Below are 111,163 nucleotides of genomic sequence, written 5' to 3'. Positions count from 1 at the left end.
GGGCAATAGTAGATAACAGCCTCCTATCCCGCCTTTTGGGTTCGCGAGCGAAGGCGAGGAAATACTTTCACGGTCTCGCCTGCGCTACGCCGGTTCCGAGCGGGCAGGGGACTGTGTCGTCGAGCAGTGGCTCGACAACCCGGAGCGGCACCTGCGTCGCTACACCGCCATCCGCTGCACATTGCCCTGCGCTTGTCGTGCACCGAAACGCCCTTTCTCATCACGCTCCACATGGGCCACGGCGATCTGTGCATCATGGGTAAACACCAGCCGGCCATTGCTGGCGACCATATCGTTGAGCAGGGCTTCCTTTTCCTCGATCAGGGTTTCCGGGAAGCGATCGTAACCCATGGTGATCGGCAGGTGCAGCCAGGGTGAGCCGGGGATCAGATCACCGGGAAACACCACCGGGCCATCCGGCATGTCGAACTCGGGCAGCATCAGCCCCGGTGTGTGACCGTCGCTGAAACGGAAGCGCCAGTCCTTGCCCAGGGTGGTCGACCGCTGGCCATCGCGGATCAGTTCCACCCGGCCACTGGCCGTGAGCAATTCGATCAACTGCGGAATGAAGGAAGCCTGATCCCGTGGGTGAGGCCGACGGGCCCGGGCCCAATGGCGTTCGCCAATCACGAAGGTGGCGTTGGGAAACAGCAGCTGGGGTTCTTCCCCGTCCTGCCAGGCGCTCAGCAATCCGCCGGCATGATCGAAATGCAGGTGGGTCAGCACCACTACATCGATATCCTCATGGGTCAGACCGACCGCCGCCAGACTGTCGAGCAGCACATGGCTGTGCTCAACCACGCCGTAACGCTCCTTCAATTGCGGCGAGAAGAAGGCGCCGATGCCGGTTTCGATGAGGATGTTGCGGTCATCTTCCTGCACCAGCAGGGCGCGGCAGCTCAGCTTGATGCGGTTCTGCTCGTCGGTCTCGACCCAGCGTGACCAGAGCGCCTTGGGTGCGTTGCCGAACATGGCGCCGCCGTCCAGGCGCTGGCTGTTGCCTTCCAGAGTGGTAAAAGTACGCATGATGGAGTCTCCGTGGCCCCGATACCGGCGCGAATGCCGGTATCGGGACGGGGTTACAGATTGAAGGTGTAGCCGATGATCAGCCGGTTCTCGTCCATGTCACTGGCGAAGTTGCTGCGGTAGGTTGCGTTGCGCCAGTGCAACGAGAAATTGCGCAGCGGACCGGTCTGGATCACATAGACCACATCGGTGTTGCGCTCCCATTCCTTGCCGCGCCCGGTGGCATGTTCGATATTGTGGCCGTGGGTATAGCGGTTCATCAATTTCAGACCAGGCAAGCCAAGGTCGGCGAAGGAGTAGTCATGCCGCAGTTGCCAGCTGCGTTCGTCGCGGTTGGCAAAATCCTGGATCTGTACCAGATGGGCCAGGAAAGGATCGGTGCCGTTCAGGTAGGCAAAGCCGGTGTCGCCTTCCATGTGCTGGTAGCTGGTGCCGAGGCGGTGCATGCCGGCCTGGTAGCTGAGCCCCAGGCTGGTCATGCGGTTATCGATATTGCTGCGCCCGGCATCGCTGGAGTCGGCAAAACGCAGATCCATGTTCAACTGATGGCCGTTTTGAAACCGCCAGCCATGGCCCAGGGTCAGATAGTGTTGCCGGTAGATGTCCTTCAGCTCACCGTAGTGCCAGCTGGCCTGGGTCCGTTCAGAGAAACGGTAACCCACACCGGCGAAGTCGAAGGCGTTGGTGTCGGGATGGCCGCTGGTGATACGCACGTTGCGCGCGCCACCCTGTACCGGAGCCATGCGCTGATGGTCTGACGAGTCGCGCAGGTTGACCCGGTCGAAACGCCCCAGGTCGAGATCCAGCGTGGCGTCCGGCCTGGCCTGCAGCCAGGCACCGCGAAAGCTCTGCGGCAGCAGGCGGCTGTCATTGTGCATGGCCAGGGGCATCGAGGGTAGCAGGGTGCCGATGCGCAGCACATGCTCATCCAGTCGCAGCCTGGCGGTCAGCCCCAGCTCACTGTATTCATCCATCGCCCGGCCTTCGCTGGTGTCGCGCTTGAGGATGCCGGTGCCGCTGCGGTCGGGGCTGGAGTCGAGCTTGATGCCGAGCAGGCCGATGGCATCCAGGCCCAGGCCGATACGACCTGCCGTGTAGCCGGAGCGCCACTCCGCCCGTACACCCTGGGCCCATTCATCGGCCTTGCTCTGGGGGGCGTTGGGCTGACGGAAGTCGCGGTTGAAGTATAGGTTGCGCAGGCTGATCTGTGCCTCGCTGTCGGCCAGGAAGTCGGCACTGGCCGGTAGGGAGAACAGGCCGCTGCCGAGCATGGCAAGACTGATGCCGATCCGTTGCATGTTGGTAGCTCTCATCATTGGGCGGCATCCTGTTCCGGTTTTTTCACATCGCTGACGCTGCGGAATTTCAGCAGGTGGGTGCGCTCGACCAGGATGTACAGTGCGGCGCCGGCAGCCAGCCCCCAGCCAGCGCCGTACACCGCCAGTACCACACCCATGGTGCCGGCGATGCCGCGCTCGGTATTGTTCTGCAACTGCTCGAAACCGACCATCAGGCAGATATAACCGGTGAGGATCAGCGTCAGCGACAGGGCGATCGGCAGTACCGGCTGGAAGAAGCTCACCAGCGGCAGCATGAACAGCGCCAGGAAGCCGCTGATCCAGAAGGTGCCCGCGCCGCTGTAGATGGAGTCCATGGCCTTGCGCCCATACTTGTAGCGCTCGGCCATGGTCGCTGCCACCGCGGTCCACAGCGGGCCGGCCAGGCCGGGGTAGGGGGCGAAGAAGGCATGCAGGGCGTTGCGGATGGCGGTGACCAGATGCACGCGGTCGATGTTGTTCTCGATCACTTCGTCGGTGCGCAACTCGTCGGCGCGCTGCATCAATGATTGACCAACGATGATGTCGCCGAAGGCAATCACATAGGAGATGATCGCCGTGGGTATGGCCAGCATGAACACCCTGGCATCGGGGAAGCCAACGGTGAACGGCAGATAGTTCCACATCTCGCCGAAGGCCGGAGCGGTGATGCCGAAACGTACATCGGGCATGTCGTACTCGCCGGTGGCGATACCGATGAAGATGGCCACCAGCATGCCGGGGACCATGCCGTAGTTGACCACCTTGCGGGCCAGCGGCACGCGCTCGGTGAGCCCCTTGAAGGACACCGAGAACATCAGGTACAGACAGATCAGGCTGCCCAGCACCAGCGATATCGGCGTATTGGCCAGGCGCCCGCCCGCATCGATTTCACCGATCAGCGCGGCGATACCGGCGCCGATGATGATGCCGCCTTTCATCGAGTTGGGGATCAGTCGCACCAGGGTGCTGCCCAACCGGGTGATACCGAGCACCAGAAAGATCAGAAATACCAGGAACTGCAGGGCGAACAGCGCCTGGATGGCCTCCGGCCCCGGCTCGAAATCACCGAGAAACAGCAAGACCACGGGAATGCCGGGGGTGATCCAGCCGGGTACGAAGGGTACGCCGAGCAACGCCGGCAGCATGAAACCGACACCGCAGACCACCACATAGGCCAGCGCCACATCGTAGGGCAGGCCCAGGTAGGTCTGCAGCAGCGGCATCATGCCGAGACTGACCACGAACATGATCAGCGCCTGGAGCATTTCTGCAGTTTCCCAGCGGTAGTGGATGAAGGGCAGGCGAATCTTGAACGGGCCGCAGGGCCAGTAGGGTTGCTCGGCGCCATGGGCGCGCTTGTAGACTTGCATGTAATACTCCTTTTCGCCGAACAGCAGGCGCAGGGCATGAGCGCCCGGACCATCGCCGACGGCTTATTGTTGTTGTGAAACAGGAAATACTGCCGGCGGTCCGGCGATCCGGCAGACCGGCGAGCCCTGCAGTGGCCTGCAGGGCCTGTTGCGTATGCGGATCAGGACACCTGGCGCTGGCTGGCCCACTCGCGCAGAACGAACTTCTGGATCTTGCCGGTCGAGGTCTTGGGTAGGTCTATGAACACAACCTCCTTCGGAATCTTGAACGCGGCCAGATGCTCGCGGCAGAACCGGATCACCTCTTCCTCGCTGGCCTGCTGCCCGGCCTTGAGGGTGATGAAGGCGCAGGGCGTTTCACCCCACTTCTCGTCGGGCTTGGCCACCACTGCCGCTTCCAGCACCGCCGGATGCCGGTAGAGCACCCCCTCGACCTCGATGGTGGAAATGTTCTCGCCACCGGAAATGATGATGTCCTTGAGCCGATCCTTGATCTCGACGTAGCCGTCCGCATGCCATACAGCCAGATCGCCGGTATGGAACCAGCCGCCTGCAAACGCCTCGGCAGTGGCGGACGGATTCTTCAGATAGCCTTTCATCACGGTGTTGCCGCGCATGAAGATCTCGCCGATGCTCTCGCCATCCCGGGGGACCGGTTGCAGGGTTTGTGGGTCCGCGACCATGACCCCTTCCAGGGTCGGGTAGCGTACGCCCTGGCGGGCCTTGATGCGGGCGCGCTCATCCAGTGACAACGCATCCCACTCCTGATGCCAGGCGCAGACGGTCACTGGACCATAGACCTCGGTCAGACCGTAGGTATGAGTCAGCTTTATGCCCATTTCCTCCACCGCACCTATTACCCTGGCCGGTGGGGCGGCGCCGGCGATCATGGCATGCACCGGGTGGTCGATGGCGGCCTTGGCTTCCGGCGGCATGTTGACCAGCGCGTTGAGCACGATGGGCGCGCCGCACATGTGGGTCACCTGCTCATCGTGGATCAGGTTGAGGATCTTCTGCGGATCGACCCGGCGCAGGCATACATGCACGCCAGCCATGGCGGTGACCGTCCAAGGGTAGCACCAGCCGTTGCAGTGGAACATCGGCAGGGTCCACAGGTAGACCGGGTGCTGGCCCATGTTCCAGGTCATCTGGTTGCCCATGGCATTGAGGAAGGCACCGCGGTGGTGGTAGACCACCCCCTTGGGGTTGCCGGTGGTACCCGAGGTGTAGTTCAAGCTGATGGCATCCCACTCATCGTCGGGCAACTGCCAGACGAATTCGGGATCACCCTCGGCGAGGAAGGCTTCATAATCCAGCGCACTGGTCGGCTGACCTTCACCATATTCGGGATCGTTGACATCAATCACCAGCGGCGGATGATCGAGCATGCCCACGGCGGCATGCACAATCTCATGGAACTCGCGGTCAGCGATCAGCACCCTGGCCTCGCCATGCTGCAGCATGAAGGCAATGGCCTCGGCGTCGAGGCGCACGTTCAGGGTATTGAGCACCGCCCCGATCATGGGCACACCGAAGTGGGCTTCGAGCATCTCGGGGATGTTCGGCAGCAGCACCGCCACGGTATCGCCCTTGCCGATGTTCCGGTTCCTGAGTGCCGATGCCAGACGGCGGCAGCGGCTGTAGGTCTCGGCCCAGGTACGGCGCACGGCACCATGCACAACGGCGGGGTAGTGGGGGTAGACGCTGGCTGAACGCTCGATAAAGGTCAGCGGAGACAGGGCAGTGTGGTTGACGGCAGTGGCCGGCAGGCCTTCCTGGAAGATGGACATGACTCGTATCCTGTATGGCGTTTTATTAGCTCTTGTGTAGAAAGAATGCGACTATCTTTGGCGCATTGCTTTGCTTGCTGGCGCTATTTATAGATCAGCTACAGAATAAATGGAAGTATTACTAAGGTAATATAGTATTTCTACCATATGGTGATTGGGTGCCATACAAGAACAAAACCAATACCGCCCCGCGCTGGCTGCTGCCGGACGCGGACCCCCAGCCGGCCGTGGTGCTGGATGCCAACGGGCGGCTCTGCGACTGGAACCCGGCACTGCATGCGCTGCTGGCCGCCGGCAACGCGCCGGATGACCTGTTGCCGCAGAACTGGACAGAGCTGGTCAAGGCTGCCCTGGAACAGCAGCGGGCGATTGACGAGGTGCGGGTACAGACGCCTGACCAGCGGCAGTGGCTGTGGACCCTGTTCCCGCTGGACGCAGACCATGTACTGGGCCGCGCCCGGGATGCCACCGACAGCCTGCAGACCTACCAGCAGGCCCAGGTCGCCCGCCGCCTGTACCGGCTGATCATCGAAAACACCACCGACCTGATCTCCCGGCATACCCCCGGCGGCGACTTTCTCGATGCCTCGCCCGCCGCCTGGGCGCTGCTCGGCTACTGGCCGGAGCAACTGCGTGGTACCGCCATCCAGGCATTGCTGCATCCGCAGGAGCAGGACGAACTCATGCAGCGCTATGCCAAAGCGCTGGAGCAGGACGGCTATCTCACGGTCAGCTACCGCATCCGCCACCGGGACGGCCACTACCTGTGGTTCGAAACGGCCAGCCGGGCCATCCGCGAGACTTATACCGGCAACGTGGTGGAATACATCAGCGTGTCCCGGGACATCACAGAACGGGTGCGCAGCGAAGAGCGCAGCCGCCGGCTGCAGGATGAGCTGACCCACGCCACGCGGCTGGCAGCCCTGGGCGAGCTGGCCTCAGGCATCGCCCATGAAATCAACCAACCGCTGGCCGCCATCGTCAACTACGCCAGTGCCAGCCAGCGCTACCTCACCGCCCTGCAACCGCAAGGCGAGGCCGGTCAGCGCCTGACCCAGGGGCTGGAACGCATCGCCGGCCATGCCCAGCACGCCGCCGAGGTGATCAAGCGCATGCGCGCCTTCCTGCGTAAGGGCCCGCGCAAGGCCCAGCGGGTCAGCCCGGCGCAACTGGTGGAAGACGCTGTGCAACTATGCGCCTGGGAAGCGGCGCAGCAGCAGGTGGACATCATCCAGCAGATCCCGCCGCAGCTGCCCGACGTACACGTCGACCCGGTGCTGTTGCAACAGGTGTTGCTCAACCTGCTGCGCAACGCCATCGAAGCCAACCGCGATCTGCACCCGGACCGCGCATCGCAGATTCACCTGCGGCTGGATGCCGAGCAACGCCTGGTACACCTGCGGGTGATCGACCAGGGCGCCGGCGTCAGCCCCGAACAACTGGATAGCCTGTTCACCCCCTTCTACACCAGCAAGCCGGACGGGCTGGGGCTGGGGCTATCCATGAGCCAGAGCATCATCGAAAGTTTCGGCGGCGGGCTGCAGGCCAGCCCCGCCGAGCAGGGCGGGCTCTGCCTGCACGGCTGGCTACCGGCCCTGCCTGACCTACAAGAACAAACAGCGGAGAACTGAATATGGACATGCAACAGCAGCGGGTATACGTGGTGGACGACGACCAGGGCATGCTCGACTCCACCGTATGGCTGCTGGAGTCGGTCGGCCTGCAGGCCATCCCCTACACCTCCGGCCAGGCCTTCCTCGACAACTACAGCGAAACACTGACCGCCTGCGTCCTGCTGGACATCCGCATGCCCGGCATGGGCGGCCTCGCCGTGCAGGATGCCCTGCGCGAGCGGGGCAGCCAACTGCCGATCATCTTCGTCAGCGCGCACGCCGACGTGCCCATCGTCGTGCGCGCCTTCCGCGGCGGCGCCGTGGACTTCATCGAAAAACCCTACAACGAACAACTGCTGCTCGACAGCGTCCAACGCGCCCTGCGCCTCAACCAACGCCCCACCACCAACGGCCCACAAGCCGCAGAAGTACAGCAACGCCTGAGCCAACTCACACCCCGCGAACGGGACGTACTGCTGCCGCTGGTCCAGGGCTACAGCAACCGGGAAATCGCCGAACAACTGGGCATCAGCGTCAAGACCGTGGACCTGTACCGGTCACGGGTGATGAAGCGAATGCAGGCGGATAGTCTGCCGGCGTTGGTGGGAATGGCGATTGGGGTGGGGGTGGTGGAGCCGTTTGGGTTGCAGGAACTGTAACTCCAGCCCCTCCCTCGTCATCCTCGGCAGCTTTCAGCCGAGGATCCACCCTTCAGGCGGCTTGGCGTATCAGTGGGTTCTCAGCCTTAACCGAGCACAACGCTGTTGCCATTCCCGGTCAGATGGGTAGCCATGCGCCATTGTTTGCACTATGTTGGGCGACAGCAAGGGAGTGCGGCTATTCTCGCCATGCGGGCAGGGACAGCTGGCATTTCCCCACAATGTTGAAGATATCCCCTGGCCGTGTCTGGCTGTGAAGGGGCGGGCGGTAGCGTGCCTGGTGGGATGGGCAGTAGTAATGTAGTCACGAAAAGATGCAGGCAAGCGAATACGGGGCGGGTCGTGGTGGTGGAGGTAATTTGTTGATTTTTAATGTTTTTTTTGGGTGGTGTGACACCGTGCTAGCGGGGTTATATCGAACAAACTGTTATGTATTAGTACCGCGTGCGGTCTAATCACTGTTATGCCCTATAAAGTTTCGAGTTAATTATGGCTAAAAAGAAAATAATTTCAGTCGGGTTTCAAATTGCTTCGTCGGATGTTGAGTACTGTGATTTTGACTCGGAACAGTCTCTCTTGGATTGGGATATCATCCTGTTTAGACCAAGCATCTACAGCTTTATGGACTACTCCGACACATATAAAGGGAAACCATCCCTATCTGATAGTAAATCCTTCAGACTAAAAGAGCGTTGTGAGCACTGGAGAAGAGAGATCAAGGATAATGTCGAGGCAGGTAAGTGTGTGGTCATTTTTCTTCCAGAATTGGAGCAGATGTATATTGCTACGGGAGATAAGACATACTCTGGGACAGGAAGGAATCGGCAAACCACTAGAATAGTTACAGAGTACGACAACTACCAGTGTATACCTGCCGATCTGCGTCCGGTAAGTCGAAAAGGAAAGGCTATCAAGCTAGCCCCCCAAAAATCAGAGCTAATTGCATCTTATTGGGCAGAATTTGGGCCATTGTCAGAATACAAGGTGGTTTTAGACGATGATACCCCTGCCTCTTTGTTAACAAAGCATGGCGATAAGGTTGTTGGTGCTATATTTAAATCAGGCTCCAGGAACGGGGCGATGATTTTGTTACCGGACCTCAATTTTTATGATCAATCATTCTATGAAGAAGTAGAACTTGAAGACGGCGTTGAAGAACGTTGGACCGATAAGGCCGAGCAGTTTTCCGCTCGTATAGTGAAGTGCTTTTCGTCAATTAATTCTTCTTTAAGAAATGATGCTGAGTTAACACCAGAGCCAGACTGGGCAACTGCAAATGTGTACAGTCTTGATAAAGAATCAAAATTGATTGCGAGCCTCTCAAAGGTCGAGGAAAAGATCGAAGATCTGCAATCCAAAAAAAACAGTTTAATGACTAATCTGAGAGATGCTGGAAAGCTCCGTGCATTATTGTATGAAACAGGAAAGCCCCTCGAGTCTGCCATCATTGATGCTTTAAAGATTCTTGGGTTTAAGGCTGACAGCTATGAAGATGACAAATCTGAGTTTGATGCTGTCTTTGAGTCCAAGGAAGGCCGGCTGATTGGTGAAGCAGAAGGAAAAGACAATAAAGCAATCAATGTTACTAAGTTAAGGCAGCTTGCTTTAAACATCCACGAAGATCTTGAGCGTGAAGAGGTGAAATCGCCAGCCAAGGGCGTTCTATTTGGAAACCCTTACAGATTGCTTCCCATTGAAGATAGAGAAGACCCCTTCACTGATAAATGTAAAACAGCGGCGCAGACCAGTTCAACCGCTTTGCTCTTCACGCCAGACCTATTCGCCGTCGTACGATACTTATCAAACCATTCAGATGCCGCTTATGCTAGAGAATGCAGAAAAGCAATTGCCACAACGACGGGACGCGTAGTGTTTCCTAGAATCCCAGAGAGGGGACGAGAGCATGAATACATTTCAGAACAATAGATGGCATAACAAAGCGCTGCTGCCGGACAATTTTTCCGCTGCGCTCCAAAATTGCCGCAGAGCGCGGCGTTATGTAGGTAAGACCAGTGCCGAAAAATAGACCAGAAAAATAATGTTTCCGTTGATACAGTTGCGAATGACAATATCAAAGGGCAGCTTTATGCAATACGATTTCGAGTTGGTGAGTTCTACATCGGCGGAGTGTGCGGACTATCAGAGTGCCTTTCACTGTGCGGTCAGCGCTGTGGAGAGTATTTTCTATGACCTGCCGTTTACGGTTGTGGCCTCGATACCAGTGATATCCGTAATACCAAATGATGTGTGCAAGGGTTCCATGAGCTTTCCTGAAATAAAGGATTTGGCTCAGGGCGCATTTGTTGATTCTGATGGAGTGCTTTATCCCCAGTTCAAAGTAGTCAAGCCAAGGTCTAGTCTATGAATTCGGGGGCCATAACAAGGCGCTGTTTTCGGACCACTTGTCCGCTGGCACTCCCAAGTGGCCGCAAAGCGCGGCGTTAACCGTTAAGGAGAGTTAGCGATGAGCCTGAAGAAATGCAAAGCATGTGGCACAGAAATGTCGCGGAAAGCGGCAGCCTGCCCCAAGTGCGGAGAACCCAACAAGGAAGCAAACCATCTTTCTGGTGGACAGGTTCTTGGTGCCTTGGTACTCGCTGGCATCGGTATCTGGTGGTATGCCGGTGGCCCGCTTGACCATCACGTTGCATCTGAAATGTCAAAAACTGAGCATCAAGTTGCTGCGGACTCTGTGAATCAATACAACATCGCCAAACGACAAGGTGACGCGATGCAGATTTGTGTTCAAGCAGGGCTGGTAAGCGCGGCGTACCTTCAAGCAAAAGATGAACAGAATTACCAAACTTGGAAGCGTACTGAGGCCGAAGATTGCAAGCGTGCAGGTATCCCGCAATAACGGCTAACAATTCATTCAAGCCGACGCCGCTTCGCGGCGCGGCTTAATTCAGGCGTTACGTTTCTCGCAATGCAGACTCAAGCCCCAGGTGATCAACAAAGGGGAAAAAATCGCGATCCAGAAACAGCAGGGGTAGCTCCTTTTCTATGCAGAATGTCGCGATGATCACGTCGGCCGTTTTTCTGATCGTGATGCCCCTTTTGCGAAGTGAGCGATAATTGTCTGCGCATTTGACCGCCATATCTTTGCCAAACATCTCGTATTGATTTAGCGCGAGCAGGCTTTGCTTGGTCTGACGATATTGTTTGTCGTTCCGGATGCCTTGCAGGATTTCCAGAAAGATTAGGTCCCCGATGGCAACAGACCCTTGGACTATCGAGGCATCCAGCAAGTCAGTGTGTGGGTTATTGACTCCGTTGAAATAGTCGATCCAAACGCTGGTATCCACCAGTATCATCGGGCGCTCCGCATTTCATCCAGGTCGCCTTCCCACTTGATTTTTCCTCGCAGCTTTCGAATTTCCTGCTGTTTGCTCAATTGAACCAGAAGTTTCAGGCCTTGCTCGACGGCTTCTTTTTTGGTTTCGTAGCCGGAGGCTTTGAGGGCCTCGGCCATCAGCTGATCGTCAATGACAATGTTTGTTCTCATGGTGCACCTATGTGTATGGTTTCCAGAATATGTACACATTCTAGCTCTTCAGGAAGAACATAACAATCGGCTGCACAGCGACCGATCTCCCGCCGCTTCGCGGCTACAAATCGGCCCATGTGCCGGGCGTTAGCTGCGATTGACTTGCTCAAAAAGTGACACAGAAAATGCAGAAAATGGGGTCAGGTACATTTAAAGAGTAGGATCATTTAAGGGACAGTAGTTGATTCACAGGGAGTTCCGATGTACATGCCACCACCCCACCTATACTCCTTCCGCCGCTGCCCTTACGCCATGCGTGCCCGGCTCGGCCTCCTGTTCGCCGGCTTGCAGGTCGAGCTGCGGGAGGTGGTGCTGAAAGACAAACCGGCGCAGATGCTGGTCATCAGCCCGAAGGGCACTGTGCCGGTGCTGGAGCTGATCGCCAACGAAGGCACCGGCAGCATTGTCATCGAGCAGAGCAGGGAGATCGTGGAGTGGGCGCTGCGGCAGCATGATCCGCAGGGTCTGTTGAGTGTCGATCCGGTGCGGGCCAACGTGCTGATCGACCAGAATGATCAGCAATTCAAATACTGGCTGGACCGCTACAAATACGCTGATCGGTATCCAGAGCTGCCTCAGTTGGAATACCGGAAGCAGGGTGAGGTGTTTCTGCAGTTTCTGGAGGGTTTACTGGCTGAGGGTGAGTATCTGCTGGGTAGCAAGGTGAGTATGGCGGATATCGGTATCATGCCGTTTGTGCGCCAGTTTGTTCATGTGGATCAGGAGGTGTTCTACGGTCTGCCTTATCCGCACCTGCAGCGATGGCTGCGGCATTGGTTGGGGCATCCTCTGTTTCAGCAAGCCATGGTCAAGTTCAAGCCCTGGCAGGAAGGCGATGAACCTGTGCTGTTTCCGCAAGACAGCCTCTGAGGTCAGAACCCTACAGCCAATGGCCTGGGTTCATGGCGTTGCACTGCAGGCTGGGGCAGTAGGCACTGAGTGCTTGGCTGCTCTGGGCTGCACTAGGGCGTTGTACGGCGTTGACGGTCAGAGTAACCAGTACGGCGCTGGCGAAGACAACCAGGGTTACATCATTGAGAATGCGCTTCAGCATGGCATCAGGGTCCTGCTCTATTGTTCTTGTTCTGTCTTTCGCTGACTGAATGTATCAGCCGCTGACTTTGTTGCTATCGATGCTAGTCGAGATTTCTGCGGAAAACAATCCACCTGATCTCTTTTTGATGGCCGGGGGTGAGCCCGGCCATTTTTCGTGCTTACAACGGGTAGTTCTTCAGCTCCCGGGCGATCAGCAGGCGCTGGATCTCGCTGGTGCCCTCGTAGATCTGGGTGATCCGTGCGTCGCGATACAGCCGCTCCACCGGGTAGTCCTCCAGATAGCCGTAGCCGCCATGGATCTGTACCGCCTTGGAGCACACGTCCTCGGCCATTTCGCTGGCGAACAGCTTGGCCTGGGAAGCCTCGGACAGGCACGGCAGGCCTTCGCTGCGCAGGCGTGCGGCATGCAGGATCAGCAGCCGGGTGGCGTTGATGCGGGTGTGCATGTCCGCCAGCATGTTGGCGATGCTCTGGTGCTCGGTCAACGCTACGCCGAACTGGGTACGCTCGCGGGCGTAGCTCAGTGCTGCTTCGAAGGCTGAGCGGGCGATGCCCAGGGCCTGGGCGGCGATGCCGATGCGGCCGCCTTCCAGGTTGGACAGGGCGATGGCCAGGCCTTTGCCGCGTGGGCCGAGCAGGTTGGCTTCGGGGATGCGGCAGTTGTCCAGGGTCACGGCGCAGGTGTCCGAGCCGCGGATGCCCATCTTGTGCTCCATGCGTTCGATCTTGAAGCCGGGGTTGTCGGTGGGTACCAGGAACGCCGACAGGCCCTTCTTGCCCAGCTCCGGATCAGTCACGGCAAAGACGATGGCCAGTTGCGCACGCTTGGCGTTGCTGACGAACTGCTTGGCGCCGTTGATCACCCATTCGCCATTTTCCAGTACCGCCCGGGTGCGCAGGTTGTGCGCCTCGGAGCCGGCCTGGGGCTCGGTCAGGCAGAAGCAGCCGATGGCCCGCCCGGCTGCCAGGTCGGGAAGCCAGGCTTCCTGCTGCTCGGCGTTGCCGAACTTCAGTAGCGGGCCGCAGCCCACCGAGTTGTGAATGCTCATCATGGCGCCGGTGGCGCTGCAGCCGGCGGCGATTTCCTCCACCGCCAGGGCGTAGGCCACGTAGTCGACGTAGCTGCCGCCCCATTCCTCGGGTACCACCATGCCCAGCAGGCCGAGTTCACCCATCTGGCGTACCACGGCGTCGTCGATCCAGCCGGCCTGGTCCCACTCGGCGGCCCTGGGGGCCAGTTCGCTCTGGGCGAACTGGCGGGCCATGTCGCGGATCATGCGCTGGTCTTCATTGAGCTCGATATCGTGCATGTGCTCTCTCCTTGTCAGGCCTGGCCTGGCGCAAAGCCGGCGAAGAATTCCGCGACCCGGCCGGGCGTCACCTCGGCCAGGCTTGGCGGGTTCCAGCGTGGGTTCTTGTCCTTGTCGATAATCAGTGCGCGCACTCCTTCCATGATGTCGCCTTCGGCGAACCACTGGCGGTCGAGATGCAGCTCCAGGGCGAAGCAGTCGGCCAGGCTCAGCTCGCGGCCCTGACGCAGCAGCTCCAGGGTGACGCACATCGCCAGCGGTGACTTGCTGTCGATCGCGGCCAGGGTGTGCTGTGCCCAGTCCTGGTAGGCGGGGCAGTCCTCGGCGGCCAGCGAGGCGCGGATGCGCGGCATGTCCGGCTGGCTGAAGTGATGGTCGATGGCCGAGCGCAGGGCCTTGATCTCCGAGCCGGGGATCTTCTGCGAGGCGCGTTTGCGCAGCAGTTGGTCCAAGTCGCTGGCCGGGTCGTCGGACCAGGTCTGGTTGTTGAGTGCCTGGTCCAGTTCGGCAAGCACGTCGCTGCTCAGACAATGGTCAGCCAGGCCGCAATACAGGGCGTCGGCGGCGCGGATATGCGAGCCGGTCACGCCCAGGTACTGGCCGATGGCGCCGTCCAGGCGGGGCAGGAAGTAGCTGCCGCCGACATCCGGGAAGTAGCCGATGCCGGTTTCCGGCATGCCCATCTTCACCCGTTCGGTTACCACCCGGTGCGACGCGGCCTGGGCCAGACCCATACCGCCGCCGAGCACGAAGCCGTCCATCAGCGCCAGTACCGGCTTGGGGTAGGCGTGGATCAACTGGTCCAGCGCGTACTCCTCCTCGAAGAAGGTCATGTACATGCCATCGCCGGCCAGGTAGCTGTCGTACAGCCCGCGGATGTCGCCACCGGCGCAGAAGGCCTTCTCGCCATTGGCACGCAGCGCTACCACGCGCACCTCGGTATCGTCCTGCCAGGCATCCAGCTGCCGGCGCAACTGGCGGACCATGTCCAGGTTCAGGGCGTTGAGCCCGGATGGCCGGTTCAGGGTCAGGTGGCCGACGCCGTTGCGGACCTCGACCAGTACAGTCTGCTCGGTCATTCGATCGCTCCGTTGTACAGCTTGATGATGGCGGAGAAATCCAGCCCGCCATTACCCTGGCTGCTGAAGGTCTGGTACAGCTGTTGCGCAGCGGCGCCCAGTACCACCGGCTGGCGCGCCTGCTTGGCGGCTTCGGTGGCCAGGCCCAGGTCCTTGAGCATCAGATCGGTACCGAAACCGCCGGTGTAGCCGCGGGAAGCCGGGGCGTTTTCCAGCACTTGGGGGTAGGGGTTGTAGGTGTCCGAACTCCAGCAGCGACCGCTGGAGGTATTGATGATGCCAGCCAGCACCTTGGGGTCCATGCCCAGGGACACGCCCAGGTTCATGGCCTCGGCCACGCCGATCATGGAGATGCCCAGCAGCATGTTGTTGGCCACCTTGGCCACCTGGCCATTGCCACTGGGGCCGCAGTGCACGATGTTCTTGCCCATGGCCTGCAGGATCGGCAGGGCGATGTCGAAGTCGGCCTGGTCACCGCCGACCATGAAGGTCAGGGTGCCGGCGCTGGCACCGCCGGTGCCGCCGGAGACCGGTGCGTCGAGCATGCGGTTGCCCTTTGCCGCGGCGGCAGCGGCCACTTCACGGGCGCTCAGGGGATCGATGGTCGAACTGTCGATCAGGCGTACCTGGGGCGCGACATGGGCCAGCAGGCCTTCTTCGCCCAGGTAGACGCCCTTCACATGCTGGGCGGCGGGCAGCATGGTGATGATCATTTCCACATCACTGCCGGCCAGCGCGGCAATGCTGGGGGCGGCGCTGGCGCCGGCTTCCACCAGGCTGGCCACGGCCGCCTGGGACAGGTCGAATACCGTCAGTTGGTGGCCGGCCTTGATGAGATTGTGGGCCATCGGCCCGCCCATGTTGCCCAGGCCAAGAAATCCGATTTTCATGTGAGCTACCTCGTTATTGTTGTCGGCCCGCCGCTCATGCGGCGTTGGCTCAGTTGTGCTTGAAGTTGGGTTTGCGCTTCTCGACGAACGCCTGCATGCCTTCGGTCTGGTCGGCGGTGGCAAAGATCGAATGGAATACCCGGCGCTCGAAACGCACGCCTTCGCTGAGGCTGGTCTCGAACACGCGGTTGACGCATTCCTTGGTCATCATCACGCTGGGCAGGGATTTCTCGGCGATCACCTGGGCGGTCTTCAGGGTTTCCTCCAGCAGTTGATCGACCGGGATGATGCGTGCCACCAGGCCGGCGCGTTCGGCTTCCTCGGCATCCATCTGGCGGCCGGTCAGGCACATCTCCATCGCCTTGGCCTTGCCCAGGGCGCGGGTCAGGCGCTGGGTGCCGCCGATGCCGGGCAGTACGCCGAGGTTGATTTCAGGCTGGCCGAAGCGGGCATTGTCGGCGGCGTAGATGAAGTCGCAGATCATCGCCAGCTCGCAGCCGCCACCCAGGGCATAGCCGGCAACCGCGGCGATCAGCGGCTTGCGGCGGTTGGCGATGCGGTCGGCGGGGGAGAAGAAGTCGTCCATGAACACGCCTGGGTACTGCAGATCGACCATCTGCTTGATGTCGGCACCGGCAGCGAAGGCCTTGCTGGAGCCGGTCAGCACCACGCAGCCGATCTGTGGGTCGTTCTCGAACTGGTCCAGTGCCTGGTTCAGCTCGTCGAGCACCTGGGTGTTCAGCGCATTCAGCGCCTGGGGGCGGTTCAGGGTGATCAGGCCGACGCGCTCGCGGGTCTCGATCAGGATGGTTTCAAAACTCATGTCGCTACTCCAACAAAAGAGGCCGGCCCAATCATTGGCCGGCCTGTAAAGAGTTACTTCAGGGTGATGGTGGTGTTGACCGCGGCGGCCTGCTCGTCGTCATCGAACCAGCGCGCGGTGATGGTCTTGGTCTGGGTGTAGAACAGGATCACCTGCTTGCCGTATGGGCCCAGATCGCCCAGCTTGGAGCCACGCGAGCCGCTGAAGGAGAACAGCGGTACCGGCACCGGGATCGGCACGTTGATACCGACCTGGCCGACGTCGATATCTTCCTGGAAGCGCCGCGCGATGCCACCGGAACGGGTGAAGATGGCGGTGCCGTTGCCATTCGGGTTGGCATTGATGATGTCGATCGCCTCATCCAGGTTGTCGGCCTGCATCACGCACAGCACCGGCCCGAAGATTTCCTGATCGTAGACGGTCATGCCCGGCTTGACCCCGGCAAGAATGGTCGGGCCGACGAAGTTGCCATCGGCATAGCCGGGCACGGTCGGGTTGCGGCCGTCCAGCACCAGCTCGGCGCCTTCGTCGATGCCTTTCTGGATCAGGCCGTTGATGCGCTCCAGGGCGGAGGTGGAGATCACTGGGCCGACGTCGGTACCCGGCTCGACACCAGCGCTGACCTTCAGGCCTTCGGCCTTGCGCGCCAGTTCCGGCAGCCAGTTGCGTGATTCACCGACCAGGATGATCACCGGCAGCGCCATGCAGCGCTGGCCAGCGGCACCGAAGGCGGCGCCGACCAGGTTATTCAGGGTCTGTTCCTTGTTGGCGTCGGGCATGACGATGGCGTGGTTCTTCGCGCCCATCATGCACTGCACGCGCTTGCCATTCTGGCTGGCGCGGTTGTACACGTGGGTGCCGACATGGGTCGAGCCGACGAAGGACACCGCCTTGATGTCCGGGTGGTCACAGACCGCATTCACCGCATCGACGCCGCCATGGATGACGTTCAGCACGCCGGCCGGGATGCCGGCTTCCAGCGCCAATTCCACCAGGCGCATGGTCACCATCGGGTCCTGCTCGGAGGGCTTGAGCACGAAGGTGTTGCCGGTGGCGATGGCCATGGGGAACATCCACAGCGGGATCATCGCCGGGAAGTTGAACGGGGTGATGCCGGCACAGACGCCCAGCGGCTGGAGCAGGGTGTAGGTATCCACGCCGCCGGCGACGTTGTTGGCCAGTTCGCCCAGTTGCAGGTTGCCCACGGCAGAGGCATGCTCGACCACTTCCAGACCACGGAACACGTCGCCCTCGGCATCGGCCAGGGTCTTGCCCTGCTCGGCGGTGAGGATGGCGGCCAGTTCCTTGATGTTTTCCCGGATCAACTGCTGGTACTTGAGGAAGATCCGCGCGCGGGCGCCGATCGGCGTCTTGCGCCAGGTCTTGAAGGCTTCCTTGGCACTGGCCACCGCAGCGTTGATTTCGTCCTGGGTAGCGAAGGGCACACGGGCCAGCACTTCCTGGGTCGCCGGGTTGATCACGTCGCGCCACTGATCGGTCTTCGACTCGACGAATTCGCCGTTGATCAGCAGTTTGACGGTGGGAATATTGTTATTGCTCATTAGTCGCCTCTGGGCAAGCCGCCCTTGTCGTCGTGGGAGATGTCATGGATAGTAGCAGTGCGTTTTTCCCATAAACAATTGGCTCATTCGCAAGTTGGGTCTGCATTTATGCACAGGGTGGCGGTATGGATTGGGATAACCTGCGGTTCTTCCTCGAATTGAGCCGGGCGGGTCGTCTGACCACCGCCGCGCGGCGCCTCGGCGTGGATCACACCACGGTATCGCGCCGGTTGCAGGCACTGGAGAAAAGCCTCGGCGTGGCACTGTTCATCCGCGATACCAGTGGCTACACCCTGACCGAAGCAGGGCGCAGCCTGCTGCCGCAGGTGGAACTGATGGAGGGCGCCAGCGTACGCATCGAGCAGGCGCTGCCCAACCCTGGGGAAACCCTGTCCGGCCAGGTGCGCATCGGCGCCACCGAAGGCTACGGCACCATGCTCGTGGCCGGGCAGTTGAGCGAACTCAGCCACCGCCACCCGCACCTGCACCTGGACCTGCTGGCGCTGCCCCGGGCGGTGCGCCTGTCGCGGCATGAGGCGGACATCGTCATCACCCTGGAGCGCCCGGAGCGCGGCCCCTTCATCATCACCAAGCTGACCGATTACGTGCTGCGCCTGTATGCCGGTAAGGACTACCTGCAGCAGCACGGCCCGATCAACACGCGCAACGATCTGGAAAAACACCGGTTTGTCAGTTATGTGGATGATCTGGTGTTCAGCAAGGACCTGCTGTTCCTCGACGAAATCGCTGGCTCCGGTGCGGTCGGTGTGCGCAGCACCAGTGTGCTGGCCCAGCAGGAGGCGATCGCCGCTGGCGCCGGACTGGGCATCCTGCCGGCCTTCACCGCCGATCAGGACCTGCGGCTGCAATTGATCATGCCGGCGCAGATTCGCTTTATCCGCACCTTCTGGATGTTGATGCCCATCGAACTCAAGGATATTGCGCGGATGCGGGTGACCTGGGATTTTCTGCGGGAGAGGGCGGAAAGGGAGCGGGGGAGGTTGATGGGGCAGTTGGTGATGCCGGCTCCGTGAGAAACTCCTTGGATGTGTTCTGCACAATGGTTGTGCAAAATCGCACAGCTATTCGTGGATAGCTCTAGCACGCGGCGTAAGCCAACACTTGGACAGAATGCTGCGAAGTTTCTTGCAAAGTCATATTGTCATTTGATGAAACAGCATGTAATTTAAATAAAAACCTTCCAGTCGGTTTTTAATTTGACTGGCAAAATAAGAATGAGAAAGAAGGAATAGATCCGTGCGGAATGGTCCAGTATTGCTATCAATGGCCCTGGCTACTGCGTTGATTGCCATCTCTGCAGCGCATGCCCAGGCGTGGAGAGTTGAAGTGGCGAGCACCGCTGCAGCCACTGTTCCTGTCCACAATGGCGGCATCACACCGCTCACTCCTCATCCGGTCAGTCCTGGCGAGCGTCTCGGCCCCTTGCCGACGAACGTCTTTGCCTGGCTATCCTTGCAAGCTACCTGGAGTATATGAAATGACCGCAAGCAAAGCCCTGAAGGGCAAGGTGGCAGTGGTGTTGGGCGCTGCTGGCCACAACAATATGGGCCAGGTCATTGCGCGTTATATGGCTGATGCCGGTGCCCGGGTGCTGGTGGCTGGACGGCATGCGGGCGAACTTGAACGTTTTGCCGCCACTATCGAAGGTTCGTGGGCGCTGTGTGACATCACTAACAGGCAGCAGGTGAATGAACTGTTTGCCGCGACGATTGAGCGCTACGGCAAGGTTGATATTGCCGTGAATGCGACCGGCTGGGGGCTGCTGAAGCCTTTCCTGGAAACCACCGAAGATGAATTGAATCGCATGCAAGACCTGCAATTCAAGGGGCCGTTCATGTTCATGCAGGCGGCGGTGAATGCCATGCAGCAGGGCGGCTCCATCATCCAGATCAGCTCTGCGACGGCCTTTATCATGTTCGAGAACCACGCTGCCTATATGGGCACCAAGGCGGGTACCGATCATGTGGTGCGCTGCGTGGCCAATGAGTTCGGTGAGCGGGGTATTCGTGCCAATAGCATCTCTCCGGGCCTCACGGATACACCCATGACGGCTGAGGCCAGCCAGGTTCCGGGCCTGTTCGATGCGTTTCTCAAAGGGTATCCGCTGGGACGTATCGGTACTTCCGATGACATCGCTGCGGCAGCGGTATGGCTGGCCAGCGACGAGTGTTTCATGACTGGGCAGAATCTGCAGGTCAACGGTGGTCTGACGCTGCGTTCCAATCCGCTGCAAAGTGAAATCAATGCAGCGGTTGAGCGTGCGGCACAAGCGCAAGGCTGACATGAAAAGGAGACTTACCCCGCAGGAAAGGTTTGTCTAAATAGATGTACGGGCGAGCATATTTTCTGCTATCTATTGGCAATAATAAAAACGATCTAATCGGTTTTTATGTGAGCCGCTACAGGCTCAAGTAACCCTCTGGAGCATACAATGAGCGTAAACAAGAACAATAATCGCCTTAACAGAATCACTCTTACCCGTCTGGCTGCCGGGGTCATGGCTGCTGGCCTTGCAGCCAGCAGTTGGCAGGCGATGGCATTCAGCATCGAAACCGGCAACCCCGATATCCGGATGCGTTGGGATAACACCGTGAAGTACAACATCGGCTGGCGGATGGAGGGCCGGGATGATCGGCTGGGTGACAACTGGCAATCACAGGCCACCAACCATGGTTGGGATCGCGGTGATGTGGTGACCAATCGGGTCGACCTGCTCAGTGAATTCGATATGGTGTACAAGATGGATCACGGCTTCCGTGTATCCGCAGCTGCGTGGAACGACTTTGCCTATGATGACAAGGTCGAGGGGAATCCAGCCTATCAGGCTGCCGGGCTCGGTACTGCCTATCCGAATAATCGTTTTACCGGCAAGGTGGAGCGTTGGTACAAGCGTTCTGGCGAGATTCTCGATGCCTTTGTGTTTACCCGGCTGGATCTGGGTGATGTGCCGGTGAATATCCGGGCCGGTCGGCATAACGTGTATTGGGGGGAGTCACTATTCACCTTTGGTAACGGTATTGCCTATGGTCAGGGACCGCTGGATATCCGCAAGGCTACCTCCACTCCCGGAGTGGAAGCCAAGGAGCTGTTCCTGCCGCAGACCCAGGTTTCTGCCTCGGCGCAGTTGACCGACAACATCTCGGTGGCGGCCAATTATTACCTGGAATGGGATCCTCACCGTATGCCTGAAGGCGGCACCTATCTGGGTGGTGCTGACCTGAGCTTCCTCGGTGGTACCAATTATCTGGGGCTGCCGGTTGTCGGCGATCGTGATCATGGGTTTGGCAAGAAGCCGGATGACCGTGGTAGTTGGGGTATCAATACCCATATCCGTTCGGATCTGCTGGATGGCACCGTTGGTCTGTACTATCGCGAGTTCGATGATCGCAACCCGATGATGACCATGGCGCCGGACGGCTCCTACATGTACAACGCCTATGCCGAGGATGTGAAGCTCTACGGTATCAGTTACTCGCGTCTGGTAGGTGCCATCTCGCTGGGGGCGGAAGTCTCCCGCCGGGAAGGTACTGCATTGGCCAGTAATGGGGCCGGTCTGGCGATCGGTGATACCTGGCACGGCCTGGTCAACATTGTTGCCTTTATCGGCCAGACTTCGTTGTTCGATTCTGCCGCCCTCACCGCTGAGCTGACCTACAACAAGCTGGATAGCGTCAAGTCCTCGACTCGTCAGTTCTTCAATCACAAGAGCAGCCGCTATGGCAACTGCGCCGCCGGCAGAAAGGGTGGCTGCGCTACCGATGATGCGCTTGGCTTCCAGGTGTCCTTCGTGCCGACCTGGTACCAGGTCTTCCCCGGTATCGACATGACGGCGCCGATCAACTATGGCCAGGGTATCAGTGGCAACTCGCCGACACCCTTGGGCACTGCCCAGAATGGCGGCGCCTGGAGCGTGGGCGTAGGCCTGGATATCCATGCCAAGTACAACGTTGACCTGGCATACAACGACTACTTCGGCGAATACACCAAAGGTCCTAACCCCTTTGCAGGTACTCCTGGGGTTGAGGATGTTGTATGGGAAGGCACCAGTGGCAGCGGTATCCTGCATGACCGTGGCTGGTTGTCGCTGACCTTCAAGACCGCGTTCTGAACCGGGCAAGCAGCTGATGATGCCGGTCGTGCTCGGCATCATCGGCCTCTGCCAAGTTGATTTGGGGAGTAATCGGATGTCAAACCTTGAAGCCAGAATCCAGAAGATCGAAGACCGTTTGGCATTGCAGGATCTGATCAGTTCTTACTGCATTCATATCGATGAAGGGCAGGATGTGGATGCCATCGTTGATTGCTTCGTCGATGACGCTGTACTGGATCTGTCCGGTCTGGGGCTGCCGGTGGTAACCGGGCGTCAGAATATCCGTGAGTTCTTTATCAGTGTGTTGGCCGGTACGGAGTGTAATGCGCATTACAGCACCAACTTCAGGATCAACCGCCTGGAGGGTGATGAAGCAGAATGCCAGAGCTATGTCCATGCCGTGGGAGTGGCCAGAGGCGGCAGCGATATTCTGGTGTATGCCAAGCACCAGTTCCAGTGTGTCCGAACCGAGAAGGGTTGGAAAATCAAGCACTTCTCCGAGCCTTACCTGGTTCCGCCGATCCACGATATTCCGGATTTTGAATGACGCTTCGGGTACCGGGTCCTTGCGCCAGATCAGTAACACGTTAAGAACAACAATTACAGGTAAATGATCTATGAAACTGAAAATGACATGTGCGGTAGTGGTAGGTGCTCTGGGGTTGAGCCAGGGCGTAATGGCGGCCTTGAATGCTGATGAGATTGCCCGCTTGGGCAATGACCTGACCATCTGGGGAGCAATCCAGGCAGGTAACGAGGCGGGTACCATTCCGGCCTATACCGGCCCGGCCAAGCCGCCAGCCAATTATGATCCAGCGCGACCGGGCAAGCGTCCCGACCCGTTTGCTGATGAAAAACCGCTGTTCAGTATTACCGCGCAGAACATGGCTGAGTATGCAGATCAACTGTCGGCGGGGACCAAGGAAATGCTCCGGCAATATCCTACTTTCCGACTGGATGTTTACCCGACCCATCGAACTGCCAGCTATCCACAGTACGTACTGGATAACACGCTGAAAAACGCCCAGACCTGTGAGCTGGCAGAAAACCGCCTGCAACTGGCTGGTGAGTGCTATGGCGGTGTGCCCTTCCCGATTCCGAAGAATGGTTCGGAGGTGATGTGGAACCGTACCCTGAAATATGACCAGTACGCTTATGAATCGCCAGCACAGACCTCGACCATGGTTGACTCCCGTGGGCGCGTGATTGAAACCGGTGCGTTCGAGTACTGGCAGACTTTCCCGCACTATGAGCCGAGCCGCACCACACCGATCAGCAAGGAAGAAATGCTCGAGTACGGGCGTATCGACTGGACCGGGCCGGCGCGTAAGGCCGGGGAGAAGCTGGTAATCCACGACAACGTGGATATGCTCAACGTCGGTCGCCGCGCCTGGTCCTATCTTCCTGGCCAGCGTCGGGTGAAGCTGTCACCGGACGTGGCCTATGACACCCCCAGCCCAGCTGGCGGCGGCATTGGCACCACCGACGATACCCAGGTGTTCTACGGTGCCCAGGATCGCTACAACTTCGAGCTGGTCGGTCGTCAGGAAATGTTCATTCCCTACAACACTTTCAAGCTGCACGACAACGAGCAGTGCTCCACCAGCCAGGTGTTTACCCCGAATCACATGAATCCGGATTGTGTGCGCTGGGAACTGCACCGCGTCTGGGTCGTCGAGGCGACTCTGAAAGATGGCATGCGTCACGTCTATCCGCGTCGTACCTTCTACTGGGATGAGGATATTCCGGCGGTGGGCATGGCCGACAACTATGACGATGCCGGCAAGATCTACCGGGTGACCCGTACCCATTACTACCCCTTCTACGAAACCCATGGTCATAACACCCATGAGTTCGTGGTGCATGACCTGGCCAGTGGTGGGTATGTACGTCAGGCCTACACCCCGGCCAGTGGCAACATGATGGTGGTCACGCCGGCGGACAAGGCTCACCCGCCGCGTTTCTACCAGTCCTCCAGCCTGGCCAGTGGCGGCGTTCGCTGATCACAGAGGCATAGCCGACCTCGGTCGGCTGTGCCGGAGAGGGAGGAGCCATGACCATCTCGGAATCAGTACTGGAGCAGTTGGTGGCCGAGCGGGGTATTCGTCAGGCCATCAATCGTTATATGCGTGGGCAGGATCGTCTGCTACCCGAGCTGCAGATGTCGGCTTTCCATGAGGATGCCTGGGTTGACTGCGGACTGTTCGCCGGGCCGGCGGCTGAGTTTGTCGGATTCGCACAGGGGTTTCTGGGTGACTGCGATGGCAGTCAGCATCTGATCGGGCAGGTGGATATTGAAGTGAGCGGCGATACGGCGCAGGGGGAGGTCTATTTCCTTGCCCAGCACCGGATCACCGAGGACGGTGAGAAAAAGGACTTGTTCGTCGCAGGTCGTTATCAGGATCAGTACCAGTGCCGGGATGGGCGCTGGGCCATTATCCAGCGCAAGGAAATCGTCGACTGGGCGCGTACCGATGCAGCAGCGGACAGCTTCCTGGCGCAACAGCCGAGCTTGCATCTGGCTAGGCGTGGAGTGGATGGCTGAGTCAGGACGCTGACTATAAACACAAGAACAAGGCGGGCGAAGAACATGAGATTGCACAACAAGGTCGCGCTGATTACTGGTGCTGCGTCGGGTATTGGTGAAGGTATTGTACGGTTGTTTGCCGAGCAGGGTGCACGGGTGCTGGCAACCGATATCAACGATGAGGCCGGCCGCAGGGTGGTGCAGAGCCTGCCGGGCGACTGTCACTATCTGCATCTGGATGTGGCCCGTCTGGCCGACTGGCGTGATGCGGTGGCCTGGGCGGAGCAGCATCTGGGGCCGGTGGAGATCATGGTGCACAGTGCCGGCATTTCCTTTCCCGCACACATCGAGGCTGTGGATGAGGCGGCCTGGCATCAGCACATGAATGTTCATGGACTGGGTACCATGCTCGGTTGTCAGAGTGTTCTGGACAGCATGAAGAAGTTGGGCAAGGGCTCCATCATCAATATTTCCAGCGTGGAAAGCATCCGCCCCGGCCCGCTGTTCGTGGCCTATGGTGCAGCCAAGGCGGCCATGGATGCGGTGACCAAGACAGTAGCGCTGCATTGTGGCGAGAAGGGTTACAACATCCGGGTTAACTCCGTACATCCGGCGGCCACCCGTACGCCACTGGTACAGCAGTATCTGGACAGCGCGGCAGATCCGGCGGCGCTGGAACAAATCTATGCCGGCATGCAGCCGTTGGGGCGTATCGCCGAAGTGTCGGAAATTGCCAGCGCCGTGCTGTTCCTGGCCAGCGATGAAGCCAGCTTCATGACAGGCCATCAGATGTATGTGGATGGTGGTGTGCTGGCCAAGCCCTACCCGGCTGGAGAAGGAGCATGAATATGCCCACCTCGGAGACGCTGTTGGCGGAACTGGCAACGCTGCTGGACAAGCAACAACTGCATGAACTCAATGTGCGCTATTGCATGGGAGTGGATCGCAGGGATCAAGCCTTGCTGACATCACTGTGGAGCGAGTCGGGCAGCATCGATTTCGGCCTGTTCAAGGGCAGCGCCAGGCAGTTCTGCGAGCTGATCGCCCTGGATAACCCGGCGGTTCGGATCGCCCACCATTTTGCCTCCAACGAACTGTTCGAGATCCAGGGCGATATAGCCACAGGACAGAGTTATGTAATTGGTACCACGGTCAATGTGCTGGAAGATGGCAGCCTGCAGGATCAACTGGCCGGCGGGCGCTATCTGGATACCTACATCCGGGACAATGGCCGCTGGCTGTTCGCCAGCCGACTGTTTGTCATTGACTGGCTACATGCGCAGAATACGCTGGCGGATTACCAGTCGGGTATTGCTGCTGCTGCGGTAAACGGCAAGTCCTCGACCGAGGACATTGCCTACCGCTTTTACAACAAGAGGTAAGAGGAAAGCCCCATGGATAACTTCCATCATGTAATGAACGCCGGTGATCTGGAACCCGGCCAGTCGAGGGCAGTGGAGATTGAGGGGGTGAGTGTGCTGGTGTGCAACGTCAAGGGCGAATACCTTGCCGTGGAAAACCGTTGCACCCACCAGAACTCGGCGCTGGAGGGTGGCCGCATTCGCAACGGCATGATCGCCTGCCCGTTGCATGGGGTGCTGTTCGACCTGCGTAGCGGCTGCGGCCGAGGCCCGCTGGGCAAGGTGCCGTTGCGTACCTTTGATATCAAGCTGGTTGGTGACGAGATTCATGTAGGGAAGTCGGCAGCTGCTACAGCCGATGCCTGATTTGACTTGTATAAAAACAGTCTAATTTGATTGTTTGGTTGGCTGTTCGGGATTGACAATAAATACAAATAGATGAGGAGACAACCATGGAACTGATCAAGGTTCATCCGTTGACCATGGATGGTCGCGACGCAAGCCTGCTGCGCGGCGACCCCATGACTGGGGATCGTTATTACTCCCGCGAGTTTGCCGAGCGTGAGTGGGAGCACATGTGGACGAAGATCTGGCATGTGGCCGGCCGTACCGCCGAGCTGGAGGAAGCCGGGGATTATCTGGTACACGATTTCATGCATGAGTCGGTCATCGTGGTGCGCCAGGACGATGGCAGCTTCAAGGCGTTCTACAATACCTGCGGGCACCGGGGCCAACGGCTGGTCTGGGACAACTCCCATGCCGGTGCTGGGTTTCATTGCCCCTATCATGGCTGGTTGTGGGGGCGTGACGGGATACTCAAGAGTGCCCAGGACCCGGAAGACTTTCCCGGTGGCAATCCCTGCGGCAAGCTGAAACTGCAGGAGCTGCGCTGCGATACCTGGGGTGGCTTCATCTGGTACACCATGGATGACCAGGCGCCACCGCTGCTGGAATATCTGGAGCCGATGCCCGAGCTGTACAAGAACTACCCGATGGATACGGCGGTGCGGGTGTTCTGGATGAAGATCAACCTGAAGACCAACTGGAAGTTCGCCACCGACAACTTCAGCGAGTCCTACCATACGCGCACGGCCCACCCCCAGGTGCCGCCCTTCATTGATCAGGATGTGGATAGTGCACGCCACGAGATGTTCCCCCGCGGGCACGGTCGTACCGTGCAGCCGATGCGTCCATCCCTGACTGACCGTCTGCCCGACGGTGCACCTCAGCCGTTTGATGACTTGCTGCGCCAGTGGGATATCGATCCAGACAGTTACCCTGACTTCGAAACCAAGGCAATTCAGGGTTGGCTTGATCTCAAGGCAGCCAAGAAGCGCCTGTGGAAGGAGCGTGGCTATAACCATTATGAGCGAATGACGGATGAGGAAATTACCGACAGTCCGCATACGGTGATCTTTCCCAACGTGACTATTTCCTTCCTGCCGGATCAGCTGATCTTCTTCCGCACCGAGCCGCATCCTGACGACCCGAACCTGTGCACCTTCGATCTGTGGTGCATGGTCTACCCGGTGGAGGGGCAGACCGAGGTGGATTCGATCATGGCCGGCATGCAACCGCTGGAAGAGGCCGAATTGCAGGTGCGCGACTTCGATGACGGTCGAGGTGTCCCGGAGATCGTCGACCAGATCGTCTATCAGGACATGCTGCTGGCTGACGGTCAGCAACGCGGCATCCGCTCGCGCGGCTACAAGGATACCGTCCTGTGCAACCAGGAAACCCGGGTGCGCTTCTTCCATGAAGTGCTGAACGATTATCTCGAAGGCCGCGTATGACACGCGGCCCGCTCGGGAGGTTCATTGCAACAGGAGGGTGTCATGAGTGAACTGCAGGCCATGCAGGCCCAACTGCAACAGCTGCAGGATCTCGAAGAGATCCGCAGCCTGCGTCATCGTTACGCCTATCTGGCGAATATTGTCGACGGCCAGCCGGGTGATCCGGAGGAGTTTGCCCGGCTGTTTGCCGAGGATGGCACGCTGGATCTGGGGATGGGCCTGGCTACCGGGCGCGCCGAGATAGTGGCGATGATGAAATCCGCCACCACCCAGTGGGTGTGCGCCATGCATTACATGCTCAACCCGGTGATCGAGCTGCAGGGTCAGGTGGCGAAGGGCAAGGTGTCGGGGCTGTTTGCCTTCACCACTCGGAGCAATCCGAGTCCCATCTGGCTGTCCAATATCTATTCGGATAGCTATGTGCGTACCGGAGAGGGCTGGAAATTCCAGTCGGTGGCGATCAAGACCACCTTTGTCGACCCGGCGTTCCAGCGGGCCTATGCCGAGCTGTTGAAGTAATGGCCACGCCAGACGAGCTTTCGGCAAAGGCGGTGAGGCAGCCCATCAGGCAGATAGCCTACTTCGTCGATAATGCCGAGCAGGCAGCCCGGCAGCACCATCAGCTGTTCGGTTCCGGTCCCTTTTTTCTGGTCGAGCATATTCCGCTGTCGGTGTGTCTGCACCGGGGCCAGCCGGCACAGCTCGACCATACCTCGGCCTACGGGCAGTGGGGCGGGATCATGGTCGAGTTCTGTCAGCAGAATAATCCCGGGCCGTCGGTATTCCATGACCATCCGGGTGGCTGCGGAGCGCTGCACCATGTGGCGGTCATGGTCGAGGATCTGGCGGCGGCCATGCAGCAATATGCACAGGCCGGCCATGCCACTGCGCTATATGCCGAGGCGGTGAACGGGCCGGCTTACGCGATGATGGATTGCCTGGTCGGGCTGGGGCACTTCGTCGAGTTGTATGAGGCCAGTGAGCAACTGGTCGGCTTCTACGAGCTGGTCCGTGCGGTTGCACAGGACTGGGATGGGAGCGAGGTGATTCGCCGGCTCCCGGCACACTGATGATAGCGAGGTAGACAGATGGCTAACGTGGTGATCACCGGTGCCAACCGGGGTATAGGGCTGGCGCTGGTCAGGGAATATGTCGCAGCGGGTGATCGGGTATATGCCCTGTGTCGAGTGCCGGCTCAAGCGGCGGAGCTGGCGATGCTGGCTGAGCAGTCCGGCGGGCGTCTGACGCTGCATGCGCTGGACATGGCATCCGGCGCCGGTGTCGCTGCAGCGGCCCGGGCGGCGGTGGGTGAGGCGCCGGTGGATGTGCTGTTGAACGTGGCCGGTGTACTTGGAGGAGAGACTGGAGCGGTCACCAGTACCCGGTTTGACGAGGATGACTTTGCCGACTGGCACCATGCCTTCGAGGTGATGACGGTAGGCCCGTTCCGCCTGATCCAGGCGCTGCTGCCCAACCTGATTGCAGCCCGGGGCAAGGCCATGACCGTGAGCAGTCAACTGGCGGCTTCGACCTGGCCCTTCGGCGGCATGTATGCCTACGGAGCCACCAAGGCCGGCGTCAACCGGGTAATGATGAGCCTGGCGATCGATCTGCGTGATCAGGGCGTGTGTGTGGCCAGTATCCATCCGGGCTATGTGCAGACCGATATGGGTGGGCCGACCGCCGATATCACTCCGCAGAAAAGTGCTGCCGGTATCAGATCGGTGGTCGAGCAACTGGCGCTGGATAACAGCGGTAATTTCTTCAAGTGGAATGGCGAACTGCATCCCTGGTAAGGGGCTCTCGCTGTATGCGGTATTGCAATCCGATTTTCTGACAACAAGAACAAGAGGTGGAAATGAGCAGATTGAATGGCAAGGTGGCCCTGGTCACCGGTGGTGCATCCGGCCTGGGCGCAGCTGATGCGCGCCTGCTGGCCGAGCAGGGCGCGCGGGTGATCGTCACCGATATCGACAGTGAGCAGGGCGAGGCGGTGGCGGCGCAGATTCCCGGTGCTCTGTTCCTGGCCCATGATGTAGCCGATGAAGCGCAGTGGATCAGTGTGCTGGAGGAGGTCAGACAGCGTTTCGGTCGGCTTGACGTACTGGTCAACAACGCCGGCTTCGTCAGCTTCTCCACGGTGGAGGAGCAGTCCCTGGAGCAGTTCCGGCGGCACCTTCAGGTGATGACCGAGGGGACATTCCTTGGTTGCAAGCATGCCATCGCGCTGATGAAGGAGCGTGGTGGTTCCATCATCAACATATCTTCTGTGGCGGCGCTCAAGGGCATTGCCGAGGTGTTTGCCTACACCGCTGCCAAGGGCGCGATTGCCGCCATGGGCCGTAGCATTGCCGTGCATTGTCAGAATCAGGGTTACCCGATTCGCTGCAATACCATCCTGCCCGGCGCCCACGACACTCCCATGACTGTCAAGGCGCTGAGTGAGCTGGCAGGCGCGGATACCGATGCTCTGACCCAACTGCACGAAGTGGGTCAGGGGCGGCCGGAGGATGTCGGTAATCTGGTGGTTTTTCTCGCCAGTGATGAGTCACGTCAGATCAATGGTGCCCAGTTGGTCATCGACAACGGTGAAACCATCAAGTGAACCCGTGCCGGGTGTATAGCCCGGCTGCCAGTCTGATGACGGAGAGCAGGAACATGAATGCGCATAATAAGAACATACTGAACGGCCTGCCCGGTGATGACCGGGGCTTGGCTCCGGGTGAGGCCCGCTGTCCCGGGCGCACGGTCCAGGACATCATTGCTACCGATCTACATCCGGCGCCGGATGTGCTCAAGCAGCAGAGCTATCGTTACCTGGGCAGCGAGGATGTGCCCTTTGCCCGTTACACCGGCAAGGAGTTCTTCGCCGCCGAGCTGGAGCAGGTGTGGAGCAAGGTGTGGCAGTGGGCCTGCCGGCTGGAGCATATTCCCCAGGTCGGTGACTACTATGTCTATGAGATCGGGCCCTATTCGATTCTGGTGGTCAACACGCCCAAGGGTATCAAGGCTTACCACAACTCCTGTCTGCACCGAGGTACCAAGCTCAAGCCGGAGGAGGGCATGGGTTCCAGCGATCAGCTGCGTTGCCCCTTCCATGGCTGGACCTGGTCGCTGGAGGGTGAACTGGTCAGCGTCCCCTGTGCCTGGGACTTTCCCCATGCCAAGCCGGAGGAATTCAAGCTGCCTGAGGTCCGGGTAGGACTGTGGGGCGGTTTCGTGTTCATCAATCTGGATGAAAACGCTGAGAATCTGGAAAGCTATCTGCAGGAGCTGCCGGAGCACTTCAAGGACTGGGACATGGAGCACCGCTTTACCGAGCTGCATGTTGCCAAGGAGTTGCCCTGTAACTGGAAGGCCGCCGTCGAGGCGTTCCTCGAGGCCTACCATGTGATCGAGACCCATCCCCAACTGCTGCCGGGGACCAATGATGCCAACGTGCAGTACGATACCTACAGCCAGCATATAACCCGTTTCTATTCGGCCAGTGGCACCAGCAGTCCGCATCTGGAGCGGCCCCTGTCCGAACAGGAGCTGGTGGATGCGATGCTGATCGGCGACCGTTCCATGGTCAATGATGAGCTGCAGGTCAGGGAGGGTGAGACCGCGCGGATCGTCATGGCCCGGTTCCTGCGCAAGTTGATGGGTGAGAAGTACCAGGTGGATCTGGATCATTTCTCCGATGCTGAGATCATCGACACCATCGAATACCACGTCTTTCCGAACATGGTGCTGTTCCCCGGCCTGTCGCTGCCGATGGTCTACCGTTTCCGCCCTCTGGGTTGCGACCCGGACCGCAGCCTGTTCGAAATCCTGTTTCTGCGCCCCTTCGCGCCAGGCACCGAGCGCCCCGAGGCGCCTGAGGTGGCGATGGTCAAGGAGGAGGAGTCCTATGCGGTGGCCGAAGGCCTGGACCCTTACCTGGCCCATGTGTATGACCAGGACACCTCCAACATGCGGGCCCAGCAACAGGGCTTCAAGGCGGCGAAGAAGCAGGGTGAGACCCTGGGCAACTACCAGGAGGTCCGTATTCGTCATTTCCACAAGGTGCTGGACGGCTATCTCCAGCAGTCCTGACTATCGGGAGCCGGGGGCGTGAGCCCCCGGGATGAGATATGGCAAAAGTGTTCACCCTGTTGCGCCGCAGGGAAGGGTGGAGTCAGGTCGAGTTCAGTGACTACTGGAGCAGCACCCATAGGGAGCATGCCCTGGACCTGGCCCGGGCCGGATTCTTCAGTGGCTACGTGCAGAATCATCTGCTGGCGCCACCACTGGACTCGGCCTGGCCGGTGGCGGATGGCATTCCGGAGATCTGGGTGCCGTCCATCGACTCCCTGGCCGAGATCGCCGCTTCTGAAGTCTATCGGCAGGGAGCCGAGCCGGATGAAGCGAATTTCACGGATGGAAACATACGTTCCTATATTCATGCCGAGGGTGGTAGTCAGGGTGCAAGGCAGTGGCCGTCGCCATCAGCGGCCGGAGCACATATACGTTATATGGCATTTGTGCAGGGGCATGTTCCCGCGTCGGTAATTGAAGTGGCCATGCCTGCCGGTGGAGTTGGGGTGGTAGATATATTCAACACTCTGTCGGCAAGTGATGGCGAAACTCCCTGTCTGGTCATCAGTGGTTTCTGTGAAAGTATCGCTACTGCACAGAACATATTGAAAGAACTGGTAGGCAAGTTGCTTGCTACTGCCTCTGCCGAACTTATTGGTGCAGGGGTATATGACGCAAAAACAGTGGTTGATCCGCAAACCGGTCAATGGTGACAAGTGGGGCGGCTGATATAGCCCCACGGTAACTGTCAGGCCCCGTACGAGCGAAAACAATAATGAAAAACACGTATGACTATATTGTGGTGGGTGCCGGTTCGGCCGGTTGTGTGCTGGCCAACAGGTTGTCCGCCGACCCTGCGGTCAGTGTATTGCTGCTGGAAGCCGGAGGGCGCAATGACAGTCCGTTGGTGAACATGCCCAAGGGCATCGCCAAACTGGTCGGCAGTGCCGAGCATACCTGGCAATACAGTATTGCCCAGCGCCGTACCGAACACAGCGCTACTGCGGAAACCTGGATTCGTGGCAAGGGGCTGGGCGGCTCCTCGGCGATCAACGGCATGATCTGGTCCCGTGGGCAGCCGGAGGATTACCAGCAATGGGAAGATCTGGGCTGTCCCGCCTGGGGCTGGACGCAGATGCAGGCGACCTTTCAGGCGCTGGAGGCGCACCACGCGGATGATGAGCGGCCGGTGTCCATCACTCAGGGCGGCGACTATCGCTATCCACTGACCGAAGACCTGATCAGGGCCGGTGAGGAACTGGGGCTGCAGCGTACCGATGATCTCAATGCGCTGCCCAGTGCGCGGGTCGGCTACTACAGTCACAACATTCGTAACGGCCGGCGGGTCAGCAGTGCCCGGGCCTTCATTACGCCAGCGGCGGGGCGGCGCAACCTGCGGGTGCAGACCGGGGCCCTGGTGCAGCGGGTGGTATTCGACGGCAAGCGGGCGACGGCGGTGGAGGTCAGGCTGGCGGGCAAGGTGCAGCGTTTTACCTGTCGCCGGGAAATCATCCTGGCAGCCGGGGCGCTGGAAAGTCCCAAGCTGCTGCAACTGTCCGGCATCGGCCCGTCTGAGGTGCTGGCCCGCGCCGGTGTGGCGCAGATCCATGAAAGCGCGGTGGGGCGGCACATGCGTGAACACCTGTCGTTCGCCATGCCGTTCCGTATCAACAGCGCTGCGGGTAACCATCGGCACTTCTACGGCTTCGGCCTGTTCAAGAGCCTGCTGAGCTATCAGTTCCAGCGTCGGGGCGCCCTGGCAACCGGCCCGTTTGAGGTTGGCGCCTTTGTCCGGGTGGGTGAGCAGCCCGGACCGCCGAATCTGCAGCTGTATATGGGCGGCTATACCTTTGCCCTGAGTGATGACAACCATCCGGTGCCGTTGGCGCAGGTTGACCGTCAGCCGGGGCTGTCGATCTATGGTCAGCTGTTGCAGCTGACCAGTGAGGGGCATGTCAGCATCACCAGTGCGGACCCGGCGGCCCAGGCAGAGATAGTGCCGAACTGGCTGACCACCGAGCACGACTGCCGGATGGCGGTGGATACCGTCCGCTACATTCGCAACTACGCCGCCCAGTCGGCGCTGGCCCGGCACGGAGCCACCGAGCTGCTGCCGGGGGCTGAATGTCAGACCGACGAGCAGATTCTGGATGCCTTCCGCCGGCTGTCCACTTCCGGCCTGCATGGCACGGGCACCTGCCGCATGGGCCAGGACGATATGGCGGTGGTGGATGAAGAGTTACGGGTGAAGGGTGTCGAAGGGCTGCGGGTAGCAGACTGTTCGGTGATCCCGGTGCTGATCTCGGGTAATACCCATGCGCCGGCCATGGCGGTGGGCTGGCGAGCAGCGGACATGATACTCGCGCAGCCCTGAGCCTGCTCGCATACCAGGCAGGCGGAATGACCAGCAGACAGAGTTCCCGGCTGATGTGCCGGGACTGACAAGGGGAAGTATGACCATCGAATTCAACTATCTCATCGGCGGTAACTGGGTGGCTGGGGAGGCCGAACACTGGGTAGAGGATCGCTGCCCATCGGATCAGGAGCAGCTGTTGAGCCGGTTCCGGCAGTTGACGGCCGGTCAGGTCAGACAGGCCGTGGATGCCGCGGTCGAGGGGGCTACCCTCTGGCGTGCCACCTCGCCGGTGGCTCGGGGTGCGGTGCTGCTCAGGGCGGCCGGAATACTGCGCCGGCAGGCGGAGGAGATGACCCGGACCATTGCCCTGGAGAACGGCAAGACCTTCGCCGAGGCCAGCGTCGAAGTGGTCAAGAGCGCCGAGTTCCTCGAGTTCTATGCCGCTACCGCGCGCTTGCCCCAGGGCGGCATGATTGCCGACGGGCGCCCGGGAACACGGGCGATGGCACTGGTGGAGCCGGTGGGGCTGGTGGTGATGATCACCCCCTGGAATGATCCCATGCTGACCCCGGCGCGCAAGCTGGGCCCGGCGCTGATCAGCGGCAATGCGGTCATTCTCAAGCCGGCCCGGGAAACGCCACTGGCGGCCCTGCTGATCGTCCAGGCTCTGGTCGAGGCCGGTCTGCCGGATGGGGTGCTCAATCTGGTACTCAGCGAGCACGATGTGTTCGATCGGGAGGTGCTGGCCAGACCTGAAGTGGCTGCGGTGACCTTTACCGGCTCCACTGCCGTGGGGTTGGAGCTGGGTCGCAGGCTGGTCGGGCGCAATGTACGGCTGCAGACCGAAATGGGCGGCAAGAATGCCTCTGTGGTGCTGGCGGATGCCGACCTGGACATGGCGGCGAATACCATTGCTGCCGCCGCTTTTGGCCAGGCTGGCCAGCGCTGCACCGCCACCAGTCGGGTGCTGGTGCAGTCACAGGTACATGATGCACTGGTAGACAAGTTGCTGGCTGCCGTTGCCCAGCTGACCCCGGGGCCGAGCCTGACTGAAGGCGTTCGTCTGGGGCCGTTGGTCAGTCGCCGCCAACAGCAGGAGGTGCTGGGGCATATTGCTGGCGCCCGGGAGTCTGGTGCGACCATTCTGTGTGGCGGTGAGGCACCGGCTGACAATGCTCTGGAACGGGGCTGCTTTGTGCTGCCGACAGTCATTGCCGGGGTCACTGGGCAGATGCCGATCTGGCGCGAGGAAGTGTTCGGGCCGGTATTGGCAGTGATGTCGATCGATTCCTTCGACGAGGCGCTGCAGGCGGTCAACGACTCACCCTATGGGCTGTCGGCGGCGCTGTTCAGTAATGATCTGCGCTATGCCCAGCGTTTTATCGATGAAGTTGATACCGGTCAGGTGTCGGTCAACCTGCCGACCTCAGGCTGGGATGTACACCAGCCCTTCGGCGGCTTCAAGGAGTCCGGGTCGGCATTCAAGGAGCAGGGGCTGGAAGGACTGCGCTTCTACACCCGCAACAAGATGGCGGCGATTCGTTACGACTGGTAATGCAAGCGGGGGCAGGTCCTGAAGTCCGGAGCTGTTCCCTGTGGTGTGGGCGAGTGCTTGTCTCAGGCGGGTACGGTCACCGCCTGGATCTGCTGCCTGATCTGGGCGCTGAGGGAAACAGGGCGATGATTGTCTGGATCAACGAAGACATGCACGAAATAGCCGGCCGCCGCCGGCTTATGCTCGCCGGACTTGAACAGCCCCACCTCGTACCGCAGGCTGGAGTTGCCGACCCGGGCGATGCGTACTCCGGCCTCGATTGTTTCGGGGAAGGAGATGGGGGCGTAATAACGGCACTGGCTTTCCACGCACAGGCCGACCGCACGGAAGTTCGGGTTACGCAATATTTTCTTCTCCAGCAACATGCGGGTAACCGCAGTATCAATGAAGGAATAGTATTCGACATTGTTGACATGACCATAGGGGTCACCATCCATCCAGCGGGTGGGAATATCAACCCAATAGAAATATTGATCTCTTTGTTCATTATTGTTTTCGTGCATTGGAGTTGTCTCCTGATTGTTGTATCGGTTATTTATATTACTGCCATGTGAAGAATTAGTTTTTGCATCACTCTTGTCAATACTGGAGCCGGGTTTTCGAGTTTGATGGTCTGACAAATTAAAACTGGGAGAGATGGGAGTGGATGAGGTTGAATGCGTGGTAGTCGGAGCAGGTGTGGTCGGTCTGGCGGTTGCCCGGGCGCTGGCGCTGAGTGGTCGGGAAGTATTGATACTGGAAGGGGAAGACTGTTTCGGCAGTTGGACAAGTGCTCGTAACAGCGAGGTTATACATGCCGGTATATATTATCCACAGGGTTCGTTGAAGGCACATACCTGTGTCCGTGGACGTGATCTGCTGTACGACTATTGTCAGACTCACGGGATTGCCCATCACCGCTGCGGCAAGCTGATAGTGGCTACCGATGATACGCAGTTGCCAGCATTGCAACAGATTGCCGAGGCTGCCCGGCGCAACGGGGTGGATGATCTGCACCAGCTCAGTGCTGCACAGGCGGTCGAACTGGAGCCCCGGCTCAGCTGTGTCGGGGCGTTGCTGTCCCCATCCACCGGCATCATCGACTCTCATGCCTACATGCTGTCGCTGCTCGGCGAGGCCGAGGCCCACGGCGCCGTGCTGGCCTGTCGCAGTCGGGTGACCGGGTTGCGCTGGAGTGCTGAAGGCTGTGAGGTCTGCATCAATGATGAAGCGCAGCCGTTGCTGAGGACTCGGCTGCTGATCAACTCCGCCGGACTAGCGGCGCCGGCGCTGGCTGCATTGCTGGAGGTTTTGCCAGCGGAGCATGTGCCCCGGTCCTACTACGCCAAGGGCAGCTATTACACTCTGGCTGGGCGGGCGCCTTTCTCGCGTTTGATCTACCCGGTTCCCGAGCCTGGGGGCTTGGGGGTGCACCTGACCCTGGACCTGGCCGGGCAGGCCCGTTTCGGGCCTGATGTGGAATGGGTGGAGAAACCGGATTACCGGGTCGATCAGGCTCGTGCGGAGGGCTTCAATGAGGCCATCCGGCGCTACTGGCCGGAGCTGCGGTCTGATGCGCTCAGTCCGGGGTATGCAGGAGTACGGCCCAAGATATCCGGACCGGATCAACCGGCGGCGGACTTTCTCCTGTCCGGCCCGGCACAGCATGGGTGTGCTGGTGTCATCAATCTGTTCGGTATCGAGTCACCGGGGCTGACCTCCTCGCTGGCCATTGCCGAGCTGGTGGTCGAGATGGCTGATCAGGCGGAGCAGGGGGAGCGGGGATGAGGCATTACGGGGATTTCGACTACATCATCGTCGGTGCCGGCTCCGCCGGTTGCGTGCTGGCCAACCGGCTGAGTGCCTGCGGATGCTATCGGGTGCTGCTGCTGGAGGCCGGTGGCCGGGACAGCAATCCGTGGATTCACATTCCTCTGGGCTATGGCAAATTGTTCAAGGATCGTCGGGTCAACTGGCTGTATGAAACCACACCCCAGACACAGCTGTACAACCGACGTATTGCCCAGCCTCGGGGCCGGGTGCTGGGCGGCTCCAGCTCGATCAATGGTCTGGTTTATATCCGTGGCCAGCAGCAGGATTTTGATGACTGGCGCGATGCTGGCAATCCCGGCTGGGGCTGGGATGATGTGTTGCCCTACTTCCTCCGGGCCGAGGACCAGGTGCGCGGTGCTGATGCCTTCCATGGGGTTGGGGGCCCGCTGGCGGTATCCGATCAGAGCGAGCCCCATCCGTTGTGTGATGCCTTCATTGCTGCGGCCGAGCAGCATGGCCTGCCGCGCAACCCGGACTTCAACGGGGCGACTCAGGAGGGGGTGGGCTATTATCAGACCACCTCGCGCCGGGGGCTGCGCTGCAGTGCAGCCACTGCCTATCTGAAACCGGCCCGACATCGTTCCAATCTGACCCTGGTGACCCGAGCCCAGGTGACTCGGCTGCGTTTTGCCGGGCTGGTTGCCAGCGGGGTGGAGTGGCTGGGCAAGGATGGCCCCTGCTATGCCGGGGCCGGTTGCGAGGTGATCCTGGCAGGCGGGGCGATCAACACACCGCAGCTGTTGCAGCTGTCGGGGATTGGTCCGGCGGGGCTGCTGACCGGGCATGGCATCAGGCCGGTGCTGGATCTGCCCGGAGTGGGGGAAGGACTGCAGGATCACCTGCAGGTGCGCATTGTCAATCGTTGCAGCCGGCCCATCACCCTGAATGATGATATGCGCAGCCTGTGGCGGCAGTTGCGGCTGGGGTTGCGGTATGCACTATGGCGCAAGGGGCCGCTGACCGTCAGTGCCGGTTATGCCGGAGCCTTCTACCGGACAGCAGCAGAACTGGCGCATCCGGATGTGCAGGTGCACTTCATCAACTTCAGCACCACCAGGATGGGTGACCGGTTGCATGATTACCCGGGCTTCACCGCCTCGGTGTGCCAGCTGCGGCCGCAGAGCCGTGGGCAGGTGCGGATCAGCAGTGCCGACCCGTTCGGCGCGCCGATCATCGATCCCAACTATCTGGCGGAGGAGGTTGACCGGCAGGCCAGCGTGGCCGGACTCAAGATACTGCGCCAGCTTCTGCGACAGCCGGCCATGCGGCCGCTGGTCGACGGCGAGGTGGAACCCGGTCCGGATTGTCGCTCGGATGACGAACTGCTCGATTACTGTCGCCGCCAGGGTGTGTCCATCTACCATCCGACCTGCACTGCACGCATGGGCAATGATGCCATGGCGGTGGTGGATGAGCGCCTGCGAGTGCGCGGTGTGCAGAGGCTGCGGGTGGTAGACGGGTCGATCATGCCGGCGCTGGTGTCAGGTAATACCAATGCGGCGATCATCATGATCGGTGAGAAGGCGGCGGATATGATTTTGGTGGACCGGACAGACACCGGCGGCGGCACGCGTCCGCTGCAGCGGGACGTGTTGGCGCCAACATCGGCCTGATTTCAGGTTGCTTCTGTATCGGGTGGATAGTAAATTAAAAACGATCTTGTTGGTTTGTTTGTAGAATACTGCGATATGTATTTAGCCTTGATTCCATAACAACATGAAGGTGGGTTTATGCGCTTCAAATTGATGTCCCTGGCTATTGCCATCAGCTGCACGGCGGGCACCCATGTATCCGCTGCCGTATCCCCTGAAGAGGCTGGCCAGCTGGGTGATAGTTTGACCCTGTGGGGGGCCGTTCAGGCGGCCAACGAGGACGGAACCATCCCGGCCTACACTGGCGGCATAGGCGCTCCGGCCAGCTATGATCCCGCCAGGCCAGGCATACGTCCGGACCCCTATGCTGATGAGACGCCGGTGTTGGTGATCGATGCGAGTAACTATCTGGACCACAAGGAACGGCTGACCACTGCCTCTATCGCCATGTTCGAGAAGTATCCGGACTTCAGAATGGAGATTTACCCGTCGCACCGCACTGCGCGTTATCCCGAATTCTACCTGCAGAATGCGGTCCGCAATGCGACCAGCTGCGAGACCGGGGAGAACGGTCTGCGGCTGGTCAACTGCTATGCCGGTACGCCTTTCCCGATTCCCAGGGCGGGCATCGAGGCCATGTGGAACCAGTTCATGAAATACTCGGGTGCCGCTTACAAGATCGAGGATGTCCGGTCCACTGTGGTAGACCGGCGCGGCACCATCATGAATACCATGTTCCAGGGTCAATGGAACCAATATCCGATCTGGGCCAACCCGCCGGAAGGGGTGCTGAAGGGGGATGAGGTCCATGAGATGATCTATAACGACTACACTGGCCCGGCGCGTAAAAGCGGGGAAAAGCTGGTCCTGCACGATTCCCTGGACATGGCCAGCAACCCTCGCCGTGCCTGGTCCTATCTACCGGGGCAGCGCCGGGTAAAACTGGCTCCGGATGTGGCTCACGATACCCCCTCATCGACTGCAGCGGGGATCGGTACGGTGGATGACTCGATGGTGTTCTATGGCTCATTCGAGCGTTTTGATTGGGAGCTGGTTGGCAAGCAGGAAGTGTATCTTCCCTACAACATGTTCAAACTCTACGACAAAGACCATGCCTGCAATCAGGACCAGGTGGTGCTGACCAAGAGCTTCATGAATCCCGAGTGTGTGCGGTGGGAACTGCACCGGGCGTGGGTAGTCCAGGCGACCTTGAAAGAGGGCAGCCGGCATATCTACCCCAAGCGTACTTTCTATTGGGATGAAGACCTTCTCGGGGTGGGCATGAGCGTCAATTATGATAGCTCCGGTGCGGCCTATCGGGTGGTGCAGTCCGAGTCGATTCCCAAGTACGAGAAATATGGTCATAACAGCGGTGCCTTCGTGACTCATGACCTGGCCAGTGGCGCCTATGCCCGTCAGGCCTACAGCAATGGTGATAGCGGTGTGGTGGATATCGAGCCGCTGCCCAGCCGTTTCTTCTCGCCCCAATCTCTCAGTGGCGGTGGAGTGCGCTGATCCTCCTCTTTGTTGACATGAACCTCTGGGGCTGAGCACCCGGAGGCTTCTATCGGAACGAAGAAGGTTGTTCCACCTGAGGTATCCTCTAATGAAAAGACCGCATCAGGCGTGCTGCCTGATGCGGTCTTGTATGCCTGTCTTGTTGGTAGTCAGGCGCTTTGGCGCGTGAGTTTGGTCAGGCCGGCCTTGTGGATCGGCTCACCAAAGTCGATACGGGTAAAGCGGTTCTGCAGCTTGGTTTCCTCGTCACCGACGTTATTGGTGACCGGTGAGCTGCCCTTGATCTCGGGGCGTTCTACCCGCACCACATCGTCGCCGACAAAACGCATGGACAAGCTGCGACGGGTCGAGCCAGGAGCTGTGCCGCCGCCACCATGCAGGGTGCTGGTATGGAAGATCAGCACGTCTCCCCGTTTTACCGGGCAGGTGACAATGTCCCATTTCTCCCGTTCTGCCTCGATGTTGGGCAGGCGCGGCATATCCTTTTCATCATAGAGGGGCAGGGTGTCATCCTCAGCGGCGAAGAAGGAACCGTTGAACAGGGTCTGGCGATGTGAGCCACGGATGACTTCCAGGGCGTGGGCCTCGTCGACATCGTGCATGGGGATCCAGAACACCGCGATCTTGCTGCCGTCGATCGGCAGATAGGGGGTGTCCTGATGCCAGGGCGTACGACGCACCGGGCGGTTGTCACCCTCCTTGTAGAACAGCTGGTCGACGAAGTACCAGACGTCGTCGGAGCCGAACAGGCCGGCGGCGATATCCACGATCGGGGTCTCCCGGAACATGGCCTGGAAGGTCGGCTTCTGGCTGGAGTCTTCCTCACACTGCATGAAACGGCCGCCACCCTGGGGGTAGAGGTCCTGGGCCAGCGGGCCGGGGTTCTCAAAATTGTAGTTGTAGGCCTGTTCGATGACCTGCATGGCCTTCTCGTCGAAGGCGTTGCGAATGATCACGGCACCATCACGCATGAAGCGCTCGTGGAGCGAATCGACCTGGTCCAGAGTGGCTTCGATTTCAGCTACGTTTCCCATTTGAATCATCCTCACCAATCTGTCTGTCAATCTTTCTTGTGCACTGCAGTCACGGAGTCGGGCATCGGCAGCTTGGGCGCTTCGTAGAAATGCGCGATTTTCCAGGTACCATTCACCCTGCGCAGCTTGAGGTCGTAGTAGACGTACACGTGCACGTCAATGCCGCTGACGGAGCGGCCCAGACCGCCGATATAGGCGTAGACGCTGGCATTGTCCCCGGCGAGTTCCTTGACCTGGAAGTTTGAAAGGACATGCATGTGATGGGACATGTCCTGAAAGACACCTTCGTAGAACTTGCGGATCTGCGCATGACCTTCATAGCGCGGCAGCTGCAGGCCGGTGAGGTCCAGAACCGCGTCTTCGGTGAAGTTTTCCATCATGAAGTCGAGGTCGGAGAGCTTGTCCACTGCTTCACAGTAGCGTAGTACCGCCTCTTCCAGAGCGGTCTTTTCAAGCAGGTACTCGATGGTCATTGTCATTGTGATTATTCCTGTTCTTGTTTTAGATGGTGCCCAGGGTTGTGGTGAGCTGGATCCGGGTGTTGCCACTGGTAATCCAGACCGCCCCTCCGGTTGGGGTTATCGCGGGCAGGCGGAGCAGCTGCGACTAATGTAAACAGTACAGAATGTTTTTTATTTGTGCAAGCAGGGTCGGACCGCTCGTTGCAAGTGTTTTCCCGGCGGTGGGAAGGGGCTGGCGGAGTGAATGCTGGTGTGTAGATCAAACCGGTATTGCAGGCTTGCATAGGTAAAAAAGTCGTAGTACCTTGTTAAAAAAACGTACCTGTCGGTTTTTAATAACGGGTCGCAAAAATAAAACCAATAAGGAATAGGCCAATGAGCTCTGAGCTGCTATTCACTCCTTGCGCAGGTGTGCCGGGACACTCTACCCAGGCCGGTGCTCTGCCCTTGCGCGTCGCCACCTTCTCCCTCCGGCATCTGCTGTACAGCTGGCTGCGCTACGGTCTGGCGCTGATGCTGTTCCTGCTGAGTCTGGCCAGCTTTGCCTTCCAGAACCCGACCGAGGTTCCTTCCATGCACAGTGACAAGGCGGCTAGCAGTCCGCTGACCGCGGTGGCCAAGGCCGGTGATCGCATGGTGGCGGTGGGTCAGCGTGGCCATATTCTCTGGTCCGATGATGCTGGATTGAGTTGGACCCAGGCCAGTGTGCCAGTCAGCAATGACTTGGTGGCGGTGTCCTTTGCCTCCGCCAGCCATGGCTGGGCGGTCGGCCATGGCGGGGTGGTGCTCAACAGCGAGGATGCCGGTCAGAGCTGGACGTTGCAGCTCAATGGTGAGCAGACCACCGATCTGATCAGGAACTACTACCAGAGCCGCATCGGTGATGAGGAGTTCGCGGACGCGGAGATGCTGCTGGAGCGGGAAAACGTGCTGGTCAGCTTCGGTGGTACCCAGCCGCTGATGGACGTGTATTTCGAGGATGAGCTCAACGGCTATGTTGTCGGCATCTTCAACCGCCTGCTCAGAACCCGTGATGGTGGTCAATCCTGGGAACCATGGGCGCACCGGGTGGATAACCCCCATGAATTGCACTTCTACTCCATCAATGTGGGCGCCGATGGTCTGTACATCACTGGTGAGCAGGGCATGGTCTGGCGTCTCGATGAGGAGCGGCAGTTCTTCGACAGTGTCGCCACGCCCTATACCGGTACCCTGTTCGGCTCGGCGGTGGGTAGCGACCGTGTGGTGGTATTCGGCATGCGTGGCAATGCCTATCTCAGTACCGATCAGGGGCAGAACTGGCAACATCTGGAGATCGATTCGGCAGCGGGCATCACCGATGGTGTGATTGTCGGCAATGACGCCATCGTACTGGTCAACCTGGCCGGGGAGCTGCTGGTCAGCACCGACCGCGGAGTCTCCTTCGAGTCGCAGCCGGTAGCTCGGGTCATGCCGTTCTACGGTCTGGCCCAGATCTCCAGCACCCAGCTGGCGCTGGTCGGTGCCGAGGGCGCTCAGCAGCTGGCTGTGGCCACCCCGGATGCGGTCAGCCGTGAATCCCGAGTATCCCTGTTCTCCGTGGACAGTGTTGTGACAAACAGCGTGGAGCATCGTAATGCCAAACAATAACAACAACATCCAGCAAGGGACCCGGTTGGAGGATTTCGATCCCCGTACCGGTGGACTGATCGAACGGCTGGTGTTCAATCACCGTGTTGCCATCATGCTGTTCTGTCTGATTCTGACGGTGTTCTTCGGTTATCAGCTGAAGGATCTGAAGGTCAGTGCCAGCTATGAAAAGACCCTGCCGCAAAGCCATGAGTATATTCAGAACTATCTGGAAAACCGCGATGAGCTGCGTGGCTTCGGTGACTCGATCCGGGTGGTGATCGAGGCTCGTGAAGGCAATATCTTCAATGCCAGCTATCTGGATACGCTGGCGCGGATCAACGATGAAATCTTCATCCTGCCGGGGGTGGACAGACCCTGGATGAAGTCGATCTTCACCCCGGTGGTGCGCTGGACCGAGGTCACCGAGGAAGGCTTCACCGGTGGTCCGGTGCTGCCCAACAACTATGATGGCAGCGCCCAGAGCATCCGTGATCTGCGGATCAATATCGGCCGGGCGGATGTAGTTGGCAGCCTGGTGGCCAACGACTATCGCTCGAGCATGATAGTGGTGCCGCTGATGGCGCAGGATGCGGATGGCAACCCGATCAACTACAAGCAGCTGGCCGATGCCATCGAGGATATCCGTCAGAAGTACATCAGCAGCGATGAGCACGACGTCAACATCTACGTCATCGGTTTCGCCAAACTGACCGGTGATCTGATTGACGGACTCAACCAGGTCATGCTGTTCTTCCTCGCTGCGGCGATCATCGCTGTGGCCATTATCTACAGCTATACCCGCTGCATGCGTAGTTCGCTGCTGGTGCTGAGCTGCTCGATCGTGGCGGTGGTCTGGCAACTGGGTGCGGTGACCCTGCTGGGTTACGACCTGGACCCCTTCTCCATGCTGGTGCCCTTCCTGGTGGTGGCCATTGGTGTGAGTCATGGTGCCCAGAAGATGAACGGCATCATGCAGGACATCGGTCGTGGTACCCATAAGGTGGTGGCAGCGCGCTTCACCTTCCGTCGCCTGTTCCTGCCCGGCCTGACAGCGCTGCTGGCTGACGTGGTGGGTTTTGCGGTGCTGATGATCATCGACATTCCGGTGATCCGGGATCTGGCGCTGACCGCCAGTATCGGGGTGGGCGTACTTATCTTCACCAACCTGATCCTGGTACCGGTGCTGCTGTCCTATATCGGCGTCAGCCCGAAGGCGGCCCAGCGCAGCCTGAGGGTCGATCAGCGCCGGCCGGGTGTGATCTGGCGCTTCCTGGCGCTGTTTACCCGGCGCAGTTGGGCGGTGGCCTCCATTCTGGTTGCTGCGGTGCTGCTGGCCTGGGGTATCCACATGTCGACCAAGCTGCAGATCGGTGACCTGGATGCCGGGGCACCCGAGCTGCGACCGGACTCACGTTACAACATGGATAATGCCTACATCACCTCACATTACGGGATTTCCAGTGACGTGTTCGCGGTCATGGTGCGGACGCCTGATGATGGTTGCCGTAGCTTTGCCACTCTGACGGAAATGGACCGCTTGTCCTGGCATCTGGCCCAGGTGCCGGGGGTGCAGCGTACCGGCTCGCTGGCCGATACCGTGCGCAGCTACACCGCCGGCATGTTCGAAGGCAACCCCAAATGGGCCACCGTCAGTGACTCCCAGGGGCTGATCGATGCACAGATCGGCAACGCGGTGTCCTGGAACTCCGAGTTCCTCAATACCCGCTGCAACATGATGCCGGTACTGGCTTACCTGGCCGATCACAAGGCCGACACCCTGGACCGGGTGGTTCAGGCTGCCAGCGAGTTTGCCGAGCAGAACAGCACAGAGGATTACCAGTTCCTCTTGGCCGCCGGTAACGCCGGTGTGGATGCGGCGACCAATATCGTGGTCAAGGAGGCCAACCGCAAGATGCTGTTCTATGTCTATGCGGCGGTGGCCCTGCTGTGCCTGATCACCTTCCGCAGCTGGCGTGCAGTGATAGTCGCGCTGGTGCCGCTGATCCTGACTTCCATGCTGGCCGAGGCGCTGATGGTCTACCTGGGGATTGGGGTCAAGGTAGCCACCCTGCCGGTGGTGGCACTGGGTGTAGGGATCGGTGTGGACTATGCCATCTATCTGCTGAGTACCCAGTTGGCTTTCCAGCGGGTCGGTTACTCGGTGGCGGATGCCTACCGCAAGGCGCTGGCAACCACTGGCAAGGTGGTGGCGCTGGTCGGTGTGACCCTGGCAGCGGGCGTGGTCACCTGGGCCTGGTCGCCGATCAAGTTCCAGGCCGACATGGGTATCCTGCTGACCTTCATGTTCCTGCTGAACATGATCAGCGCGCTGATTCTGGTGCCGGCTCTGTCCCACTTCCTGCTGGGCAGCGCAACGGTCAACCCTCAGGGTATGACGGAAGGGGAACGCAAGAATCTGGCGCTGGCTGGCGGTGCCGTATAACCACTGAGCTGAAATGACAGGTCCCGCCTGTTGATCGGGCGGGACATGGGGAATATGAGGCAAGAGTGCAATGACTGCAGAAGATAAACAAACAGGCAGAATTGATTGTGTGCTGATTGCCTCGGGCAAGTATCACGACATCGACTTCGCCCGGCTGGAGCTGCTCAAGCTGCTGGCGGAAAACCAGCGGTTCCGGGTCCGGGTGTTCGAGGACTACGCGAACCTGGAGGCCATTACCAGAGCCGACTTTCTGGTGACCTATACCTGCGAGGTGGTTCCCAGCCTGGAGCAGCAGCAGGCACTGCGTAGCTGGCTGGAGCAGGGTGGACGCTGGTATGCGCTGCACGGCACCAACTCGATTCTGCGCTTTCTGGAGAATGGTCTGGTGGATACGCCTGACTGGGCCAGCCACTTCATGGAAACACTGGGCACGCAGTTTGCCTCTCACCCGCCGATCGGACCTTTCACCGTACGGGTGGCCAAGCCAGAAGATCCGCTGGTGCAGGGCATCGAGGATTTCGAGGTGGTGGATGAGCAGTACCTGGTGGACCAGTGCGCCGAGATCGATGTACTGCTGGATCTGGAGTTCGAAGGGGAAACACCGGGCTTCGTGCGTGACCAGTGGCTGCGTGAGCGTCATCCGGTGCTGTATCGCCGTGAGCTGGGCAAGGGCGCAGTGCTGTATCTGACCTTGGGCCACTGCCGGGGACATTATGACCTGCAGCCGCTGATGGATTACTGGCCCAGCGTGGATCGCTGCGCCTGGGATTCCCCGGTGTTCTACGAACTGCTGCGCCGCGGTCTGGCCTGGGCCGGCGAGCCGGCGCTGCAACGCAACAACTGATTCATAACAACACAATGTATGCAGGAGATGGTCATGGAACTGGGTCTACGTGGTAAGAAAGTCATCATCAATGGCGGCAGTCGTGGTCTGGGGCGTGCAGCACTGGAACTGTATGCTGCCGAAGGTTGTGATATTGCCTTCTTCTCCCGGGATGCCGCGCGGGTGGCGGAAACGGTCAAGGTGCTGGAAGCCCATGGCGGCAAGGTGTTCGGTGATGCCTTCGACATGAACGACACCGAAGCCTACAAGCAGTGGCTGGTATCGGCCGCCGAGCGTTTGGGCGGCTGCGATATCTTCATCCATAACGCCAGTTCCTCAGGCGCCCAGGGCACCACTGACTGGGAAATGACCTTCCGCCTGGACATGCTTGGTGCGGTCATCGGCTGCGAAACCCTGGAAGAGCATCTGGGAGCCAGCGGTGAGGGTTCGGTCATCCTGATGTCCAGCACCGCAGCCATCGAGACTTTCATCATTCCCCAGGCGTTCAATGCCATCAAGGCGGCGATGATCACCTACGGCAAACAGCTGTCCCAGGCTTGGGGGCCGAAGAAGATCCGCGTCAACATGGTCTCCCCCGGTCCGATCGAGTATCCGGGCGGCAACTGGTCGGCGATCAAGGAAGCGATGCCGGAATTCTACGAGCAGACCCTCGGTCAGATGGCGCTGGGCCGTTTCGGCGAGCCCAACGACGTCGCCCGTACAGTGGTATTCCTGTCCAGCCCGGCGGCCTCCTACATCACCGGTACCAACGTGGTGATCGACGGCGGTTATACCAAGCGCGTGCAGTTCTGATATCCACAGGGGCAGGGGGAATGCCATGAAGCTGTATCACTCGATCGGACCCAATCCGCGTCTGGTGGCTTTGTTTGCAGCGGCCAAGGGATTGCCCCTGCCTCTGCAGGAGATCGACATCATGGCGGGCGTCAACCGCCTGCCGGACTATCTGGCCATCAACCCGACCGGCACCACGCCGGTGCTGGAACTGGAGGATGGCACCCGGGTAGCTGAAACCACGGCTATCTGCGAATACCTGGAAGAACTCAACCCGGCGCCGGCGCTGATCGGCAGCACTGCCGAGGAGCGGGCGCAGACGCGCATGTGGTGGCGGCGGGTTGACCAGATGATAGTGCAGCCCATGACCATGGGCTTTCGTGGGGCAGAAGGACTGGAACTGTTTCGTGACCGGGTGACCTGTTACCCGGAGGTCGCCGAGCGCTGCAAGCAGGCAACCCGTGACGGCTGGGCCTGGCTGGAACGGCATATGCCCGCAGGTGGTTACCTGTGTGGTGCGCGGATGACGGTGGTGGATCTGATGCTGCTGTGTTTTGCCGACTTCGGTGAGGCGGTCGGCCAGCCGTTGCCTGCAGAATGCACGAGGCTGCAGCAGTGGTGCGCCGAGATGCGTACCCGCGCAGCTCAGCTCGAAGGGCAGTGAGTCGAGGGCCATATGGGCGAATGGAACAATCGCCGGCAGATCCTGCGTATTGCCTGAAACCAATCAACAGTCAAGGGGATCACCCATGGACTTTTCCCTGTGGCCGGCGTGTGTCAGGCAACATGGCTTCGAGGATCAATTGCGGGCAGCGCAGGCGGGCGGCTTCAACTGCCTGCCGATCGGCCTGCTCACCTATCGGCAGTTGGAGGCGCAGGGCATGGGGGCAGCGGACATACGAGCGCTGGCCGGTGACTACGGCATTCGGCTGAGCCACTACGATGGCTTTGCCGGCTGGCTGCCCGAGCCCTTTGCCGCCGAGTTACCCGAGGCTGCCAGGCAGGTACTGGGAGCGTCAGCAGCAGAGTGTCTGGAGATCTGTCAGGCTCTGGGGTTGAGCGCCATATGTGCGACCGGCGTATTCGACCGGGAGCGGTACGATACGGAGCAACTGGCGACACGCTGGGCAGACTTCAGCAGGCGGGCCGGACAGCTGGGTATCCGTGCCGAGCTGGAGTTCATCCCCATGTTCTCCATTCCGTCGCTGACCATGGCCTGGGATATTGTCCGCGGCTCGCTGGCCGATGGGGCCAGTGTGTTTTTCGACACCTGGCACTTTCTGCGCGGGGAGCCGGATCTGGACCTGCTGCGACAGTTGCCGGCGGGCAGTATCCGCACAGTGCAGGTGGCCGACGGGCATGCCAGGCTGCACGGCGCCAATCTGTTTGAAGACTGCCTGCAACACCGCCTGATACCCGGTCAGGGTGAGCTGCCGCTCGTCGAGATCCTGACGATCCTGCAGGCCAAGGGGGGAGTGGAGAATATCGGCCCGGAAATCTTCTCCTCGCGGCTGGACACCCTGTCGGCCATCGAGGCCGCAGACATCTGCGCCAGCGAGACCCGGCGCGTGCTGGATCAGAGCGGCTGGCGGCTGGCCGGCTGATCCGTCAACCGGCGTGGCCAGCCCGGTCGCCCGGTTGTAATCCCATATAGCGGCAGGCCATGCGCATGGTTTCCTCCTGGTAGCGGGGGCTGGCGACGGTGAAGAAAGGGTCATCAGGCTCCTGTGGCATGATCGACCAGATGGCCGAACCGCGAATGACGTAGTGCAGATAACGAACCGCGGTGGCCAGGTCGGGGTGATCGAATTCGTCGGCATGCCGTGCATAGAGGCTGAGCATCAACTGACAGAAACTCTCCTCGGCCCGGGCCAGGGTTTGGTAGAAGCCCATGTCGGCACCGCGGCGCTGTTCCACCAGGCGCAGAAAGCCCGCATCCTCGCGGGAGGAGCTGAAAACGATCTCTATGTGGAAGCGAATCACATCCAGGGCCGGAGTGCTGTCCCAGTGAGGCTGGTCGACCATGTTGCCGATCTGGGCTTCCCGGGCCGCACGGTAGTGCTCGTACAGCGCGCGGAAAATCGAATGCTTGTCGGGAAACAGGTTGTAGATCGAGCCGACCGAGACCCGCGACTGGCGGGAAATCTGCGCGATGGTGGTTTCCTCGAAGCCCTGCCGGATGAACAGGTCGCGGGCCGTGGTCAGCACCTTCTGCAGGGTATGCCGGCTGCGCTGCTGGCTGGGCGGGCTGATCCAGTCCGTAGCGTCAGCCCAGGAAACCGATAAAAAACCAACCGTATCTATAACCATCGTCATCCCGTATGTGGCGCACCGTGCCAGGTTGGCGGTGCTGTCATGTCCAGGCAACACAGCTGCTCGAGACTCTGTGTGTGTTGCTGAGGGGGTATGCCGTCCCAGTCTTGCAGAGTCGATTCGGTGAAACAACGTCCGGATGGTCCAGGCGATGAACAGCGTTGACAGGCATCGCATTTCTCAGTAATTTCGCACTTGTTTAGAATGATGTTCTAATTATGGCGCTGCCGCAAGCGCTGCTATCAATAAGAAAGGTGACCGGAGCTGCCTGAGCCCCGAGTTCCACAACCAGGATCAATCATGAAAATAAGATTACCCCTCGAAGACCGTATTGCCCTCCAGGATCTGATGACCGAGTACTGCTATGCCGTGGACAAGCTGACGGATCTGCCGGAGCTGCTGGATCTGTTCACCGACGATGCGTTGCTGGACTTTTCCGATATCGGTCTGGCAGCGATGCCCGGTAAGGAGCGTTTCCGCCAGTTCTACGAAAACGTGTTTGCCAACATGACCCACCATACTCACTACATCAGCAACTTCCGGGTTGCTGCCTATGAGGGTGACACAGCCGCGATGACTGCCTATGTGGAAGGTCTGGGACGCTCCAGAGATGGCAACAGCGTGCAGGTGCATGTGCGCTACCGCATGGACTGCGTCAAGGTCGCCGGTGAGTGGAAGATCAGCGCCTATTACATTCTGGAAGGCATGCCGATGCCTGAGTCCCTCACTGAAATCCACCAGGACCACTGAGTGCCGGGCTCGTCACTCCAGGGAGTACACAAAATGACCAAGATATCCGAGATCAACCAGACTGCCAGCTACCCGACCCATCCCGATGCCATGCCGCTCGAAGTCCGTGGCGATCCGATTACCGGTGATCGCTACTGGAGCAAGGAGTTTGCCGATCGTGAGTGGGAGCACATGTGGAAGAAGGTTTGGCATGTGGGTGGCCGCATCGCTCAGCTGGAGCTGCCGGGTGACTACATCGTCCACAACTTCCGCCATGAGTCGATTCTGATCGTCAAGCAGAAGGATGATTCCATCCGCGCCTTCTTCAACGTGTGCCAGCATCGAGGCAATCAGCTGGTAGCCAACGAGGAAGGCGGCATGGACGCCTTCACCTGTCCCTATCACGGCTGGCGCTGGGGTATCGACGGCGAGCTGCAGTGGGTACAGGATGAAGAAACCTTCTCCCGGGGCAGCCCCTGCGGCAAGCTGCGCCTCAAGGAACTGCGCTGTGAAATCTGGGGCGGTTTCATCTTCTGGAGCTTCGACAAGAATGCCAAGCCGCTGCTGGAGTTCCTCGATCCGATTCCCACGCTGCTGGGGAACCGAGGTCTGGATGACTATGTGCGGGTGGTCTGGCGTACCCTGCGGGTCAACACCAACTGGAAGTTTGCCTCCGACAACTTCAATGAGGCCTATCACGTGGCGGTGGTACACCCACAGTTCGCTCCGATGATCGATGATCATTATGACAACACCCTGTTCGAGATGTACCCCAACGGCCACAACCGCATGATCCAGAAGCTGCAGCCGACCAGTCGCCTGCCGGTGGAGGATCGTACCCAGGAATTGTGGGTCGAGGTGCTGAAGGAGTGGGGGGTGGATGCTGAAGAGTACCGTGGACGAGACCACGAGGCTCGTCTGGCGTTGCAGCAGGCGCGTCGCAAGCTCGGCCCGCAGCGGGGTTACACCCAGTACGACAACATGACCGATGACGAGCTCACCGATCAGATGCACCATACGTGCTTCCCCAATCTGACGCTGACCGGCACCGCCGAAGGTCTACACGTGTTTCGCACCGAGCCGGACGCGAATGATCCCAACTGGTCGACCTTCGACTACTGGTATCTGGTGCCGAAGATCGAGGGCCAGGACGAGGTGCCGACACTGTACGGTATGCGCCCGGTGGAAGAGGCCGAGCATGAGACCGACAACTATGCTGAATATGAAGCGGCGATTGACCAGGGGGACTTCCTTACCCAGGATCTGGACCTGGCGGAAACCATGCAGCGTGGGCTGCACTCCATGGCATTCGAGGACTGCTATCTGTCGGATCAGGAGGCTCGGGTGCGGCGCTTCCACGAGGTGATCAACGACTACCTGGAAGGGCGTCGCTGAGCTGACGGCTGCGGGGCAGGTATCTGCTCCGCTGTTTGTTTTTGTCTTAAATAAAAACAGTTTGACTTGTTTTCAATTGGCAAGGTAATGTGGATTGATCCATTTCTGGCCAGCTGATGGCCGGCTTTCAGTACCGTATAAATCAAATAATCAGGTATGGAGATATTTATGCAGCAGTCTGATTTGGAGCTTCTGGAACAGGTGGAAGCCAAACAGGCATTGCGCCTGCTCAACGCGCGGTTTGCCCGGGCATTCGATCGTATGGATCGCTGTCTGATGGTGTCCTGCTGGACCGGGGATGCGCAGATTGACTGGGGCAGTCACCAGGGTGATGTGCAGCCCTTCGTCATCGCCAGCACCTCGTCGGATGACACGCTGGAAAAGACCTTTTCCTCCCTTTCCAATGAATATTTCGAAGTTGATGGCGATCAGGCCCGAGGTGAGGTGTACGTCATCAATGTCAGCACTGTGGTTGCTGATGGGCAGAGAACCGACCGGCTGATCGGTGGGCGCTTCCTCGATCACTACCGCCGGGAGCAGGGCGAGTGGAAGATTGCCCGGCGAACCTTCGTGCATGACTGGAACATGAATCATCCGGCAACCGCTTCGGATGAGGGCATGTTCGCCCTGTTCAAGCGGGGCGAGCGCAGCAAGGATGATCCGGCCTATGCATTGCTGGGGGAATGACCATGGAGCTGAAGCGAAGATTGGCCGCGGCACTTGATATTCAGGCCATCGAGGATCAGATGGCGCGCTATATCCAGGCAGTAGACCGCTGCGACCTGGAACTGCTCAAGTCGGTGTTTCATGCAGACGGTGTGGTCGACTTCGGCGTATATGCCGGCAACGCCTGGGAGTTCTGCGAGCAGAATATTCCTTTTATCAAGGCCAACCTGGTGATGGGCTGGCACCGGTTTTCCACGGTGAGCATCCAGCTCGATGGTAACCGGGCTACGGCAGAAAGCTACATGCTCGGCAATGCTGCCATGCAGCCGCCGGAAGGAGAGCTGATCAATTGTCCGGACAACATGCGTTACCTCGATGTATGGGAGAAGCGCGATGGTGTCTGGCGTCTGTATTCCCGAGACCTGATTCTCGACTGGAACACTGCCTGGCCGTACAGCGGTCGCGAAGATGGTGAGTTCGCCCAGTATCAGCTGCAGGGGCAACGTGATGAAACCGACCTGGTGTACCAGCACCGCCTTATTAACCCGCTTTGACTGAACAGCCTGATAACCCGTTGCCGGTTCCGTATTGAGCCGGGAGCGAGGAGGAGTTGAACAATTATGAATGCTTCCCTGTCGTTGGCCGAAAAAACCCGTGCTGCCCTGGTGGAGGGTGAGTTCCTGCGTGGCGACCCGATCTCCGGTGATCGCTATTACAGTCGCGAATTCATGCAACAGGAGTGGGATCATATGTGGACCCGCACCTGGCAGGTGGGGGCGGTCGAGGCGCAGTTTCCCGATGCCGGTTGCGTGGTTACCCATGAGATCGGCAAGGAGTCGATTCTCATGGTGCGCGACGACGAAGGACGGATCCGCGCCTTCTACAACGTCTGTCAGCACCGTGGCAACCGCATGGTCGAGTGCGAGCAGACCAAGGTCCGGCGCCTGGTGTGCAATTACCACAGCTGGTGTTACGGCCTCAATGGCAGCCTGCTGATTGCCAAGGATACGGATGATTTTCCTCAGGGGAATCCGGTAGGCAAGCTGGGGCTCAAGGAACTGCCTTGTGAAACCTTTGGTGGGCTGGTGTGGATCAACATGGATCCGCAGGCCAAGCCCCTACGTGAGTCGCTGGGCGTGGTTGCCGACCAGTTGGAATGTTACCCCATGGAGCGCATGGTGCGGGTCATGCACATGACCGCCGAGGTTGATTGCAACTGGAAGGTTATCCAGGACAACTTCAACGAGGCCTATCACGTGCAGGCGCTGCACAAGGAGCTGGCCACATTCATTGATGATGACTACCAGAACACCGATTTCGAAATCTTCAACAATGGCCACAGCCGCATGCTGATGAAAGGCTGTCTGCCGGCGGCCGGGGTCAAGTCGAAGAAGATCCAGGAGCCGCTGGCCAGTATCATGCGTGCCTGGAAACTGGATCCGGACGACTTCGACGGTAGGGCGGCTGATGCTCGTCTGGCAGTACAGCAGCAGAAGCGCAAGCTGGGTGCCGAGCGTGGGTATCAGCATTATGACAATCTGAATGACGATCAGCTGACCGACTATTACCACTACACGCTGTTTCCCAATATGTCCTTCACCATGGCGGCGGAGAGCTACCAGATCTTGCGTCCGCAGCCGCACCCGACCGACCCGGAAAAGTGCCTGTTTGATCATTGGTTCTTCGTGATTGCCGAAGAAGGGCAAACCGAGGTGGAGACACCGGTTGGCATGCATCCGCTTGCTCCAGCAGCCCATGAGGTGTTCAAGCATGGCGATCAGTCTATCGGCTTTGTCGCCGATCAGGACCTGAGCGTGGCGATAGCGCAACAGCGTGGTCTGAACTCCCGTGGTTACAGTGATTCCTACCTGTCTGGTCAGGAGGCGCGGGTGCGCCGTTATCACGAAGTCATCAACGACTATATTGCCGGTCGGGTCTGATTGGCGGCAGCTGTGCCGGAGCCTGCGGTCGCCATTGCTGCTCCGGCTCCGGCCTGTAGTGGTCGCAGGAACGGCCGTATAAGAGGAAGACAGTTCGATGATCAATGCTGTGCATCATGTAGCCATCTCCACGCCGAATCTGGACCGGCTGGCCGGGTTCTATCAGCAGGGTTTCGGGTTTGCCGAGGAGAGTGCGGTCGACTGGCCGCCGGGGGAAGACAGGATCAACAATATCATGGGACTGCCGGAATCATCGGCGCGCTCGATGATGCTGCGCCTTGGGGGCATGCGGCTGGAACTGTTCCAGTTCTTGCAGCCTGTGTCGCCGCCGGTGCAGGAAACCCGGCCAGTCCATCATTTCGGGATTACCCATTTCTGTTTCGATGTGACGGATATTGAGCAGGTATGCGAACGTCTGGTGACGTTGGGGGCTTCCTTCCATTGTCTGCCACAGGATTTTGGCGACTCGAAAACAACCTATGGTCGAGATCCTGATGGCAATGTTTTCGAGCTGACCGAGTTTCTTGCTGGTTAGAAGGCGTTCTCCAGACTTCGATAAATAACCAAGTTGTAGCTTGCCGTTTAAAAACAGCTTGGTTAGAATAAATAAAAACAACCTTGTTGGTTTTAAACAAGCAAGGCAGGAAAACAATAAATAGAGGTGTCCCATGCGAGGTACTCATGACTGAGCTCACGTCTCCAGACACATCCGTACTGCTCGAGATCTATCGCAAAGCGACCTTGATCAAGATTGCGGATGATCGTTTCATCGAACTGATCAAAGCCGGGCAGATTGCCTCGCCGTACTACTCTCCACGTGGGCAGGAACTGGTGCCATCGGCCATCTCGGTCAACCTGCGGGCCGATGATTACGTTATTACCACCTACCGTGGCATCCATGACCAGTTGGCCAAGGGCATCCCTCTCAAGCCATTCGTGGCTGAATTCATGGGCAAGGCGACCGGCACCTGCAAAGGCAAGGGCGGTCCGATGCACATCACCCACTTGGCGTCTGGACTGCCGGTGACCACCGGTATCGTCGGCTCGGGCCTGCCGATTGCCAACGGCCTGGCCTGGGCTGCGCTGTTGAAGAAAAGCGGCCAGGTGACTGTGGTCAACTTCGGTGACGGCGCCTCCAACATCGGTGCCTTTCACGAGGCGTTGAACCTGGCCTCGGTGTGGAACCTGCCGGTGGTGTTCGTCTGCCAGAACAACGGTTACGCCGAGCACACCAAGTACGAATACGGTACCGGCGCGCGGGATATCGTTGACCGCGCCATCGGTTACGGTATGCATGGCATCCAGTGCAATGGCAACGATGCGGTGGACATGTACTGCGCCGCCCGCGAAGCGATAGAACGTGCGCGCAACGGCCAGGGGCCGACTCTGCTGGAGGCCAAGACCTTCCGCTTCCGCGGCCACCTGCTCGGTGATGACGGGCACTACATCGCCAAGGAAATCATGGATGCCGCCGTGGCGGCAGATCCCATGCCAGCGTTCAACCAGTGGTTGATTGCAGAAGGCCATGCAACGGCTGAGCAGTTGCAGGCGATCGAAGATGAGAACCGCGCACAGTTCGAAGAAGCTGTCGAGTTCGGTCTGAGCAGTCCGTATCCCGATGTGTCGGAATTGGGCAGGGATGTGTATGCAGAGGAGACCGGGGTATGAACGAAGTGAAGAAAAAACGCATGAACATGTCCCAGGCCATCAATCTGGCGCTGCATGATGCCATGGAGCAGGACGACAGCGTGCTGGCGCTGGGTGAAGACATCGCCGATCGCGAGGGTGGTGGGGTATTCAAGTGCACCGCTGGCCTGTCGGAGAAGTTCGGTACCGACCGGGTCAAGTCCACGCCGATTGCCGAGCAGGCGATCATGGGGGCAGCGGTGGGTGCTGCTCTGGCCGGCATGCGTCCGGTGGCCGAGATCATGCTGATGAACTTCATCACTGTGGCCATGGACCAGGTGGTCAACCATGCGGCCAAGCTGCGCTTCATGACCGGCGGGCAGACCAATGTGCCGCTGACCATTCGCACCACGACCGGGGCCGGTTTCGGTACCGGTGGCCAGCACGCAGACTATCTTGAGGCCTGGTTTGCTCACACCGCCGGCATGAAGGTGGTGGCGCCGTCGAATCCGGCAGATGCCTATGGCCTGCTGCTGTCCTGCATCTTCGATGATGACCCCTGCCTGTTCATCGAGGGATTACCACTGTACTTCGCCATGGGTGATGCGCCGGTCCAGGGTGAACGCATCCCGCTGGGCAAGGCCAAGGTGGTACGCCAGGGCAGCCATGTGACCATCGTCAGCTACAGCCGCACCATGGTGGAAGTCAATCAGGTAGCGCAGGAGCTGGAGAAGCAGGATATCTCGGTGGAAGTGATCGATCTGCGCACCATCTCGCCGCTGGACATGGATACCATTCTCGACTCGGTAGCGAAAACCGGTCGGCTGGTGGTCGCCCATGAGGCGCAGGTGGACTTCGGCGTTGGTGCGGAAATCGCCACCCGGGTCCACAGGGAACTGTTTGGCCAGCTCAAGGCGCCGGTTGCCCGGGTGGGGGCGGCGCGCTCGCCGGTACCTTTTTCCAAGGCGCTGGAAGATGAATTCATCCCGACCAGGCAGCGCATCACCGATGCCGTGCTTGACGTGCTTAAATAAAAAACAGAATGGAATGATCTTATGGCTACTGAAATTCTTCTTCCCAAACTGGGCTTTTCCGTGAACGAGGCGCTGTTGACCGAGTGGTTGGTGGCCGATGGGGCGGCGGTGAGCAAGGGCGATATTCTGTATGCACTGGAAAGCGAGAAGTCCGTACAGGAGATCGAGGCGCCGGCGGACGGCATTCTGCGCATTCTCAAGGAAGCCGGCGAAACCTACGATGTGGGCACGGTCATCGGGGAGTTGATCTGATGAGCAGCGCACCTGGCAAAACCTGGCCGGCCACGCTGCCGCCCATGCCGGAGGTGGACTTCAGCCAGTTCGGAGAGTTCGAGCTGGCCGAGGTGTCCCGCCACCAGCAGTATGCCGGGGCCTTTCTGGCGCGCAACTGGGCGCAGATTCCCCATGTCACCCATAACGATGAGGCGCCGGTGGATGCGCTCAACCGCTTCCGCCGGGAGTACGGCCGGGAAATCGGCCGCAAGCTGACGCCGCTGCCGTTCCTAGTCAAGGCGCTGGTCAACACCCTCAAGGCGTTTCCGGTATTCAACTCCTCGCTGACCGCCGACGGCAAGCAGCTGGTGATGAAGCAGTACTTCAACGTCGGTATTGCGGTGGAGACCGACAAGGGGCTGCTGGTACCGGTGATCCGCGATGCGGACCAGAAATCGCTCAGCGAGCTGACCGATGAGCTGATTGACAAGGCCCAGCGGGCGCGTACCAAGGGCCTGCCGATCGCTGAAATGTCCGGCGGCTGCATGACCATCAGCTCGCTTGGTTCCATCGGAGGCACTTCGTTTACACCGATCATCAATGCACCGGAAGTGGCCATCCTGGGCATTACCAGCGAGTTCGAGCGGGTGGTGATGGTGGACAGTGAAGTTACTACCCGACGCTTCATTCCCCTGTCGCTGAGTTATGACCATCGAGTGATCAACGGTGCTGATGCGGCACGCTTCTGCCGCTTCTATGCCAGTCAACTGGAACACCCGGAGCAGTTGATCTGAAGGGCACTGGGCAGATAATAAGAGAGTAAATGAATGAAAGACATTATTGAGCAGTTTTCCCTTACGGGTCGAGTGGCGCTGGTAACCGGCGCGGGCAGTGGTCTGGGCAAGCACTTCGCCAGTGTTCTGTCGCGCGCCGGTGCGGCTGTGGTATGCGTCGGCCGTCGTCTGGAGCCAGTCGAGTCGGTAGCTCAGGGTATTCGCGATGCGGGTGGTCAGGCGCTGGCCCTGAGTATGGATGTGACTGACCCGGAGAGCATCAAGGAAGGTTTTACCAGCATTCAGCAGCACTACGGTCCGGTGGATGTGCTGATCAATAATGCTGGCCTGTCCAACCCGACGGCGTTCGAGGAAATGACCCGCGAACAGTGGACTACCCTGCTGGATGCCAACCTGTCCGGGCCGTTCTACGTCGCCCAGGAAATGGCCAAGCGCCTTATTGCCGCAGGCAAGCCGGGCAGCATCATCAATATCGCCTCGATCCTTGGTCATCTGGCTCGCCCGCAGTTCATCAACTACGGTACCACCAAGGGCGGGGTGATCCACATGACCCAGTACATGGCTCTGGACCTGATGCCCTACGGTATTCGCGTCAACGCCTTGGCCCCTGGCTATTTCCCCAGCGAAATGACCAATCCCTTCTACGAGTCGGAGGCTGGTCAGCGGGAGATTGCGGCGTTGCCGATCCAGCGTCTGGGGCGACATGAAGAACTGGACGGCCCGCTGTTGCTGCTGGCCAGCGCGGCCTCCACCTATATGAGTGGAAGTGTGATCACTGTTGATGCAGGGCACTCGGTCAAACTGACGTAACCTGAAATAAATAAAAGAACTGTTTGTTTGTTTTTACGCTATAATGCAAAGGCAATTTGTCAAACTGTTTCAGTTTGGAACAAGGCCAAGCGAAAGGAAGTGTTATGGAAAGCCAGAATGCAACCACCAGACCAGCTATTCGTCGTCCTGCGCGTCGCTCCAAGGCAGGGAACGGCAGTTGGCAGGCGGAAAAAAGCCATCTGATGCGCATGCATATTCTGGATGCGACCATGCAGTGTCTGGTCAATATTGGCTATAGCCAGACCACCACGGAAAAGATTGCCAAACAGGCAGGGGTTTCCCGGGGTGCCATGACTCATCATTTCAAATCCCGAGCCGAGGTGTTCAATGCTGCTGCCGAGCACATCACGGATATCCGGGTAAGGGAGTATGACGAGGCGATTCGTGGGGTGACGCAAAAGTCGGGCAGTTTTCCTACAGCGGACAATATGCGTGACACCATTACCACACTGCAGAGTTACTACATGAAGCCTTCGTTCCTGGCCTTCCAGGAACTGGTGCGCGGTGCGCGTACCGACGAATATCTACAGGAAGTCATGGGGCCGCTGGAAAACTCGCTGGACGAGCGGATGTCGCTCAGCATGGTGAAGCGCTTTCCGATCTGGGCCGATGAGGATCTGCGCGAGGTGGGCGAAGCGTTACGTGATCTGATCATGCACTCATTGCAGGGCGTGGCGATGAATCCGGCCCCTTACCTGCAGGGCGACCGCCTGGAGCGCTTGCATGGTTTGCTGGTGGAAACGGCCATGGCCCAGTTCGAACGGGTCTACCAGGCGCGGCAGAAGCAGTCAGCAGCCACTTGAGGCTGCTTGTTTAGGCTAAATAAAAACAATCTGGTTGGTTTAAAGAAAACAGGATTGGATATATGATCAGCAATCTATCAGTGGAGCATGTGACCGGGCATCTGCTGGGTCGGAGTGAGGCGGGACCGGTATTGCTGGGCAGCCGCTGCCAGTCATGCGGCGAGCATTACTTTCCGGCGACCAGCAGCTGCACTCGTTGCTGCGGTACGCAGCTCAGCGAGTCGGTGCTGGGCAACCACGGTGAGTTGTGGTCATGGACGGTGCAGGGCTTCCTGCCCAAGTCCCCCTATAACAGCGGTGAGTCCGCCGAGGACTTCCAACCCTATGGGGTGGGTTATGTCCAGTTGCCCTGCGGCCTCAAGGTGGAAAGTCGCCTGACCTGTGCGGACCCGCAGCAGTTGCGGATCGGTATGCCCATGCAGTTGGTGGAGGTGGATTACGGCCGGAGCCAGGAACGAGTACTGCGCACCTTTGCCTTTGCCCCTGCCAGTTCGCCACAGGAGAAGCAGTGATGGAGCAAATAGCAATCATCGGCGTAGGCATGCACGCCTTCGGTCGTACCGACGGTGTGTCTGGACAGGCACAGGGCGCCTATGCCGTAAGGCAGGCTCTGCAGGATGCCAACGTCCGCTGGGATCAGGTGGGTGTGGCCTATGGCGGTAGTCAGGATGCCGGCAACGCTGACGCCTTGTCCAACCATCTGGGGCTGACCGGCTTGCCCTTCATCAACGTGGCCAATGGTTGTGCCACGGGCGGTAGCGCTCTGGCCAGCGTGGTGTCGGCACTTCGGGCCGGCACTGCTGACATAGGGGTTGCCGTGGGCTTCGATAAGCACCCGCGGGGGGCTTTCAATCCGCGCCCGGCTGATTGGGGCCTGGACGACTGGTACGGCGAAACGGGTTTGATGCTCACCACCCAGTTCTTCGCGCTGAAGACCCAGCGCTACATGCACGAACATGGCATTTCCGAGGAGGCATTGGTACGGGTTGCCCAGCGTGCCTTTCGCAACGGTGCCGTCACCCCCCATGCCTGGCGCCAGCGGGAGCTGAGCTATGAGGAAATCGCCCAGTCGATGCCGGTCAACTTGCCTTTGCGCAAATACATGTTCTGCAACCCTGCCGAAGGGGGGGCAGCGCTGGTGCTGTGCCGGGCCAGCGACGCCCACAGGTATACCGACCGTCCCATCCTGGTGCGTGCGGCGGTGATGCGTACTCGTCACCACGGCTCCTTCGAGGTGTTCAGTCCGGCGTTGGCCGCCGAGATGGCACCTGCTCCTACGGTGACGGCGTCCCGTGCGGCCTATGAGGAGGCTGGAGTGGGGCCCGAGGATATCGATGTGATCCAGTTGCAGGATACCGACAGTGGCTCGGAAATCATTCACCTCGCCGAAAACGGCTTCTGCGAGCATGGCGAGCAGGAGCGGTTGTTGCGCGAGGGGGCTACCGATATTGGTGGGCGTTTGCCGGTGAATACCGATGGTGGTTGTCTGGCCAATGGTGAGCCGGTGGGTGCCTCCGGGCTGCGGCAGGTGGTGGAAGTCTGCCAGCAGTTGCGTCAACAGGCAGGGCAACGCCAGGTCCCCGGTGCGCCCCGCCTTGGTTATACCCACGTATACGGTGCGCCTGGTGTCAGTGCCGTCACCATTCTGGAAGCGCCATAACCACTGGCCTTACCTATAAAAATAAAGAGGGCAAGAGCATGACCAATCTCAAACAAGCCAAGTTTACCGTGTTGCCACCGGAAGATGTCGGTAACCCCAATCTGTTCCAGCAGTTGCTCAAGCAGGAAAAGGTACCGGTACCTGACCGGTTGCAGCCCAATCATCCGGGGTTTACCGATGAAGACCTGTCGGTCGAGCGTTACAGCTCCCGCCGGTTCCATGAGCTGGAGGCGGAGAAGCTGTGGCCTAAAGCGTGGCAGATGGTCTGTCGTGTCGAGGATATCCAGAAGCCCGGTGACCACGTGGTGTACGACATCGTCGACCAGTCGATCATTGTCATGCGTGGCCAGGATGGCGTGATCCGCGGCTTCCACAACTCCTGCCTGCACCGCGGTCGTGCGCTACGCATGAGTGATGGTGCGGTAAACCAGCTGCGTTGCCCCTACCACGGTTTTACCTGGGACCTGCAGGGCGAGTTCAAGTCGATGCCCACCGTCTGGGACTTCAAGCACATGTCTCCCTGCGAGTTGAAGCTGCCGCAGGTCAAGGTGGACACCTGGGCCGGCTTCGTGTTCATCAATCCGGACCTGGATGCCGTACCGCTGAGCGAGCACCTGGATGTGCTGCCCGAGCACTTCAAGGACTACAGCATGGATCGTTCGGTCTCCATTGCCCATGTGCAGCGGCGTATGGCCTGCAACTGGAAGGTAGCCCAGGAAGCGTTCATGGAGTCCATGCACACCCGGGCCACCCACCCGCAGATCATGACCTTTACCGGTGACATCGACAGTCAGTACGACATGTATGGCGACAATATCAGTCGCAGTGTCACCCCTATGGCGGTGACCAGCTCCAACCTCAGCGATGTCAGTGAGGCGCTGATCCTGCACGATATTCTGGAGGAGTCCGGGCGCATGGCCGACTCCGATGCCAGCAAGCACGTGCTGCCCGAGGGCATGACCACCCGCGAATACATCGGCGAGCTGAACCGCAAGATCTTCTCCGAAGCCTCCGGCGATGACCTGTCCCAGGTAACCCTGGCGGAGTTGCAGGATGCCATTCTGTATTCGATCTTCCCCAACACCCAGGTATGGGCTGGCTACTTCGGCAATATCGTCTATCGTGCCATTCCCGATGGTGACAACCATGAAAGCTGCCTGTTCGATGTCTGGCTGCTGGGCCGGCACAAGCAGGGTGAGCCGTGCCCGGCCGGGGCAAAATTGAATCAGCTGCCCGATGACCTGGACTTTTCCAAGGCGCCTGAGCTGGGTGCACTGGGGCCGGTGTTCGATCAGGATATGAGCAACCTGGATGCCATGACCAAGGGGCTGAAGGCCTCGAAGAAGGGCGCTGTCACCCTGGCCAACTATCAGGAAAGTCGCATTCGCCATCACCACCTGACACTGGACAAGTACCTGGGGCTCGACAAGTAGTCCGTTTCCCCCGCCCGCCAACCGGGCGGGGGCTGTTCTGACAGCCCGAGAAAAGCATATGAGTACACAACTACTGGAAAAGGCGCAGCAGCTGCGCGAGGCAGTGCGCCATTTCGTTGCACATGAAATGCCGGCTGAACTCAGGGTCAAGTCCCAGCGGCATCAGGTATTGGAGCGCCAGGACTACCTGCAGTGGATGCAGTTGCTGGAGCGCAAGGGCTGGGCGGTAGGGCATTGGCCGCAGCAGTACGGTGGCCGGCAGTGGTCATCGCTGGAGCGTTTCGTGTTCGAGGATGAGCTGGCCAGGCTGGGCTGTCCGTGGATCATTCCGTTCGGCGTCAAGTATGTCGGTCCGGTGATCTATACCTTCGGCAGCGAGCAGCAGAAGCAGCGCTTCCTGCCCGGTATCGTCAAGACCGAGGAGTTCTGGGCCCAGGGCTATTCCGAGCCGGGGGCCGGGTCGGATCTGGCCGGGTTGCGCACCCGCGCGGTGCGTGATGGCGATCACTATGTGGTCAACGGTCAGAAGGTCTGGACCACCTATGCCCAGTGGGCCGACTGGCTGTTCTGCCTGGTACGCACCGGCACCGATGGCAAGCCGCAGAGCGGTATTTCCTTCCTGCTGATCGATATGCGCAGCCCGGGAGTGACGGTCAAGCCGATCCACACCATGGATGGTTATCACCACGTCAACGAGGTCTGGCTGGAAGACGTGCGGGTACCGGTGGAAAACCTGGTCGGTGAGGAAGGTGCCGGCTGGACCTACGCCAAGTTCCTGCTGCAGAACGAACGTACTGCCGGGGCCATTGTCGGTCAGGCGCGGCACGTGCTGGACCGCCTGAAAAAACAGGCTGTGGAAACCCGGGTGGACGGTCGCCCACTGATTGAGCAGCCGTTGATGCGCAATCGCATCGGCGAATTCGAGCTGCGCTTTCTGGCGCTGGAGCAGGCCTCCTATGCCGGGGTGCTGGCCATGGATGAGGGCCGGGACAACGGCGGTGAGGCGTCACTGATCAAGATTCGCGGCACCGAGTTGTACCAGCAGGTCAGCGAAACCCTGGTCGATGCCCTGGCCGAGGCCGGTATGGTATTCGATACCGAGGCGCTGCACGCCACTCCGGGTCTGCCCCTGCTGGGGGCGGATGATGTTGGCGGCATCCTCAAGGAGCACCTGTACAACCGGGCGAATACCATCTTCGGTGGGTCTTCGGAAGTGCAGCGCAATATTCTGGCCAAGGTGGTACTGGGACTATGACAACCGATATTGAAACCATTGGCATGCTCCGCAACAGTCTGGAGCGCTATGTCGAAGATAACTGCAGCTTCCTCCAGCGCCAGGAGTTGATGAAAGAGCCGGGCAGTTTCAGCCAGCAGGTCTGGTCGGATCTGGCCGAGTTCGGTTTTCTGTCCCTGTGCCTGCCTGCCGAACACGATGGTCTGGATGGCGATGCCGCAGCGGTTGGTGCATTGATGGAGGTGGTCGGACAGGCGCTGCTGCAGGAACCTTTCTTGATGAGTGCGGTGCTGGCCACCCGGTTGGTGGCGCGCCTGGGTGATGCCGGTCAGCGTGGGCGGCTGCTGGTTGGTCTGGCCGCGGGTGAGTTGATTTTCAGCTGTGCCCTGGAACAAGCCGATGCCTGCCAACTGGAAGATAACCGTCTCAGCGGGCGTATCCCGCTGGTCATGCACGGTGATGCAGCCCATGGCCTGCTGGTGGCGGCCCGGGATGCCCGGGGCCAGTTGCAGCTTTGCCTGGTGGATACCGACCAGTCAGGCGTGCAGCGTACCGCGGCACGCCTGCTGGATGGGCGAGGCGCGGCCAGCGTGACCCTGGATAATGCGCAGGTCGAATTGCTGGCCACGCCGAACAATGGTCTGAGCCTGGTGGACAACCTGCAGTTGCTGCGCGATGAAGCCAGTGTGGCACTGTGCGGCGAGGCGTGCGGCATGATCCGGGTGCTGCTGGACACCACCAACGACTATCTCAAGGTGCGCAAGCAGTTCGGCAAGCCGCTGGCGGTGAATCAGGCTCTGCAGCACCGTATGGCCGACCTCTACCTGCTGCTGCAGGAAGCCCTGGCCCTGACCGACGCCGCCCAGCGGGCTTTGTCTGGACCAGTGGCCGAGCGTCGGCGACTGGTCAGCGGTGCCTACACCTACATCTGTGATGCGGCGCGTCAGGTGGCCAACGAGGCAGTACAGCTGCATGGCGGCCTGGGGATCACCGAGGAGCTGAACGTCACCCACTACTTCCGCCGGGTGATGTTGCTCAATAGCCTGTTTGGTGGGCGTGACCAGCACTTCCTGCGTTTTGTGGAACAGAGTCTGACGGCAGCCTGAGCCTGCTCATGGGGTAGCAATAATGAAAAAAGATATCAGTGGCTGGAATATCGAGCTGAGTCAGCAGCGCCTGAAACAGGGGCGGGCCAGCAGCGAATGGCTGAACCAGACGATCGCCGACATGGCTGCCGACATGGCCACGCATGATCCGCAGCGCATCACCCACGTGTTCGAGGGCCAACCCTGCAGGGTCGGCGAACTGCTGCAGGAGGCCCGGTTGCTGGCCGGAGCCCTGCAGCGCCGGGGCCTGGTGGCAGGGGATGCGATCAGCTTTCAGTTACCCAACTGGCGTGAAGCCGCAGTGATCGATCTGGCCTCCAGCCTGCTGGGGCTGGTCATAGTGCCCATCGTCCCCATCTACAGGGATGCCGAGGTCAGCTTCATGCTGGCTGATGCCCGGGTCAAGGCAGCCTTCTTCCCCCAGCAATATCGCGGCTTCGACTTTGCCGAGATGATGCGGCGCCTGCGCGGCGAGCTGCCGGCGCTGCAACTACTGTGCTGTGTTCGCGCTGAGCAGGGCCCGGCGCTGGACTATGCGGCGCTGATTGCCGAGGCCGAGCCGGCCCGCGAACTGCCGCAAGTTGATCCCAATGGCGTCAAGCTGGTGCTCTACACCTCCGGCACCACAGGTCGGCCCAAGGCGGTGCTGCATTCGCACAACACCGGCCCGCTGCGACTCAAGCGCGGTTTCGAGCACTGGACCCGGGGGCAGGGCGGCACCCTGCTGATGGCCTCGCCAGTGACCCATGTGACCGGCCTCAGCGGTCTGGAGCTGCCGTTCTATCTGCCCAGTCGCACTGTGTTCATGGATCGCTGGGATGCCCGCGAAGCACTGGACATCATCGACCGTGAGCAGGTCACCGTCAGCCTCGGTGCCACACCCTTCCTGCACGAGTTGCTGGCCCAGGCCGAACAGCATGGCCGCCGCCTGCCGTCCCTGCAGGCCTTCGCCTGTGGCGGCGCCGAGGTGCCGCCGGCGTTGATCTACCGCGCCGCCGAGGTATTCGAACGCTGCCGGGCGTTTCGGGTATTTGGTTCCAGTGAAGTACCATTGGTGACCCTGGGCTTTGTCGGTGAACAGCAGCTGGCGCTGGCAGCCACCACCGATGGCGAGGTGCACGACTACCAGGTCAAGGTGGTGGATGATGATGGGCAGCCGGTGGTGCCTGGTGGGGAAGGGGAGCTGATGATCAAGGGGCCAGCGATGTTTCTCGGTTACGCCGATGCCGAGCAGACTGCTGCCAGCTTCGATGCGGAAGGTTATTTCGCTACCGGTGATCTGGGCCGCCTGACTGCGGACAACGCCATCGTTATCACCGGACGCAAGAAGGACCTGATCAACCGGGGTGGCGAAAAGATCAGCGCTAAGGAAGTGGAGGATATCCTCCACCAGTTGCCCCAGATTAATGAGGCTGCAGTGGTCTCCATGCCGCATATGCGGCTGGGCGAAACCCTGTGCGCCTACGTGATACTGCGTGAGGGGCAGGACCTGTCTCAGCCGCAGATGGTGCAGTTGGTCAGCGATAGCGGGGTGGCGCGGCAGAAGATCCCCGAGCAGTTGGTCGTGCTGAAAGACTTCCCGCGTACTGCCTCCGGCAAGGTGCGCAAGGATCAGTTGCGTGCCGACATCCGTGCACGACTGGAACAGCAGACAGCAGTAGCTCAATAACGGACGAAATCATGGATACCACATTCAAAGTCAAGATCGCGCGCAAGGCCCCGGCTGCGCTTGATATCGTTACCCTTGAACTGGCCGCACTGGATGGCAGCAGCCTGCCGCCTTTCACTGCCGGCTCGCATATCGATGTGGAGGTGCGCCCGGGGCTGGTGCGTCAGTATTCGCTGTGTAATGACGCGTCCGAGCAGCATCGCTATGTGATCGGTGTGCTGCGTGATCCGGCTTCCAGGGGCGGCTCGGTCGCCGTGCATGACGAACTGCAGGAAGGGCAGGAGATCCGCATCAGCCAGCCACGCAACCATTTTCCGCTGGTACCCGGCGTCAAGCGCTCGCTGCTGCTGGCTGGTGGTATTGGCGTGACCCCCATCCTGTGCATGGCCGAACGGCTGGCGCGTACTGATGCCGAGTTCAGCATGCACTATTGCGCTCGCAGTCCGGAGCGCATGGCTTTCCGTGAGCAGATCCAGGCGGCCGCCTATACTGACCGGGTGCAGTTGCACTTCGATGACGGTGCTGATGAGCAGAAGCTGGATCTGGCCGCAGTGCTGCAACAGCAATCGGATAGTACCCACCTGTATGTCTGCGGGCCGGGTGGTTTTATCGACTTCGTTCTGGCCAGCGCCAGGGCCGCGGGCTGGGCCGAGGAGCGCATCCACTACGAGTTCTTCAGTGCCAAGCAGATCGACACCAGCGCGGATGAGAGCTTCGAGGTGCAGGTGGCCAGCACCGGTCAGGTGTTCAGCATCGGGGAAGATGACTCCATTGTCTCGGTACTGGACAAGGCCGGCGTTGGCATCATGACTTCCTGCGAACAGGGTATCTGTGGCGCCTGTATCACCCGCGTGCTGGAAGGCGAGGTAGAGCATCGGGATCAGGTGTTGAGTGACAGCGAGCGTAACGAGGAAGGCTGGTTCACTCCATGCTGCTCCCGGGGCGCCGCCGGCAAGCGCCTGGTTCTGGATCTCTGACCTGCTCATGCCGGTTTCGCTGGCGTATCTGGGCGTCGTGTTCATCTGGGGCACTACTCCGCTGGCCATCCAGTGGGGTGCCCTGGATAGCAGCTTCAGCTTCGCTGCCATGTTGCGCATGGTGCTGGCCCTGGTCTGCGCGCTTCTGGTGTTGCGCCTGGCCGGCATTCCGTTGCTGTTTCATGCCCGTGCGGTGCGCAGCTATCTGTGTGCCGGGCTTGGACTGTTTCTGGCCATGAGTTGTGTCTACTGGGCGTCGACACGCATCGACTCTGGGTTGATGTCGGTCATTTTTGGAGTGTCACCACTGGTGACCAGCGCGCTGGCGGCCTGGTGGCTGGGTGAGTCGGCTTTCAGTCCGGCAAGGGTACTGGGCATGCTGCTGGGTGTGGGCGGGCTGGCAGTGGTATTTCTCGACCAGGGCCTGGCGTTGCAGGCGGGCTTTGCCGCCGGTGTGGCGGCCCTGCTGGTGGGGGTGGTATGCAACTCCGCTTCTCTGGTCGGAATGAAAGTGATTGCTGATGACAGCCACCCGATGGTGACCACCACCGGCTCGCTGCTGGTGGCGGCGCCACTGTTCTTTCTGCTGTGGTGCTTCCAGGATGGCAACTGGCCGACTCAGTCCAGTTGGCGCGGCATGCTGTCGATTGCCTACCTGGGCGTGCTTGGCTCGGTGCTGGGATTTGCCATGTATTACTACATCATCCGCCAGCTGAGTTCGGCGGCGGTGGCCTTGATTCTGGTGATAACCCCTCTGCTGGCGTTGATGATGGGCAGGCTGTTCAATGCCGAACAGTTGCCGTCCGGTGTCTGGCTTGGGGCGTTGCTGATCGGGGCGGGGCTGCTGCTGTACCAGTGGCAACCAAGGGTAAGGCGGGCGGCTGGAAGCAGGGTGTAGTATCTCTGCGTTATGTCTGCGATGTGAAGTTGCTCAAGGCTGTCGGCGAGCAGGTGCTCGCCAACCCGGGGTGTAGCGCACCTGCGTTACGCCAGCAGCCTGGCGGTTACTTGCGTTTGGCCAGGAATCCGGCAACGGCGGTGTGGAATTCCGATTGCTCGATGCACTGGCTGAAGGCCTGTTTTTCGGCAGCCAGCTGGCTGCCCAGATCCTGTTGCAGTGCGGCCTGCATCAGCCGTTTGATGCTGGCGCTGGCCAGCACCGGTAGTTCCGTCAGTTGGTTGGCCAGATTCAGGGTGTGTTCTGCCAGTTGTTCTGCGGCTACTACCCGGTTGACCAGGCCGAGACGCTGCGCTTCATCGGCCTTGATGCTGTCACCGAGCAGAGCGACCCCCAAGGCCTGACGCAAGCCCAGCAGGCGCGGCAGGCTCCAGCTAATGCCCAGATCGCCACTGACCGCCAGTGCGGTGTAAGCGAAACTGAAGCGGGTGTTGTCGGCTGCGACCAGTAGATCGCAGGCCAGCGCCAGGCTCATGCCGGCTCCGGCCACCGGGCCCTGTACGCTGCCCAGCACCAGTTTGTCGCTGTTGCTGAACAGCAGGATGGCCCGGTTCATGGGCTCAATCAGCCCCTCGGGAATACTTCCCGGGTCGCGGCTGAACTGGCTGATATCGCCGCCGGCCATGAAGGAGCGACCCTCACCGCTGAGGACGATGACCCGTACCTCCGGGTCTTCGACCGCGTCCTGGATGGCTTGCAGAAAGGCGCTGGCCATGGCGCTGTCGATGGCATTGAGTGAGGCAGGGCGATTGAAGCGCAGGGTGCGGATGGCGCCGCTGCCGCCGACGATCAATGGCAGGTCAGACATCTGATGTTCTCCTCGCATGGGACTACCCGGCTCAAGCCGGGTAGTGGTAGAAGCCCTGGCCGCTCTTGCGGCCCAGATAGCCTGCTTCGACCATTTCCCGCAGCAGCGGGGCGGGGCGGTACTTGCTGTCGTTGAAGCTGGTGTAGAACACGTCCATCACCGCCAGCAGGGTATCCAGCCCGATCAGGTCGGCCAGCGCCAGCGGGCCGATCGGGTGGCTGCAGCCCAGGCGCATGCCCAGGTCGATGTCTTCAGCGCTGGCGATACCTTCCTGCAGCACGAATACGGCTTCGTTGATCATCGGCACCAGGATGCGGTTGACCGCAAAGCCCGCACTGTTGCGCACGCTGATGGCGGTCTTGTGAATGGCACTGACGAACTCGGTGGAAGCCTGACGGGTGGTGTCGTTGGTCTGCAGACCGCCGATCAACTCGACCAGGGCCATGACAGGCACCGGGTTGAAGAAGTGCATACCGATCACCCGTTCCGGTCTGCGGCTGGCCGCGGCCAGACGGGTGATGGAAATGGATGAGGTGTTGCTGGCGATGATCGCCTGCTCGGACACTATCTCATCGACCTGGCGGATCAGTGCCAGTTTGACCGGTTCGGCCTCGGAGGCGGCCTCGATCACCAGGTCGGCGCTGGCCAGCTCGGCCAGGGCAGTGCTGGTGCGGATATTGCCCAGTGCCTGCTGTTTGCCATCGGTGTCGAGCTTGTCTTTCTGGATCAGGCGCTCGAGGCTGCGGTCGATGGTCTGCAGGGCGCGCTGTAATGCCTCTTCATTGATGTCGACCAGGGTGACCTGGAACCCGGCTGCGGCGCAGACCTGGGCGATGCCGTTACCCATGGTTCCGGCGCCGATGACGCCGACGGTGCGGATACTCATGCTTGTTATTCTCCTTGTATTCAGATGGTTGTGAATCAGACGCGCTCGAAAATCGCGGCAATGCCCTGGCCGCCGCCGATGCACATGGTGACCAGCGCGTAGCGCCCACCGGTGCGTTGCAGTTCGTAGATGGCCTTGGTGCTGATGATGGCACCGGTAGCACCGACCGGGTGGCCGAGGGAGATGCCGGAACCGTTGGGGTTGACGATCTCGGGGTTCAGACCCAGCTCCTGTACCACGGCGCAGGCCTGGGCGGCGAAGGCTTCGTTGGCTTCGATGACGTCGATATCGGCCAGGCTCAGGCCGGTGCGCTCCAGTACCAGGCGTGTGGCGGGGATCGGGCCGATACCCATGTATTCCGGCTCGACCCCGGCGTGGGCATAGCCGACCAGGCGGGCCAGGGGCTTGAGGTTGTGCAGCTTGACCGCTTGCTCCTCGGCCAGGACCAGGGCGGCGGCGCCGTCGTTGAGGCCGGAGGCGTTGCCGGGGGTGACGCTACCGTTGTCGCGCTGGAATACCGGTTTCATGCCGGCCAGTTGTTCCAGGCTGACCTCTTCACGGATGTGTTCATCGGTCTCGAAGCTGACCACACCCTTGCGGGTACGGATCTCCACCGGCACGATCTGCTCGGCGAAGTAGCCCTTGGCCCGGGCGCGGGCGGCGCGACGCTGGCTCTCCAGGGCCAGTTCGTCCTGGGCTTCGCGGCTGATGTTGTAGCGCTTGGCGACGTTCTCGGCGGTAACCCCCATGTGGATGCGCTGCCAGGGGTCGTGCAGGATGCCGTTCATGTAGTCCACTGCCTGGGCATCACCGAGGCGGGCGCCCCAGCGCATGGCGGGCATGAGGTAGGGGCCGCGGCTCATGCTTTCCGCACCACCGCCAATGGCAATGTCGGTATCACCCAGCAGGATGGATTGCGCTGCGGAAATGATCGCCTGCAGACCCGAGCCGCACAGGCGGTTGACGTTGAAGGCAGGGGTTTCCTTGGGAATACCCGAATCTATGGCAGCCACCCGGCTGAGGTACGCATCCTTCGGCTCGGTGGGGATCACGTTACCCATGACCACATGGCCTACCGCTTCCGGGGCGACGCCGGAGCGGCTCAGGGCGGCACTGACTGCGGTGGTGGCAATTTCGCTCAGCGGTTGGTCTTTCAGGCTACCGCCAAAACTGCCGATGGCGGTGCGGGCTGCTCCTACAATATAGATCTGACGTTGTGTCATGACTCTTCCCTTCAGGGTCAATCGAATAAAAAAGGGCCAACTGACAGTACCGCTCAGTGGCCCGAACCCAACCGCCCCACCGCACTCGCGAGGCCGTTGTAACGGAGTCGGTTCAGTGCTGGTGGGCGGCCAACAGTTTTCTGGCGATGCTCATACGGTGAACTTCACTGGGGCCATCGTAGATACGGAATGGACGTACGTCACGGAAAATTCGCTCGACGATCTTTTCACCGGTCACGCCTTGTCCGCCGAGAATCTGTACGGCACGGTCAACCACACGCCAGATGGCTTCTGAACTGAGCACCTTGGCCATGCTGGATTCGAGATTGCCACGTTCGCCCTGATCCAGTACCCAGGCGCAATGCCAGACCGCCAGCCGGGTGCTGTGCAGATCCAGCTCGTTATCCGCCAGCATGAAGCCGACGCCCTGGTGCTCGCCCAGCGGACGACCGAAGGATTCGCGGGTGCGTGCATAGTCGGTGGCGATATCGTGGGCGCGGCGAGCGGCACCGAGCCAGCGCATGCAGTGGGTCAGGCGGGCCGGAGCCAGGCGTACCTGGGCATAGCGGAAGCCCTTGCCGACTTCGCCCAGCACGTTTTGCGCCGGCACGCGCAGGTTGTCGATCTCTACCACGCCATGGCCACCGGTGAAGCAACTGTCCAGCGAGTCCATCATGCGTTCGACCTTGAAGCCGGGCTGGTCGGTGTCGCTGAGGAACATGGTGGCGCCGCCGTCTTCGGTGCGGGCCATGATGATGGCGACGCTGGCACCGGTGGCGCCGGTGATGAACCATTTGCGGCCGTTGATGATGTAGTCATTACCGTCGCGCACAGCGGTGGTCGCCAGCATGGATGGGTCGGAACCGGCACCGGGGCTGGGTTCTGTCATGGCGAAGCAGGAGCGGATACGGCCGTCGACCATGGGCTTGAGCCAGCGGTCCTTCTGCGCCTCGTTGGCAATGGCTTCCAGCATGTGGATGTTGCCTTCGTCCGGGGCATGGATATGCAGTGCGATCGGGCCCAGTGGGGAATAGCCAGCCTCTTCAAAGACGATCGCCTTGGCTCTGTGGCTCAGGCCCAGACCGCCCAGCTCGCGGGAGGCGTGGGGAGTCAGCAGGCCGGCGTTGCGGGCGCGCTCGACCAGTTCGTTGCGCAGCTCATCGCTGGGGCCGTGGGGCGTCTGACGGCTGTCATATTCCAGGGGGATGACCTGCTCGGCGATGAACTCGCGGGTGCGCTGCTGCAGTTCCAGCAATTCCTGGTCAAGACTGAAATCCATGGTACTTCTCCTGTAAGCGCAGGCGCGTCAGTCGCGCACCGCTTTGGGGCTGTTGATGGCCAGTTGGTTGCGGTTGATTTGCAGCAGACCCCGGTGCAATCCGGGGTGCTGGTCGAACCGGCCCTGGCGGATGGCGCTGGCCAACTGTTTGCGCAGTTCGTCCAGATCGCCGTTATTCGGTGCATCCAGCAGTGTCTGCAACTGCCGGCACTCTTGCGCCACACAGCTGCTGCCCTGTTGCTGGTCCCGGGCGGCGATGATCATGGCATTGGCGATCATCCGTGCCTCGTAGTGCAACTCGTGGGGCAGGGCCGGCAGCAGCTCGTTCAGCAGCAACTGACGAGCCGTCGTCAGCAGGTCGGGGGCCTTGGGGCGACTCATGGTGTGGCTCCGGTCAGCAATAGAATCTCCTGTTCCAGTTCGGCCAGCATACGCCCGGTCAGGGCCAGCTCCAGCGAATCCTCGCCGCCGCTCAGGTAGCGCTCGGACTGTTGCAGGGCGATGATGGCCCAGCGCAGGTGCGCCATGACCTGCCAATAGGTCAGGGCGGCGCGGTCCATGGGCAGGTCACTGATGCTGTGGTAGCCGTCGAGAAAATCCTGCAGCTCGCCCACGCCACCAGCTTCACGCTGTGGCCCGGCGAAGCGCCAGCAGCGGGCGGTGAACCAGCCGATGTCCTCCCGTGGGTCGCCCCAGCCGGCGAACTCCCAGTCGAGAATCCCGCTGAGCTGGCCGTTGGCGACCATGTAGTTGCCGGTGCGGTAGTCCCGGTGCAGCAGGCATGGGGGCAGCGGCTCGGGGCGGTTCAGTTCGCACCAGCGTAAGCCCCATTCCAAGGCCGGAAAGCCTTCATTGAGGGTGTCCAGGTAGCTGCGGTAGGTATCGATGCAGTGCTGGGCATGGTCGGCAACCGGGCTGGACAGGAAGTCCAGTTGTGGGTGCGGTGGGGCGATACGGTGCAGGTTGGCCAGGCTGATGCCGAGTTCCCGGCACAGGGCCGGGCGTTGCTCCTCGCTGACTCCGTCACGGGTCAGCTTGGGGCCGAAGGCAGTGCCCTCCAGCGCTTGCATGATGAAGAATTCACGGCCCAGCACGGCAAGGTCTGAACACAACAGCAGCGGTTCAGGCACTCTGGCGCCGGCGTCGAAGGCGCAGCGCAGCACTGCAAACTCCTGGGCGCGGGTCATGCTGACGGCCACGCTGGAGGGTGCATCAGTCCGTAACACCCAGCGTTGTTCACCGGGTCGGCTGCCGCCCCGGTGTTCGACCTCCAGCAACCAGTTTTCCTGAATGGCACCGCCGGACAGGCGGCGGGCCTGACGGATCCGGGTATGCTGGGCAGCCAGATGGTTATTCAGGAATTCAGCAATGGCCGGCAATGTCTGGTCTACCGTCGATGGAGCCACGGCTGTACTGGAGAGAAGGGTATCCGCGTTCATATCGTCTCTTTTTATTCCTCAGCCAAGGACCCGCACGGGGGCACTGCCATCCCAGTTGTCAGCGGCGGTTTTCATTTCGGCAAATACCGCCAGACTTTCCTCGGGGAAATCGATCATTTCCACCATTAGGCCACCCAGGTCAACGTAGATAGCTTCGCCACCGCCGGGAAGCCAGACTTCCTGCATGACTTCAGCATCGGCATCGGCACAGAGCGCGCGGGCTTCGACCATGTTGTCTATCTTCAGACAGATGTGGTGCAGGCCTTCACGCCCCTGCTCCAACCAGGACTGGTAGATGGAGGGGGCATTGTTATGCTGGCGAACCAGTTCGATCTGCATGTCGCCCCAGTAGGCGATGGCGACCGAAAAATCCAGAGCAACCGGCTGCCCTCGGTAATGGCAGCTGTCCACCTGGATGTGGTTCATTTCGAAGAATGGCCCCACGCCCATGGTTTCGGTCCAGTGGCGCAGGGCCGCATCGTAATCACTGGGTACCCAGGCCAGCTGCATGATGCGGCCCAGGCGGGAAATCAACTGACGGTGCCGGTTCGGGATGGTGGTCATGGGTTCAGGCCTTATGTCTTGTTGTTTTGCCGTTAATACAAAGCTGTATCGGGTTTGCATCCAGAGTACCTTTCATAATAAAACAAATCAAAATGTTTTTTATGTGGATGAGAGGTTATTGGCGCTTCCCACCACCCTGGCGTATCTTTGCTGGGGAAACCAAGCGATATCACCCAGAAAAGGAAACCAGGATGCTGAGAAGAAAAACACACCGGATATGGGCAGCACTTGCGGCCTGCTTGATGTTCCTGCAGGTGCAGACGGCAACCGCGCAGGAGCAGGAAAGCGAAAAAGCCCGCGCCCTGCTCACCGAAGCCGTTGACTATTACAAGGCCAATGGCGACAAGGCCCTGGCGGTGTTCAGTCGGCAGGGGCCGTTCGTCAAGGACGATCTGTACGTGTTCGTGATCAACACCAACGGCATCATGCTCGCCAGTGGCGGGCCGTCGGTGATGTTGATCGGGCGGGATATCTTCAACACCATCGACGATGAACTCAGGCCCAAGTTCCAGCAGGCGCTGAGCCAGCCGGAGACCGGTGAGATCCTGGAGGCGGACTATCCCTGGGGCAACTGGAGTACTGGTGGGCGCAAGATCACCAAGCATGTGTACTTCCAGCGGGTAGGCGATACCGTATTGGCGGTGGGCTATTACCAGCCGCGGGCCAGTTCCGAGCAGGCGCTGCAACTGCTGGAGACTGCTGCCGAGGCGGTCAACAGCAATCCCCGCGACACCTTCAATGCGATCAATGCACTGGATCAGCGCTTCTACAAGGATGATCTCTACGTGTTCGTCGTGGAGCTGGATAACAACCGCTTCGTCGCCCATGGCTCCAACCTGCGTCTGATCGGCCGCGACTTCAGTGCCCTGGCTGACCGCCTCGGCAAGCCTTTCGGCCAGGAAGCCCTGGACAAGCTGGCGACCAGCGAGATGGTCGAGTTCGACTACCAGTGGAAGCACCCGATCTCCGGCGAAACCGAGCACAAGCACGCCTACGCGCGCAAGGTCGGCAACTACCTGGTCGCGGTGGGCTACTACCAGCCCAACAACGGCAACGGTAGCGACCAGTAGTCAGTCCTGCAGTTCGACCCGGTTGCGAAAGTAGTCCAGCGCTTCCGGGTTGGCCAGGGCTTCGGTGTTATTCACTGGCTGGCCGTGCACCAGGTTACGCACGGCCAGTTCGACGATCTTGCCGCTGCGGGTGCGCGGAATATCCGGTACGGCGAGAATGACCGCCGGCACGTGCCGGGGACTGGCATGGCGGCGAATCTCCCCCCTGATGCGCTGCTGCAGCGCCTCATCCAGCTGCACTCCCTCACGCAGCACGACAAACAGCACTATCCTTACATCCCCTTGCCATTGCTGACCGATGGCTACTGATTCCACTACTTCATCGACCCGTTCCACCTGGCGATAGATTTCGGCGGTACCGATGCGCACGCCGCCAGGGTTGAGTACGGCGTCCGAACGGCCATGGATGATCAGACCGCCATGCTCGCTCTGTTCGGCATAGTCGCCCTGCGCCCAGACACCGGGGAAACGCTCGAAATAGGCCGCGTGGTAGCGGCTGCCATCCGGGTCGTTCCAGAAGCCCAGGGGCATGGAGGGGAAGTGCCTGGTGCAGACCAGCTCGCCCTTCTCGCGGATGACCCGCCGGCCGGCCTCGTTCCATACCTCCACCGCCATGCCCAGCCCCGGCCCCTGCAGTTCGCCGCGCCAGACCGGCAGCAGCGGGTTGCCCAGGGCGAAGCAGGAGACGATATCGGTGCCGCCGGAGATGGAGGACAGGCGCAGGTCGCTCTTGATGTCGCGATAGACGTAGTCGAAGCTGTCCGGGGACAGTGGCGAGCCAGTGGACAATATGCTGCGCAGGCTGTCGAGCCGGTGGCTGCGTGCCGGTTGCACGCCGGCCTTCTCCAGTGCCGCCAGGTAGCGGGCGCTGACGCCGAAGACATTGATCCGCTCGGCATCGATCAGGTCGATCAGCCGGGTGTCGCCGGGGTGGAATGGCGAGCCGTCGTACAGCACCAGCGTGGCGCCGACCGCCAGGCCGGATGCCAGCCAGTTCCACATCATCCAGCCGCAGGTGGTGTAGTAGAACAGCCGGTCATCGGCGTTCAGGTCGGTATGCAGGCCGAGTTCCTTGAGGTGCTGCAGCAGCACGCCGCCGCTGCCATGCACTATGCATTTGGGCGCGCCGGTGGTACCGCTGGAATACAGGATAGCCAGCGGGTGGTCGAAGGGCAGGGCACGGAACCGGGGCGTGCCGCCGGGCTTATAGAAGTCCTGCCAGTGGCTGACTGCCTGGCTGCATTCGGGAGCCGGGTTGGTCAGCGCGGCCGGGCCCGGTACCAGCACCAGCCGTTCGACACTCGGCAGCTGGCGCAGCACCTCGCTGAGCCGCTCGGTGAGATCGATTGACTTGCCGGCATAGTGGTAGTCGCTGCAGGCGATCAGCACCTTGGGTTCGATCTGGCCAAAGCGGTCGATGATGCCCTGCGCGCCGAAGTCTGGCGAGCAGGATGACCACACCGCACCCAGGCTGCTGCTGGCAAGCATGGCGACGATGGCCTGCCAGCTGTTCGGCAGGATCGCGGCAACCCGATCGCCGCTCGCCACCCCGGCCTGTTCCAGGCTGCGCTGCAAACCGGCCACGTGGGCATTCAACTCGGAAAAGCTCAGCTGCTCGCGGCTGCCGGCTTCGCTGATGCTGATCAGCGCCGGCTGGTGATCCTGGCGTCGCAACAGGTGCGCCGCGTAATTCAGGGTGGCTCCGCTGAACCAGCGCGCATCGGGCATGTCCGGCCCTTCGGCGAGTATCTCGCCGGGCGTTGTGTTGAACTGCACCTCGAAGAACGCCGCCAGCGCCAGCCAGAAGTCCGCGCGCCGCTCGATGCTCCAGGCGTGCAGCGCTGCATAGTCGTGCAGGGCAAGGCCGAAACGCCGGTTTACATACTCACGAAACGCGTGCATGCGGCTGGCGGCGATGCCGGTGGTACTGGGCGACCAGAGTGGTTGTTGCATCGGCATCATGTCCTCAATGCGGTATTCATGCCGGAGTATAGCCGCCCCGTCTGGCGGAAAGTGTGCGATTACCGAACACGGGCGCTGTTGGCCGCCGGACCTATCTCCTATGCTGGCTTGGTCCCGGCGTCCGACCCCGGGGTTCAGTGGCCGGACGCACTATAAGAACATATGGGGTGCCCTGTGATGATCAGTCTGCCGGATGTCGGAAGTACTGTGTTCGAACATGCCGATCCCCATGTGGTGTCGGATTACGTCAATCAGCATGTCGGAGCGCATTGCATCCGGCGTCCGCGCCGTGTTGCGGCCCAGGCCAGCCTGCGCCATCGCCGCTTCGGCCAGCTCGACCTGTGCAGCCTCAGCTACGGCGACCGGGTGCAGGTCACCTCGCCGGCGCTGGAAACCATCTACCACCTGCAACTGCTGCTGCGTGGCCATTGCCTGTGGCGCGGACAGGGTGAGGAACACTACTTCGCCCCCGGCGAGTTGCTGCTGATCAACCCCGACGACCCGGTGGACCTGACCTACTCGGAGGACTGCGCCAAGCTGATCGTCAAGCTGCCGGCCACCTTGCTCGAACAGGTCTGCGCGGACAACCACTGGCGGGCACCGCAGCAGGGCATACGTTTCAATACCAGCCGGCATGCGCTGCGGCAGTTGTCGGGTATCGACAGCCTGCTGGCGTTGATCTGCCAGGAAGCCGCCGCCGAGCACTGCCATCAGCCCCTGCAGGAGCAGTACAGCCGTATCATCGCCTCCAAGCTGCTGTGCACCCTGGCCAGCAACGTCTGCCGCGAGCCGACGGGCGACAGCTGCCCCTCATTCGGCCGCATCACCGATTACATCGACGAGCACCTGAAGAAGGACATTTCCGTCGAACAACTGGCGCAACTGGCGAACATGAGTCCGCGCTCGCTGTATGCGCTGTTCGAGCGCCAGGCCGGCACCACGCCGAAATCCTTCATTCGCCAGCGCCGGCTGCAGCAGATCCATCACCAGCTGAGCGACTCGGCGGCGAGGGTACGCAATATCACCGAGATCGCCATGGACTACGGCTTCATGCACCTGGGCCGCTTCTCGGAGAGCTACAAGAGCACCTTCGGCGAACTGCCATCCGATACCCTGCGCCGGCATCACTGACGCCGTGCAGCGCCGGGTCTGACTTGATGACCCGGCGGATCGACCCCACAATGGCTGCTCTGATTCGAAACGGATGCAACCATGCCTGATTCCCTGCCCCTTGCGGGCCGTCGTATCGCCCTGCCGGAAAGTCGCGAGCTGGACCTGTTTGCCGACATGCTGCTCAAGCGCGGGGCCGAGGTGCTGCGCTGCCCGCTGGTATCCATTCATGATGCGCCGGACCAGCGCCCGGTGGTGGATTGGCTCAAGCAGTTCAGCGCCGAGCCCTGGGATGATTTCATCGCCCTTACCGGCGAGGGTATCCGCCGCCTGCTGGGCGCCGCCGAGCGCGCCGGGGGCACCCTGCGCGAGGACTTCATCGCCCGGCTGGCCCAGGTACGCAAGCTGACCCGCGGACCCAAGCCTGGAGCGGCGCTGCGCAGTATCGGCCTGAAGGCCGACCTGGTCGCGCTGGAGCCGACCACCGAGGGGGTGATTCGCACCCTGCAGGATGAGAACCTGCGCGGCCGGCGCATCGCCGTGCAACTGTATGGCAGCGACCCGAACCTGCCGCTGATGGAGTTCCTGCAGGCTGCCGGCGCGCAGGTTGCCCCCGTGGCGCCCTACGTCTACGCCGATGATGTGGAAGATGCGCGGGTGGAGAGCCTGATCGATGAGCTGGCCAGCGGCCGGGTGGATGCCATCGCCTTTACCAGCGCCACCCAGGTGCGCCGGCTGTTTCAGATCGGCCGGCGCTCGGTGGGCGAGCAGCGGCTGGGCGAGATTCTCGACGGCCTGACCATTGCCGCCGTCGGCCCGGTGGTCGCCGAGGAACTGCGCGAGCGCGGCCTGCGGGTGGACCTGATGCCCACCGGCAGCTACTTCATGAAGCCGCTGGTGCGCGAGCTGGTGCGCCGCTTCGGGCCAGTTTGACCGGCCCCGACGCGGGCCATGGTTTACACTGAATTGTCACTATCACCCATTGCATACCTTTCCCAAGGAAGTTTGATGAGCAAAACCGGCCCGCTGCGCCTGCCGCCAGAACAACTCACCGTACCCATCGATCTGGAGAGCCTGGGCTTTGCCTCCACCGATGACCTGGAGCCCTTCAAGGGCATCCTCGGCCAGGATCGTGCCGTCGAGGCCATGCACTTCGGCGTGGCCATGCGCCGCGCGGGCTACAACATGTTCGTCATGGGCGAGCCGGGTACCGGGCGCTTTTCCTATGCCATGCGCTATCTGCGGGCCGAGGCCAAGCGCATGCCCACGCCGCAGGCCTGCGTGTATATCAACAACTTCGAGGAGTCGCGCGAGCCCAAGGCGCTGCACATGGCCGCCGGCACCGCCACCCAGCTGATCGACGATATCCACCAGCTTATCGACAACCTGCTGGCGACCTTTCCGGCGGCCTTCGAGCATCCGGCCTTCCAGCAGAAGAAGAGCGCCATCGACCGCAGTTTCAACAAGCGCTATGACACCGCCATCGACCTGGTCGAACGCCAGGCGCTGGAGCGCAGCATAGTGCTGTACCGCGACGGCCAGAACCTGGTGTTCACCCCGATGCGTGACGGTAAAGGGCTGGATGAGGCGGAATTCTCCCAGTTGCCGGAAGCCGAGCGTGAGCGCTTCCATGCCGATATCGCGGTGCTCGAGGAGATACTCAACGAAGCGCTGGCCAGCCTGCCGCAATGGAAGCGCGAGTCGAGCAACGAACTGCGCGAGCTGAACGAGCAGACCATTACCGATGCCCTGCAGCCGCTGCTGCAGCCATTGACCGAGCGCTACTGCGACAACCCCGACATCTGCGCCTATGTCCAGGCGATACACCAGAACCTGCTCAAGGTGGTGGTCGAGTTGCTGGTTGATGAGCGCTCGGAGGCACGTCCGGAGGCGGCGAAGAAGGCCGCGCTGATCGAACACTACAGCCCCAACCTGATCGTCGATCACCCCGGCTCCCCCGGCGCGCCGGTGGTGCATGAGCCGCATCCGTCCTATGACAACCTGTTCGGCCGGGTGGAGTACAGCTCCGAGCAGGGCGCGCTGGTCACCAATTACCGGCATATCCGTCCCGGTGCGCTGCACCGGGCCAACAACGGCTACCTGGTGCTGGAGGCGGACAAGCTGCTGGCCGAACCCTTCGTCTGGGAGGCGCTCAAGCGGGCCTTGCATGCCCGGCAACTGAAGATCGAATCGCCCTGGGCGGATATCGGCCGGCTGACCACGGTGACCTTGACACCGCAGGTCATCCCGCTGTCGGTCAAGGTGGTATTGATCGGTTCACGCCGCGCCTACTACCTGCTGCAGGACTACGATCCGGACTTCCAGGAACTGTTTCGCGTACTGGTGGACTTCGATGACCATCTGCCACGCACCCCCGACAGCATCGAGGGCATGGCCCAGTTGCTCAAGACCCGGGTGGACGAGGAGGGGCTGGCGCCGATGACGGTGGCGGCGGTGGCGCGCATCCTGACCTACAGCGCGCGCCTGGCCGAGCATCAGCAGCACCTGTCGGCGAGCATCAGCGACATCTTCCAGCTGGTCGCCGAGGCGGACCTGGTGCGCCAGTTGGCGGGCGACAGAATGACCGATACCGGCCATATCGAACGCGCACTGCAGGCCAAGGAGGCACGTACCGGGCGGGCCAGTGCGCGCATCCGCGAAGACATGCTGTCCGGCGTGATCCTGATCGATACCGATGGTGCGGCGGTGGGCAAGTGCAACGGCTTGACGGTGCTGGCCATCGGCGACTCGGTGTTCGGTGTGCCGGCGCGGATCAGCGCCACGGTGTACCCCGGCAGCAGCGGTATCGTGGATATCGAACGCGAGGTCAATCTCGGCCAGCCGATCCACTCCAAGGGGGTGATGATCCTCACCGGTTATCTTGGTAGTCGCTATGCCCAGGACCATCAGCTGGAGATCTCCGCGAGCATCGCGCTGGAGCAGTCCTATGGCTATATCGATGGCGACAGCGCCTCTCTGGGCGAGGTCTGCGGACTGATTTCCGCGCTGTCGCGGGTACCCTTGAAACAGTGTTTCGCCATTACTGGCTCGATCAACCAGTTCGGTGAGGTGCAGGCGATCGGCGGGGTCAACGTCAAGATCGAGGGTTTCTTCCGGCTATGCGAGGCGCGCGGCCTGACCGGTGAGCAGGGCGTCATCATTCCACGGGCCAACGTGCCGAACCTGATGCTGCATCAGACCGTGCTGGATGCGGCCAAGGCCGGGCTGTTCCATATCTACGCGGTGGATAATGTCGACCAGGCACTCAGCCTGCTGGCCGGTGAGGATGCCGGTACCCCGGATGCCGAGGGCAAGTTCCCCGAAGGCTCGATCAATGACCGGGTGGTGCAGCGACTGCAGGCGATCAATCATCGCAACCATCATAATGAGGAAAACCGTGACGCGGCGGAGGAAGCGCCTGGCCGCTGATCAAACCGTGAACAGACTGCCGGGCGCCAGGCCCGGCAAGCCCTGCAGCGGCCTTTCCCAGCCTTGTCTACAGAGTTATCCACAGTTTGTGTGGAACACTTCTGTGGGGCCATTTTTACGCCGGCCTGTCAATAACCCATTTCCGGAAAACTGCGGCGGACCGCACACTTTCTGCTGGACAAAATTGTAAAGCCCGCAAATCCGCCTGCTGCAGCCATTTTGCCACTACCTTTGAAATGGGTATCGGGCGGGCTGGTTGTTTTTTGAACGAGTTCGGTCAACGCCTGTCCCGGCATGGCTCAGCGGCGTTTACTACAAGCCTGCTCACAGAGTTATCCACAGTTTATGTGCACAACCACTCGACCCTCCAATGCCGGCATCCGGCCTCGCCTCAATCGAACAACACGCCCAGGGCCTCGTCCAGTCGGGTGACCTGGACCACCTGCATGCCCTTGGGCGCTTCCTTGGGGGCATTGGCCTTGGGCACGATGGCGCGGGTGAAGCCGTGCTTGGCGGCTTCCTTCAGACGCTCCTGGCCGCTGGGTACCGGGCGGATCTCACCGGACAGGCCCAGCTCGCCGAATACCATCAGGTCCATCGGCAGCGGTCGATTGCGCAGGCTGGAGATCACCGCGGCCAGCAGTGCCAGGTCGGCGGCGGTTTCCAGCACCTTGACCCCACCGACCACGTTGACGAACACATCCTGGTCGTAGGTCGGCACGCCGCCATGCCGGTGCAGTACCGCCAGCAGCATGGCCAGACGGTTCTGGTCCAGCCCCAGGGTGACGCGCCGCGGGTTGCCCAGGTGACTGGTGTCGACCAGTGCCTGCACCTCCACCAGCATCGGCCGTGAGCCCTCCCAGGTGGACATCACCACACTGCCGGGGATCGGCGCCTCATAGCGCGAGAGAAAGATCGCCGAGGGGTTGGCGACTTCCTTCAGGCCCTTGTCGGTCATGGCGAACACGCCCAGCTCGTTGACCGCACCGAAGCGGTTCTTCACCGCGCGCAGCATGCGCAGGCGGCCATCGGCCTCGCCTTCGAAATACAGCACGGTATCGACCATGTGCTCCAGCACGCGCGGGCCGGCCAGCGAGCCTTCCTTGGTCACATGGCCGACCAGGAAGATGGCGGTGCCGCTCTGCTTGGCATAGCGCACCAGCAGCGCGGCGCTTTCCCGCACCTGGGCCACGCCACCGGGTGCCGACTGCAGTTGTTCGGTGAAAATGGTCTGGATCGAATCGACCACCATGACCTTCGGCTGCTCGCGGCGGGCGGTGGCGATGATGCTTTCGATGCAGGTCTCGGTCATCACCTTGAGCTTGTCTTCCGGCAGGCTCAGGCGCTTGGCGCGCATGGCCACCTGCTGCTGCGATTCCTCGCCGGTGACGTAGAGTGCCGGCATGCTCTGCGCCAGGCGGCACAGGGTCTGCAGCAGTATGGTCGATTTGCCGATGCCCGGGTCACCACCGATCAGCACCACAGAGCCACCGACCAGCCCGCCGCCCAGCACCCGGTCCAGCTCGGAAGAGCCGCTGGGCTGGCGTGGCATTTCCTCGGTGGACACTTCGGCCAGGGTCCTGACCTGGGCCGCTTCGCCCGCCCAGTTGCTGCTGCGCGCGCTGCCGCTGCCACCAACCGGCGTGGTGTCGATCACGGTTTCCACCAGGGTATTCCAGGCCCGGCATTCGGCGCACTGGCCGGCCCACTTGGTAAAGGTGGCACCACACTCGGTGCAGCCGTAGAGTCGTTTGTTCTTCGCCATTAACGTTCCATTGAAGCTGTTTGCAGTCAGCCGTCACTATACTGTTCGACACGCAATAAATCCTGACACAGGCGACAAAGATGCCGGAACACAGTCCCAGCAAGAAAGCACTCAAAAGACAGCGTGCCGAACTCACCGAGGCGCTGCTCGAGGCGCAGTATGAACTGCGCAAGGCGAACAAGGGGCCGGTGCTGGTGCTGGTCAGCGGTAATGACAATGGCGGCAAGGCCGAAGCCATCTACAGTTTCTATGCCTGGCTGGACAACCGCTTTCTCGACACCCGTGCCTTCGCCTTGCCCCAGGGTATCGAACAGCGCATGCCGCACCTGTGGCGCTACTGGATCAGCTTGCCCGGGCCGGGCAAGCTCGGCTTCTACCTCGGTTCCTGGTACCACCAGCCGCAGATCCGCTACTGCCGGGGCGAGATCGACAGCGAGGCGTTCCGCCGACAGATGGAGGAGATCGCCCGCTTCGAGCAACTGCTGACCGAGGAGGGCGTGGCGCTGGTCAAGCTGTGGCTGCAGGTTGAACGTTCGCCGAGCGGTGAAAACCAATCGGCGGGCCAGGAGCAGACTGTGGTGATGCGTGAATGGGGGGACCTGGGTTCAGTCGACCGTGAAAAGGTGACCACCTCGGCGCATCTGATGAGCGCACTGACCTCGACCCCACAGGCACCCTGGATCGCCGTGCCCAGCGATGATGCCCACTACCGGGATATCCGTGTCGGCCAGATCGTGTTGCAACAGATCCAGCAATTGCTGGGCAAGCAGAACAAAGGTCCGGCACCGACGCCCTTGCTACCGGCACCGCTGACCCGCCTGCAGCAGGTGGATTACCGTCTCACGCTGGGCAAGCAGCAATACAGACAGCAGCTAAGGCACTACCAGGCCCGGTTGCGCGAGCTGGTGCGGCATCCGGGGTTCGCCGAGCGCAGCCTGCTGTTGGTATTCGAAGGCGCCGACGCGGCCGGCAAGGGTGGCACCATCCGCCGTATCACCCAGTGCCTGGACCCGCGCTACATGCGCGTCCATGGTACCCGTGCGCCGACCAGGGAGCAGCGTCGGCAGCCCTACCTGCTGCGCTTCTGGCGTCGGGTGCCGACCCCGGGCCGGGTGGTGATCTTCGATCGCAGCTACTACGGGCGGGTCCTGGTCGAGCGGGTGGAGCGCTTCTGCAACCGCCGGCAGTGGCAGCGCGCCTACGGCGAAATCAACGACTTCGAGGACCAGCTGCAGGCCAAGGGCACACTGGTGGTGAAGTTCTGGCTGGCCATCACCGAGGATGAGCAACTGCGGCGCTTCCAGGCCCGCGAACGTTCTCCGCTCAAGCGCTACAAACTGACCGATGAGGACTGGCGCAACCGCAAGCGCTGGCCGCGATACGAGCAGGCCCTGAACGACATGCTGGCTCATACCGATACGGCATCCGCGCCCTGGCACGTCATTTCCGCCGAGAACAAACGCTACGCACGGGTGCAGACCTTGAAGATACTCTGCCAGACCCTGCAACAGGCGTTGAAATAAGTTGTAAAAGATATCAAATTAACCCAGCCATGATGGCTTACAGGAGAGGGGACAACATGAGTCTGATTCAGGAATTCAAGTCATTCGCCATGCGCGGCAATGTCATCGACATGGCTGTGGGTATCATCGTCGGCGCCGCCTTCGGCAAGGTGGTGTCATCCTTCGTGGACAATATCGTCATGCCGCCGCTGGGGCTGCTGATCGGCGGGGTGGATTTCAGCGACCTGGCAGTGGTGCTGCGCGAGGCCGAAGGTGACCTGGCTGCGGTGACCCTGGGCTATGGCGCCTTCATCCAGAGCATCGTCGATTTCCTGATCATCGCCGCAGCGATCTTCGTTGCCATCAAGGTGATGAACTCGCTCAAGCGCCAGGAAGAGGCGGCAGCAGCGGAACCGGCCGGTCCCAGTACCGAGGAGGTGTTGCTGACCGATATCCGCGATCTGCTCAGGCAGCAGGTCGACAAGTCGCAACCCTGACATCTGGCGTCGTCCGGCAGATATCCGACCGGGCGACGCCAGCGGTGATGCTATACTGGCGGCCTTTTCATCCAAGACCGGTCCGCCATGTACCACTGCGATACCCCCTTCGGCCCGCTGCAGCTCGAGCGCTATCCACCTACCCGTAATCCGACCCTGCAGCCTGTCGATACGGCGGACCTGTATCTGCTGCAGTCGCTGGCAGAGCAGGGGGCTGGTACCGGCCCGGTACTGGTGGTCAATGACAACTTCGGTGCGCTGGCCTGCGCCCTGGCGCTGCAGGGCTGTGAGGTGGTCAGCTGGGGTGACTCGTATCTGGCGCAGCGGGCGCTGCAGCTGAATGTCCGCCACAACCGGCTGGCCGCCGAGCGCATCACCTTCGTCGACAGCCAGCAGTTGCCCGCGGCGCCGATTGCCCGGGTACTGCTGCGGATTCCGAAAAGCCTGGCCCTGCTGGAAGACCAGCTCAGCCGCCTGCGGCCGCTGCTGTCAGCCGATGCGCTGGTCATCGCCGGTGCCATGCTCAAGCACTTGCCGCCCAGCGCTGGCGATCTGCTGGCCGGGTATATCGGCCCCTACCAGGCTTCGCTGGCGTGGAAGAAGGCGCGCCTGCTGACCGCACGTCTCGACAGCGCGCTCGACCCCGGCGCGCCGCAGCTGGTCACCCATTATCCGCTGCCCGACAGCCACTGCGAACTGGTCAACCGCCCCGGAGTATTCTCCCGTGAGCGGCTGGATATCGGCACCCGCGTGCTGCTGCCATGCATTGCGCGGCTGGACGGCGCAGTGCGCATCGTCGATCTTGGCTGTGGCAACGGCGCACTGGGGATCCAGGCCGCCCTGCTCAACCCCGAGGCGCACCTGACCTTCATCGATGAGTCCCATGCGGCGGTCGCTTCGGCCCGGGACAACTTCAACCGCCTGTTCCCGGAGCGGCAAGCCAGCTTTATCGTCAATGACGGCCTGCTGGATGGGCCTGCCGGCAGCGCCGACCTGGTGCTGTGCAACCCGCCGTTTCACCAGCAGCAGGTAATCGGTGACGAGATCGCCCTGCGCCTGTTCCAGCAGAGCCGGCAGGCCCTGGCCGCCGATGGCACGCTGCTGGTGGTAGGCAACCGCCATCTCGGTTATCACGTCAAGCTGCGGCGCTTCTTTGGCAAGGTCGAGCAGATCGGCGGCAACAGCAAGTTCGTGGTGTTGCGCGCCGCTTGAGCCGGGGTGGTCTGCCCGGGTAGCCCAGCCCCAGGATCAGGTCGTCGGCGGATCGGCGCACAGCGCGGCCAGCTCGCGCTCGGCCAGTGCATCATCCCCCAGATTCAGCACCACCAGGCGTTTCAGGTGGCTGATGGAGTCGAGGTCGATATGCCGGCACTCCAGCCCGAGCAGGCCGTTGCGAGCGAACACCAGGCCCACCTCCATATGGATCTGGTCGGTGCTGGACAGCTCGACCACCGCACGCAGGGACTGACTGGTATCCACCTGTGACCAGTTATCGGGCTGCCTGAGCAGCAGGCCATGCAAGGAGATGTCGATCAGTTGGCCGTGGGCTTGCCAGCCATCCTGTTGCAGACTGACATGGGCATCGAAGGGAATGCGGGAAAAGCGGCGATAATTCTCGGACATGACGGCCCCCATCGGGCGGCTACGTTACGCCGTTATTATAGCTGCTCAGCTGGTGGTGTTTTGCGGATGTACTGGCTTACTCTGGATCCTTCACCGAACCCTGTCATCCTTCGCTTGTGCGAAGGATGACAGGTTAGCATTACGGCGAAGGCCGGGACGACATTGAAAAGCAGGCGCGGTTCAGACCACGCCCTGGGCCAGCATGGCGTCGGCGACCTTGACGAAGCCGGCGATGTTGGCGCCTTTCACATAGTTGATGAAGCCGTCTTCTTCCTTGCCGTAGCGCTCGCAGGCGGAGTGGATGGACTGCATGATGGCATGCAACTTGGTATCCACTTCACCGGAAGTCCACTGCATGCGCATGGCGTTCTGGCTCATTTCCAGGCCGCTGACGGCCACGCCGCCGGCATTGGCTGCCTTGCCCGGGGCGAACAGGATGCGGTTCTCCAGGAACACATCGACCGCTTCCAGGGTGGACGGCATGTTGGCACCTTCGGCGACGCAGAAGCAGCCATTGGCGACCAGCATGCGGGCGTCATCGCCGTCCAGTTCATTCTGCGTGGCGCAGGGCAGGGCGATATCGCAGGGCAGGTGCCAGGGAGTACGCTTGCTCAGGAACTCCAGTTGCAGTTCCTGGGCCATGTCCTGCAGGCGCGCGCGGCGCTCGTTCTTCAGCTCCATCAGGTAATGCCACTGCTCGGTGGTCATGCCCTCGGGGAAGTACAGCGTGCCGCCGGAGTCGGAGATCGAGATCACCACCGCGCCCAGATCCATGGCCTTGAGAGCGGCATACTGGGCAACATTGCCGGAACCGGAAATCGCCACACGCAGGCCTTCCAGGCTGCGGCCGCGTTCCTGCAGCATTTCCTCGGTGAAGTACACACAGCCGTAGCCAGTGGCTTCCGGACGGATCAGGCTGCCGCCATAGGTCAGGCCCTTGCCGGTCAATACCGAGGTGAACTCGTTGCGCAGGCGCTTGTACTGACCGTACATGTAGCCGATTTCCCGGGCACCGACGCCGATATCGCCGGCCGGAATGTCGAGGTTCTCGCCGATGTGACGGGACAGCTCGGTCATGAACGACTGGCAGAAACGCATGACTTCCGCATCGCTCTTGCCCTTGGGATCGAAATCGGAGCCGCCCTTGCCGCCGCCCATGGGCAGGGTGGTCAGGGCATTCTTGAAGACCTGCTCGAAGGCGAGGAACTTGAGCACGCCCAGGTTGACCGACGGATGGAAGCGCAGGCCGCCCTTGTACGGGCCGATGGCACTGCTCATCTGCACGCGGAAGCCGCGATTGACATGCACCTGGCCGTTATCGTCCATCCACGGTACGCGGAACATGATCACGCGCTCGGGCTCGATCAGGCGCTCGATGATGCCGGCTTTCAGGTACTTGGGGTTCTCTTCCAGGAAAGGCCACAGCGTGCTCAGTACTTCTTCGGCTGCCTGATGGAATTCGGGTTGCCCTGGGTCGCGCAGTTTCAGATGCGCCAGGCAGGCTGTCAGCGTGTCAGTCATGGAGGTCTCTTTTTTGCAAGTTTAAGACGTGTTGGTGCAAATTTATCAGAGGTGAGCACGCTCTGAAATAGTGCTTAACAAAAAAACATGCACGTCAATGGGGATCAAGGGTGCCCTGCAGTAGTGCGCAGGGGGTCGCTAGATACTCGTTAAACAGCTTCAACTTAATGTTTTTTAAGGGTTTTATGGCTTTCATGAGAAGCCCTGTCGCGTGCGCGTTTTGGTCGCACGCGGCAGGTCGGAAAAGTTCCAATAAAATGTGACTTTTTCGTCAGGCCAGTTTTTTGTAGCGCACACGATGTGGCTGGGCAGCTGCTTCGCCCAGGCGTTTCTTGCGGTCCGCTTCGAATTCGGTGTAGTTGCCTTCGAAGAATACCACCTTCGCATCGTCTTCATAAGAAAGAATATGGGTGGCGATGCGGTCCAGGAACCAGCGGTCGTGGGAAATCACGATGGCCGAGCCGGGGAAGTCCAGCAATGCCTCTTCCAGTGCCCGCAGGGTTTCCACATCGAGGTCGTTGGACGGTTCGTCAAGCAGAAGCACGTTGGCACCCTGTTTCAGCGTCAGTGCCAGGTGCAGTCGGCCGCGTTCACCACCGGATAGATCCTTGACGAACTTCTGCTGATCGGCGCCCTTGAAGTTGAAGCGGCCGACGTAGCCACGTGAGGGGACTTCATAGCCGCCCACGGTGATCATGTCGAAGCCGTCGGAGACCTGTTCCCAGACGGTCTTGTTGCCGTCCAGATCGTCGCGACTCTGATCGACGCTGGCGATCTTTACCGTCTCGCCGATGACGATCTCGCCACTGTCGGGTTGTTCCTTGCCAGTGATCATGCGCAGCAGGGTGGACTTGCCCGCGCCGTTTCCGCCGATCACGCCGACGATGGCACCCTTGGGAATGCTCAGGCTCAGATCGTCGATCAACACGCGATCGCCATAGCTCTTGGTGACGCTGTGCAGTTCGATGACCTTGTCACCCAGGCGCGGTCCGGCCGGGATGTAGATCTCGTTGGTTTCGCTGCGCTTCTGGAATTCCTGGGACTGCATTTCCTCGAAACGCTGCAGACGGGCCTTGGACTTGGCCTGGCGGCCCTTGGCGCCCTGGCGTACCCACTCCAGCTCGGCCTTCATCGCCTTGGCATGCGAGGCTTCCTGCTTGGCCTCGGCACTCAGGCGCGCGGCCTTGGATTCCAGCCACTGGGAGTAGTTGCCCTCGAAGGGGATGCCGTGGCCACGGTCCAGTTCCAGGATCCAGCCGGCGACGTTGTCCAGGAAGTAGCGGTCGTGGGTGATGGCCACCACGGTGCCGGGGAAGTTATGCAGGAACTGCTCCAGCCAGGCGACCGAATCGGCGTCCAGGTGGTTGGTCGGCTCGTCCAGCAGCAGCATGTCGGGTGCCGACAGTAGCAGGCGGCACAGCGCCACGCGGCGCTTCTCGCCACCGGACAGGTGACCAATCAGCGCATCCCACGGCGGTAGGCGCAGGGCATCGGCGGCCACTTCCAACTGCCGATCCAGGTTGTGGCCATCGGCGGCTTGCAGGATGGCTTCCAGCTTGGCCTGCTCGGCGGCCAGCGCATCGAAGTCGGCATCCGGCTCGGCATAGGCGGCATAGACCTCGTCCAGCCGGGCCTGGGCATCCTTGATCTGGCTGACCGCTTCCTCGACGATGTCGCGCACGGTCTTTTCCGGGTCCAGTTGCGGCTCCTGGGGCAGGTAGCCGACATTGATGCCGGGCATCGGCCGGGCTTCGCCATCGAACTCGGTATCGACCCCGGCCATGATGCGCAGCAGGGTGGACTTGCCGGCACCGTTGAGGCCCAGCACGCCGATCTTGGCGCCAGGGAAGAATGACAGGGAAATATCCTTGAGGATCTGACGCTTGGGCGGCACAACCTTGCTCACCCGGTGCATGCTGTAAACGTATTGGGCCATGTGGACGCCACCTTGATCTGCTGAATATGGGAACTGCACCAGGAGTGGTGCGCGATGGTGGGCAAGGCTAGCTGAAGTCGGTGTGTAGGGCAAATTATGGGGCTATGCTTCCCCCTCTCCCCCGGCCCCCGCTCCGCGCCCCAGCCCTTCGCAGAGCTCAGGGCGCTCAAGCGGGCGAAGCAGTGCTTCGCTTTTCCCGCTTTCGCCCCGTAAGGGGCGAGGGGTGACTCGTGCCGGTGGCTGTGGAGTAATCCCGGATTACCGCGTCTCTGGTCAGGTTAAGGTCTTGGAATATCAGGTCTGAGAATGATGTTGCCCTGATGATACTGTCCGGCAGCCATTTGCTTTCAGGATGGCATGGCCAACCAGTCGCGAGTCACCCCTCGCCCCTTGCGGGAGAGGGGCCGGGGGAGAGGGGGGACCCCCTTGAAATTCATTTGCCGACCGCCTGAACGCTTTTCAAGTGCCAGTTGCGCCCAGTTGGGGTAAAATGCCGCCTCTTTTTTATTAGTACATCTCTGGCAGAGGGCCGTGACATGTTTAGCCGTTCCAACGATATTGCCACTTTCGACGCCGAGCTGTGGGCAGCCATGCAGCAGGAAGCCCAGCGTCAGGAAGAGCACATCGAGCTGATCGCATCCGAGAACTACACCAGTCCTGCGGTCATGCAGGCACAGGGTTCGGTGCTCACCAACAAGTATGCCGAAGGTTACCCGGGCAAGCGTTACTATGGCGGCTGTGAGTTCGTCGACGTGGCTGAGCAACTGGCTATCGATCGCGCCAAGCAGCTGTTCGGCGCCGACTACGCCAACGTCCAGCCGCACGCCGGCTCCCAGGCCAACAGCGCGGTATTCCAGGCGCTGGTTCAGCCGGGCGACACCGTGCTGGGCATGAGCCTGGCCCACGGTGGTCACCTGACCCACGGCGCCGCGGTCAACTTCTCCGGCAAGATGTACAACGCCGTGCAGTATGGCATCGACACCACCACCGGCCTGATCGACTACGATGAGCTGGAGCGCCTGGCGATCGAGCACAAGCCGAAGATGATCGTCGCCGGCTTCTCCGCCTACTCGCAGATTCTCGACTTCCCGCGCTTTCGCGAGATCGCCGACAAGGTCGGCGCCTACCTGTTCGTCGACATGGCTCACGTCGCCGGCCTGGTCGCCGCGGGCGTCTACCCGAACCCGGTGCCCTACGCCGACGTGGTCACCACTACTACCCACAAGACCCTGCGCGGCCCGCGCGGCGGCCTGATCCTGGCCCGTGCCAACGAAGAGCTGGAGAAGAAGCTGAACTCGGCGGTATTCCCCGGTGGCCAGGGTGGCCCGCTGATGCACGTGATCGCGGCCAAGGCGATCTGCTTCAAGGAAGCCATGAGCGACGAGTTCAAGGCCTACCAGCAGCAGGTGGTGAAGAATGCCCAGGCCATGGCTGGGGTGTTCATCGAGCGCGGCTTCGACGTGGTATCCGGTGGCACCCAGAACCACCTGTTCCTGCTGTCGCTGATAAAGCAGGACATCACCGGCAAGGATGCGGACGCTGCCCTGGGTCGCGCCTTCATCACCGTGAACAAGAACGCGGTGCCGAACGATCCACGCTCGCCGTTCGTGACCTCCGGCCTGCGTATCGGTACCCCGGCGGTGACCACCCGTGGTTTCCAGGAAGCCGAGTGCCGCGAGCTGGCCGGCTGGATCTGCGACATCCTCGACAACATGGGTGATGAGTCGGTGATCGATCGGGTGCGCGAGCAGGTCAAGGCGATCTGCGCCCGCCTGCCGGTCTACCGCGACTGAGCCGTACCGCACCGCAGTGCAGAACCCCTTGCCGGTCGCCGACAAGGGGTTTTTTTATAGCTGGTGGTTCCTGGCTGCGGCCTTTATCCTGTGGCGATATCGGGGTGGTCCGTTAGGCGATTGGACAAGTTATGGGAGGCCTTATGCGCAAGGCAGCGGTATGGCTGGCGGTATTTCTTCTCTACTCTGGTGCCTGTGCGGCGCAGGAAAAACCCGTGGTGCAGGTGGCGTTCCTGCCTTTCGCCGGGTATGCGGAGCTGGATGAGGCCGGCGTGCCGGTGGGCAAGGGTGTCACTCTGACCAGCAAGCTCCTGCGCGAGGCTGGCTACCAGGCCGAGCTGCGTATTCTGCCGGCGGCGCGTATCTGGCTGGGGCTGGAAACCGGTGAAGTGCATGTATGGCCGGGTATGCTGAACAAGCCGGGGCTCGAGGAGCACACCCTGCAGACCGGGCGCAATCTGGGGCTGGTGGGGATAAACCTGTACTACCGGCCGGGCACGTCACCGCCGCGCTGGCCGCAGGACATTCATGACAAGAGCCTGATCATGATCACCAATTTCACCTACACCACGGCCCTGCGGGAGGTTCTTAACGACCCCGAGCGCCGGCTCAGGGTGAACAAGAGCAACTCGCATATAGGTGCGCTGCGCATGCTGTTGCGTGGGCGCGGTGACTATCTGCTGGATTATCGGACCCAGGTGGCGTCGGCGATGCAGACGTTGGATGTGGAGGAGCTGCCGTCGATCGAGGTGGCGGAAATGCCGATGCGCTTCGTGCTGTCGCGCCACTCGGGGTTTGCCGAGCAGTTGCAGGTCGATCTGGATGCGGCCTTCGACCGGCTGCAGGCCCGCGGTGTCGAGTTGGATGTGACGCGCCAGTAGCGAGTCGGGAAGCGCTTGGGAAACCCCGGCGTGGTATCCAGGGTTTCCAGCGGTGGCGGGCTGGTCAGTCGCGACGCAGCTCGAGTGTAGTCAGGGTCCGCTCGCGGACGGTCCTGAGCAGCTCGGCATCGTCAACCAGTGATTGCCCATAGGACGGCACCAGCTCCTTCATGCGGGCCTGCCATTGCGGCGTGGCCATACGCCCACTGAAGCAGCGTTCAAGAACGTCGATCATCGCCTGCACGGCGGTGGAGGCACCGGGTGAGGCACCCAGCAGGGCGGCCAGGCTGCCATCTTTGGCGGCAACGATCTCGGTGCCGAACTCCAGCTTGCCGTGGCCCTTGGCGTCCTTCTTGATGATCTGCACGCGCATGCCGGCATTCTGCAGTGTCCAGTCTTCTTCCTTGGCATCGGGGAAGAAGTTGCGCAGGGAGGCGACCCGGTTCGAGTGGGACTGGAAGGACTCGCTGATCAGGTAACGGGTCAGGTCCATGTTATCCCGTCCGACTGCCATCATCGGCGCCACGTTGTAGGGTTTGACCGAGGAGAACAGGTCGAACACCGAGCCCTTCTTCAGGAACTTGGTGGTGAATCCGGCGAAGGGGCCGAACAGCAGGGCAGGCTTGCCATTGATAATGCGGGTATCCAGGTGCGGAACCGACATTGGTGGTGCGCCGACCGGTGCCTTGCCGTAGACCTTGGAATGGTGTTGCTGGACGATCTCCGGCTTCTTGCAGACCAGCCACTGGCCGCTGACCGGGAAGCCACCATAGCCCTGGCTTTCCTCGATATTGGACTTCTGCAGCAACGGCAGGGAGCCGCCACCGGCGCCAAGGAACACGAAGCCGGCGCTGAAGGTCTTTTCCTCGCCGCTCTGCTCGTCCTTGACGATGACTCGCCAGCGTCCATTCTTGCCCTTGCGCAGACTCTTGACCGCGTGGCTGAGGTGCAGGTCGAAATTGTCCTGGGTGGTCAGGTGGCTGACCATGTTGCGGGTCAGGGAGCCGAAGTCGACATCCGAGCCGTGCTCGACCCGAGTGGCGGCAACCGGCTGGCCGTCCTGGCGCTGTTGCATGACCAGCGGCATCCATTCGGCGAGTTGCTCGGCTGACTCGCTGTACTGCATTTCTGCAAACAGATGATGGGCGCTGAGAAGTTCATGACGTTTGCGCAGGAAGGCAACGTCCTTCTCGCCCCAGACGAAACTCTGGTGTGCGGTGGGGTTGATGAACTTACTGGGTGCGGGGAGGATCTTCTGCTCGACGAGGTAGGACCAGAACTGCAGGGTCACCTCGAAGTTGGCATTGATCGATAATGCGCGGTTGATCGTGATGTTGCCATCATCGGATTCGGGAGTGTAGTTCAGCTCACAGTAACCGGCGTGCCCCGTGCCGGCATTGTTCCAGCCATCCGTGCTCTCATGAGCAACGTGATCCAGACGTTCGACCAGGGTAATGGTCATATTGGGATCGAGCTGTTTGAGCAACATTCCGAGTGTAGCGCTCATGACGCCACCACCGACCAGCAATACGTCTACATCTTTTGCTGTCATTTACATGTCGCCTCTTACGAAAAACTGCGCGTATCATACCCGTTTTATCCGGTTCCGTGTCATAACCTTTGCATGGCTGAAAACTGCCCGTGAACAGCGGCAGTTGCCGCGCGCAGAGGGCTTGCCGCGGGCCGGCAAGTCGCAGGGGAAAGCTCAGTCATGCAGGATATCGTGATCATCGGCGGGGGCGTGATCGGCTGCCTGTCGGCCCTCAATCTGCTGGATGCCGGCGCGCGGGTGACGCTGGTCGAGCGCCAGCAGGTCGGTCGTGAGGCGTCCTGGGCCGGGGGCGGCATAGTCTCCCCGCTGTATCCGTGGCGCTACCCACCAGCGATCAGCCGGCTGGCCGATTGGTCGCAGGGTTTCTATCCGCAGTTGGGCGAGCAATTGGCAAAAGCCACCGCCATCGATCCCGAGGTCACACCCTGTGGCCTGCTCTGGCTCGACCACGCCGAGCAGGATGATGCGCTGGACTGGGCGGCCCGACAGGACAAGCCCCTGCGCCGGGTGGACGCCGAGTTCATCTACCGTCAGGTGCCGGTGTTGGCCGAAGGGTACCGCAGCGCGCTGTGGCAGGCCGATCTGGCCAACGTGCGCAATCCGCGGCTGATGGCGGCGCTGCGTACGCGCCTGGCACAGATGCCGGGTTGCCGGCTGCTGGAGCATGCCGGGGATGCACGCCTGTGGCTTGAACAGGGCAAGGTGGCCGGGGTGCAGGCGGGCGGCCAGCGCCTGGCGGCCGATGCCGTGATACTGGCGACCGGGGCCTGGAGTGGCGAGCTGCTGGCTGAGCTGGGGCTGGGGTTGCCGGTGCAGCCGGTCAAAGGTCAGATGCTGCTGTACAAGAGCGAGCCGGGCTGGCTGCGCAGCATGGTGTTGTTCGAGAGCCGCTACGCCATCCCGCGGCGTGATGGTCATATCCTGCTGGGTAGCACCCTGGAGCATGAAGGGTTCGACAAGACCACCACGGCACAGGCGCTGGATTCGCTGCATGCGTCAGCCGTGCGCCTGTTGCCGGCACTGGCTGGGCAACAACCGGTCCGGCAGTGGGCCGGGCTGCGACCGGGGTCACCGGATGGTGTGCCTTATATAGGTGAAGTGCCGGAGTATCCGGGGTTGTGGTTGAACACCGGGCATTTTCGCAATGGCCTGGTGCTGGCGCCGGCGTCCTGCCGGCTGTTGGCGGACCTGATGCTGCGGCGCCAGCCAGTGGTTGATCCCGTGCCCTATCGGGTAGAGGGTCGGGTGCAGCGGCTGGCAGACTCGCCATAGGGCCGGTTCTGCTGCAGTGGCAAAATCGTTATCGCGCCGGGGCGGCGCTCCTACCTCATCAGGCCTGCGATGGTCGGTGTGGGAGTCCCGCCTCGGGGTGATAGCGGGCCGCCTGCCGAGTACGGTATCCCGGCGTAGCGCAGGCGCGCCACACCCCATGGTGCCCGGGTTGTCGAGCGCCTGCTCGACGACAGCGCGCCCCGGCATCCCGGTCTGTAGCCAGGCTAATCTTCCAACCCCAGCTTCTTCAGCCTGTAGCGCAGCGAGCGAAAGGTCAGGCCCAGGCGGCGGGCGGCGGCGGTCTTGTTCCAGCGCGCTTCCTCCAGAGCCTGGGTCAGCGCCTTGCGTTCGATGTCATCGAGAAAGTCTTCCAGTGAATCGATCTGGCCGAGATCGGCCTCATCGGCCGGCAGCGGGTTGCTGTTGAGCTGGATGTCCTCGGCCATGATGCTGTCGCCTTCACACAGGGTGAAGGCGCGTTCCAGGATGTTCTCCAGTTCCCGCACGTTGCCGGGAAAGCGATAACCGCTCAGCCGCTCCATGCAGGCCGGGTCCACCGATGGCTGCTCCAGCCCCGAGCGCTGCGCCAGTTGCCGCAGGATACGCTCGACCATCAGCGGGATATCCTCGCGCCGCTCGCGCAGCGGCGGCACCCGCAGTTCGATGACGTTGAGCCGGTAGAACAGGTCCTGGCGGAAACGGCCCTCGGCCACCTCCAGTGCCAGGTCCTTGTGCGTGGCGCACAGCAGGCGCACATTGACCGGCTCTTCCTGCTGGGTGCCGACCGGGCGCACGGCCTTTTCCTGAATTGCACGCAGCAGCTTGACCTGCATGGCCAGCGGCAGGTCGGCGACCTCGTCGAGAAACAGCGTGCCGCCAGCGGCGGCCTGGAACAGTCCGGGCTTGTCGGCCACGGCGCCGGTGAAGCTGCCCTTGCGGTGACCGAAGAACTCGCTTTCCATCAGCTCCGAGGGGATCGCACCGCAGTTCACCGGAACGAAGGGATGACAGGCCCGTGGTCCCAGATCATGGATACGCCGCGCCACCAGCTCCTTGCCGCTGCCGGATTCACCGCTGATATACAGTGGCGCTTCGCTGCGCGCCAGCTTGGCGATCTGCTTGCGCAACTGGCGGATCGGCGGGGAAATGCCGAGGATGGGGTCGTCGTCCTCGGGCGCCGCCGGTTGCTCAGTGCGGCGGCTGAGGCGCAGGGCGCTGTTGACCAGTTCGCGCAGGCGCTGCAGGTCCACCGGTTTGGTGACGAAATCGAAGGCGCCGGACTTGAGCGCGCTGATCGCCGTGTCCAGGCTGCCATAGGCGGTGATCATGGCCACCGGAGTGCTGGGACAATGCTGCTGGATGTGGCGCACCACGCTGAGGCCATCGCCATCGGGCAGGCGCATGTCGGTCAGGCACAGGTCGAACTGCTGCTGGCCGAGAAGCTCCAGCGCCTGGGCCAGGGTGGTGGCGCTGCGGGTCTTGATATTCATCCGCCCCAGCGTCATGTCCAGCAATTCGAGGATATCGGGCTCATCGTCAATGATCAGGGCCAGCGGGTTGTTCACTGAGTGCTCCATGCGGTCACGCTATTCAAGGTATGCATCATACCAGTCGTTGCGGGTGAGCGAAGACTATGCGCATGCAACTGCCGCGTGGCTCCAGGCGTTCGTACTCCAGCCTGGCCTGGTTGCTTTCGCACAGCTCACGGGAAATGTACAGGCCCAGGCCGGTGCCGGAGGAGTCGGTGGTGAAGAACGGCTCGAACACCTGGCCCAGGTGGCGATCATCGATGCCCGGGCCGTGATCGATGACCTCCAGGGTCGGCAGACCGGTATCGGTGGCCTCGTACAGCTTGAGCCAGATGGTCCGCGGGCTGCCCGGCTCGCCGCTGTAGCGAAAGGCGTTCTGGCACAGGTTGCCGAGCACCTGGTTCAACTGGTTGGGGTCCATGCGGGTGAGGATACCTTCCTTCTCGAACTCGCATTCGATGATATCGGTCGCCGGGCTGGACTGGCGGTGATCGCGGATGAACTGCGCCAGCCACAGCGTCAGATCCACCAGTTGCGGTTCGCTCTGGCGGCGCCGGGACAGCTCCAGCACGGTTTCGATGACCCGGTTCATGCGCTTGGAATGCTGCTGGATGATCTCGGTCAGGCGCCGATCCTGGTCGTCGATGTGCTCGGACTCGACCAGCAGTTGTGCGGCGTGACTCAGCGCGCCCAGCGGGTTGCGGATCTCGTGGGCGATACTGGCGGTGAGCCGGCCGAGCGAGGCCAGCTTCAGCTGCTGTACCTGTTGCGCCATCACCGCATTGTCATCCAGGAACACCAGCAGGGATTCACTCTCGTCGGCCGGCAGGCGCTTGAAGCTGGCCATCAGCTCCGCGCCACCGACGTGGTTGCGAAACGGCAGGGCGCGGATCGACGGGTTGACCTGCCATTGGCGCTGGCGCTGACCCAGTTCCGGCGACAGTCGATCCAGCTCCATGCCGCGGATGATGGGTTTGCCGAGCATCTGCGCCGCCGCCTCGTTGGCCAGCAACACTTCCCGCGTCTCGTCGATCACCACGATGCCGGTGCGCATGCGCTGGATGATCAACTGGTTGAGCTTCTCCATGTTGGCCAGGCTGGCGGCGTGCTGCTGGGCCAGGTTCTCCGACTGGCGCAGGCGGCGACTGAGACGCTGCACGAACAGGGCCACGGCGAAGTAGATGCAGCCCAGCACGCCGACCTGCAGGTAGCTCTGGCTGATGGCCGGATGTGACAGGCTGAGAAAGAAAGTCAGGTAGATCAGCGCCAGGCTGGCCAGTGCCGCGAGCAACTGGCCGATACGCCCGTGCAGCAGGATATTGCCGGTCGCCACCGGGATGATCAGCAGGTTGCCCAGGCCACTGCTGGCGCCGCCGGCGGCATAGAACAGGATGGCCAGCAGGAAGATATCCAGCACTGCCAGCACGAACAGGTGCAGATCACGCTTGCCCTGGTGCAGCAGCAGGGCGATCAGCACATTGACGATCAGGTAGATCCAGCTGGCGCTTTCATACAGGTCCGGGTTCTGCAGGTCGATCAGCCCGTCGCGCAGGGCGGAGCTGGTCAGCAGGGTCAGGAACAAGCCCAGTACCACCCGATAGATATTGTAGATGCGCAATATTTTCGGGCGTTGGGAGTCTACCGTATCAGCCCTGCTGATCCACATCGCGGTGCTCGCTGCAGCAATACCATTTCTCGCCCTGGCGCAGCGCCAGGTGTTCCGGCAGATGCAACTGGCACTGGGCACAGCGAACCATCTTCGGCGCCTGGGGTGGTGGCGCGCTGCGGCGCCGGTCCGCCTGCGCAGCCTTCATTTGCCGCCAGAACACGAAGGCGATATATGCCAGCACCAGCAGGATGAAAAGTTTGATCAGGCCCATGAACGCTCTGTTTCCGGTAGGTGAAGTGCCCCTAGTGTATCCCACGCGGGCATTGTGCCAAACAAGTCCGTCATCGTCGTTGCGGCGCCGCAGGGCTTGATCGACAATAACCCGACTATTGAGACAGGAGATCGGCAATGACTGCCAGTGTGCGTATCGTTTTGGCCCAGCTCAACCTGCGTGTCGGTGACATTCGCGGCAACCTGCAGCGCATCGTGGATACCGCCATCCACGCCCGGGACGAACTCAAGGCCGACGCGGTCATCTATCCGGAACTGACCCTGTGCGGCTATCCGCCGGAGGACCTGCTGCTGCGTTCGAGCATGCAGCAGCGTATCGAACAGGCCCTGCAGCAGTTGGCCGAACGGGTCTCGGGTATCAAGCTGGTGGTGGGCTATCCCTGGCAGGTCGAGGGCCGCTGCTACAACCAGGCGGCGCTGATCGCCGATGGCCGGGTGGTCGCCAGTTACCGCAAGCAGAAACTGCCGAACTACAAGGTGTTCGATGAGAAGCGCTACTTCACCGAGGGCGACAGCCCCTGTGTGGTGGAGATCGGCGGGCTGCCAGTGGCGCTGACGGTCTGCGAAGATATCTGGCACAGTGAACCCATGCTGCAGGCGCGTGATGCCGGTGCACGGCTGATGCTCAACCTCAACGCCTCGCCATTCCACATGGGCAAGCAGGCCGAGCGCGAGGCGGTGCTGCGCCAGCGCTGCGCCGAGGGTGGCATGCCGGTGCTGTACGTCAACCAGGTGGGTGGCCAGGACGAGCTGGTGTTCGATGGCGGCTCGGTCGCCATGGATGCCAGTGGTGAACTGGCACTGCGCGGCGCGGCCTTCGTCGAGGGCCTGTATCCGGTGGATATCGAACATGATCAGGCCGGGGTGCACCTGCGGGCGGGAACGCTGGAGCCATTGCCGGAGCTGGAGGCGAGCATCTACCAGGCGCTGGTCACCGGTGTGCGTGACTATGTCGGCAAGAACGGTTTCAAGGGCGTGCTGCTGGGTCTGTCCGGTGGTATCGACTCGGCATTGAGCATGGCGGTGGCAGTGGATGCGCTGGGCGCCAATCGGGTCGAGGCGGTGATGATGCCCTATCACTACACGGCCGAGATCAGTATCCATGACGCTGCCGAGCAGGCCACCAACCAGAGCGTGACCTACCGCGTACTGCCCATCGCGCCGATGGTCGAGGCGTTCATGGACACCTTGGCGCCGGTATTCGCCGGCATGGCCCGGGATACCACCGAGGAAAACCTGCAGGCCCGCTGTCGTGGTGTGCTGTTGATGGCCCTGTCAAACAAGAGTGGCGCCCTGGTACTGACCACAGGCAACAAGAGTGAGATGGCGGTGGGCTACTCGACACTCTACGGCGACATGGCCGGCGGCTACGACGTGCTCAAGGACGTGCCCAAGACCATGGTCTTCCGCCTGGCCGAATACCGCAACAGCCTGGGCCCGGTGATACCGCAACGGGTCATCGACCGCCCGCCGTCAGCCGAGCTGTCGCCCGGGCAGAAGGATGAGGACTCGCTGCCGCCCTATCCGTTGCTGGATGAGATCCTGCGTCTGTATGTGGAGCATGACCAGTCGGCCAGGGATATCATCGAGGCCGGGTTCGACGAGGTGGTAGTGACCAAGGTATTGGCCATGGTGGACCGCAATGAATACAAGCGGCGCCAGGCGGCGATCGGGCCGCGGGTGACCCAGCGTGGGTTCGGGCGCGATCGGCGTTTGCCGATTACTGCCAGTTGGGCGATAGAGGAATAATCGGGTATTGGGGGCGGGGCAATCCTCCCCCTCGTCTCGTCATCCTTTGCTCCTTCCCCGTCATCCTCGGCGCAGGCCGAGGATCCATGGTGCCGGCTGACTCGGAGTGGCCGATGGATCCTTCGCCTCGGCTTTGGCTTCCTGCGTCGCCCTACCTCCTGCATCCATGCAGTCGTTCGCGAAGGATGACGAAGAGGAAGCCGGCAGTCAGTCGAACAGCCCGAATGTCAGACGGCTCCAGATCGAACGCTTGGGTGCTTCTTCGCGTTGCGGCGCGCGGATGTCACGCGGCAGGGCGGTGAGGGCGTTCTGGTACTGCTGCTCCATTTCCCGCTCCATCTGGGTTTCCCGGTTCATCGATGGCGGGGTCAGCACCTTGTCCAGCAGGCCGACGGTCATCGACTCGACCCAGCCGGCGTCGCGCTGTGCCGGCTCGACATGGTGGCGGAACTCGCCATTCTTCAGGCTCGGGTGTTCGGGGTAGTTGGTCTGCAGGGTCAGCAGGGCATTGTCGGCCAGATCATCCAGCGCCAGCTGGCGGTAGCCTTCGACCATCAGCGCCAGACCATCACCGACCGCGGGAGTCTGCTGGAAATTCTCGACGATGTAGCGGCCGCGGTTGGCAGCGGCGATATAGGCGCCGCGCTTGAGGTAGTAGTGGCCGACATGGGCATCATAGGAGGCCAGCAGGTTGCGCAGGTAGACCATGCGCAGGCGGGCATCCGGCGCGTAGCGGCTGTTCGGGTAGCGGCTGACCAGTTGGGCGAATTCGTTGAACGAGTCGCGTGCGGCACCGGGGTCGCGGCGGGTCATGTCCAGCGGCAGGAAGCGCTCGAAAAGGCCCCGGTCACGGGTGAAGGAGGTCATGCCGCGCATGTAGTAGGCGTAATCCACATCGGCATGCTGCGGGTGCAGGCGAATGAAGCGATCGGCCGAGGACTTGGCCGCCTCCAGCTCCAGGCTCTGGTAGTAGGCATAGATCAGCTCCAGCTGTGCCTGCTCGGCGAAGCGCCCGAACGGATAGCGTGACTCCAGGGCTCGCAGCGAGTCGATGGCCAGGCTGTAGTTGTTGGCGTCCAGGTTCTTCTGGGCAATGGCGTAGAGCTCGGACTCGCTGAGCGACTCGTCCAGCACCGTTGCCTTGTTTGAGGAGCAGGCCGCCAGCAGACTCAGCAGACCGACCAGCAGTAGATGTTTTATCGACATAGTTGACATCCGGAGGGACGACCTCGCGCTGTTGCCCTGACAGCCGTCCTGTTATAGTTGGACCCTGTTGCACGGCACACCATGTGCCAGACAAAGAAGCCGTATTTAACCACAGCGCCGAGCCGAAACCAAAAGGGATTGCGCGCCACCCCTGCGCTCCTCGGCGCATGCCAGCGAGCCATTGATGTCCGAACGAATCCGCATGTCTGCACAGGTCACCCCGGAGTGTGGTGGTCAACGCCTTGACCAGGTCGCAGCCCAATTGTTCCCCAGCCATTCACGATCGCGCCTGCAGGGCTGGATCAAGGATGGCAGCCTGACCGTGGATGGCAAACAGATCCGCCCGCGCGACACTGTCTATGGTGGTGAGCGACTGGAGCTGGATGCCGAACTGGAAGTGCAGGGCGACTGGCAGCCCGAGGCCATCGACCTGGATATCGTCTACGAGGACCACGCGCTGCTGGTGATCAACAAGCCGGCCGGGCTGGTGGTGCATCCGGCGGCGGGCCATCAGGATGGCACCCTGCTCAATGCCCTGTTGCACCACGCGCCGGAGCTGGCCAAGGTGCCGCGGGCCGGTATCGTGCACCGCCTGGACAAGGACACCACCGGGCTGATGGTGGTGGCCAAGACCCTGGAGGCGCAGACCGACCTGGTCATCCAGCTGCAGAACCGCACCGTCACCCGCGAGTACGAGTGCGTGGTGGTCGGGGTGATGACCGCTGGCGGCAAGGTCGACCAGCCGATCGCCCGGCACGGCAGCAACCGGCAGAAAATGGCGGTGGTCGCTGGTGGCAAGCCGGCGATCAGTCACTACCGGGTGATCAGCCGCTTTCGCGCGCATACCCACGTCAAGGTCAAGCTGGAGACCGGTCGCACGCACCAGATCCGCGTGCACATGAGCCACATTAATTTCCCGCTGGTGGGCGATCCGACCTATGGTGGTCGGCTGCGTATTCCGCCGGGGGCGACGCCCGAGCTGATCGCCATGCTGCGCGGCTTTCCGCGCCAGGCGCTGCATGCCCGGCGCCTGGAACTGGAGCACCCGGACGATAACCGCCCGATGCGCTGGGAAGCGCCGCTGCCGCAGGATATGCTTGAGCTGTTGGCGCTGCTGCGCGAAGACGGTGAGCTGGAAGAATGAAGGATTTCTGGTTGCAGGCCGACTGGCCGGCCCCCGAGTGGATCAGGACCTGCGTGACCACACGCCAGGATGGTTGCAGCCAGGGACCGTTCAAGGGCTTCAATCTCGGCACCCACGTCGGCGACGACCCCAACCATGTGCTGGCCAACCGGGCGGAACTGGCGCGCAAGCTCGGTTGCCGCCTGGCCTGGCTGGAGCAGACCCACAGTACCGATGTGGTGGAGGCGGCGCCGGGGCTGGTGGAGGAGGCTGATGCCTGCTGGACCAGCGAGATGGACGTGGCCTGTGCGGTAATGACCGCCGACTGTCTGCCGGTGCTGTTCTGCGACCGCGCCGGCACCCGCGTGGCGGCCGCGCATGCCGGCTGGCGCGGGCTGGCCGGAGGCATACTGGAAAACACCGTGGCGGCGCTCGGTGTAGCGCCGCAGGAGCTGCTGGCCTGGCTGGGGCCGGCGATCGGCCCGCAGGCCTTCGAGGTCGGCCCCGAGGTACGCGAGATTTTCGGCAGTGCCGCTGCCGCCGAGTGTTTCACGCCATCGCAGCGGCCCGGGCACTACCTGGCGGATATCTACCAGCTGGCCCGGCTGCGGCTGCAGGCAGTGGGTGTGACCGCGGTCTATGGCGGTGGCTGGTGCACGGTGAACGACTCCCTGCGCTTCTTCTCCTATCGGCGCGACGGGCAGACCGGGCGCTTCGCTTCACTGATCTGGCTGGATTCTGCGACAAAAAATTGACACTGGTCAGTGTCTTCCCCCTTGAAAGCGCAATAATAATCCTCATCTATCATTCATCTCATATGAATCTTGCCGGAGCCCGCCTCCGGCCTGCCCGATAAGGATTGACTCCATGCGTATCGACCGCCTGACCAGCACCCTGCAGATGGCCCTGTCCGACGCCCAGTCGTTGGCCGTGGGCCGTGACCACAACCAGATCGAGCCGCTGCACCTGCTGCTGGCGCTGATCGAGCAGCAACAGGGCTCGATCAAGCCGCTGTTGCTGCAAGTCGGCTTCGACCTCAACAGTCTGCGCCAGCAATTGAGCACGGCCATCGACCAGTTGCCGACCATCAGCAACCCCACCGGCGACATCAACCTGTCCCAGGACCTGGCACGCCTACTGAACAAGGCCGATGCACTGGCGCAGAAGCGCGGTGACCAGTTCATCTCCAGCGAGCTGGTATTGCTCGCGGCGCTGGACGACAGCACCCGCCTGGGCAAGATCCTGTTGGCCCAGGGTGTATCGAAGAAGGCCCTGGAAACCGCCATCGACAACCTGCGCGGAGGTGCAACCGTGAACGACGCCAATGCCGAGGAATCCCGCCAGGCGCTGGACAAATACACCGTCGACCTGACCAGAAAGGCCGAGGAAGGCAAGCTCGATCCGGTCATCGGCCGCGACGACGAGATTCGCCGCACCGTACAGGTACTGCAGCGCCGGACCAAGAACAACCCGGTGCTGATCGGTGAGCCCGGCGTGGGCAAGACCGCCATCGTCGAGGGGCTGGCCCAGCGCATCATCAATGGCGAGGTACCCGATGGCCTGAAGGGCAAGCGCCTGCTGTCGCTGGACATGGGCTCGCTGATCGCCGGCGCCAAGTTCCGCGGCGAGTTCGAGGAGCGCCTGAAAGCCGTGCTCAACGAGCTGGGCAAACAGGAAGGCCAGATCATCCTGTTCATCGACGAGCTGCACACCATGGTCGGCGCCGGCAAGGCCGAGGGTTCGATGGATGCCGGCAACATGCTCAAGCCGGCCCTGGCGCGCGGTGAGCTGCACTGCGTGGGCGCCACCACCCTGGACGAGTACCGCCAGTACATCGAGAAGGACGCGGCGCTGGAGCGGCGCTTCCAGAAGGTACTGGTCGACGAGCCCAGCGAGGAAGACACCATCGCCATCCTGCGCGGCCTCAAGGAGCGTTACGAGGTACACCACAAGGTGGCCATCACCGACGGCGCGATCATCGCTGCGGCCAAGCTGTCGCACCGCTATATCACCGACCGCCAGTTGCCGGACAAGGCCATCGACCTGATCGACGAGGCGGCCAGCCGCATCCGCATGGAGATCGACTCCAAGCCCGAGGAGCTGGACCGCCTGGATCGCCGGCTGATCCAGCTCAAGGTCGAGCGCGAGGCGCTGAAGAAGGAAGACGACGAAGCCACCATCAAGCGGCTCGAGAAGCTGGAGGAGGACATCGATCGCCTGGAGCGCGAGTACGCCGATCTGGAGGAAATCTGGAAGTCCGAGAAGGCCGAAGTGCAGGGTACTGCGCAGTTGCAGGAGAAGATCGAGCAGGCCAAGCAGGAGCTGGAGAACGCCCGGCGCAAGGGCGACCTGAACCGCATGGCCGAGCTGCAGTACGGCATCATCCCGGATCTGGAGCGCAGCCAGCAGATGGCCGAGCAGCATGGCAAGACCGAGAACCAACTGCTGCGCAACAAGGTCACCGACGAGGAAATCGCCGAGGTGGTGTCCAAGTGGACCGGCATCCCGGTATCCAAGATGCTCGAAGGTGAGCGTGACAAGCTGCTGCGTATGGAGCAGGAGCTGCACAAGCGGGTGATCGGCCAGGACGAGGCGGTGGTGGCGGTATCCAACGCGGTGCGCCGTTCGCGCGCCGGCCTGTCGGACCCGAACCGCCCCAGCGGCTCTTTCCTGTTCCTTGGCCCGACCGGGGTGGGCAAGACCGAGCTGTGCAAGGCGCTGGCCGAGTTCCTGTTCGATACCGAAGAGGCCATGGTGCGCATCGACATGTCCGAATTCATGGAGAAACACTCGGTGGCCCGACTGATCGGTGCGCCTCCGGGTTATGTCGGCTATGAGGAAGGGGGCTACCTGACCGAAGCGGTACGTCGCAAGCCGTACTCGGTGATCCTGATGGACGAGGTCGAGAAGGCCCACCCGGATGTGTTCAACATCCTGCTGCAGGTGCTGGAAGATGGCCGCCTGACCGACAGCCAGGGCCGTACCGTGGATTTCCGCAACACGGTGATCGTGATGACCTCGAACCTGGGCTCGGCGCAGATCCAGGAACTGGTCGGTGATCCGGAAGCGCAGCGCGCCGCGGTGATGGATGCGGTCGGCCAGCACTTCCGCCCGGAATTCGTCAACCGCATCGACGAGGTGGTGGTGTTCGAGCCGCTGGGCAAGGAGCAGATCGGCGGCATCGCCGAGATCCAGATGAGCCGCCTGCGCCAGCGACTGGCCGAACGCGAACTGAATCTGGAACTGAGCGACGAGGCCCTGGAGAAACTCATCGCCGTCGGCTACGACCCGGTCTACGGCGCCCGCCCGCTCAAGCGCGCGATCCAGCGCTGGATCGAAAACCCGCTGGCCCAGCGCATCCTGGCCGGCGACTTCGAGCCGGGTGCGACCATCAAGGCGGGAGTGGCAGGCGAGGACTTCGTGTTCAGCAGCTGAGCCATGGGGCGAGGTGGCAGATAGCTGCCTCGCCTCCACACTTTCTATAAGGGAGTGGCTCAACGCAGGTGAGTACGGGCCTGGGTTTCCAGTTCGTTCTTAAGGCCGGGTTCCAGCTTCAGCTGGCGCGCCAGTTCATCCAGGTAGGCACGTTCCATGTAGCTCTCCTCGTCCACCACGATCAGGCTGGCCAGGTACATCTCGGCGGCGATTTCGGGGGTGGCGGCGGCGCGGGCGATGCTCGTCGGTTCCAGTGGTTGGCGCAGTTGCTGGTCGAACCAGTGCTGCAGTTGGGTATCGCCGGTGAGCTTGGCGACGGCGTCGTCGATCAGCTGCCGCTCGCGATCATCGATATGGCCATCCGCCTTGGCCGCACCGATCAGCGCCAGCAGGATCGCCTGGCTGTGCTGTTCGACTTCCGCCGCGGGCACCCGGTCCACGGTGCGCGGCTGTGGTTCGATCACCGGCTGACCGGGTTGCTGCTGCTTTTGCTGCCAGTTGCTGTAGGCCTTGTAGGCGACCACGCCGAGGGCGGCCAGGCCGCCGTAGGTGACCACCTTGCCGGTCATCTTGCGTGCCTTCTTGCTGCCCATCAGCAGGCTGATGGCGCTACCGCCAAGCATGCCGCCACCGACACTGCCCAGCAGGCCACCCAAGGGGGAATCGCTGCGTGGGGCGGTGTCCCGGTTTGGCTGGCCCGGGTTCTGGTTCTGCAGCAGGTCCTTGCCGGCATTGAGCAACTGGTCGAGCAGACTTCGCGTATTCATGGATACCTCGGTTGGATTGATTGTGACGTGCGGTCCTGTCCGTCTCGCTGAGAGTTGGACAGGCCGAAGCGCCAAAGTTTTCCCGTGCCGGATAATTTATTATGCCGTCTGCGCCACCGGCATCTGCGGGGGCAGGCGCCACATGGCGGTCAGGCACAGCAGCAATGCGGCCAGGGCGAGTGCGCCGCCGACCAGGCCGATATTGATCAGACCCAGGTGGCTGGTGACCTGGCTGCCGAGCAACGCGCCGGCGCCGATGCCGAGGTTGTACAGGCCGGAGAACAGTGCCATGCCCACATCGGTGGCGTCGGAGGCCAGTTTCAGTACCCGCGATTGCAGGGCCAGGGTGAAGCCGAGGATGGCGATGCCCCAGATGAAGCAGACCAGTCCCAGACTCCAGATGCTGGCAGCTGAGAGCGTCAACAGCAGCATGCACAGCGCCAGGGCGAGCATGGTGCCGACCAGCACGCTGCGCGGGTAGCGTGGGCTGTAGCGACTGAACAGTCCGGCTCCGACCAGTCCGGCACCGCCGAACAACAGCAACAGCACGGTGATCTGGTTGCCGACCAGCCCGGCGATCTCGCGGGCGAAGGGTTCGATGTAACTGTAGGCGGTGAACTGCGCCGTCACCCCGATCACCACCAGGGCGAACACCACCATCAGCGCCGGGCGCCTGACCAGCAGCGGCAGGCTGCGCAGCGAGCCGGAGTTGTGGCTTGGCAGTCGCGGCAGCATGCGCGCCAGGCAGATCAGGATCAGCAATGCCAGTATGGCCACGCCGAGGAAGGTGATACGCCAGCCCACCAGCTCTCCGACCAGGCGGCCCAGCGGAATACCCAGCACCATGGCCAGGGTGGTGCCGGTGGCCAGCAGGCCGAGGGCCTGGGCCTCGCGGCCTGCTGGCGCGACACGTACCGCCAGGGAGGCGGTGATCGACCAGAACACCGCATGGGCCAGGGCGATACCGACGCGACTGACCACCAGCGCCTCGTAGCTCCAGGCCAGGAATGACAGCAGGTGGCTGGCGATGAACAGCACGAAGACGCCCATCAGCAGCTTGCGCCGTTCGATGTTGCGGGTCAGCAGCATCAGTGGCAGCGAGGTCAGCGCCACCAGCCAGGCGTACACGGTGAGGATCAGCCCGACCTGCTCGGGCAGCATGCCGAAGCTGGCGCCGATGTCGCTGAGCAGCGCCACCGGGGCGAACTCGGTGGTATTGAAAATGAATGCAGCCAGGGCCAGCGCGACTACACTGAGCCAGCTGCCCTGTTGGGCGGTATTGGACGTTGTCATGAAGAGTGAAACCGGATAGGGAAGAAGCCGGCAGGCCGCGTCGATGCGAGCCTGCTGCGGATGGCGCGTATTCTAGAAGCCCTGGCGGGCAAATGCCAGCCTCAGTCCCGCGCCACCACCACCTGATCGCGGCCGCTGTGCTTGGCTTCGTACAGGGCGCTGTCGGCGCGGCGCAGCAGTTGCTGGTAGTCTGGGTGGCCGGTGAACAGGGCCAGGCCCAGGCTGGCGGTGACGTGGATAGTCGTTTCCTGGGGCAGGCGGAACACTTCGGCGGCAGTCAGCGCGCGGATCTTTTCCGCGGCGCGCCGGGCGCTGTTGGCGTTGACGTCGACCATGATCATCAGGAACTCCTCACCGCCCATGCGGAACAGGTAATCCCCGGCGCGGCTCTTGTTCAGCAGCATGCTGGCGAACTGCTGCAGCACCAGGTCGCCCGCCTCGTGGCCGTGGGTATCGTTGATCTGCTTGAAATGGTCCAGGTCGATGGACAGCACGGCGAAGCTGTTGTTGGTGTCTCGCGCATAGTTGATCTGCTTGTTCAGCACCACGGACAGGAACTTGCGATTCAACAGGCGGGTCAGCACATCGCGGCCGGATTCGAGTTCGTTGTTCTGCTCGAACAACAGGTCCAGGTGATAGGCGATGCTCTTGGTCTGCTCGCGCAGATCCCGCAGCAACTGCAGGTTCTTCTGCGGATCGGCGCCAGGCTCGCGCAGCGCGAACAGCGGCAGCAGCACATCATCTATCTGCGCCATGGCATCGAGGATCAGTCCGGT

Annotated in this window: 104 protein-coding genes (1 of these 104 running past the window's edge); 66 read left to right on the top strand and 38 right to left on the bottom strand. The window is 61.2% G+C overall.

What is annotated here, in order from left to right:
• Positions 1–159 precede the first annotated feature (159 nt).
• The 4 genes from H6X51_RS08535 to H6X51_RS08520 form a co-directional block, all read right to left on the bottom strand.
• A complete protein-coding gene (locus H6X51_RS08535; protein ID WP_185267119.1) occupies positions 160–1,026 on the bottom strand; it encodes an MBL fold metallo-hydrolase in 867 nt (288 codons plus the stop codon).
• A 53-nt stretch (positions 1,027–1,079) separates the two neighbouring features.
• Entirely contained in the window at positions 1,080–2,342 is a 1,263-nt protein-coding gene (locus tag H6X51_RS08530; RefSeq protein ID WP_328795641.1) for an OprD family porin, read from the bottom strand.
• Positions 2,339–3,715, bottom strand: a complete 1,377-nt coding sequence (locus H6X51_RS08525) for a solute carrier family 23 protein (protein WP_185267118.1) — start codon at positions 3,713–3,715, stop codon at positions 2,339–2,341. The genes H6X51_RS08530 and H6X51_RS08525 overlap by 4 nt, the downstream gene beginning before the upstream one ends.
• Positions 3,716–3,876: 161 nt before the next feature.
• Positions 3,877–5,505: an acyl-CoA synthetase gene (locus H6X51_RS08520; RefSeq protein WP_185267117.1), complete on the bottom strand. Its 1,629-nt coding sequence runs from the start codon at positions 5,503–5,505 to the stop codon at positions 3,877–3,879.
• Between the two features lie 158 nt (positions 5,506–5,663).
• Here H6X51_RS08520 and H6X51_RS08515 point away from each other — a divergent pair, with 158 nt between their 5' ends.
• The 4 genes from H6X51_RS08515 to H6X51_RS08500 all read left to right on the top strand — a co-directional run bounded on the left by H6X51_RS08515 (position 5,664) and on the right by H6X51_RS08500 (position 10,634).
• Entirely contained in the window at positions 5,664–7,136 is a 1,473-nt protein-coding gene (locus H6X51_RS08515) for a PAS domain S-box protein (RefSeq protein WP_328795640.1), read from the top strand.
• A gap of 8 nt (positions 7,137–7,144) precedes the next feature.
• Positions 7,145–7,777 carry a response regulator transcription factor gene (locus tag H6X51_RS08510; RefSeq protein ID WP_185267125.1) on the top strand — a complete coding sequence of 211 codons (633 nt, stop codon included), beginning with the start codon at positions 7,145–7,147 and terminating at the stop codon, positions 7,775–7,777.
• Positions 7,778–8,266: 489 nt separating this feature from the next.
• Positions 8,267–9,703, top strand: coding sequence for a hypothetical protein (locus H6X51_RS08505; protein ID WP_185267116.1), 1,437 nt, complete (start codon positions 8,267–8,269; stop codon positions 9,701–9,703).
• A gap of 538 nt (positions 9,704–10,241) precedes the next feature.
• Complete coding sequence (locus tag H6X51_RS08500) at positions 10,242–10,634, top strand: hypothetical protein (protein WP_185267115.1); 393 nt, start codon at positions 10,242–10,244, stop codon at positions 10,632–10,634.
• A gap of 55 nt (positions 10,635–10,689) precedes the next feature.
• On the opposite strand, the gene vapC is transcribed toward H6X51_RS08500, so the two are convergent.
• Together vapC and H6X51_RS08490 are read right to left on the bottom strand one after the other, a co-directional pair.
• Positions 10,690–11,091, bottom strand: a complete 402-nt coding sequence (vapC, locus tag H6X51_RS08495) for a type II toxin-antitoxin system VapC family toxin (RefSeq protein ID WP_185267114.1) — start codon at positions 11,089–11,091, stop codon at positions 10,690–10,692.
• Positions 11,088–11,282 (bottom strand): type II toxin-antitoxin system VapB family antitoxin, encoded by a 195-nt coding sequence (locus H6X51_RS08490; RefSeq protein WP_061334038.1) that lies wholly within the window; start codon positions 11,280–11,282, stop codon positions 11,088–11,090. The genes vapC and H6X51_RS08490 overlap by 4 nt, the downstream gene beginning before the upstream one ends.
• Before the next feature lie 249 nt (positions 11,283–11,531).
• Between H6X51_RS08490 and H6X51_RS08485 the strand changes: the two genes are divergently transcribed.
• Entirely contained in the window at positions 11,532–12,194 is a 663-nt protein-coding gene (locus tag H6X51_RS08485; protein ID WP_185267113.1) for a glutathione S-transferase, read from the top strand.
• A gap of 10 nt (positions 12,195–12,204) precedes the next feature.
• Here the strand turns inward: H6X51_RS08485 and H6X51_RS08480 are convergent, their stop codons facing one another.
• The 6 genes from H6X51_RS08480 to H6X51_RS08455 form a co-directional block, all read right to left on the bottom strand.
• A complete protein-coding gene (locus H6X51_RS08480) occupies positions 12,205–12,378 on the bottom strand; it encodes a hypothetical protein (RefSeq protein WP_185267112.1) in 174 nt (57 codons plus the stop codon).
• A gap of 160 nt (positions 12,379–12,538) precedes the next feature.
• Positions 12,539–13,690: an acyl-CoA dehydrogenase family protein gene (locus tag H6X51_RS08475; protein WP_185267111.1), complete on the bottom strand. Its 1,152-nt coding sequence runs from the start codon at positions 13,688–13,690 to the stop codon at positions 12,539–12,541.
• 14 nt (positions 13,691–13,704) lie between these two features.
• Entirely contained in the window at positions 13,705–14,769 is a 1,065-nt protein-coding gene (locus H6X51_RS08470; RefSeq protein WP_185267110.1) for an enoyl-CoA hydratase/isomerase family protein, read from the bottom strand.
• Entirely contained in the window at positions 14,766–15,659 is an 894-nt protein-coding gene (mmsB, locus tag H6X51_RS08465) for a 3-hydroxyisobutyrate dehydrogenase (protein WP_185267109.1), read from the bottom strand. Before mmsB ends, H6X51_RS08470 begins: the two co-directional genes overlap by 4 nt.
• A gap of 49 nt (positions 15,660–15,708) precedes the next feature.
• Positions 15,709–16,482, bottom strand: coding sequence for an enoyl-CoA hydratase (locus tag H6X51_RS08460; protein WP_185267108.1), 774 nt, complete (start codon positions 16,480–16,482; stop codon positions 15,709–15,711).
• A gap of 53 nt (positions 16,483–16,535) precedes the next feature.
• A complete protein-coding gene (locus H6X51_RS08455; RefSeq protein ID WP_185267107.1) occupies positions 16,536–18,044 on the bottom strand; it encodes a CoA-acylating methylmalonate-semialdehyde dehydrogenase in 1,509 nt (502 codons plus the stop codon).
• Between the two features lie 125 nt (positions 18,045–18,169).
• On the opposite strand from H6X51_RS08455, the gene H6X51_RS08450 reads away from it, so the two are divergent.
• Complete coding sequence (locus tag H6X51_RS08450; RefSeq protein ID WP_185267106.1) at positions 18,170–19,078, top strand: LysR family transcriptional regulator; 909 nt, start codon at positions 18,170–18,172, stop codon at positions 19,076–19,078.
• Between the two features lie 120 nt (positions 19,079–19,198).
• On the opposite strand, the gene H6X51_RS08445 is transcribed toward H6X51_RS08450, so the two are convergent.
• Positions 19,199–19,441, bottom strand: a complete 243-nt coding sequence (locus tag H6X51_RS08445) for a hypothetical protein (RefSeq protein ID WP_185267105.1) — start codon at positions 19,439–19,441, stop codon at positions 19,199–19,201.
• 101 nt (positions 19,442–19,542) lie between these two features.
• On the opposite strand from H6X51_RS08445, the gene H6X51_RS08440 reads away from it, so the two are divergent.
• The 17 genes from H6X51_RS08440 (at position 19,543) to H6X51_RS08360 (ending at position 35,806) form a co-directional block, all read left to right on the top strand.
• On the top strand, positions 19,543–20,346 hold the full coding sequence (locus H6X51_RS08440) for an SDR family oxidoreductase (RefSeq protein ID WP_185267104.1): 804 nt from the start codon (positions 19,543–19,545) through the stop codon (positions 20,344–20,346).
• A gap of 150 nt (positions 20,347–20,496) precedes the next feature.
• Positions 20,497–22,173, top strand: a complete 1,677-nt coding sequence (locus H6X51_RS08435; RefSeq protein ID WP_185267103.1) for a DUF1302 domain-containing protein — start codon at positions 20,497–20,499, stop codon at positions 22,171–22,173.
• Positions 22,174–22,192: 19 nt separating this feature from the next.
• Positions 22,193–22,702, top strand: a complete 510-nt coding sequence (locus H6X51_RS08430) for a nuclear transport factor 2 family protein (protein WP_185267102.1) — start codon at positions 22,193–22,195, stop codon at positions 22,700–22,702.
• Positions 22,703–22,772: 70 nt separating this feature from the next.
• Complete coding sequence (locus tag H6X51_RS08425; RefSeq protein ID WP_185267101.1) at positions 22,773–24,158, top strand: DUF1329 domain-containing protein; 1,386 nt, start codon at positions 22,773–22,775, stop codon at positions 24,156–24,158.
• Positions 24,159–24,208: 50 nt separating this feature from the next.
• The gene (locus H6X51_RS08420) at positions 24,209–24,700 is read left to right on the top strand and encodes a nuclear transport factor 2 family protein (RefSeq protein WP_185267100.1); all 492 of its coding nucleotides are present in this window, start codon (positions 24,209–24,211) and stop codon (positions 24,698–24,700) included.
• A 45-nt stretch (positions 24,701–24,745) separates the two neighbouring features.
• Positions 24,746–25,528 carry an SDR family NAD(P)-dependent oxidoreductase gene (locus tag H6X51_RS08415; RefSeq protein WP_185267099.1) on the top strand — a complete coding sequence of 261 codons (783 nt, stop codon included), beginning with the start codon at positions 24,746–24,748 and terminating at the stop codon, positions 25,526–25,528.
• Positions 25,525–26,064, top strand: a complete 540-nt coding sequence (locus H6X51_RS08410; protein WP_185267098.1) for a nuclear transport factor 2 family protein — start codon at positions 25,525–25,527, stop codon at positions 26,062–26,064. Before H6X51_RS08415 ends, H6X51_RS08410 begins: the two co-directional genes overlap by 4 nt.
• A 12-nt stretch (positions 26,065–26,076) precedes the next feature.
• Positions 26,077–26,409: a Rieske (2Fe-2S) protein gene (locus H6X51_RS08405; protein WP_185267097.1), complete on the top strand. Its 333-nt coding sequence runs from the start codon at positions 26,077–26,079 to the stop codon at positions 26,407–26,409.
• Positions 26,410–26,495: 86 nt separating this feature from the next.
• Entirely contained in the window at positions 26,496–27,836 is a 1,341-nt protein-coding gene (locus tag H6X51_RS08400; RefSeq protein ID WP_185267096.1) for an aromatic ring-hydroxylating oxygenase subunit alpha, read from the top strand.
• 42 nt (positions 27,837–27,878) lie between these two features.
• Entirely contained in the window at positions 27,879–28,355 is a 477-nt protein-coding gene (locus tag H6X51_RS08395) for a nuclear transport factor 2 family protein (protein ID WP_185267095.1), read from the top strand.
• Positions 28,356–28,387: 32 nt separating this feature from the next.
• Positions 28,388–28,906: a VOC family protein gene (locus H6X51_RS08390; protein WP_221627282.1), complete on the top strand. Its 519-nt coding sequence runs from the start codon at positions 28,388–28,390 to the stop codon at positions 28,904–28,906.
• A gap of 18 nt (positions 28,907–28,924) precedes the next feature.
• On the top strand, positions 28,925–29,632 hold the full coding sequence (locus H6X51_RS08385) for an SDR family oxidoreductase (RefSeq protein WP_185267093.1): 708 nt from the start codon (positions 28,925–28,927) through the stop codon (positions 29,630–29,632).
• A gap of 62 nt (positions 29,633–29,694) precedes the next feature.
• Positions 29,695–30,441: an SDR family oxidoreductase gene (locus H6X51_RS08380; protein WP_185267092.1), complete on the top strand. Its 747-nt coding sequence runs from the start codon at positions 29,695–29,697 to the stop codon at positions 30,439–30,441.
• Between the two features lie 53 nt (positions 30,442–30,494).
• Positions 30,495–31,913, top strand: coding sequence for an aromatic ring-hydroxylating oxygenase subunit alpha (locus H6X51_RS08375; protein ID WP_185267091.1), 1,419 nt, complete (start codon positions 30,495–30,497; stop codon positions 31,911–31,913).
• 38 nt (positions 31,914–31,951) lie between these two features.
• Positions 31,952–32,608, top strand: a complete 657-nt coding sequence (locus H6X51_RS08370; RefSeq protein WP_185267090.1) for an EthD domain-containing protein — start codon at positions 31,952–31,954, stop codon at positions 32,606–32,608.
• A gap of 62 nt (positions 32,609–32,670) precedes the next feature.
• Positions 32,671–34,269, top strand: a complete 1,599-nt coding sequence (locus H6X51_RS08365) for a GMC family oxidoreductase (RefSeq protein ID WP_185267089.1) — start codon at positions 32,671–32,673, stop codon at positions 34,267–34,269.
• Positions 34,270–34,348: 79 nt separating this feature from the next.
• On the top strand, positions 34,349–35,806 hold the full coding sequence (locus H6X51_RS08360; protein WP_185267088.1) for an aldehyde dehydrogenase family protein: 1,458 nt from the start codon (positions 34,349–34,351) through the stop codon (positions 35,804–35,806).
• Between the two features lie 62 nt (positions 35,807–35,868).
• On the opposite strand, the gene H6X51_RS08355 is transcribed toward H6X51_RS08360, so the two are convergent.
• Entirely contained in the window at positions 35,869–36,309 is a 441-nt protein-coding gene (locus H6X51_RS08355) for an acyl-CoA thioesterase (protein WP_185267087.1), read from the bottom strand.
• A 139-nt stretch (positions 36,310–36,448) separates the two neighbouring features.
• Here H6X51_RS08355 and H6X51_RS08350 point away from each other — a divergent pair, with 139 nt between their 5' ends.
• From H6X51_RS08350 to H6X51_RS08340, 3 genes are all read left to right on the top strand, one after another.
• Positions 36,449–37,573 (top strand): NAD(P)/FAD-dependent oxidoreductase, encoded by a 1,125-nt coding sequence (locus H6X51_RS08350; RefSeq protein WP_185267086.1) that lies wholly within the window; start codon positions 36,449–36,451, stop codon positions 37,571–37,573.
• Positions 37,570–39,231 carry a GMC family oxidoreductase gene (locus tag H6X51_RS08345; protein ID WP_185267085.1) on the top strand — a complete coding sequence of 554 codons (1,662 nt, stop codon included), beginning with the start codon at positions 37,570–37,572 and terminating at the stop codon, positions 39,229–39,231. Before H6X51_RS08350 ends, H6X51_RS08345 begins: the two co-directional genes overlap by 4 nt.
• Before the next feature lie 117 nt (positions 39,232–39,348).
• Positions 39,349–40,725 (top strand): DUF1329 domain-containing protein, encoded by a 1,377-nt coding sequence (locus tag H6X51_RS08340; protein ID WP_185267084.1) that lies wholly within the window; start codon positions 39,349–39,351, stop codon positions 40,723–40,725.
• A 152-nt stretch (positions 40,726–40,877) separates the two neighbouring features.
• On the opposite strand, the gene H6X51_RS08335 is transcribed toward H6X51_RS08340, so the two are convergent.
• Together H6X51_RS08335 and H6X51_RS08330 are read right to left on the bottom strand one after the other, a co-directional pair.
• Positions 40,878–41,762: a phytanoyl-CoA dioxygenase family protein gene (locus H6X51_RS08335; protein ID WP_185267083.1), complete on the bottom strand. Its 885-nt coding sequence runs from the start codon at positions 41,760–41,762 to the stop codon at positions 40,878–40,880.
• Between the two features lie 26 nt (positions 41,763–41,788).
• Positions 41,789–42,241, bottom strand: coding sequence for a nuclear transport factor 2 family protein (locus H6X51_RS08330; protein ID WP_185267082.1), 453 nt, complete (start codon positions 42,239–42,241; stop codon positions 41,789–41,791).
• Between the two features lie 357 nt (positions 42,242–42,598).
• On the opposite strand from H6X51_RS08330, the gene H6X51_RS08325 reads away from it, so the two are divergent.
• The 6 genes from H6X51_RS08325 to H6X51_RS08300 all read left to right on the top strand — a co-directional run bounded on the left by H6X51_RS08325 (position 42,599) and on the right by H6X51_RS08300 (position 49,496).
• Entirely contained in the window at positions 42,599–43,852 is a 1,254-nt protein-coding gene (locus H6X51_RS08325; protein ID WP_221627280.1) for a WD40/YVTN/BNR-like repeat-containing protein, read from the top strand.
• Positions 43,839–46,277, top strand: a complete 2,439-nt coding sequence (locus H6X51_RS08320; RefSeq protein WP_185267081.1) for an efflux RND transporter permease subunit — start codon at positions 43,839–43,841, stop codon at positions 46,275–46,277. Before H6X51_RS08325 ends, H6X51_RS08320 begins: the two co-directional genes overlap by 14 nt.
• Before the next feature lie 109 nt (positions 46,278–46,386).
• Positions 46,387–47,121, top strand: a complete 735-nt coding sequence (locus H6X51_RS08315; RefSeq protein WP_221627279.1) for a ThuA domain-containing protein — start codon at positions 46,387–46,389, stop codon at positions 47,119–47,121.
• 33 nt (positions 47,122–47,154) lie between these two features.
• The gene (locus H6X51_RS08310) at positions 47,155–47,913 is read left to right on the top strand and encodes an SDR family NAD(P)-dependent oxidoreductase (protein WP_185267079.1); all 759 of its coding nucleotides are present in this window, start codon (positions 47,155–47,157) and stop codon (positions 47,911–47,913) included.
• Between the two features lie 25 nt (positions 47,914–47,938).
• A complete protein-coding gene (locus H6X51_RS08305) occupies positions 47,939–48,556 on the top strand; it encodes a glutathione S-transferase family protein (protein WP_185267078.1) in 618 nt (205 codons plus the stop codon).
• An 85-nt stretch (positions 48,557–48,641) separates the two neighbouring features.
• Entirely contained in the window at positions 48,642–49,496 is an 855-nt protein-coding gene (locus H6X51_RS08300; RefSeq protein WP_185267077.1) for a sugar phosphate isomerase/epimerase family protein, read from the top strand.
• A 4-nt stretch (positions 49,497–49,500) separates the two neighbouring features.
• Here the strand turns inward: H6X51_RS08300 and H6X51_RS08295 are convergent, their stop codons facing one another.
• Positions 49,501–50,202, bottom strand: coding sequence for a TetR/AcrR family transcriptional regulator (locus tag H6X51_RS08295; protein WP_185267076.1), 702 nt, complete (start codon positions 50,200–50,202; stop codon positions 49,501–49,503).
• A 303-nt stretch (positions 50,203–50,505) separates the two neighbouring features.
• Between H6X51_RS08295 and H6X51_RS08290 the strand changes: the two genes are divergently transcribed.
• The 20 genes from H6X51_RS08290 (at position 50,506) to H6X51_RS08195 (ending at position 69,213) form a co-directional block, all read left to right on the top strand.
• Positions 50,506–50,955: a nuclear transport factor 2 family protein gene (locus H6X51_RS08290; protein ID WP_185267075.1), complete on the top strand. Its 450-nt coding sequence runs from the start codon at positions 50,506–50,508 to the stop codon at positions 50,953–50,955.
• Positions 50,956–50,988: 33 nt separating this feature from the next.
• Positions 50,989–52,329, top strand: coding sequence for an aromatic ring-hydroxylating oxygenase subunit alpha (locus tag H6X51_RS08285; RefSeq protein WP_185267074.1), 1,341 nt, complete (start codon positions 50,989–50,991; stop codon positions 52,327–52,329).
• 168 nt (positions 52,330–52,497) lie between these two features.
• Positions 52,498–53,016, top strand: a complete 519-nt coding sequence (locus tag H6X51_RS08280; protein WP_185267073.1) for a nuclear transport factor 2 family protein — start codon at positions 52,498–52,500, stop codon at positions 53,014–53,016.
• Positions 53,017–53,018: 2 nt separating this feature from the next.
• Entirely contained in the window at positions 53,019–53,549 is a 531-nt protein-coding gene (locus H6X51_RS08275; protein WP_185267072.1) for a nuclear transport factor 2 family protein, read from the top strand.
• A gap of 66 nt (positions 53,550–53,615) precedes the next feature.
• Positions 53,616–54,935, top strand: a complete 1,320-nt coding sequence (locus H6X51_RS08270) for an aromatic ring-hydroxylating oxygenase subunit alpha (RefSeq protein WP_185267071.1) — start codon at positions 53,616–53,618, stop codon at positions 54,933–54,935.
• Positions 54,936–55,032: 97 nt separating this feature from the next.
• On the top strand, positions 55,033–55,470 hold the full coding sequence (locus H6X51_RS08265) for a VOC family protein (RefSeq protein WP_185267070.1): 438 nt from the start codon (positions 55,033–55,035) through the stop codon (positions 55,468–55,470).
• Positions 55,471–55,616: 146 nt separating this feature from the next.
• The gene (locus H6X51_RS08260) at positions 55,617–56,603 is read left to right on the top strand and encodes a thiamine pyrophosphate-dependent dehydrogenase E1 component subunit alpha (protein WP_185267069.1); all 987 of its coding nucleotides are present in this window, start codon (positions 55,617–55,619) and stop codon (positions 56,601–56,603) included.
• A complete protein-coding gene (locus H6X51_RS08255; RefSeq protein ID WP_185267068.1) occupies positions 56,600–57,595 on the top strand; it encodes an alpha-ketoacid dehydrogenase subunit beta in 996 nt (331 codons plus the stop codon). Before H6X51_RS08260 ends, H6X51_RS08255 begins: the two co-directional genes overlap by 4 nt.
• Positions 57,596–57,616: 21 nt before the next feature.
• Positions 57,617–57,847, top strand: coding sequence for a biotin/lipoyl-containing protein (locus tag H6X51_RS08250; RefSeq protein ID WP_185267067.1), 231 nt, complete (start codon positions 57,617–57,619; stop codon positions 57,845–57,847).
• Positions 57,847–58,602 carry a 2-oxo acid dehydrogenase subunit E2 gene (locus H6X51_RS08245; protein ID WP_185267066.1) on the top strand — a complete coding sequence of 252 codons (756 nt, stop codon included), beginning with the start codon at positions 57,847–57,849 and terminating at the stop codon, positions 58,600–58,602. Before H6X51_RS08250 ends, H6X51_RS08245 begins: the two co-directional genes overlap by 1 nt.
• 33 nt (positions 58,603–58,635) lie before the next feature.
• A complete protein-coding gene (locus tag H6X51_RS08240; RefSeq protein WP_185267065.1) occupies positions 58,636–59,412 on the top strand; it encodes an SDR family NAD(P)-dependent oxidoreductase in 777 nt (258 codons plus the stop codon).
• A gap of 203 nt (positions 59,413–59,615) precedes the next feature.
• Positions 59,616–60,236, top strand: a complete 621-nt coding sequence (locus H6X51_RS08235) for a TetR/AcrR family transcriptional regulator (RefSeq protein ID WP_221627278.1) — start codon at positions 59,616–59,618, stop codon at positions 60,234–60,236.
• A gap of 62 nt (positions 60,237–60,298) precedes the next feature.
• Positions 60,299–60,748: a Zn-ribbon domain-containing OB-fold protein gene (locus tag H6X51_RS08230; RefSeq protein WP_185267063.1), complete on the top strand. Its 450-nt coding sequence runs from the start codon at positions 60,299–60,301 to the stop codon at positions 60,746–60,748.
• Complete coding sequence (locus H6X51_RS08225; protein WP_185267062.1) at positions 60,748–61,896, top strand: thiolase family protein; 1,149 nt, start codon at positions 60,748–60,750, stop codon at positions 61,894–61,896. The genes H6X51_RS08230 and H6X51_RS08225 overlap by 1 nt, the downstream gene beginning before the upstream one ends.
• Before the next feature lie 38 nt (positions 61,897–61,934).
• Positions 61,935–63,329, top strand: coding sequence for an aromatic ring-hydroxylating oxygenase subunit alpha (locus tag H6X51_RS08220; protein WP_185267061.1), 1,395 nt, complete (start codon positions 61,935–61,937; stop codon positions 63,327–63,329).
• A 58-nt stretch (positions 63,330–63,387) separates the two neighbouring features.
• On the top strand, positions 63,388–64,584 hold the full coding sequence (locus tag H6X51_RS08215; protein WP_185267060.1) for an acyl-CoA dehydrogenase family protein: 1,197 nt from the start codon (positions 63,388–63,390) through the stop codon (positions 64,582–64,584).
• Entirely contained in the window at positions 64,581–65,669 is a 1,089-nt protein-coding gene (locus H6X51_RS08210; RefSeq protein WP_185267059.1) for an acyl-CoA dehydrogenase family protein, read from the top strand. The genes H6X51_RS08215 and H6X51_RS08210 overlap by 4 nt, the downstream gene beginning before the upstream one ends.
• 22 nt (positions 65,670–65,691) lie before the next feature.
• On the top strand, positions 65,692–67,338 hold the full coding sequence (locus tag H6X51_RS08205; RefSeq protein ID WP_185267058.1) for an AMP-binding protein: 1,647 nt from the start codon (positions 65,692–65,694) through the stop codon (positions 67,336–67,338).
• A gap of 11 nt (positions 67,339–67,349) precedes the next feature.
• On the top strand, positions 67,350–68,315 hold the full coding sequence (locus H6X51_RS08200) for a PDR/VanB family oxidoreductase (RefSeq protein ID WP_185267057.1): 966 nt from the start codon (positions 67,350–67,352) through the stop codon (positions 68,313–68,315).
• Positions 68,316–68,322: 7 nt separating this feature from the next.
• Entirely contained in the window at positions 68,323–69,213 is an 891-nt protein-coding gene (locus tag H6X51_RS08195) for a DMT family transporter (protein WP_185267056.1), read from the top strand.
• 106 nt (positions 69,214–69,319) lie between these two features.
• Here the strand turns inward: H6X51_RS08195 and H6X51_RS08190 are convergent, their stop codons facing one another.
• From H6X51_RS08190 to H6X51_RS08160, 7 genes are all read right to left on the bottom strand, one after another.
• Positions 69,320–70,081: an enoyl-CoA hydratase/isomerase family protein gene (locus H6X51_RS08190; protein ID WP_185267055.1), complete on the bottom strand. Its 762-nt coding sequence runs from the start codon at positions 70,079–70,081 to the stop codon at positions 69,320–69,322.
• 31 nt (positions 70,082–70,112) lie between these two features.
• Positions 70,113–70,967, bottom strand: a complete 855-nt coding sequence (locus H6X51_RS08185; protein WP_185267054.1) for a 3-hydroxybutyryl-CoA dehydrogenase — start codon at positions 70,965–70,967, stop codon at positions 70,113–70,115.
• Between the two features lie 35 nt (positions 70,968–71,002).
• Positions 71,003–72,190 carry an acetyl-CoA C-acyltransferase family protein gene (locus H6X51_RS08180; RefSeq protein ID WP_185267053.1) on the bottom strand — a complete coding sequence of 396 codons (1,188 nt, stop codon included), beginning with the start codon at positions 72,188–72,190 and terminating at the stop codon, positions 71,003–71,005.
• A 112-nt stretch (positions 72,191–72,302) separates the two neighbouring features.
• Entirely contained in the window at positions 72,303–73,469 is a 1,167-nt protein-coding gene (locus tag H6X51_RS08175; protein ID WP_185267052.1) for an acyl-CoA dehydrogenase family protein, read from the bottom strand.
• 27 nt (positions 73,470–73,496) lie between these two features.
• Positions 73,497–73,850 carry a DUF6285 domain-containing protein gene (locus H6X51_RS08170; RefSeq protein WP_185267051.1) on the bottom strand — a complete coding sequence of 118 codons (354 nt, stop codon included), beginning with the start codon at positions 73,848–73,850 and terminating at the stop codon, positions 73,497–73,499.
• Positions 73,847–74,908 (bottom strand): phosphotransferase family protein, encoded by a 1,062-nt coding sequence (locus H6X51_RS08165; protein WP_185267050.1) that lies wholly within the window; start codon positions 74,906–74,908, stop codon positions 73,847–73,849. Before H6X51_RS08165 ends, H6X51_RS08170 begins: the two co-directional genes overlap by 4 nt.
• An 18-nt stretch (positions 74,909–74,926) precedes the next feature.
• On the bottom strand, positions 74,927–75,472 hold the full coding sequence (locus tag H6X51_RS08160; RefSeq protein WP_185267049.1) for a VOC family protein: 546 nt from the start codon (positions 75,470–75,472) through the stop codon (positions 74,927–74,929).
• 191 nt (positions 75,473–75,663) lie between these two features.
• Between H6X51_RS08160 and H6X51_RS08155 the strand changes: the two genes are divergently transcribed.
• Positions 75,664–76,542: a cache domain-containing protein gene (locus H6X51_RS08155; RefSeq protein WP_235991275.1), complete on the top strand. Its 879-nt coding sequence runs from the start codon at positions 75,664–75,666 to the stop codon at positions 76,540–76,542.
• Here H6X51_RS08155 and H6X51_RS08150 read toward each other — a convergent pair whose 3' ends face one another.
• Positions 76,543–78,495 carry an acetoacetate--CoA ligase gene (locus tag H6X51_RS08150; protein WP_185267048.1) on the bottom strand — a complete coding sequence of 651 codons (1,953 nt, stop codon included), beginning with the start codon at positions 78,493–78,495 and terminating at the stop codon, positions 76,543–76,545. It lies immediately after the preceding gene.
• A 186-nt stretch (positions 78,496–78,681) separates the two neighbouring features.
• Here H6X51_RS08150 and H6X51_RS08145 point away from each other — a divergent pair, with 186 nt between their 5' ends.
• The 3 genes from H6X51_RS08145 (at position 78,682) to H6X51_RS08135 (ending at position 83,043) form a co-directional block, all read left to right on the top strand.
• Positions 78,682–79,635 carry an AraC family transcriptional regulator gene (locus tag H6X51_RS08145; protein ID WP_185267047.1) on the top strand — a complete coding sequence of 318 codons (954 nt, stop codon included), beginning with the start codon at positions 78,682–78,684 and terminating at the stop codon, positions 79,633–79,635.
• Positions 79,636–79,716: 81 nt separating this feature from the next.
• Entirely contained in the window at positions 79,717–80,547 is an 831-nt protein-coding gene (locus H6X51_RS08140) for a uroporphyrinogen-III synthase (protein ID WP_185267046.1), read from the top strand.
• A 75-nt stretch (positions 80,548–80,622) separates the two neighbouring features.
• Positions 80,623–83,043 (top strand): Lon protease family protein, encoded by a 2,421-nt coding sequence (locus H6X51_RS08135; protein ID WP_185267045.1) that lies wholly within the window; start codon positions 80,623–80,625, stop codon positions 83,041–83,043.
• A 128-nt stretch (positions 83,044–83,171) separates the two neighbouring features.
• On the opposite strand, the gene H6X51_RS19930 is transcribed toward H6X51_RS08135, so the two are convergent.
• Complete coding sequence (locus tag H6X51_RS19930; protein WP_221627277.1) at positions 83,172–83,324, bottom strand: hypothetical protein; 153 nt, start codon at positions 83,322–83,324, stop codon at positions 83,172–83,174.
• Positions 83,325–83,434: 110 nt separating this feature from the next.
• Positions 83,435–84,808 (bottom strand): DNA repair protein RadA, encoded by a 1,374-nt coding sequence (gene radA, locus H6X51_RS08130; protein WP_185267044.1) that lies wholly within the window; start codon positions 84,806–84,808, stop codon positions 83,435–83,437.
• A gap of 80 nt (positions 84,809–84,888) precedes the next feature.
• Between radA and H6X51_RS08125 the strand changes: the two genes are divergently transcribed.
• From H6X51_RS08125 to H6X51_RS08115, 3 genes are all read left to right on the top strand, one after another.
• Positions 84,889–86,331, top strand: a complete 1,443-nt coding sequence (locus tag H6X51_RS08125) for a hypothetical protein (RefSeq protein WP_185267043.1) — start codon at positions 84,889–84,891, stop codon at positions 86,329–86,331.
• A 56-nt stretch (positions 86,332–86,387) separates the two neighbouring features.
• The gene (gene mscL / locus H6X51_RS08120) at positions 86,388–86,807 is read left to right on the top strand and encodes a large-conductance mechanosensitive channel protein MscL (protein ID WP_328795639.1); all 420 of its coding nucleotides are present in this window, start codon (positions 86,388–86,390) and stop codon (positions 86,805–86,807) included.
• A gap of 87 nt (positions 86,808–86,894) precedes the next feature.
• Complete coding sequence (locus tag H6X51_RS08115; RefSeq protein ID WP_185267042.1) at positions 86,895–88,019, top strand: methyltransferase; 1,125 nt, start codon at positions 86,895–86,897, stop codon at positions 88,017–88,019.
• A gap of 36 nt (positions 88,020–88,055) precedes the next feature.
• On the opposite strand, the gene H6X51_RS08110 is transcribed toward H6X51_RS08115, so the two are convergent.
• The 3 genes from H6X51_RS08110 to ettA all read right to left on the bottom strand — a co-directional run bounded on the left by H6X51_RS08110 (position 88,056) and on the right by ettA (position 91,887).
• Positions 88,056–88,430: a PilZ domain-containing protein gene (locus H6X51_RS08110; protein ID WP_185267041.1), complete on the bottom strand. Its 375-nt coding sequence runs from the start codon at positions 88,428–88,430 to the stop codon at positions 88,056–88,058.
• Between the two features lie 180 nt (positions 88,431–88,610).
• Positions 88,611–89,951, bottom strand: coding sequence for an NADP-specific glutamate dehydrogenase (gene gdhA, locus H6X51_RS08105; RefSeq protein WP_185267040.1), 1,341 nt, complete (start codon positions 89,949–89,951; stop codon positions 88,611–88,613).
• Positions 89,952–90,222: 271 nt separating this feature from the next.
• Entirely contained in the window at positions 90,223–91,887 is a 1,665-nt protein-coding gene (gene ettA / locus H6X51_RS08100; RefSeq protein WP_185267039.1) for an energy-dependent translational throttle protein EttA, read from the bottom strand.
• A gap of 536 nt (positions 91,888–92,423) precedes the next feature.
• Here ettA and glyA point away from each other — a divergent pair.
• Positions 92,424–93,680 carry a serine hydroxymethyltransferase gene (gene glyA / locus H6X51_RS08095; protein WP_185267038.1) on the top strand — a complete coding sequence of 419 codons (1,257 nt, stop codon included), beginning with the start codon at positions 92,424–92,426 and terminating at the stop codon, positions 93,678–93,680.
• Between the two features lie 143 nt (positions 93,681–93,823).
• Positions 93,824–94,561 (top strand): substrate-binding periplasmic protein, encoded by a 738-nt coding sequence (locus H6X51_RS08090; protein ID WP_185267037.1) that lies wholly within the window; start codon positions 93,824–93,826, stop codon positions 94,559–94,561.
• Between the two features lie 64 nt (positions 94,562–94,625).
• Here the strand turns inward: H6X51_RS08090 and mqo are convergent, their stop codons facing one another.
• On the bottom strand, positions 94,626–96,113 hold the full coding sequence (gene mqo / locus H6X51_RS08085; RefSeq protein ID WP_185267036.1) for a malate dehydrogenase (quinone): 1,488 nt from the start codon (positions 96,111–96,113) through the stop codon (positions 94,626–94,628).
• Positions 96,114–96,272: 159 nt separating this feature from the next.
• Between mqo and thiO the strand changes: the two genes are divergently transcribed.
• Positions 96,273–97,385, top strand: a complete 1,113-nt coding sequence (thiO, locus tag H6X51_RS08080) for a glycine oxidase ThiO (RefSeq protein ID WP_185267035.1) — start codon at positions 96,273–96,275, stop codon at positions 97,383–97,385.
• A gap of 224 nt (positions 97,386–97,609) precedes the next feature.
• Here thiO and H6X51_RS08075 read toward each other — a convergent pair whose 3' ends face one another.
• Genes H6X51_RS08075 through H6X51_RS08065 form a run of 3 tightly spaced genes read right to left on the bottom strand, consistent with a single transcriptional unit; the run spans position 97,610 to position 100,794 of the window.
• Positions 97,610–98,950 carry a sigma-54-dependent transcriptional regulator gene (locus H6X51_RS08075; protein ID WP_328795638.1) on the bottom strand — a complete coding sequence of 447 codons (1,341 nt, stop codon included), beginning with the start codon at positions 98,948–98,950 and terminating at the stop codon, positions 97,610–97,612.
• A 37-nt stretch (positions 98,951–98,987) separates the two neighbouring features.
• Complete coding sequence (locus H6X51_RS08070) at positions 98,988–100,580, bottom strand: sensor histidine kinase (protein ID WP_185267033.1); 1,593 nt, start codon at positions 100,578–100,580, stop codon at positions 98,988–98,990.
• A complete protein-coding gene (locus tag H6X51_RS08065; RefSeq protein ID WP_185267032.1) occupies positions 100,561–100,794 on the bottom strand; it encodes a PP0621 family protein in 234 nt (77 codons plus the stop codon). The genes H6X51_RS08070 and H6X51_RS08065 overlap by 20 nt, the downstream gene beginning before the upstream one ends.
• A gap of 137 nt (positions 100,795–100,931) precedes the next feature.
• On the opposite strand from H6X51_RS08065, the gene H6X51_RS08060 reads away from it, so the two are divergent.
• The gene (locus H6X51_RS08060) at positions 100,932–102,563 is read left to right on the top strand and encodes an NAD+ synthase (protein WP_185267031.1); all 1,632 of its coding nucleotides are present in this window, start codon (positions 100,932–100,934) and stop codon (positions 102,561–102,563) included.
• Between the two features lie 207 nt (positions 102,564–102,770).
• On the opposite strand, the gene H6X51_RS08055 is transcribed toward H6X51_RS08060, so the two are convergent.
• Positions 102,771–103,769 (bottom strand): outer membrane protein assembly factor BamD, encoded by a 999-nt coding sequence (locus H6X51_RS08055; protein WP_185267030.1) that lies wholly within the window; start codon positions 103,767–103,769, stop codon positions 102,771–102,773.
• Between the two features lie 184 nt (positions 103,770–103,953).
• Here H6X51_RS08055 and rluD point away from each other — a divergent pair, with 184 nt between their 5' ends.
• From rluD to clpB, 3 genes are all read left to right on the top strand, one after another.
• The gene (gene rluD / locus H6X51_RS08050) at positions 103,954–104,913 is read left to right on the top strand and encodes a 23S rRNA pseudouridine(1911/1915/1917) synthase RluD (protein WP_185267029.1); all 960 of its coding nucleotides are present in this window, start codon (positions 103,954–103,956) and stop codon (positions 104,911–104,913) included.
• Entirely contained in the window at positions 104,910–105,647 is a 738-nt protein-coding gene (gene pgeF / locus H6X51_RS08045) for a peptidoglycan editing factor PgeF (RefSeq protein WP_185267028.1), read from the top strand. Before rluD ends, pgeF begins: the two co-directional genes overlap by 4 nt.
• 112 nt (positions 105,648–105,759) lie before the next feature.
• A complete protein-coding gene (clpB, locus tag H6X51_RS08040) occupies positions 105,760–108,327 on the top strand; it encodes an ATP-dependent chaperone ClpB (protein WP_185267027.1) in 2,568 nt (855 codons plus the stop codon).
• A 59-nt stretch (positions 108,328–108,386) separates the two neighbouring features.
• Here the strand turns inward: clpB and H6X51_RS08035 are convergent, their stop codons facing one another.
• The 3 genes from H6X51_RS08035 to H6X51_RS08025 all read right to left on the bottom strand — a co-directional run.
• A complete protein-coding gene (locus tag H6X51_RS08035; RefSeq protein WP_185267026.1) occupies positions 108,387–109,094 on the bottom strand; it encodes a tellurite resistance TerB family protein in 708 nt (235 codons plus the stop codon).
• Between the two features lie 99 nt (positions 109,095–109,193).
• Positions 109,194–110,387: a sugar transporter gene (locus H6X51_RS08030; RefSeq protein ID WP_185267025.1), complete on the bottom strand. Its 1,194-nt coding sequence runs from the start codon at positions 110,385–110,387 to the stop codon at positions 109,194–109,196.
• A 101-nt stretch (positions 110,388–110,488) separates the two neighbouring features.
• On the bottom strand, positions 110,489–111,163 hold the 3' portion of the coding sequence (locus H6X51_RS08025) for a diguanylate cyclase (protein ID WP_185267024.1). It continues 705 nt past the right edge of the window; 675 of the gene's 1,380 nt are visible here — the last part of the coding sequence; its start codon lies off the right edge, out of view; its stop codon occupies positions 110,489–110,491.

It is taken from the genome of Halopseudomonas xiamenensis, assembly GCF_014219065.1.
Taxonomy (GTDB): domain Bacteria; phylum Pseudomonadota; class Gammaproteobacteria; order Pseudomonadales; family Pseudomonadaceae; genus Halopseudomonas; species Halopseudomonas xiamenensis.
This window is presented reverse-complemented; position numbering and strand designations above follow the sequence as displayed.

Coding starts and splice junctions, on each gene's coding strand:
- H6X51_RS08260 (WP_185267069.1), top strand. CDS start 55,617: ATGACTGAGCTCACGTCTCCAGACACATCCGTACTGCTCGAGATCTAT.
- H6X51_RS08240 (WP_185267065.1), top strand. CDS start 58,636: ATGAAAGACATTATTGAGCAGTTTTCCCTTACGGGTCGAGTGGCGCTG.
- gdhA (WP_185267040.1), bottom strand. CDS start 89,951: ATGACTGACACGCTGACAGCCTGCCTGGCGCATCTGAAACTGCGCGAC.
- H6X51_RS08200 (WP_185267057.1), top strand. CDS start 67,350: ATGGATACCACATTCAAAGTCAAGATCGCGCGCAAGGCCCCGGCTGCG.
- H6X51_RS08145 (WP_185267047.1), top strand. CDS start 78,682: ATGATCAGTCTGCCGGATGTCGGAAGTACTGTGTTCGAACATGCCGAT.
- H6X51_RS08185 (WP_185267054.1), bottom strand. CDS start 70,967: ATGAGTATCCGCACCGTCGGCGTCATCGGCGCCGGAACCATGGGTAAC.
- H6X51_RS08480 (WP_185267112.1), bottom strand. CDS start 12,378: ATGCTGAAGCGCATTCTCAATGATGTAACCCTGGTTGTCTTCGCCAGC.
- H6X51_RS08420 (WP_185267100.1), top strand. CDS start 24,209: ATGACCATCTCGGAATCAGTACTGGAGCAGTTGGTGGCCGAGCGGGGT.
- H6X51_RS08290 (WP_185267075.1), top strand. CDS start 50,506: ATGAAAATAAGATTACCCCTCGAAGACCGTATTGCCCTCCAGGATCTG.
- H6X51_RS08230 (WP_185267063.1), top strand. CDS start 60,299: ATGATCAGCAATCTATCAGTGGAGCATGTGACCGGGCATCTGCTGGGT.
- H6X51_RS08285 (WP_185267074.1), top strand. CDS start 50,989: ATGACCAAGATATCCGAGATCAACCAGACTGCCAGCTACCCGACCCAT.
- H6X51_RS08160 (WP_185267049.1), bottom strand. CDS start 75,472: ATGACCACCATCCCGAACCGGCACCGTCAGTTGATTTCCCGCCTGGGC.
- H6X51_RS08385 (WP_185267093.1), top strand. CDS start 28,925: ATGGCTAACGTGGTGATCACCGGTGCCAACCGGGGTATAGGGCTGGCG.
- H6X51_RS08070 (WP_185267033.1), bottom strand. CDS start 100,580: ATGTGGATCAGCAGGGCTGATACGGTAGACTCCCAACGCCCGAAAATA.
- pgeF (WP_185267028.1), top strand. CDS start 104,910: ATGAAGGATTTCTGGTTGCAGGCCGACTGGCCGGCCCCCGAGTGGATC.
- H6X51_RS08225 (WP_185267062.1), top strand. CDS start 60,748: ATGGAGCAAATAGCAATCATCGGCGTAGGCATGCACGCCTTCGGTCGT.
- H6X51_RS08400 (WP_185267096.1), top strand. CDS start 26,496: ATGGAACTGATCAAGGTTCATCCGTTGACCATGGATGGTCGCGACGCA.
- H6X51_RS08210 (WP_185267059.1), top strand. CDS start 64,581: ATGACAACCGATATTGAAACCATTGGCATGCTCCGCAACAGTCTGGAG.
- H6X51_RS08195 (WP_185267056.1), top strand. CDS start 68,323: ATGCCGGTTTCGCTGGCGTATCTGGGCGTCGTGTTCATCTGGGGCACT.
- H6X51_RS08235 (WP_221627278.1), top strand. CDS start 59,616: ATGCGCATGCATATTCTGGATGCGACCATGCAGTGTCTGGTCAATATT.
- H6X51_RS08180 (WP_185267053.1), bottom strand. CDS start 72,190: ATGACACAACGTCAGATCTATATTGTAGGAGCAGCCCGCACCGCCATC.
- H6X51_RS08520 (WP_185267117.1), bottom strand. CDS start 5,505: ATGTCCATCTTCCAGGAAGGCCTGCCGGCCACTGCCGTCAACCACACT.
- H6X51_RS08035 (WP_185267026.1), bottom strand. CDS start 109,094: ATGAATACGCGAAGTCTGCTCGACCAGTTGCTCAATGCCGGCAAGGAC.
- H6X51_RS08525 (WP_185267118.1), bottom strand. CDS start 3,715: ATGCAAGTCTACAAGCGCGCCCATGGCGCCGAGCAACCCTACTGGCCC.
- H6X51_RS08395 (WP_185267095.1), top strand. CDS start 27,879: ATGAGTGAACTGCAGGCCATGCAGGCCCAACTGCAACAGCTGCAGGAT.
- H6X51_RS08405 (WP_185267097.1), top strand. CDS start 26,077: ATGGATAACTTCCATCATGTAATGAACGCCGGTGATCTGGAACCCGGC.
- H6X51_RS08410 (WP_185267098.1), top strand. CDS start 25,525: ATGAATATGCCCACCTCGGAGACGCTGTTGGCGGAACTGGCAACGCTG.
- H6X51_RS08255 (WP_185267068.1), top strand. CDS start 56,600: ATGAACGAAGTGAAGAAAAAACGCATGAACATGTCCCAGGCCATCAAT.
- H6X51_RS08325 (WP_221627280.1), top strand. CDS start 42,599: ATGAGCTCTGAGCTGCTATTCACTCCTTGCGCAGGTGTGCCGGGACAC.
- mmsB (WP_185267109.1), bottom strand. CDS start 15,659: ATGAAAATCGGATTTCTTGGCCTGGGCAACATGGGCGGGCCGATGGCC.
- H6X51_RS08215 (WP_185267060.1), top strand. CDS start 63,388: ATGAGTACACAACTACTGGAAAAGGCGCAGCAGCTGCGCGAGGCAGTG.
- H6X51_RS08435 (WP_185267103.1), top strand. CDS start 20,497: ATGAGCGTAAACAAGAACAATAATCGCCTTAACAGAATCACTCTTACC.
- H6X51_RS08275 (WP_185267072.1), top strand. CDS start 53,019: ATGGAGCTGAAGCGAAGATTGGCCGCGGCACTTGATATTCAGGCCATC.
- thiO (WP_185267035.1), top strand. CDS start 96,273: ATGCAGGATATCGTGATCATCGGCGGGGGCGTGATCGGCTGCCTGTCG.
- mqo (WP_185267036.1), bottom strand. CDS start 96,113: ATGACAGCAAAAGATGTAGACGTATTGCTGGTCGGTGGTGGCGTCATG.
- H6X51_RS08440 (WP_185267104.1), top strand. CDS start 19,543: ATGACCGCAAGCAAAGCCCTGAAGGGCAAGGTGGCAGTGGTGTTGGGC.
- H6X51_RS08115 (WP_185267042.1), top strand. CDS start 86,895: ATGTACCACTGCGATACCCCCTTCGGCCCGCTGCAGCTCGAGCGCTAT.
- H6X51_RS08170 (WP_185267051.1), bottom strand. CDS start 73,850: ATGAGTCGCCCCAAGGCCCCCGACCTGCTGACGACGGCTCGTCAGTTG.
- H6X51_RS08190 (WP_185267055.1), bottom strand. CDS start 70,081: ATGTCTGACCTGCCATTGATCGTCGGCGGCAGCGGCGCCATCCGCACC.
- H6X51_RS08175 (WP_185267052.1), bottom strand. CDS start 73,469: ATGGATTTCAGTCTTGACCAGGAATTGCTGGAACTGCAGCAGCGCACC.
- H6X51_RS08335 (WP_185267083.1), bottom strand. CDS start 41,762: ATGGGAAACGTAGCTGAAATCGAAGCCACTCTGGACCAGGTCGATTCG.
- H6X51_RS08430 (WP_185267102.1), top strand. CDS start 22,193: ATGCCGGTCGTGCTCGGCATCATCGGCCTCTGCCAAGTTGATTTGGGG.
- H6X51_RS08455 (WP_185267107.1), bottom strand. CDS start 18,044: ATGAGCAATAACAATATTCCCACCGTCAAACTGCTGATCAACGGCGAA.
- H6X51_RS08530 (WP_328795641.1), bottom strand. CDS start 2,342: ATGATGAGAGCTACCAACATGCAACGGATCGGCATCAGTCTTGCCATG.
- H6X51_RS08060 (WP_185267031.1), top strand. CDS start 100,932: ATGACTGCCAGTGTGCGTATCGTTTTGGCCCAGCTCAACCTGCGTGTC.
- H6X51_RS08510 (WP_185267125.1), top strand. CDS start 7,145: ATGCAACAGCAGCGGGTATACGTGGTGGACGACGACCAGGGCATGCTC.
- H6X51_RS08425 (WP_185267101.1), top strand. CDS start 22,773: ATGAAACTGAAAATGACATGTGCGGTAGTGGTAGGTGCTCTGGGGTTG.
- H6X51_RS08490 (WP_061334038.1), bottom strand. CDS start 11,282: ATGAGAACAAACATTGTCATTGACGATCAGCTGATGGCCGAGGCCCTC.
- H6X51_RS08270 (WP_185267071.1), top strand. CDS start 53,616: ATGAATGCTTCCCTGTCGTTGGCCGAAAAAACCCGTGCTGCCCTGGTG.
- H6X51_RS08205 (WP_185267058.1), top strand. CDS start 65,692: ATGAAAAAAGATATCAGTGGCTGGAATATCGAGCTGAGTCAGCAGCGC.
- H6X51_RS08065 (WP_185267032.1), bottom strand. CDS start 100,794: ATGGGCCTGATCAAACTTTTCATCCTGCTGGTGCTGGCATATATCGCC.
- radA (WP_185267044.1), bottom strand. CDS start 84,808: ATGGCGAAGAACAAACGACTCTACGGCTGCACCGAGTGTGGTGCCACC.
- H6X51_RS08135 (WP_185267045.1), top strand. CDS start 80,623: ATGAGCAAAACCGGCCCGCTGCGCCTGCCGCCAGAACAACTCACCGTA.
- H6X51_RS08500 (WP_185267115.1), top strand. CDS start 10,242: ATGAGCCTGAAGAAATGCAAAGCATGTGGCACAGAAATGTCGCGGAAA.
- H6X51_RS08295 (WP_185267076.1), bottom strand. CDS start 50,202: ATGGTTATAGATACGGTTGGTTTTTTATCGGTTTCCTGGGCTGACGCT.
- H6X51_RS08140 (WP_185267046.1), top strand. CDS start 79,717: ATGCCTGATTCCCTGCCCCTTGCGGGCCGTCGTATCGCCCTGCCGGAA.
- H6X51_RS08250 (WP_185267067.1), top strand. CDS start 57,617: ATGGCTACTGAAATTCTTCTTCCCAAACTGGGCTTTTCCGTGAACGAG.
- H6X51_RS08370 (WP_185267090.1), top strand. CDS start 31,952: ATGGCAAAAGTGTTCACCCTGTTGCGCCGCAGGGAAGGGTGGAGTCAG.
- H6X51_RS08110 (WP_185267041.1), bottom strand. CDS start 88,430: ATGTCCGAGAATTATCGCCGCTTTTCCCGCATTCCCTTCGATGCCCAT.
- H6X51_RS08355 (WP_185267087.1), bottom strand. CDS start 36,309: ATGCACGAAAACAATAATGAACAAAGAGATCAATATTTCTATTGGGTT.
- H6X51_RS08330 (WP_185267082.1), bottom strand. CDS start 42,241: ATGACAATGACCATCGAGTACCTGCTTGAAAAGACCGCTCTGGAAGAG.
- H6X51_RS08220 (WP_185267061.1), top strand. CDS start 61,935: ATGACCAATCTCAAACAAGCCAAGTTTACCGTGTTGCCACCGGAAGAT.
- H6X51_RS08365 (WP_185267089.1), top strand. CDS start 32,671: ATGAAAAACACGTATGACTATATTGTGGTGGGTGCCGGTTCGGCCGGT.
- H6X51_RS08380 (WP_185267092.1), top strand. CDS start 29,695: ATGAGCAGATTGAATGGCAAGGTGGCCCTGGTCACCGGTGGTGCATCC.
- rluD (WP_185267029.1), top strand. CDS start 103,954: ATGTCCGAACGAATCCGCATGTCTGCACAGGTCACCCCGGAGTGTGGT.
- H6X51_RS08505 (WP_185267116.1), top strand. CDS start 8,267: ATGGCTAAAAAGAAAATAATTTCAGTCGGGTTTCAAATTGCTTCGTCG.
- H6X51_RS08345 (WP_185267085.1), top strand. CDS start 37,570: ATGAGGCATTACGGGGATTTCGACTACATCATCGTCGGTGCCGGCTCC.
- H6X51_RS08450 (WP_185267106.1), top strand. CDS start 18,170: ATGGATTGGGATAACCTGCGGTTCTTCCTCGAATTGAGCCGGGCGGGT.
- ettA (WP_185267039.1), bottom strand. CDS start 91,887: ATGGCCCAATACGTTTACAGCATGCACCGGGTGAGCAAGGTTGTGCCG.
- vapC (WP_185267114.1), bottom strand. CDS start 11,091: ATGATACTGGTGGATACCAGCGTTTGGATCGACTATTTCAACGGAGTC.
- H6X51_RS08280 (WP_185267073.1), top strand. CDS start 52,498: ATGCAGCAGTCTGATTTGGAGCTTCTGGAACAGGTGGAAGCCAAACAG.
- clpB (WP_185267027.1), top strand. CDS start 105,760: ATGCGTATCGACCGCCTGACCAGCACCCTGCAGATGGCCCTGTCCGAC.
- H6X51_RS08535 (WP_185267119.1), bottom strand. CDS start 1,026: ATGCGTACTTTTACCACTCTGGAAGGCAACAGCCAGCGCCTGGACGGC.
- H6X51_RS08415 (WP_185267099.1), top strand. CDS start 24,746: ATGAGATTGCACAACAAGGTCGCGCTGATTACTGGTGCTGCGTCGGGT.
- H6X51_RS08360 (WP_185267088.1), top strand. CDS start 34,349: ATGACCATCGAATTCAACTATCTCATCGGCGGTAACTGGGTGGCTGGG.
- H6X51_RS08340 (WP_185267084.1), top strand. CDS start 39,349: ATGCGCTTCAAATTGATGTCCCTGGCTATTGCCATCAGCTGCACGGCG.
- H6X51_RS08150 (WP_185267048.1), bottom strand. CDS start 78,495: ATGCAACAACCACTCTGGTCGCCCAGTACCACCGGCATCGCCGCCAGC.
- H6X51_RS08030 (WP_185267025.1), bottom strand. CDS start 110,387: ATGACAACGTCCAATACCGCCCAACAGGGCAGCTGGCTCAGTGTAGTC.
- H6X51_RS08090 (WP_185267037.1), top strand. CDS start 93,824: ATGCGCAAGGCAGCGGTATGGCTGGCGGTATTTCTTCTCTACTCTGGT.
- H6X51_RS08300 (WP_185267077.1), top strand. CDS start 48,642: ATGGACTTTTCCCTGTGGCCGGCGTGTGTCAGGCAACATGGCTTCGAG.
- H6X51_RS08475 (WP_185267111.1), bottom strand. CDS start 13,690: ATGCACGATATCGAGCTCAATGAAGACCAGCGCATGATCCGCGACATG.
- H6X51_RS08470 (WP_185267110.1), bottom strand. CDS start 14,769: ATGACCGAGCAGACTGTACTGGTCGAGGTCCGCAACGGCGTCGGCCAC.
- H6X51_RS08375 (WP_185267091.1), top strand. CDS start 30,495: ATGAATGCGCATAATAAGAACATACTGAACGGCCTGCCCGGTGATGAC.
- H6X51_RS08055 (WP_185267030.1), bottom strand. CDS start 103,769: ATGTCGATAAAACATCTACTGCTGGTCGGTCTGCTGAGTCTGCTGGCG.
- H6X51_RS08305 (WP_185267078.1), top strand. CDS start 47,939: ATGAAGCTGTATCACTCGATCGGACCCAATCCGCGTCTGGTGGCTTTG.
- H6X51_RS08165 (WP_185267050.1), bottom strand. CDS start 74,908: ATGAACGCGGATACCCTTCTCTCCAGTACAGCCGTGGCTCCATCGACG.
- H6X51_RS08245 (WP_185267066.1), top strand. CDS start 57,847: ATGAGCAGCGCACCTGGCAAAACCTGGCCGGCCACGCTGCCGCCCATG.
- glyA (WP_185267038.1), top strand. CDS start 92,424: ATGTTTAGCCGTTCCAACGATATTGCCACTTTCGACGCCGAGCTGTGG.
- H6X51_RS08155 (WP_235991275.1), top strand. CDS start 75,664: ATGCTGAGAAGAAAAACACACCGGATATGGGCAGCACTTGCGGCCTGC.
- H6X51_RS08125 (WP_185267043.1), top strand. CDS start 84,889: ATGCCGGAACACAGTCCCAGCAAGAAAGCACTCAAAAGACAGCGTGCC.
- mscL (WP_328795639.1), top strand. CDS start 86,388: ATGAGTCTGATTCAGGAATTCAAGTCATTCGCCATGCGCGGCAATGTC.
- H6X51_RS08460 (WP_185267108.1), bottom strand. CDS start 16,482: ATGAGTTTTGAAACCATCCTGATCGAGACCCGCGAGCGCGTCGGCCTG.
- H6X51_RS08485 (WP_185267113.1), top strand. CDS start 11,532: ATGCCACCACCCCACCTATACTCCTTCCGCCGCTGCCCTTACGCCATG.
- H6X51_RS08265 (WP_185267070.1), top strand. CDS start 55,033: ATGATCAATGCTGTGCATCATGTAGCCATCTCCACGCCGAATCTGGAC.
- H6X51_RS08320 (WP_185267081.1), top strand. CDS start 43,839: ATGCCAAACAATAACAACAACATCCAGCAAGGGACCCGGTTGGAGGAT.
- H6X51_RS08310 (WP_185267079.1), top strand. CDS start 47,155: ATGGAACTGGGTCTACGTGGTAAGAAAGTCATCATCAATGGCGGCAGT.